The following is a 112,686-nucleotide window of genomic DNA, read 5'->3' on the forward strand; positions in this document are numbered from 1 at the left end:
CTTCCTTGTTCCGACTGTTTGCTGCACTGCCTTTGTGGCTATTGCACCCCCTTGGCGCGCTCATCGGCTGGGTGGCTTTCGTGGCCTCCGGCACGTACCGGCGCCGCTTTCTGGCCAATGCCCGCCAGGCCGGCTACGGCTTCGGCGCCGTGGCGCCGGCCGTGGGGCACGCGGGGCGCATGGTGGCGGAGCTGCCGCGCATGTGGATGGGCAGGCAGCCGAGCTGCCAGATGCACAACGAGGAATGCGTGCGCCGGGCCTACGCTGCCGGGCGCGGCATCATCTTTCTGACGCCCCACCTGGGCTGCTTCGAGCTGTCGGTGCAGCATGCGGCACGGCAATGGTCGGCCGAGCATGGCGCGATCACCATTCTTTACCGGCCCGCGCGCCAGCCCTGGCTGGCCCGCGTCATGGAGACGGCGCGCAACCGCCCCGGCGTGCAGGCCGTGCCGACCACGCTGGCTGGCGTGCGCCAGATGATCAAGGCGTTGCGCAAGGGCATGGCCGTCGGGCTGCTGCCCGACCAGGTTCCGCCCGAGGGGCAGGGCGTCTGGTCGCCGTTCTTCGGCCGTGATGCCTATACGATGACGCTGGCGGCGCGCCTGGCGTTGCAGACGGGGGCCGCGGTGATCGTGGCCCGTTGTGAGCGCTTGTCCTGGGGGCGGGGCTATGCGCTGTATCTTGAGGAGTTGCCCGTGCCCTTGTCCGAGAATCTGGAAGCTGCGGTGCAGCAGATCAACGAGGCGATGGAACACACCATCCGCCAATGCCCGCAGCAGTACCTGTGGGGCTATGCGCGCTACAAGCAGCCGCGCCGTGAAGCAGCTGCCGGCGAGGTGGGTGCATGAGCGGGCGCATCGGCGTGTGGCTGATGCGGTCGCTGGCGTGGATGCCGCTGCCGTGGTTGCGGGGGCTGGGTGCGTTTCTGGGGCGGCTGCTGTTCGTGCTGGCCGCGCCGCGCCGCAAGGTGGCGCTGCGCAATCTGGCGATGTGCTTTCCCGAGCTGACCGAGGCGCAGCGCGTGGATCTGGCGCGCCGCAACTTCATCGTCTTTTGCCAGACCTGGCTGGACCGCAGCTGGCTGTGGGCGGCGCCGCGCGAGGTGGTGGCCGAGCGCGTGAAGCTGCAGGGTGCCGTGCATGAGCTCGATGGCGATACCCCGACCATCCTGTTCGCGCCGCATTTCTACAGCATGGACGCGGGCGGGCTGGCCTTGCCTCTGCACACCACGCGGCCCTTCACCTCGATCTTCTCCACCCATCCGGACCCGGCGGTCGATGAGTGGTTCATGTCGGGGCGCCAGCGCTTTGGCGACGTGCGCATGCTCAACCGCGCCGACGGGGTCAAGCCCATCATCTCCAGCCTGCGCAAGGGCGGTTTGCTGTACCTTTTGCCCGACATGGACTTCGGTCGCAACGACTCGGTCTTCGTGCCTTTCTTCGGCGTGAACGCGGCCACCATTCCCTCGCTGTCGCGCTTCGCGCGCCTGGGCCGGGCCAAGGTGCTGGGCATGTACACGCGCATGACGCCCACGGGCTACGTGGCCGAGATCACGCCGGCCTGGACGGATTTCCCCACCGACGATGTCGAGGCCGATACGGCCCGCATGAACCGTGAGCTGGAGGCGGCCATCCGCACCATGCCCGACCAGTACTACTGGGTGCACAGGCGCTTCAAGACCCGGCCCGAGGGCGAGCCCTCGGTCTACTGAAGGGGGCGGGACAGGAACTGCTCCAGCGCTTGCCGCACCGCATCGGGCTGCTCGTGCACGACCCAGTGCGAGGTGCCGGCCAGGTGCTGCACCGTCAGGCGCGGCACCCACGGCTCCAGACCTTCGACCAGGGGAGGCTGCAGCGCCGGGTCGCTGTCGCCCCAGAGCACATGCGTGGGCACGCCGATGTCCAGCATCTCGGGCGGCAGCCTCAGGTTGCGCAGTGCGTCGGCTGAGGCCGGATCTTCGGGCCGGGGCGGCACCAGGGGACTGGCGCCGTAGTAGTGGCAGGAGCCTTGCACGCCCAGGTCCCAGTGCTCGCGGTAGCGCTGCTGCAACTGCGGCGTGAGCCATCCGGGCAACTCGCCCTGCGGTGTGCGGAAAAATCCCAGCATGCGCTGCCAGTTGTTGTCGGCCAGCAGGGCGGGCGCGTCGGGGCGGCGCAGGAAATGCATGTACTGGCTTGCGGCCTGCTGCACGGGGTTGTGCAGCAGTTCGCGCAGAAAGGCGCCTGGATGCGGGGCGTTGAGGATCATCAGCCGCTGCATCAGCCCGGGATGGCGGTTGGCGAGACCCCAGGCCAGGGCACCGCCCCAGTCGTGGGCGATCACGCAGGCTGCGGGTGCGCCAGGGCTTTCGATGGCGATCAGCGCCGCCAGATCCTGCAGCAGGTGCTTGGCCTTGTACTGCTCCACACCGGCCGGCTGGCTGGAACGGCCAAAGCCCCGCAGATCGGGGGCGACGCAACGCCATTGCGTGCCGAACTGCTCCAGCATGCCTTCCCAGATGAAGCTGCCTTCAGGAAAGCCGTGCAGGAACAGCAGCAGTGGCTGGCCGGGTTCGCCGCTGACGCGGCAGTGCAGATGGATGCCGTGAGGCAGCTCGCGAATGCAGGTGGTCACCATGTTGCGCTCCTTGCGGGGCGCTGGCTACACGAGCGCCTCCAGGCGCTAATCTTGGGGGCTGTCGGTCGCGGCGGGCGTCGCAGTTGCGACGTTCGCGACGTCGGCGGGCCCGTCCGTGGCCGCCGGCGGATTCAGGCCTTCGGGATGACTCCAGTGCCACAGCAGCTGGGCCACCTCGTCCACGCCCTGCTTCTTGAGCGCGGAGAACATGCGCACTTCGCCACCACCGGCGTTGAGCCGCGTGATGGACAGCACCTTGGCCTGCTCGGCGCGCGTGAGCTTGTCGGCCTTGGTCAGCAGCACGAGGAATTTCAGGCCTTCCTGCACGCGCGGGCGCATGGCGTCGAGCAGGGCTTCGTCCAGCTCCGTCAGGCCCAGGCGCGGATCGCACAGCAGCACGATGGCCGACAGGCTTTCGCGGCTGACCAGATAGTTCAGCATCACGCGCTGCCAGCGCTGCTTGTCCGTGCGCGAGACGGCGGCATAGCCGTAGCCGGGCAGGTCGGCCAGCACGGCGTCGGTCACGCCCTGCTTGCCCAGGGAAAACAGGTTGATGTGCTGTGTGCGGCCAGGCTTCTTGGAGGCGAAGGCCAGCTGCTTTTGTTGCGTCAGCGTGTTGATGCAGGTGGACTTGCCGGCGTTGGAGCGGCCCACGAACGCGATCTCGGGCACATCGACCTTGGGAAGATGGTGCAACTGCGCAGCTGTCGTCAAAAAGCGCGCCGTGTGCATCCAGCCCATGGCCAGCTTGGGATCGATCAGGGAGGAAGTGGGGGCGGCATCGCCAGCCGGCGCAGCAGGATTCATGGTGTGGTCAGTCTCTCGGGGCCTCATTGTAGGTTCCCCCATGGAACCGGCGCGCCCAGCGGGCTATAGGCAACGGTGCTGACAAAGCGTGGCGCATGAAACTGGCGCACTCCAAAGTCGGAGACAGCGAGCAAGGGCCGCCCCGCCGCGAAGCTGTCGTCCCCTCCCCCGCGAAGCGGGCAGAGAGGTGGAAGGCGCGCAGCGCCTCAGGGGGAGCCTAAACCTCTTCGCTCCAGCAAAAGCCATCCCTCGCAATCATGGCGCTGGCTGCGCTGGGCCCCCAGCTGCCCGCCGCATAGCCGCGCGGCCCCGAGGTGTCGCTGCGCCAGTGCTGAAGGATGGGTTCCACCCAGCGCCAGGCCTGCTCCTGCTCGTCGCTGCGCACAAAGAGGTTCAGCCTGCCGGCGATCACGTCCAGCAGCAGGCGCTCGTAGGCGCCCACGCGCTTGGCACCGAAGCGCTGGTCGAAGTCCAGGTTCAGGTGCACGGGGGCCAGCGAAGGCTCGGCCTGCTGCTGGGTGGCGCCCTGTGCCAGCAGGTGCAGCTCCAGCCCGTCCTTGGGCTGCAGATTGATCACCAGGCGATTGGCTTCGGACAGGGGCGAGCGGAAGATCGGGTGGGGCACGGGCCGGAAGTTCACGACGATGCGCGCGTCCCTTCCTGCCAGCCGCTTGCCGGTGCGGATGTAGAAGGGCACGCCGGCCCAGCGCCAGTTGCAGATCTCGGTGCGCAGGGCGACGAAGGTCTCGGTCTGGCTGCCCGCCGCCACGCCTTTTTCCTGCTGGTAGGCCGGCACGGGCTGGCCCTGGCTGGCGCCGGCCAGGTACTGGCCGCGCACCACGTGCTGGCTCAGGGTTTCCGGCGTCCAGGGCCTGAGCGACTGCAGCACCTTGAGCTTTTCGTCGCGGATGGCATGGGCCGATGCGTTGATCGGCGGCTCCATGCCGATGGCGCACAGCAGCTGCAGCGCATGGTTTTGCACCATGTCGCGCAGCGCGCCGGTCTGGTCGTAGAACGCGCCCCGGCTTTCCACGCCCAGTTCCTCGGCGATGGTGATCTGGATGTTGGCAATGGTCTCGCGCCGCCACAGCGGCTCGAACAGCGCATTGCCAAAGCGCAGCGCCAGAAGGTTCTGCACAGAGGGCTTGCCCAGGTAGTGGTCTATGCGGAACACCTGCTCTTCGCGCAGCACCTTGCGCAGCGTGGCATTGATGGCCTGGTTGGAGGCCAGGTCGTGGCCCAGAGGCTTTTCCAGCACCACGCGGGTGCGCGGGCCGTTCAGGCCCACGGCGGCGATCTGCTCGCAGACCGTGGTGAACAGGCTGGGGGCGGTGGCCACGTACATCACCACCGTTTCTGCGTCGCGCGCGGCCAGCGCCTGTGCCAGCTTCCCGTAGTCGGCGGGCTGCGACAGGTCCATGCGCAGGTAGTGCAGCAGGTCTGCGAAGCGGGCGAATTCCTCGGGGCTGGGGCGCTTGGACAGCTCGACGCCGTCAAAGCGCGACTGGATGAGGGCGCGGTACTGGTCGTCGCTCAGGTCATCGCGGGCCACGCACAGGATGCGGCCGCCCTCGGGCAGGGTGCCGTGGCGAAACGCCTGGAACAGCGCCGGCATGAGCTTGCGCCATGCCAGATCGCCCGTGCCGCCAAACAAGACCAGATCGAAACCCATGTTGCCTCCCGAGGTGAATATTTTGGTAACTGAGTTACCAATTTTTGAGGAAATCGAATAAATTATAGAGGCATAACGTCATTTGATTGAAGCTTCAGATGATGATTGTTGTAATTTGATTACTTCTCTGCAAGCAGCCCTGTCGGTGAACCCCATGCTTATCCGTTGCGATCACGCCCTCGCCTGGCCTCTTTTGCAAAACCACGCCCGGGCCGTGATGCCCGAGTTCGACCTGCGCGGTGCCTTCGCCTCTGACCCCGCCCGGTTCGCGCGCTTCAGCCAGGAGGCTCCGCACTGCTTTGCGGACCTGTCCAAGAATCTGTGGGACGCGCAGGCCGAAGACCTGCTGCTGCAGCTGGCCCGCGATTGCGAGGTGGAGCGCCAGCGCGACGCCATGTTCGCGGGCGAGGCCGTCAACTCCACCGAGGGGCGTGCGGCGCTGCACACGCTGCTGCGCCATCCGCCCGGCAATGCGCCGCCGGGCCTGGCCTGGGCGCTGGCCCAGGTGCACGAGACGCTGGATGCCATGCTGGCCTATGCCGAGCGCGTGCGTGCGGACGCGGACATCACCGACGTGGTGTGCATGGGCATAGGCGGATCGGGTCTGGGGCCGCAGATGGCGGTCCAGGCGCTGCAAGGCCTGGGCGATGCGCGCCGGCGCATGCACTTCGTCTCGAACGTGGATGGCCACGCGCTGCAGGCCGTGCTCGTGGGCCTGCAGCCGCGCAGCACGCTGTTCATCGTGGCCTCCAAGGTGTTCAACACGCAGGAGACGCTGACCAATGCGCGCAGCGCACTCGACTGGTTCCACGCAAACGGCGGCAGCGAGGTGTCCCGCCATTTCGTCGCGCTGACCACCCATGCCGCTGCGGCGGCGCAGATGGGCATCACCACCACCTTCGGCTTCTGGGACTGGGTGGGCGGGCGCTATTCGCTGTGGTCGTCCATCGGACTGCCGGTGGCCGTTGCCGTAGGCGCTGCCGCGTTTCGCGCCATGCTGGCCGGTGCGCACGCCATGGACATGCATTTCCGCACGTCGCCGCTGCAGGCCAATCTGCCCGTGCGCCTGGGCCTGCTCGACGTCTGGTACCGCAATCTGCTGGGCTTTGGCAGCCGCTGCATCGCGCCCTACCACGCAGGCCTGCGGCGCCTGCCGGCCTATCTGCAGCAACTGGAGATGGAGAGCAACGGCAAGCGCGTGGACCGGCAGGGCCGGCCGCTGGCGCTGGGCTCGGCACCCGTGCTCTGGGGTGAGCCCGGCACGGATGGGCAGCATGCCTTCTTCCAGATGCTGCACCAGGGCAGCGACATCGTGCCGCTGGAGATCATTGCGGTGAAGCAGGCTTCGCACACCTTGCCAGGCCACCAGGAACAGTTGCTGGCCAACGCGCTGGCCCAGGCCCAGGCCCTGATGCAGGGGCGCGCCAGCGAGGACGGGCACCGCCATTTCCCCGGCAACCGTCCCAGCAGCTTCCTGCTGCTGGACGCGCTCACGCCTGCGGCGCTGGGCGCGCTGGTTGCGCTGCAGGAGCACCGCGTGTTCGTGGCCGGCGCGCTGTGGGGCATCAACAGCTTCGACCAATGGGGGGTGGAGCTGGGCAAGCTGCTGGCGCGTGACCTTCAGCTGCGCCTGGGCAATGGCGACATGGCGGGGCTGGACGCCTCCACCGCCGGCCTGCTGCAGCGGCTGCGGGCCTGATGGCCTGAGGGCCTGGCCCCGCTCTACGCCTCCCGGAAACAGTTGACCGGCAGCCCTGGCACCTCGACGCGGCAATGCATCAGCGCCCCGGCAGGCACGGCGGCCCGGCGTTCTTCCTCGGGGCGGCCGTGCGAGGCGGAGGTGATGTAGAGCGTGCGCAGGTCTTCTCCGCCCAGGCAGACCATGGTGGGGCAGCGCACGGGCGTCTCGATGCGCTGCACGACTTCGCCCTGCGGGTCCAGCCGCAGCACGCAGCCGCCTTCGTACATGGCCACCCAGTAGTGGCCCCGGGTGTCGACGCAGGCACCATCGGGCCGGCCGCCGTACAGGCGCCCTTGCGTGCGGGGCGCGAAGGCCTTCCACAGTGCGCGGGCCCCCAGCGTGCCGGTGTCCAGGTCGAAGGCAAAGCGGTCTATGCGGTGTGCGGGCGTGTCGGCCCAGTACAGCCATGCGTCGTCGGGGCTGAAGGCCAGCCCGTTGGCCGTGGTGCAGTCGCCTGCCATGCGCTGGACCGCGTAGCCGCCGTTGTCCAACGCGCGCAGGCACCACAGTGCCGCCTCGGGCGCGGTCTTGGGCGCGAACAGGGAGCCGGCCCAGAAGCGGCCGGCTCGGTCGCAGCGGCCGTCGTTGAGGCGGAACTGGCGTGGATCGTGGTCCAGGCCGGCCAGCATGGTGATGTGGCCGGTGGCCGGATCCAGCAGGCCGAAGCCGTCTCGCAGGCCGATGACGATGCGGCCCTGGTCCGTGGGCGCGCAGCAGCCGGGCTCGCTGGGCGTGGCCCAGCTTTGCTGCTGGCCGCTGGCCGGGTCCCAGGCATGGATGCGCAGGCCCTGGATATCGCACCAGTAGAGCCGGCGATCAGCGGGGTGCCAGAAGGGCGATTCGCCCAGGGCGCTGGGAGGAACCGGGGCGATCTGCATGGCCATGGTCTGCTCGCTGGAAGTCATGGCCAGCATTCTAGGAGCGGCTCCCGCCAGACCGCTGCTCGCAGATAGTGTGTTGCGCAGATCAGGGATATCTCTAGCCATGCATGTGCATAGAAGTATCAGCGGCCGGGCTGCCCGTACCAATGCACCCGCAGGCCTGTCCCCACAATCGGTCACCAGCGGCAGGGATGGACCGCGAAGACCACAGCATTCATTGCGAAGGAGACAGACATGCACAGCTTGCTCAGGGCGGGCGCGGCGCTGGCCGTGGCCGCATCGGCCGCCGGCGCACAGGCCGACACCGAACTCGTGATTGCGACCGTGAACAACGGCCACATGATCGAGATGCAGAAACTCTCTGCCCGCTTCGAGCAGGCCCACCCCGGCATCACGCTCAAATGGGTCACGCTGGAAGAGGGCATGCTGCGCCAGCGCGTGACCACCGACATCGCCACCAAGGGCGGCCAGTTCGACGTGATGACGGTGGGCCTGTACGAGGTGCCGATCTGGTCAAGGAATGGTTGGCTGCTGCCGATTGCCACCGATGCCGCCTATGACGCAGACGACTTGCTGCCTTCCATCCGCAAGGGCCTGTCGCACGAGGGCAGGCTCCACGCCCTGCCGTTCTATGGCGAGGCATCGATGCTCATGTACCGCCGTGATCTGGCCGAAAAGGCGGGTTTCACCATGCCCGCGCAGCCGAGCTGGGAGCAGGTGCGGGAATTTGCCGCCAAGGCCCATGATCCCAAGGCTGGCGTCTACGGCATCTGCCTGCGCGGCAAGCCGGGCTGGGGTGACAACATGGCCCTGGTCACCACCATGGTCAACACCCACGGTGGCCAGTGGTTCGACATGCAATGGAAGCCGCAGCTGGACACACCGGCCTGGAAGAAGGCGGTGGGTTTCTATGTGGAGCTGCTGAAGTCCTACGGGCCGCCCGGCGCATCGGCCAACAGCTTCAACGAGAACCTGGCGCTGTTCAACGAGGGCAAGTGCGCGGCCTGGGTCGATGCCAGCATTGCGGCCTCGTTCGTGGGCGATCCACGGCAGTCCAAGGTGGCCGGCAAGGTGGCGTATGCGGCCGCTCCCGTGGCCTCCACGCCCAAGGGGGCGACATGGCTGTGGACCTGGAACCTGGCCATTCCCGCCAGCTCCAGGAAGGTGGATGCGGCCCAGGCCTTCATCAAATGGGCCACTTCCAAGGAGTATGTGCAGTTGGTGGCGCGCGAGCATGGCTGGCGCGCCGTTCCCACGGGCACGCGGCAGTCCACCTATGCGAGCGCCGAGTTCCAGAAGGTCGCGGACTTTGCCGGCGCCGAGAAAAGCGCCATCGACAGCGTGAGCCTGAGCGATGCGACCGAGCCGCGCTCACCCTACATCGGCGTGCAGTACGTGGCCATCCCCGAGTTCCAGGCCATAGGCATTGCCGTGGGGCAGCAAGTCAGTGCGGCGCTGTCGGGCAAAGCCACGGTGGAGCAGGCGCTCAAGACCTCGCAGACCCTGGCGGACCGCGAGATGAGGAAAAGCGGCTACTACAAGTGATGGCTGCCTCGATGCTTCGACCAAGCCCCGCGCCCATGACGCGCCTGCTGCCCCGCGCGCTCATGGCTCCCGCCGTGGCCGTGCTGCTGTGCTGGATGCTGGTGCCGCTGCTGATGACGGTGTATTTCTCGTTCGTCGACTACAACCTCATGCAGCCGGGCGGCCACCCCTTCGTGGGCCTGCGCAACTACGAGTTCTTCGTCACCGACCCGGACTTCATGCCCGCCGTGCGCCAGACCCTGGTGTTCCTGGCCAGCGTGGTGTCGATCACCGTGGTGCTGGGCGTGCTGCTGGCGCTGCTGGTCAACGAGCCATTTCCGGGCCGCGGCATGGTGCGCGTGCTGCTGATCTCGCCCTTCTTCGTGATGCCCGCCGTCAACGCGCTGCTGTGGAAGCATATGATGATGAATCCCATCTACGGCGTGCTGGCCAGCCTGTGCAGGGCGCTGGGCCTGGAGCCTGTGGACTGGCTGACCGAGGTGCCGCTGCTGTCCGTGGTCATCATGGTGTCCTGGCAGTGGCTGCCTTTTGCCTGCCTGATCTTCATCACCTCGCTGCAGTCGCTGGACCGCGAGCAGATGGAGGCGGCGCGCATGGACGGCGCCAATGCCCTGCAACGTTTCCACCACCTCACGCTGCCCCATCTGGCCCGCCCGATGGCGGTGGTGGTGATGATCGAGATGATCTTCCTGCTGGGCGTGTTTGCGGAGATCGCCATCACCACGGCGGGCGGCCCGGGCAACGAGAGCACCAACCTCACCTATCTCATCTACAAGCAGTCGCTGATGCATTTCGACGTGGGCGTGGCCTCTGCGGGGGCATTGTTCGCCGTGGTGCTGGCCAACATCGTTGCCGTCTTCCTGATCCGCATCGTCGGCAAGAGCCTGGACTGAGCGCATGACGGCCCCTTCACTTTCCACCGCCTTGCGTGCCGCCGCAGCCTGGGCGCTGGCGCTGCTGCTGTTCTTTCCGCTGGGCTGGCTGTTCCTGACCGCGTTCAAGACCGAGCTGCAGGCCATTGCCGTGCCGCCGCTGTTCGTGTTCGAGCCCACGCTGGCCAACTTCGGCGAGGTGCAGCAGCGCAGCAACTACCTGCTGCACGCACGCAACTCCTTGGTCACCAGCCTGGGGTCCACCCTGGCGGGCCTGGCCATCGCCGTGCCCGCCGCCTACTCGATGGCCTTCTTTCGCACGCGGCGCACACGCGATGTGCTGATGTGGATGCTGTCCACCAAGATGATGCCCGCCGTGGGCGCATTGCTGCCCATCTACGTGCTGGCCCAGGGCGCCGGCCTGCTGGACACGCTCACGGTGCTGACCGTGGTCTTCACGCTGTCCAACCTGCCCATCATGGTGTGGATGCTCTACAGCGCGTTCAAGGACATCCCGCACGAGATCCTCGAAGCCGCGCGCATGGATGGCGCCTGCCTGTGGGCCGAGTTCCGCCATGTGGTGCTGCCGCTGGCGCTGGGCGGCATTGCCTCCACGGGCCTGCTGTGTCTGGTGCTGAGCTGGAACGAGGCCTTCTGGTCGCTCAACCTCAGCAGCGCGCGCGCCGGCACGCTGGCCACGCTGATCGCCTCCTACTCCAGCCCCGAGGGGCTGTTCTGGGCCCGTCTTTCGGCCGCCTCGCTTTTGGCCATCGCGCCCATCGTGGTGTTCGGCTGGTTCAGCCAGAAGCAACTGGTGCAGGGCATGACCTTCGGCGCCGTCAAGTAGCCGCTCTTCCAACCAAGAAAACCATGGCCTATCTGCAACTGCAAGACATGCGCAAGAGCTTTGGCGAGGCGCACATCATCCGTGGCGTGGACCTCGCCATCGAGCGCGGCGAGTTCATCGTCTTCGTCGGCCCCTCGGGCTGCGGAAAATCCACGCTGCTGCGCCTGATCGCGGGGCTGGAGTCCGTCAGCGCGGGCCATCTGCTGCTCGATGGGTGCGATATCACGCACACGCCCTCGGGCCGGCGCGATCTGGCCATGGTGTTCCAGAGCTATGCGCTGTACCCGCACATGAGCGTGTACGACAACATGTCCTTTGCGCCGCGCCTGGCGGGCGTGCCGCGCAAGGAGATATTGCGCAAGGTCGGCCGGGCGGCAGAAACGCTCAATCTCACGGCCTGCCTGGAGCGCCGCCCGGGCGAGCTGTCGGGCGGGCAGCGCCAGCGCGTGGCCATCGGACGCGCCATCGTGCGCGAGCCCAAGGTCTTCCTGTTCGACGAGCCGCTGTCCAATCTGGATGCGGCGCTGCGCGGCAACACGCGCGTGGAAATCCTCAAGCTGCACCGTGCATTGGGCGCCACCACCATCTATGTGACGCACGACCAGGTGGAGGCCATGACCCTGGCCGACCGCGTGGTGGTGATGCGCGACGGCGCCATCGAGCAGGTGGGCTCTCCTCTGGAGCTCTATGACCGCCCGGCCAACCGCTTTGTCGCGCAGTTCATCGGCATGCCGCCGATGAACCTGCTGGCGGCCCATGCCGTGCCGGGCCTGTCGGCCAGCACGCAGGGGCGCTTGCCGCGGGACGGCACGCTGGGCATACGCCCCGAGGCGCTGCGCCTGTCCCGGGCAGATGCAGGTCCCAGTGATGGGGCTGGCGTCCAGGGGCGCGTGGACCTGATCGAAGCCTTGGGTGCCGACACGCTGGTCCATGTGGACGTGGCCGGCGTGCCGCTGGTGGCGCGCCAGACCGAGCGCATGCCGCTGGCCGTGGGCGATGGGGTGAGGGTGTCCCTCGACCCGGGCTGCATGCTCCATCTGTTCGACCGCGATGGCCGTGCGCTGGCGGCCTGCTGAGCCTGGCGGCCGAGCCCTGCCTTCTTCTTTCCGTCTCTTCCCATCCCTTTGTCCGGGACACCATGAACGCGACTGCCCCCTCCCTTTCCCGCCCCACGGTGCTGCACCTGGGACTGGGCTCTTTCCATCGCGCGCACCAGGCTGCCTACCAGCAGCGATTGATGGATGCGGGCGACACGCAGTGGGCGCTGGTGGGCGCCAACCTGCGCCCTGACATGGCGCAGACGCTGGACGCCCTGGTGCGACAAGGCGGTGCCTACACGCTGGAGACGATTGCGCCCAACGGCACGGTGCACTACCAGTGGATGGATGCCTTGAGCGAGGTGATTCCGTACGTGCCCGGGCTGGCCGCCGTCGTGCAGCGGGGCGCCTGGCCGGCCACCCGCATCATCTCCTTCACGGTCACCGAGGCCGGTTACTGCCTGGATGGTCAGGGAGCGCTCGACGCCGCGCATCCCGATCTGGCGCAGGACCTGGAGCGCGCACGCCGGGGAGAGGCGGGGACCACCCTCTATGGCGTGCTCTGCGCCATCCTGCAGGCGCGCCGCGCCACCGATGCCGGCCCCGTCACGCTGCTGAGCTGCGACAACCTGCGCCACAACGGCGACCGCCTGCGCTCCGGCCTGCTGGCCTTCATGCGCCAGGCGCAGCTGCATGGGCTGGCCGACTGGGCACAGCGGCATACCAGCTGCCCCAACGCCATGGTCGATCGCATCACTCCCCGCCCGCCACCTGAGCTGCGCGCGCGCGTGCTGGCCGCCACCGGCCGCGACGACGAGGCCGCGGTGATGGCCGAGCGCTTCACGCAATGGGTGATCGAGGACCGCTTCATTGCCGGGCGCCCCGCCTGGCAGACCGTGGGCGTGGAGCTGGTGCCCTCGGTGGCGCCTTACGAAGAGGCCAAGATCCGCATCCTCAACGCCAGCCACAGCTGCATCGCCTGGGCCGGGACGCTGGCGGGCCTGGAGCATATCCACGAAGGCTGCGCCGTGCCCGCGATACGCCAGATGGCCTGGGACTACGTGACCCGGGATGTGATCGCCTGCCTTTGCGCACCGGGCCGGCCCAGCCCGCTGGACCTGCCGGCCTACCGTGACACGGTGCTGGAGCGCTTTGGCAATGCGGCCCTGCGCGACACCAACCAGCGCGTGGCGGCCGATGGGTTTGCCAAGATCCCCGGCTTCATCGCGCCCACGCTGCGCGAGCGGCTGGCGGACAACGCCGCCATCGATGCCGCGGCCATGCTGCCAGCGCTGTTCCTGGCCTTCCTGCAGCGCTGGCACCAGGGCACACTGCCCTATGCGTACCAGGACCAGGCCATGGACCCGGCGGTGGCGCATGCCATCTGCGCGGCGCCCGATCCCGTGGCCTCGCTGTGCGCCGAGCCGCTGCTGTGGGGCGAGGTGGCAGGCCATCCGCAGTTGGTGGAGTCGGTGCGCCGGGCCTCGGAGCGGGTACGGGCATTTGTGGACAGAACCGAAACATGCACAAGGCGGAGCTGACATGCGCATAGCCATCGTGGGCGAGGCCCTGATCGATTTCACCGCCACGGGCGGCCTGGCCTTCCAGGGCCATGAGGGCGGGGCGCCCGCCAATGGCGCCATCGCGGCGGCACGGCTGGGGCAGGCCACGGGCCTTGTCTCGCAGCTCTCGGAGGACCTCTTTGGCGAGCGCCTGTTCGCGCACCTGCAGCGCAACGGCGTGGACATGCGCCTGGTGCAGCGCTGCAGCGCGCCCAGCACGCTGGCCTTTGTGGAGCGCGGCGAACACACCAACCGCTATGCCTTCTACATGCAGGGCACGGCCGACACGCTGTGGGCGCCTGCCGAGCTGCCGAAGTTGCCGGACGAATGCCGCATCCTGCAGTTCGGCTCCATCGCGCTGCTGCATGCGCCGGCGGGGCCGCGCATCCTGGATCTGGTGGCCGCGCAGCGCGGTCGGCGCCTCATCGTCTTCGACCCCAATGTGCGCCCCACGCTGATCCGCGATGCGCAGGCCTTCCGGCGCGACTGCCTGGCCTGGCTGGCCCTGGCCGACCTGGTCAAGCTCAGCGACGAGGATGCGGCCTTCATCGCGCCCGGCCAGCCGGTGCTGGAGGCTGCCGGGAGCTGGCTGTCGCGCGGGCCCAGGGCCGTGGTGCTCACGCAGGGGGCCGAGGGGGCCACCTTGCTGCGCGCAGGCCACGCGCCGCTGTCGGTGAGCCCGCCTGCAGTGCCGCTGGCGGACACCATCGGCGCGGGCGACACCTTTGGCGCGGCACTGTCCGTGGCGTTGCTCGAGCGCGGCGTGGAGCAGGCGCAGCAGTTGAAGTCCCTGCCAGATGCCGCGTGGCGCGAGGTGCTGCGCTTTGCGGCCACGGCTGCCGCGCTCAATTGCACGCGCGCCGGCGCCCAGCCGCCCTGGCGTGCGGAGCTGGATGCCGCGCTTGCGGGCCTGGATGCTGCGCAGGCGCAGCAGCACCACAGGGCGTAGCGGCCGCCGGTGTTACCGTGCGCCCTGTGCCCGTCTCCATCGTCCCTGATTGACCGACTGCCATGCCCAGCACACGCCGCCGCCCGCCGCGCCAGCGCCATCCCGAACTGGAGCGCGACTTTGTCCGCACGCCCGCCCTGGGCTATGAAGACGTGGAGGGCAGTGGCCTGGTGCGCTGCCTGGCGCATGGTTTCCCGAGTCCGCTGGTGCGCTGGCATTTCCATGACGAGTACGAACTGCACCTCATCACCCACACCTCGGGCCGTGCCTTCGTGGGTGACTGGATAAGGCCGTTCGAGCCGGGCCACCTCGTGCTGTGCGGGCCGCGCCTGCCGCACAACTGGATATCGTTCGACGTGCCCGAGGCCGGCGCGCCCGAACGCGATCTCGTCATCCTGTTCAACCACGATCCCATTGCCCTTGCGGCCGAGCAGATCCCCGAGATGCGCGAGGTACTGCAGCTGCTGGACCGCGCGCGCCACGGCATCGAGTTCTTCGGCATGGCCGAGGCAGCGCGCGCGCACTGGGAGGGGGTCCGGGGTGCGCGCGGCATGCGCCGCTTCGCGGCCTTTTGTGATCTGCTGTCCGATCTTTCCGAATGCACGGACTACCGGCTGCTGTCGGCCGTGCAGATGCAGGGCGTGCAGGCCGAGGCCCAGGTGGACCAGATCAACGAGGTGGTCAACCGCATCATGGCGCGCGTGAACGAGCCGCTGAGCCTGGCGGACGTGGCGGCCGAACTGGGCATGAGCGAAAGCCGCTTCAGCCGTTTCTTTCGCCGTGCCACAGGCAACAGCTTCACCGACTTTGTCAGCCGCGTGCGCATCAACAGTGCCTGCCATCTGCTCATGCAGACCGATTGCTTCATCGCCGATATCTGTTTTCAGGTCGGCTTCAGCAATCTGGCCAACTTCAACCGGCGCTTCCTTGAAATCAAGGGGATGACGCCCTCGGAATTCCGCAGGCAGGCCGAAAGCCGCTTCGGCGCGGGCTGAGGCGGGCGAGGGACCTGGAATCCGGGAAAGAAGGGGTGTGGTATTGCGCGCCACATGGGTAGAGCCCTTATTGCCGCGCTGGCACAGATCGATATGCTGGGTTGCGAAAAACACATGTTCCGCATCGGATCCGTGGCCAGTTTGTGACCACGATCAAGGAATGTGTCTTCCTCTGCGCGCAGGGGCGAAAGCAGGGTTCCTGACGATATCAATCACAGGGGGCCCCATTGTAGAATCCGCCGAATTTTGCGCTTTCAACAACAGAACCACGCCCTCGATATGAAGTTGCTTGCCTCTTTGCTGACGGCTGCCATTCTTGCTGCAGCCCCCGCCTTTCCCGCTTTCTCCGCTGGCGAGGCACCTGCTGCCCCGGCTCAGCCGAAGGCGGCCAAGGCCGATCTGGCGAAGGGCGAGGCCAGCTACACCGCCGTCTGCGCGGCATGCCATGCGGCCGACGGCAATTCGACGGTGCCCATCCAGCCCAAGCTGGCCGGCCAGCATCCCGAGTACCTGGTCAAGCAGTTGCTGGAGTTCAAGGACGACAAGCGCAAGGACCCGGTGATGAAGGGCTTTGCCAGCATGCTCAGCGAGCCTGACATGAAGAACATCGCCGCCTGGCTGCATGCGCAAAAGCCCAAGGACGGCTTTGCCAAGGACAAGGACCTGGTGGCCATGGGCGAGCGCATCTACCGTGGTGGCATCCAGGAGCGCAACATCGCCGCCTGCGCAGGCTGCCACAGCCCCAACGGCGCCGGCATCCCGGCCCAGTACCCGCGTCTGGCCGGCCAGCACGCCGACTACACTACCACCCAGCTCACGGCCTTCCGTGACGGCAAGCGCGGCAATAGCATTCAGATGACGCAGGTTGCTGCCAAGCTTAACGATCGCGAAATCAAGGCCGTGGCAGACTACATCGCTGGCCTGCGTTGATGTGCTCCCGGAACCGATGCGGTTCCCAGGGTAATCACCGGGAACCTATTGCCCTATAGACGCCCCAAGCCAGGCGGGTCCATCGCATGAATGCAGATGGTCCCGCTTTTTTCATTCGGGTTTTGGTTTTTCGCTCTTCATGTCAGACAACTCTTCCGGTGCCGCTCTTGCCTCCCCCCGCCCGCAGGCCGCGCGCGCGATGCTGGAGCTGCTGGCATCGATGCGCTTTGCGATCTCGCTGCTGACGGTCATCTGCATTGCCTCGGTGATCGGCACCGTGCTCAAGCAGCATGAGCCGGTGGGCAACTACGTCAACCAGTTCGGACCGTTCTGGGCCCAGCTGTTTCTTGCGCTCAAGCTCAATGCGGTCTACAGCGCCTGGTGGTTCCTGCTGATCCTGGCCTTTCTGGTGATCAGCACCTCGCTGTGCGTGGCACGCCATGCGCCCAAGTACCTGGCCGATCTGCGCAATTTCAAGGAAAACGTTCGCGAGCAAAGTCTCAAGGCCTTCAGCCACCGTGCGCAGAATGTGGTGCCCGGCAGCACCGAGGAAGCCGCCAGGCGCCTGGGCCAGCAGCTGGTGTCGGGCGGCTGGAAGGTGCGGCTGCAGCAGCGGGACACGGCGGCCGGTCCCGGCACGGGCTGGATGCTGGCGGCCAAGGCGGGCGCGGCCCACAAGCTGGGCTACATCGCCGCCCATGGCGCCATCGTGCTGATCTGCCTGGGGGGGCTGTTCGACGGTGACCTCATCGTGCGTGCGCAGATGTGGCTGGGAGGCAAAACACCTTATACCGGCGGTGGCCTGATCTCCGAGGTGTCCGAGCAGCACCGGCTGAGCGAACGCAACCCCACCTTCCGCGGCAACCTGCTGGTGACCGAGGGCGGCACGGCGGGCACGGCCATCCTGTCGCAGTCCGATGGCGTGCTGCTGCAGGAGCTGCCCTTTGCGGTGGAGCTCAAGAAGTTCATCGTCGAGTACTACTCCACGGGCATGCCCAAGCTGTTTGCCAGCGAGGTCGTCATCCACGACAAGGCCACGGGCGAGAAGCTGGAAAAGCGCATCGAGGTCAACCACCCGGCCAGCTACCGCGGCATCGAGATCTACCAGTCCAGCTTTGATGACGGCGGCTCGTCGGTGAAGCTGCATGCCGTGCCGCTGGAGGCCGGGACCAAGCCCTTCGATGTCGAAGGCGTGATTGGCGGCTCCAGCCAGTTCACGCGCAAGCTCGCCGACGGCAAGGACGAGGCGCTGACGCTGGAGTTTGCCGAGCTGCGCACCATCAACGTCGAGAACTTCGGCGGTGCGGGCGGCGCCAGTGGCAGCGCCACCGATGTGCGCAAGGTGGACCTGAAGCAGGCCATCGACGAGCGCCTGGGCGCGGCCCACAAGACCGTGACCAAGAAGGAGCTGCGCAACATCGGCCCCAGCATCCGCTACAAGCTGCGCGATGCCGCGGGCCAGGCGCGCGAGTTCCAGAACTACATGCTGCCCGTGGACACGGGCGACGGCCAGCGCGTGTTCCTGCTGGGCGTGCGCGACAACCAGGCCGACGCCATGCGCTATCTGCGCATTCCCGCCGACCCCGAAAGCGAAATGGACACCTTCCTGCGCCTGCGCAGCGCGCTGCAGGATCCCAAACTGCGCGAGCAGGCGGCCCGGGCCTATGTGGCCAAGGCCATCGATTCCTCGCGCTCCGAGCTGAGCGGTGCGCTGGCGCAGTCGGCCACCAAGGCGCTGGAGCTGTTCGCGGGACAGACCGACAAGAAGGGTCCCGATGGCAAGCCGCTGGGCGGGCTGCAGGCCATCTCCGATTTCATGGAAAGCAATGTGCCCGCGGCCGAGCGTGAACGCGCGGGCGAGGTGCTGGTGCGCATTCTCAATGGCGTGCTGTTCGAGATGGCCCAGATCGTGCGGGCCCAGGCCGGCCAGGCACCGCTGGAGCCCAGCGAGCAGACGCAGTCCTTCATGACACAGGCCGTGTTCTCGCTCAGCGACGCGCAGTTCTACCCCGTGCCCATGGTCTTCATGCTGCAGGACTTCAAGCAGGTGCAGGCCAGCGTGTTCCAGGTGGCGCGTGCGCCGGGCAAGAACGTGGTGTATCTGGGCTGCCTGTTCCTCATCATCGGCGTGTTCTGCATGCTGTACGTGCGCGACCGCCGCATCTGGATCTGGCTCACGCCCCGCGATGGTCAAAGCCATGCCGAAATGGCCTTGTCCACCAATCGCAAAACGCTCGATGGTGATAGAGAATTCGCCATGCTGGCCGGCAAGCTGATAGGCGCCGAGCCCATCCACAAGAAACCCCCCGGAGGTTCCGCATGAACACCGCCACCACGACGACTTTGACGCTCAACGAGGGCTTCTTCGCCCGCCGCAACTGGTTCGACTGGGTGTTTGCGGCCCTCGTGGCGGCGGGGCTGCTCTATGCGCTGCAGCGCTATGGCGAGTACATGGACGTCTACGAGAAGTGCATCCTGGTCGGCACCATTCCCGCGGCCATCTGGCTGGGCTGGTTCTGGCGCTCGCTGCGGGCGCTGATGCTGGTGGTGGCCGGGCTGTCGCTGCTGGCCATTGCGCTGTACCAGGGGCCGGAGGGGGCGCAGCTGGCGCGCTCGGACACGGTGTTCGGCCTCAAGTACTTCCTGTCCAGCCAGTCGGCCATCCTCTGGATGAGCATGGTGTTCTTCATCAGCACCGTCTTCTACTGGATCGGCATGTTTGCGCGGGGCGAGGGCACGGCGCTGTCGCTGCTGGGCTCGCGCCTGGCCTGGCTGGCCGTGACGCTGGCGCTGGTGGGCACCATGGTGCGCTGGTACGAGAGCTATCTGATCGGCCCTGACGTGGGGCACATCCCGGTCAGCAACCTCTATGAAGTGTTCGTCATGTTCTGCTGGATGACGGCGCTGTTCTATCTGTACTACGAACAGCACTACGACACGCGCGCCCTGGGTGGCTTCGTGATGCTGGTGGTCAGCGCGGCCGTGGGCTTTTTGCTGTGGTACACGCTGGTGCGCGAGGCGCACGAGATCCAGCCCCTGGTGCCGGCGCTCAAGAGCTGGTGGATGAAGCTGCATGTGCCGGCCAACTTCATCGGCTACGGCACCTTCGCGCTGGCTGCCATGGTCTCCTTCGCCTACCTCATCAAGCAGCAGGCCACGGAGACGCGCTGGTACAAGCTCGCCCCGCTGTGGATGCTGGGCGTGGTGCTGTGCTTCGAGCCCATCGTTTTCCGCAAGGGTGCGACCGACAACGGCGGCAGCTACTGGATGGTGTACTTCGGCGTCTCGGCGCTGATCGTGGCCGGCATCCTGCTGGCGCGCAAGCGCATCGCCGAGCGGCTGCCCAGCTTCGAGCTGCTGGACGATGTGATGTACAAGTCCATCGCCGTGGGCTTTGCCTTCTTCACCATCGCCACCGTGCTGGGCGCGCTGTGGGCGGCCGAGGCCTGGGGCGGCTACTGGAGCTGGGATCCCAAGGAAACCTGGGCGCTGATCGTCTGGCTCAACTACGCGGCCTGGCTGCACATGCGCCTGGTCAAGGGCCTGCGCGGCACCGTGTCCGCCTGGTGGGCGCTGGGCGGGCTGGCCATCACCACCTTCGCCTTCCTGGGCGTGAACATGTTCCTGTCGGGACTGCACAGCTACGGCGAGCTGTGATCCGCTGCTGATTCGGACCGCCGCCGAATAAAGGGCTGCATGCGCCGGCGCGCATGCAGCCCTTTTTGTATCCGGCTCTTTTTCATGGCAGTTGAGGCTGGGGCGTAGCATGGAACTTGCGCGGGCCTGCAAGGCTCCCAATCGTCATGCCGCCCGGCACCCCTGCCGCAGCAGGCACTTTCGGAGATTCCCATGCTGATCCGCTCCCACGACAACGGCTTCCAACATCCGCAAGGCAGCGAAATCACGCCCCGGGCGAGCTACCTGCAGCGCCGGGCCTGGCTGCAGTACCTGGCCGCAGGTTCGGCCGGTGCCGCCTTGCCGGGCTGGGCGGCAGGCGTGCAGCGCCCCGGCAAGCTGGCGGCGCTGGCTTCCGTGCCTTCGCAGGTGCCGGGTGCGAACTCCATGGAGCGCGTCACAGCCTATGCCGATGCGTCGCAGTACAACAACTTCTACGAATTCGGCCTGGACAAGGACGATCCTGCCAAGAACGCCCATACGCTCAAGACGCGGCCGTGGACAGTGAAGATCGAAGGCCTGGTCCAGCAGCCGCAGACACTGGACCTGGATGCGCTGCTCAAGCTCGCACCGCTGGAAGAGCGCATCTACCGGCTGCGCTGCGTGGAAGGCTGGTCCATGGTGATTCCCTGGGTCGGCTATTCCCTGGCCGAGCTGCTGCGCAAGGTGCAGCCGCTGGGCAGTGCCAAGTACGTGGAATTCGTGACCCTGGCCGACAAGGCGCAGATGCCGGGCCTGCGCAGCGGCGTGCTGGACTGGCCTTACACCGAGGGGCTGCGCCTTGATGAAGCCATGCACCCGCTGACGCTGCTGGCCTTCGGCATGTATGGCGAAGTGCTGCCCAACCAGAATGGCGCGCCCGTGCGGCTGGTCGTGCCGTGGAAATACGGCTTCAAGAGCGCCAAGAGCATCGTTGCCATCCGCCTGACCGACAAGGAGCCGGGCACGGCCTGGAACAAGGCGGCGCGCAACGAGTACGGCTTTTATTCCAATGTGAATCCGGACGTGCCGCACCCGCGCTGGAGCCAGGCCACGGAGCGGCGCATTGGCGAGGATGGCCTGTTCGCCAAGAAGCGCAAGACGCTGCTGTTCAACGGCTACGAAGCCCAGGTCGGCCAGCTCTACACGGGCATGGATCTGAAGAAGTTCTATTGATGCGGCCCATGCAATGACGGTGTTACAGCGCCTTTTGCTGCACCGGGCGGCCAAGCCGCTGGTGTTTCTTGTGTGCCTGCTGCCGTTTGCGTGGCTGCTGGCCGGAGCCATCCTGAACACTCTCGGCGCCAATCCGGCCGAGGCCCTGCTGCGCTCCACGGGGGACTGGACGCTGCGCTTTCTGTGCGTGGTGCTGGCCGTGACACCGCTGCGCCAGGCGCTGGGGCTGACGGCGCTGGCGCGCTTTCGGCGCATGCTGGGCCTGTATGTGTTCTTCTACGCCGTGCTGCACCTGCTGTGCTATGCGTGGTTCGACATGGGGCTGGACTGGGGCGAGATCGTGCTCGACATCCCAAAGCGCCCGTTCATCCTCGTGGGCTTTGCGGCCCTGCTCTTGCTGACCGCGCTTGCCGCCACATCGCCGCACCGTGTGCTCCGGGCCATGGGCGCAAAGCGCTGGCAATGGCTGCACCGCTGCATTTATGCGGTGGCGCCGCTGGCCCTGCTGCATTTCTTCTGGATGCGCGCGGGCAAGAACAACTTCGCCGAGGTCGGCGTATACGCCGCCATTCTTGCGCTGCTGCTGGGCTGGCGTGTGGCCCATGCACTGCGCCGCCGGCGCGCCAGAAGCTAGCCGGCGACGGCGCGCAGGGCAGGGCGCAGCTGGCGGGTGACGGGGTCGATGTCCGCCATGGGCAACTGGTAGTTGCGCTGGTCGAACAGATCAATGCCGCACTGCAGGCCTTCCAGCCAGTTGAACAGGTCGGCAATCGCCTTGGCGCCCATGATGGGCGCGCCGTGCTGGGGCACGATCATGTCGATGGGCAGCTGGCGCGCCATCTGCACCCACAGCCGCAGGATCTTGTTGGAGACCATGTAGCGGCGGTGAAAGCCTTCCATGCGCGCGATGTGCGGCACCAGATCGGTCACCGGCACCTGTGCCTCGATGCCGTTCATCAGGGACACGCCCAGGTCGCCCGTAAACAGGATGCGGCTGACGGGATCGTAGAAGTGGAAGTTGCCCTCGGCATGCAGGAAGTGGGCGGGCAGCAGGTGCAGCTCATGGCGGCCCAGCGGCAGCCGGCCGCCGGCGTCCGGCACGCCGATCACGCGGTTCTCGGTCTTGCCGACCTTGGTGAAGTGGGGCGCAAAGCGCTCCCAGATGCGCGAGATCACCAACTGGGCCTTGGTGCTGGTCATCCAGCGATCCAGCGAGGCAATGATGTCGGGATCGGCGTGGGAGGCAATCAGATAGGAAAGCTTGTGCGGCGCGAAATGCCGAGACATGCCCATGAACAGCTCGTTGAACGCGAGATTGCCGCCCGGATCGATGATGGCGCCCGTGTCGTCATCGACGATGAGGAACTGGTTGGCCTGGATGGCCTGTCCATCTTCCTCGATGAGGTCGGTGAACATCAGGCAGGCGTGGTTTTTGTCTCGGTAAAGCTCTACGGGCATGGCGGGTTGTCGAGGGACAAGATGCGGTCACTCTAAGCGCCATGCCATGCAGCGGGGTTGACGTGCATCAAGCCGCAGTGCGGCTGCCGCGTCAGTCGGCCTGTGGCCTGCGGGAGTCCGAGGCGCCCGTGGGCGTGGAGCTTTCCTCGACGGCTGCATTGGAGGGGCCGGTCGGCAAGGTGGTGGGCGCCGGTGCGGGCGTTGCCCGCTCGGCCGGGCTGGAGATGCCCAGGGTCTGCGGCAGCGTGGCGCGGTGGCTGGCGGCTGGCGAGCTGGGCAGGAACAGAGGCCCCTTCTGCCCACAGGCCGCAAGGGACGCCGCACAGGCCCCAAGGGCAATGCACCTGACTAGAATTTGCGAGGCTTTCAACATAAGCGAATTGTAATGACCGACCAAGAATTTCTGGACCTTGCCGAACGACTGCTGCTGGCGGTGGAGCAAGACTGCGATCGCATCAACGATGAAACCGATGCCGACCTCGATGCCCAGCGCGTGGGAGGCATGGTGACCCTGGTCTTTGCCAACCGCAGCCAGATCGTGATCAACCAGCAAAAGCCGCTGCACGAGATCTGGCTGGCCGCCAAGGCCGGCGGCTTCCACTACCGCTACGACGCGTCGCAGGGCGCCTGGCTCGATACCAAGGGCGCGGGCGAGTTCTTCGCCAACCTGAGCCGCTACGCCACCGAGCAATCGGGCCTGGCGCTGCAGTTCTCGGCACGCTGAGACCCCGGCTTTCGGCTGGCTCCAAAAGAAAAGCCCGGCATGGCCGGGCTTTCTTGCGTGGTCGACCGCCTCAGTTGCGGAACAGGTCGAGGATGCGGTTGCGCTCCTCGGTGGCGGGCGGGGGCGTGGCGCCTGCGGCGCTGCCCGTGGATGCACTGTCCATGCCCAGGCTGCTGACGCCGCCGTTGCGCGCGTTTTCCTCGTAGTACCACTCGCCGCCCATGTTCACGACGCCGGGCGGCACGGGCATCTCGGCCACGGGAACGCCCTTGAGCGCGTGCTGCATGAAGCTGATCCAGATCGGCAGGCTCAGGCCGCCGCCGGTCTCGCGGCTGCCCAGGTTGCGCGGCGTGTCGTAGCCGATCCAGGATACGGCGGCCAGCGTGGGCTGGAAGCCCGCAAACCAGGCATCCACCGAATCGTTGGTCGTGCCGGTCTTGCCATACAGGTCGGGGCGCTTGAGCGTGGACTGCGCGCGCGCTGCCGTGCCCACGCGCGCCACGTCCTGCAGCAGGCTGTCCATGATGAAGGCGTTGCGCGCGTCGATGGCCTGGGGCAGTTCCTGCACCGGGGGCGGTGTGAATTCGGACAGGATGCGGCCCTTGTGATCGGTGACGCGGGAAATCAGCCAGGGATTGACGCGGTGGCCGCCGTTGGCGAACACGGAGTAGCCGGCCGCCAGCTGCAGCGGCGTGACGGCACCTGCGCCCAAAGCCATGGTCAGGTAGGCCGGGTGCTTGGCGGCATCAAAGCCGAAGCGCGTGACCCACTCCTGGCCCTGCTTGGGTCCCACGGCCTGCAGCAGCCGGATGGAGATCATGTTCTTGGACTTGTTCAGGCCCGTGCGCATGGTCATCGGCCCGTCGTAGCGGCTGTCGTAGTTCTTGGGCTCCCAGGGCTGCCCCCCCGTCACGCCCGCACTGAAGAACAGCGGCGCGTCATTGATCATGGTGGAGGGCGAGAAGCCCTTTTCCAGCGCCGCGGAGTAGATGAAGGGCTTGAAGGCCGAGCCGGGCTGGCGCCAGGCCTGGGTCACATGATTGAACTTGTTCTTCTGGAAGTCGAAGCCGCCGATCAGGGCGCGCAAGGCGCCCGTCTGGGGAACCAGGGCCACGAAGGCGCCTTCCACCTCGGGCAGCTGCGTGATTTCCCAGGTGTTCTTGGGCGTCTTGACCACCCGGATCACGGCGCCGGGACGGATCTTGATGTTGGGCGGTGCCTTGGGGTTCAGGCCCGATTCGGCAGGCTTGAGGCCTTCGCCCGTGATCTCGATCTGCTCGCCGTCGGCACGGGCCGCCAGGATCTTGCGCGGGTTGGCATCCAGCACCACGGCGGCGAGCACGTCTCCGTTGTCGGGGTGGTTGGCCAAGGTGTCGTCGATGGCGTCTTCACGGTCCTCGGCGTCGGCGGGCAGGGCCACGAACTTTTCGGGGCCGCGGTACTTCTGGCGGCGCTCGTAGTCCATGATGCCGCGGCGCAGCGCGGCGTAGGCGGCTTCCTGTTCGCCGGCATTGATGGTGGTGTAGACGTTCAGGCCGCGCGTGTAGGCCTCGTTGCCGTACTGGGCAAAGATCAGCTGGCGCGCCATTTCGGCCACGTACTCGGCATGCACCCGGGTGTTGAAGGAGCCTGTGCGGATCTTCAGCGGCTCGGCCTTGGCTTCAGTGGCCTGGGCCGCCGTGATGAAGCCGTTTTCCTCCATGCGCTCGATGATGTAGAGCTGGCGCGAGCGGGCGCGCTTGGGGTTGCTGATCGGGTTGTAGGCCGAGGGCGCCTTGGGCAGGCCGGCCAGCATGGCCGCTTCGGCGACGGTGATGTCCTTCAGTGGCTTGCCGAAATAGGCTTCACAGGCGGCGGCAAAGCCATAGGCCCGATTTCCCAGATAAATCTGGTTCATGTAGATCTCGAGAATCTGGTTTTTGCTCAGCAGATGCTCTAGCTTAAAAGTCAGTAAGACTTCGTAAATTTTGCGTGTAAAAGTTTTCTCGGAAGACAGATAGACATTGCGTGCCACCTGCATGGTGATGGTCGATGCGCCCTGGCTTTTCACGCGGCCCAGATTGGCCAGCGCGGCGCGGGCCATGCCCTTGTAGTCGACGCCACCGTGCTCGAAAAAGCGGGTGTCTTCAATGGCCAGCACCGCGTCGGTCATCACTTTGGGGATGTCCTGGATGGGCGTCAGCGTGCGCCGCTCCTCGCCGAACTCGCCCAGCAGGGCGCCTTCGCTGGAGTACACGCGCAGCGGCAGCTTGGGCCGGTAGTCGGCCAGCTCGGACACGTCGGGCAGGTTGGGGTAGGCCATGGCCAGGGCCACGGCCACCGTCAGCATCAGGGCCAGCGCGCCGGCGACGGCGATGCCCGCCAGCCATAGCAAGGCCTTGGGAAACCAATGCATGGGCTTGGACGGAGCGGAGCGAGGCTTTCCAGCCTGGGGTTCTCGGGAGTCTGAGGACGGCATGTCGCAGGGAGTGCTGAGGAGTGCCGCATTATAAAAATGCGTTCCCCAGGGGGTCGGTAGGAGGCGGCTGCACACGGTTGCCAGCATGGCCGCAAGCCTCGCATCCTAAGCCAGGCGTACAGGCCGACATGCAAGCAGGGGTGCATTCCTGTCGCATTTGATGGCCCGCAACAATGTCTGTTTTTGGCCACTACCGTCAACCATGCTCCGGCAGGCATGGTGAGTTGCGCGCAGTCTTGCTGATAGCATTCAACCTATATGTGAAGGTTTGTTGCGTTCTTTACATACACAAGAAGAGGGAGGGCAAGTTGATTGCTATGGGATCCTTATTCAGTCGCCAGCCCGCACCTTTGCTAGGCATCGACATCAGTTCTTCGAGCGCCAAGCTCGTTGAGCTGTCTCGTGCCAGGTCGGGCGAACTGTTGCTGGAGCGCTGTGCCATCGAGCCGCTGGAGCGGGGATGGATCACGGATGGCAACATCGAAAAGTTCGACGAAGTGGCAGAGGCTGTACGGCGGCTGGTCAAAAAAAGCGGCACGCGGACCAAGAACGTGGCCATGGCATTGCCGGCTTCGGCCGTGATCACCAAGAAGATTTCGCTGCCCGACGGCATGAGCGAGCAGGAACTGGAGGTCCAGGTCGAATCCGAGGCCAATCAGTACATTCCTTTTTCGCTCGACGAAGTGAGTCTGGACTTCTGTGTCATAGGCCCGTCATCGAATTCGCCTGGCGACGTGGATGTGCTCATTGCCGCCTCCCGCCGCGAGAAGGTGCAGGACCGCCAGGGCCTGGCCGAGGCGGCCGGCCTCAAGCCGATGGTCATCGACATCGAGCCCCATGCCTCCCGCATGGCCGCCGGACGGTTGATCGAGCGCCTGCCCAATCAGGGCAACAACGCTTTGGTGGCACTGTTCGAGGTAGGCGCCATGACGACCAGCATGCAGATCCTGCGTGACGACGAGGTGCTGTACGACCGTGACCAGGCCTTTGGCGGCGCCCAGCTGACGCAGCTGATCGCGCGCCAATATGGCTTCTCCCTCGAAGAGGCCGAGTCCAAGAAGCGCAACGGCGAACTGCCGGAGGACTACGCCTCCGCCGTGCTCAAGCCCTTCGTGCAGAGCATGACGCAGGAAGTGTCGCGCGCACTGCAGTTCTTTTTCACCAGCACGCCCCACAACCGCATAGACCACATCCTGCTGGCTGGCGGCTCGGCACCGCTTTCCGGCCTGTCCGAGGCCATCACGCAGCAGACCGGATTCGCCTGCAGCCTTGCCAACCCCTTCGATGGCATGGAAGTCGGCAGCGGCGTGCGCCTCAAGCGCATGTCGCGCGAGGCCCCCGCCTACCTGACCGCCTGCGGTCTGGCCATGCGGAGGTTTGTGTCGTGATCCTGATCAATCTGCTTCCTCACAGAGAAGCCACACGCAAGCGACGCAAGGAAGCATTCCAGGCCACCATGGTCCTTTCGGCCCTGATAGGGGTTTTGATCATTGGTGCTGTCTACTGGTGGTACCAGATGATGATCGAAGCCCAGCAGGCAAAGAACAGCATGCTGCGCGCCGAGATCACGGTGCTGGAGTCCCAGATCAAGGAAATCGCCGGGCTGGAGGATGAGATCACTGCCCTGCGTGCACGTCAGAAGGCCGTGGAAGACCTGCAGTCCGATCGCAATCTGCCGGTGCACATGCTCAACGAGCTGGTGTCCCAACTGCCCGATGGCGTCTACATCACCAGCATCAAGCAGGAAGGTCTGGCCGTGACCATGCAGGGCACGGCGCAGTCCAATGAGCGGGTGTCCGAGATGCTGCGCAATCTGTCCGAGGGAACGCCCTGGATCTCCAAGCCGGAACTGGTGGAGATCGTGGCCAAGACGGTCAACGTCACGCCCAAGGACCAGCGCCGTGCTGCAGCGTTCAATCTGCGCTTCCAGCTCACGCGCGCCAGCGTTGCGGAGAAAGGCCTTCCGACGGCGGCCAACCCAGGAAAGTCCCAGTGATGGCCAAGAAGAAAAAGAACGACATCGACTTCTCCGCACTGCAGGAGAACATCCAGCGCCAATTCCGTGGTCTTGATCCCAATGATCCTTCGCGGTGGCCCTTGCTGCCGCGTTTTCTGTTGTGCGTTGCCATTGCGTTGGGCGTCGCCGCCTTGCTCTGGTACGTACTGATCAAGGACTATGAGGACATGCTGGAGCAAGAGCGCAACACCGAAGTCACGCTGCGCCAGGACTTCAGCCAGAAGCTGTCCAAGGCGGTCAGCCTGGATGGCCTGAAGAAGCAGCGTGAACAGGTCCAGCAATATGTGACACAGCTGGAAAAGCAGTTGCCCAGCAAGGCGGAAATGGCTGCGCTGCTCTCGGACATCAACCAGGCCGGACTGGGGCGCAGCCTGCAGTTTGAAACGTTCCGCCCCGGGGCGATGGTGGTCAAGGAGTACTACGCCGAGCTGCCCATTGCTTTGAAGGTCACAGGACGCTTTCATGACATCGGTTCATTCGCTTCCGACGTGGCCTACCTGTCTCGCATCGTGACCTTGAACAACTTGTCGATTGTCCCTGTGGGCAAGGAGGGCAGCGAGGTCTTGAGCATGGAGGCGACGGCGCGAACCTTCCGCTACCTGGATGCCGAGGAAGTGCAGGCGCAACGTGCGGCCGCCGGGAAGGGCAAGAAATGAGGCAAATGCGTTTTCGCGGCTGGCTTGTGCTGGCCGCCTGTCTGTCGCTGGTGGCGTGCACTTCATCCGAGCATGAGGAATTGCAGACCTGGATGGCGCAGGAGCGTGCCAATGCAAAGCCTCGCGTCAAACCATTGGAAGAGCCGAAGTTATTCACGCCTCAGGCCTACCTGGGTTCGGAGGGGATGGATCCCTTCAACCCTTTGAAGCTGATGCAGGTGTTGCGCAGAGAGTCCGTGCAGTCCAACGCGAATACCAGCTTGATGGCTGCAGAGCTCAACCGCCGCAAGGAGCCGCTGGAAGCAGAGCCCCTGGATGCAATGACCATGGTGGGCAGCCTGGACAAGAAGGGTGTGCCCACGGCCTTGATCAGAGTCGGAACATTGCTGTATCAGGTCCGTGCAGGAAATTACCTGGGCCAGAACTACGGAAAGATCACCCGGATCACGGAGACTTCCATCCAGTTGCGCGAAATCGTCCAGGATGGCAGCGGCGACTGGATAGAAAGAAATAGCACACTGGAGTTGCAGGAGGGAAGGAAATGATGGGCACACATCGCAGCATGTCTCACAAAGCTCGCTGGGGAATCGCCTTGGGCGGTTGGTTGCTGGGCTCCTTTGCATGGGCGCAGTCCGCGATAGAGTCGGTCTCCGGTTCCATCCAGGGGGGCACCGAGGTGGTGCGCATCGAGCTTTCCGAAGCGCTGGCTGCGGACCCGACCGGATTTGCGATCCAGTCGCCTGCGCGGATCGCACTGGATTTTCCTGGCGCAACCAATGCGACGGGCAAATCGATGGTCGAGCTCAACCAGGGCAACCTGCGTTCCATCAATATCGTGGAAGCCTCTGGCCGTTCCCGGCTGGTGCTGAATTTGAAATCGGCGACTTCCTACCGCACTGAACGCCAAGGCAAGGCGTTGCTGATCCTGCTGGATCCTGTGGCCGCGTCTGCTGCGGTGAAGCCTTCTGCGCAGCAGGGTGTGTTTGAAGCCAAGACAGCCGTCGGTAGCGATGTCCAACCCATTCGGGATGTTGATTTCCGTCGTGGCAGCGATGGCTCGGGCCGCATCGTCGTGGGATTGAGCAATAGCCAGGTCGGCGTGGACCTGCGCCGCGAAGGCAAGGAACTGGTCGTCGATTTTCTGCGTTCCTCCCTGCCTGAAGGCTTGCGCCGCAAGCTGGATGTTGCGGATTTCGGAACACCGGTGCAGACAATCTCATCGGTGCAGCAGGGGGAATCCGTGCGCATGCGTATCGCTCCCGTCGGCGACTGGGAGCACAGTGCCTACCAAAGCGACAGCCAGTTTGTGATCGAGGTCCGCCAGAAAAAGGTGGATGTGAGCAAGCTCACGCAGGGCCCGGGCTACAGCGGTGAAAAGCTCTCCCTGAATTTCCAGAACATCGAAGTGCGGTCCCTGCTGCAGGTGATTGCCGACTTCACGAACTTCAACATCGTGACCTCGGATACGGTTTCCGGGGCGTTGACCCTGCGTCTCAAGGATGTTCCCTGGGACCAGGCCCTGCAGATCATCATGGATGCCAAGGGCCTGGGCATGCGCAAGTCGGGCTCGGTGCTCTGGATTGCGCCCAAGGATGAGATCGATGCGCGCACCAAGCGTGACTATGAAGCCGCGATGGAAATCCAGAAACTGGAGCCGCTGCGCACCCAGGGCTTTCAGCTGAACTATGCGAAGGCGGCCGATATCCTGTTGCAAATCACGACGAACACCAGCTCTGCCGGGGTTGGAGGAACTGCGACGAGATTTCTGTCCGAGCGCGGGTCCGCAATCTCCGAGCCTCGAACCAACCAACTCTTTGTGACGGACACTCCCGCCAAGCTTGAGGCAATGAAAGCATTGCTGGCCACGCTGGATGTGCCAGTGCGGCAAGTGCTCATTGAAGCGCGTATTGTGGAAGCCCGTGACACGTTCGGTCGTGCGCTGGGGGTACGCCTCGGCGGCGGGGACTTGCGTGCCCAGCGTGGTGGCGATGGTGGCTACAGCATCGGCGGTGACAATCGTGTTGTCTTCGGTACGGGGTTCGATAACGCAAATGCTTCTGCGGGTGCTGGAGGCACGGTCAACACTTCGGGCAGCTTCGTGAATCTTCCTGCATCCTTGTCAGGAGTTTCAGGATCTGGCACGTTTGCCATGTCCATCTTCAACGCTGCAGCCAATCGCTTCCTTACGCTGGAGCTCTCGGCGATGGAGGCCGACGGACAAGGCAAGATCATTTCAAGCCCTCGTCTCATGACCGCTGACCAGACCAAGGCGCTGATCGAGCAGGGTACTGAATACCCATATTCAGTCACCGCACCCAACGGAGCGACCACCATAGCCTTCAAGAAGGCGGTGTTGAAGCTGGAAGTGACGCCGCAGATAACTCCTGAAGGCGATATCATCCTGGATCTGGATATCAACAAGGATTCTCGCGGTGAAACCACGACCCAGGGGGTGGCCATTGACACAAAGCATATCAAGACGCAGATCCTGGTGCAAAACGGTGGCACCGTGGTGATTGGCGGTATTTTTGAGTTGGAAGAAACGAACCAGGAAAACAAGATTCCATTGTTGGGTGATGTGCCCGTGCTGGGAAATCTTTTCAAGAGCCGATCCAAGACTTCTTCCAAGAGAGAAATGCTGGTATTCATTACGCCAAAAATGATTTCTGATAGCGCTGCAAAACGCTGAGTGAAAATTTAGGGAGATATCTGATGAAAAAACTGTGGTTGACCACTTTGACGGCCTTTGCTCTGGTCGCATGTGGAGGTGGGGGGGGGAATCCAGGGACACCTGGAGGAGGTACGGGAGGCGGAACGACACCGGATGTGGCCAGTGTCGAGTTCCTTCTTGACAAGACTGTTGTCGCCAATTCGGGAAGTGACTCCGCCACCTTGACGGTCACAGCACTGTCTGCAAGCAGGAATCCTGTAGCCAATGCACCTGTCTCTGTTGTGCTGGATTCAGGTGTTTTTACACCCAACGCCAACGTGACGGATGCCTCGGGTCGTGTTACTGGAAAGATAGAGATCGGTGGTGATCGTTCCAATCGGGATATCCGCTTCAACCTGAAGGCTGGTAATCAGTCGGGGACAGGTGTTGTGGCTGTCACCGGCAGCCAGATCGCCTTGACTGTGGTTCCCTCTGCTCCTTCTCCGGGACAACCAGTGGAGGTCACGGCAAAAATCTCGGATGCGAATGGCGCAGGAATTTCTGGCATTCCTGTTGTGCTTTCTGGATCGGTTCTCAGTGCTGCGGTGACGGCCCAGACGGACACGTCCGGTGTGGCCAAGTTTGCGGCGTTCAGTGCGCCCAGCACTGCCCAGGTCTACTCCCTGCAGGCCAAGGCCTCGGGAGTGGTCTCGAACGAGCAGATCACTGTGGCGGGCGGCGCTGCCCAGATTCCCGATGCGGTGGGTGTTGTCAGCGCAGCAAGCCTCTCCATCGTGCCGAATACCGTCAAGCCCAATCTGGATGGCGGACGTACAAATATGGCGCAATTGAGGGCACTGTTCCTGGATAAGGACAACCGCGCCATTCCCAATATGCGCGTCCGCTTCGAGATCGTTCCGCCCGGGCTGGGTTCCGGAGAAGCCATCTCCACGGGCAGCCAGTCCGTGATTTCCAATGCCAGCGGTGTTGCCTTGGCGCAATATATTCCAGGCTTGCGCATCAGCCCGACCAATGGGGTCAGCATCCGCATGTGCTACGGCAATTCTGATGCCGCCGTATCCAATGGAAAGTGCCCCGCGTCGCGCGTCAGCACTCTGACGGTTGCCAGCGAGCCTGTTTCCATCACTATTGGCGACAACAATGAGCTGGAAAAGGGCGCCAACAACCTGACCTATATCAAGAAATTCGACGTGGCTGTTGCCAATGCTGCCGGCGAGGCGGTTGCGGATGCGGATGTTTCGGTCAGCGTGGATATCCTGCGATATGGATTTGGCAGCTATGACAATGTGAAGAATGCACATGTCGATGGATCCGGTTTTTGCCTGAATGAGGATATCAACCGCAACGGCAATCTGGACAGCGGTGAAGACGCCAATGGCGATGGCCGCTTGACGCCGCCCAAGGCAGACATCGTGGTTTCCTATTTCAATGGCCGCAAAACGGGAGCCAATGGCCGCGTGATCGTGCAGACGGAATATCCGCAGAACGTAGCCACCTGGCTGATCTACAAGCTGACGGTGAGCTCCAATGCGGCTGGTTCCGAAGGTCGTGCCGAGCGCATCTTTGTGACCTCGTTCGTCGAGGGCGACCAGAAGAACGGCTCCTTCCTGACCTCGCCTTACGGAGTGACATCCGTCTGCCTGCCCGAGTGAACAAGTCGGTGAATCCCGATCAAGGTCCAGCCTCGCTCCGTGCGCCGGTGGTGGCCCTGATCGGCCTGCCCGGCTCCGGCAAATCGACCATAGGGCGCCAGCTGGCGCGCCTGTGGTCGATGCGTTTTGTGGATTCGGACCATGTGATCGAGCAGCGCCTGGGCTGCAGCATCCGGGAGTTTTTCGAGCGTGAGGGCGAGCAGGCTTTTCGCGACATGGAGTCGCAGGTCATTGATGAGCTGTCGGCCTCCACATCCAGCCTGCTGTTGTCCACGGGCGGCGGCGTGGTGCTGCGCGAGCAAAACCGCCGCCATCTGCATGAGCGCACCCAGGTCTTCTACCTGGATTGCACGCCAGAGGATATCGCCGCACGGCTGCGCAACGATGTGACGCGGCCCTTGCTGCAGGTGGAGGATCCGGCGTTGCGCCTGCGCGAGTTGCTGCTGCAGCGCGAGCCCCTGTATCTGGAGACGGCGCACTTCGTGATCCAGACATCCGGCCTGTCTGTGGCGCAGGCCGCCCAGCGCATACGCATGCAGGCGGAGCTGGCCTGAACGCTGCCCGCTGGAACACCAAAGGCCTCGGCACTTGCCGAGGCCTTTTTCTTTAAGATCGGCAGTTGCCGGGCGCGCTGCCGTGTCGCGGAAACCTTTTCATTCTTTCTCCCCTGGAGCGACATCATCTTGCCCCACGCCTCCTCCTCGCCTGCTGCCCAGGTCGTGACCATTGACCTGGGTGAGCGCTCCTATCCGATTGCCATCGGCACCGGCCTGCTGCACCAGGCAGCCACCTATGCCGCGCTGCCTTCTGCGGCACAGGCCGTCATCGTCAGCAACGATGTGGTCGCACCGCTCTATGAGCCCGCACTGCGCCGCGTGCTGGAGCAGCGCTACCGCAGCGTGCGGACCGTGGTGCTGCCCGATGGCGAAGCCCACAAGGACTGGCAGACGCTGAATCTGATCTTCGATGACCTGCTGTCCGGTGGTTGCGACCGCAAGACCGTGCTGTTCGCGCTGGGCGGCGGCGTCATTGGCGACATGACGGGCTTTGCTGCCGCCAGCTACATGCGCGGCGTGCCCTTCGTGCAAGTGCCCACCACGCTGTTGTCGCAGGTGGACTCGTCGGTGGGCGGCAAGACCGCCATCAACCATCCGCTGGGCAAGAACATGATCGGCGCCTTCTACCAGCCGCAGCTGGTGGTTTGCGATCTGGCCTCGCTGGACACGCTGCCCGTGCGCGAGCTGAGCGCCGGCCTGGCCGAGGTCATCAAGTACGGGCCGATCGCCGACATGGAATTCCTGGCCTGGCTGGAAGAGAACATGGATGCCTTGCTTGCCCGCGACCGCACTGCACTGGCGCACGCGATCAAGCGCAGCGTGGAGATCAAGGCCTGGGTGGTGGGGCAGGACGAGAAAGAGGCCGGATTGCGCGCCATTCTCAATTTCGGCCACACCTTCGGGCATGCGATCGAAGCCGGCATGGGCTACGGCAACTGGCTGCACGGCGAAGGCGTGGGCGCAGGCATGGTCATGGCGGCCGAGCTGTCGCAGCGCCTTGGCCTGGTGGATGCCGCCTTTGTGCAAAGGCTGCGCGTGCTGATCGAACGTGCGGGCCTGCCGGTGCGCGGCGCCGTGCTGGATGCGCGTGACAACGCTGGCCGCTATCTGGAACTGATGCGCGTGGACAAGAAGTCCGAGGCGGGCGAGATCCGCTTCGTTCTCATTGACGGGCCCGGCAAGGCCATCATGCGTTCGGCCCCCGACGCAATGGTGCGCGAGGTCATCAACGCCTGCTGCGCCTGATCCGCAGCGCAGGGGGCAAGCAGGAACTGCTAGAGTGGCCTCGTCAGCATGATGAGGCGATCGAATGCAGAAACAGGCCCTGGCCCCCTATGCCTGCAACCCGGCGTTCAGCCGGGGGCGGCGTTTCCCGGAGGCGCCTGCGCCCACGCGCAGCGACTTCCAGCGCGACCGGGACCGCATCGTCCATTCCTCGGCCTTCCGGCGCCTGGTCTACAAGACTCAGGTCTTCGTCAACCATGAGGGCGACCTGTTCCGCACCCGCCTGACGCACTCGCTGGAAGTGGCCCAGCTGGGCCGCTCGGTGGCCCGGTCGCTGCAACTGGACGAGGATCTGGTCGAGGCCATCTGCCTGGCCCACGACCTGGGCCACACCCCCTTCGGCCATGCGGGCCAGGACGCGCTCAATGCCTGCATGAAGCCGCATGGCGGCTTCGAGCACAACCTGCAAAGCCTGCGCGTGGTGGACCGGCTGGAAGAGCGCTATCCAGCCTTTGACGGCCTGAACCTGAGCTTCGAGACGCGCGAGGGCGTTCTCAAGCACTGCTCGCGCACCAATGCCGAGCACCTGGAGGCGCGCGAGCCCGGCGGCGTGGCGCAGCGTTTTCTGCTGGGCCGGCAGCCTTCGCTGGAGGCCCAGCTGTGCAACCTGGCCGATGCCATTGCCTACAACGCCCATGACGTGGACGATGGCGTGCGCTCCGGCCTGATCACCATGCCCCAGCTGTGCGAGGCTGTTCCCCTGTTCGCGCGCTATCACGACGCAACACTGGCCGAGCATCCTCAACTGGGCATGCCCCTGGCCGAGCGGCGCCTGCTGTACGAAAGCATCCGCCGCATGCTCAGCGACCAGGTCTATGACGTGATCGCCGCCACGCAGCAACGCATTGCTCAGGCACGGCCTTGTTCGGTCGATGAGGTGCGCGCACAGGCTGGCCCCCTGGTGGGCTTCAGCGATACCATGAGGCAGCAGTCGCTGCAGCTCAAGCAGTTCCTGTTCCGCAATCTCTATCGCCATGAACAGGTGATGAAGACCATGGACGGCGCGCAGCAGGTGGTGGCCGAGCTGTTTGCGGCCTACATGGTCGAGCCCGATCGCATGAAGCCGCGCTTCGTGCAGCGGGCCATGCTGGCCGAGGACGTATCGGCGCGTGCGCGGGTGGTGGCCGACTTCATCGCCGGGATGACGGACCGCTACGCGGCCCGTGAGCATGAGCTGCTGACGGGCCTGCGCCTGCTGGGCTGAGAAATCCGAGCAACGGCGTCGCCGGGGCGGCGCGGCTAGAATGCGGACCCTGCGTGACAGGGCAGGGAAGGGTTCCTGGACGGTTTCGCAATGTCTGGGGGCGCAGCGCCCCCGTTCGCATTTTTGAAGGGCACAGCCATGACCGATACCAACCACGAGATTCGCGCGGCCGAGTTTCCGCCTGTCACCGTGATCGAGGATACGGTGCACTGGCTCGAAAAGGCCGTGATCGGCCTGAACTTGTGCCCCTTCGCCAAGGGCGTGCACATCAAGGGCCAGATCCACTACACGGTCAGCCAGGCCACCGACGCCGAGGGCGTGGCGGCAGACCTGCACCGCGAGCTGGAAGCCCTGGCCGAGGCCTCCCCGGACAAGCGCGACACCACGCTGCTGATCCTGCCGCACGCATTGCAGGACTTCCTGGACTTCAACGACTTTCTCGAAGTGGCCGACGCCATGGTCGAGGAGCTGGACCTGGGCGGCATCCTGCAGGTGGCCTCGTTCCACCCGCAGTTCCAGTTCGAGGGCACCGAAGCCGACGACGTCACCAACTGCACCAACCGCTCTCCCTATCCCACGCTGCACCTGCTGCGCGAGGACAGCATAGACAAGGCGGTCGAGGTGTTCCCCGAAGCCGAATCCATCTACGAGCGCAACATGGAGACGCTGGAGAAGATCGGCATCGAAGGCTGGCTGGACCTGGGTGTGGGCGCGCGCTGCCCTATGGCGCACGCAGCCAAGCCGGACGCTGCCGAATGAAGGCGCGCCAGGGCAAGCCTGCCGCAAAGCCCGAGCAGGATGTGACCGCGCAGCTGGGCCTCAAGCCCGGCCAGTCCATTGAACTGCTCAAGGCACTGCACATCCTCACGCGCGAAGGCAAGATCAACCAGGATTCGCGCCGCAAGCTCAAGCAGGTCTACCACCTCTACCAGTTCATCGCGCCCATCCTCGAAGAACTGTCGGCCGACGGCCATGCGGTCACCCTGGCCGACCACGGCGCCGGCAAGTCCTACTTGGGATTCATCCTCTACGACCTGTATTTCAAGCCGCTGGGGCGCGGCCATATCTACGGCATAGAAACGCGCGCGCCGCTGGTGGAGGCTTCGCAGAAGCTGGCTGCCGAGCTGGGCTTCGAGCGCATGGGCTTTCTGAACATGTCGGTGGCCGAGTCCACGCATGCCGACTTCATGCCTGCGCAATTCGACGTGGTCACGGCCCTGCACGCCTGCGACACCGCCACCGACGACGCCATCGCCTTCGGCCTGGAGAAGAAGGCCAAGGCCATGGTGCTGGTGCCCTGCTGCCAGGCCGAGGTCGCAGCCTGCCTGCGCCAGACCAAGGCGCTGAGCCTGACGCGCACGCCGCTGGCCGAACTGTGGCGCCATCCCATACACACCCGCGAAATGGGCAGCCAGCTCACCAACGTGCTGCGCTGCCTGTACCTGGAGGCCTGCGGCTACCAGGTCACCGTGACAGAGCTGGTGGGCTGGGAGCACAGCATGAAGAACGAGCTGATCATTGCGCGCTACACGGGGCAGAAAAAGCGCAGTGCGGTCGAGCGCATGCGCGCCATCCTGGCGGAGTTCGGCCTGCAGGATGCGATGGCACAGCGCTATCCGCTGCTGCAGGCAGCCTGAGCCGGCTGCCGCTGCAGTCTCAGGCCCCCTCCACGGCGTGGTACCAGGCGATGCCATCGGCATCGATGCTGCGCTGCACCTGCCCCGCATGCATCAAATGATTCAGGCAGGCCAGGCTTTCGCCCGTGGCCATGCCCAGCAGGGCGGGGCTGGATTCGCTGATCGGGCGTGAGAAGAGGGCGCCGAAGACATCGACAGCGCGACGCGGCTCGGCCAGGGCGGCCAGCAGCCGGTCGCTGGCACGCTCCTGGCCTGCCACCAGCGAATCGATGCGCGCATGCAGGCCGCGAAAGCAATCGCCGTGCGCGGGCAGGACGAGCACATCGTCGGGCACTTCGCGCCTGACCTTTTCCAGAGACTCCATCCAGTCGGCCATGGGGTTGGCATCGGGTTCCATGGGGTGGACCGAGACGTTGGACGAGATGCGCGGCAGCACCTGGTCGCCCGAGATCAGCAGCTTGAGATCGGGGCAGTACAGGCTGGCGTGCTCGGGCGAGTGGCCGCTGCCGACCACCACGCGCCACAGGTGTTTTCCTATGCGCAGTTCCTCTCCATCGTGCAGGCGGCGGTAGCTGTCGGGCAGGGCATGGATGTGCTTGCCGAAGTTGCCGAAGCGGGCGCGGTAGGACTCCAGTGCGCTGTCGCTCCAGCCTGCGCGGCGGTAGAAGGCGATGGCGTCGGGCGGGGCCTCGCGGCTGCAGTCCGAGACCACGACGCGACAGTTGAGGTACTCCAGGCGCGTCATGTACAGGGGCACATGGAACTTGCGCGTCAGCCATCCGGCCAGGCCCACATGGTCGGGGTGCATGTGGGTGACGAAGACGCGCGTCAGCGAGCGGCCATCGGTGGATTGGGAGAACAGCGCGCGCCAGGTGGCCACGCCTTCGTCGGTGCGCGCACCCGTATCGACGATGGCCCAGCCCTGGCCGTCATCGATGGCCCAGAGATTGATGTGGTCCAGCGCATAGGGCAGGGGCATGCGCAGCCAGAGCACGCCGGGCGCCACCTCCAGCGTCTGCCCGTGCTGCGGCGGCGCCTCGAACGGGTAGTCGAGCACCGGCCTGGGCGGCGCTTCCGGGGCCTGCGAGGCGATCGGGTCTTGGGCTGTCTGGTTCATGGGGTTCCTTGTTCCGTCGCTGGGCTGGCCGCAATGCTATCCGGCCCTCAGCGCCTTGCCTGCAACGATACGCCTGCCGGCCTGGGCTGACTGTCACTGGCTCGTCACGGGCTGTTCCTACAGTGCACAAATCAATCAACAGGGGGAGGGCGCGGCCTTGCCGCGGGGTCCCCTGCCTACAGAGGGATATCCGCATGAAACTGAAGATGTTGTGCAGCGCGCTGGCCGGTGCGTCGCTGCTGTTGAGCGCCTGTGGCGGCAGCGATGGATCGTCCGCTGCCACCCCGACCAAGAACGTGCTGTTCTTCCTGGGTGACGGCATGGGCATCACCACCATGACCGCCGCGCGCATCTACAGCGTGGGCGAAGACGGTGAGCTGACCATGGACAAGCTGCCCGAGACGGCCTTCGTCCACACCTTCTCGAACGACGCCCAGGTGACGGACAGCGCACCCTCGATGGCCGCCTACATGACCGGCGTGAAGATGAACAACGAAGTCATCTCCATGACGCCCGACACCAAGGCCACGGATGCCAGCGGCAAGGCCTATCACACCAACTACGACAGCACCTGCCCCAGCGGCAACGGCCAGGCCGTTCCCACGCTGCTCGAGCAGATGAAGTCCGCCGGCTACGGCACGGGCGTGGTCTCCACCGCGCGCATCACGCATGCCACGCCGGCAGCCACCTATTCGCACGTCTGCCACCGCGATGCGGAGAACACCATCGCCGCGGCCCTGGTGCCTGGCGGATCCGGCTACAACAGCAAGCTCGGCGACGGCGTGGACGTGATCCTGGGCGGTGGCTCGTACTACTTCACGCCCAAGGCCGACGGCGGCCGCCGCAACGACAGCCGCAACCTGATCGCCGAGTTCAAGACGCAAAAGTACAGCTACGCCGCCAACAAGAGCGAGTTCGACAAGCTGCCCGTGGACGGCAGCAAGATCGCCGGCCTGTTCACCAAGGACCACATGGCCTATGACCTGGACCGCGACGCGACCAAGGAACCGAGCCTGGCCGAGATGACGGGCAAGGCCATCGACGCACTGTCGGCCAAGAAGAAGGGCTTCTTCCTGATGGTGGAAGGCGGCCGCATCGACCATGCGCTGCACGCCACCAACGCGCGCCGCGCGCTGCAGGATACCGTGGCCTTCGACAACGCCATCCAGACCGCGCTGGACAAGATGGCCAAGCTCGATCCGGGCCTGAAGAACACGCTGATCGTCGTCACAGCCGACCATGACCACACGCTGCACCTGAACGGCTATGCCGCGCGCACCGGCAAGACCGAGGCCGGCAAGCCCGGCGTGCTGGGCCTGGTCAAGAACTACGTGGACGGCAAGGCCTCCACCGATGTGGATGGCAATCCCTACACCATCCTGGGCTTCGGCAACGGTCCCAAGCGCCTGGCCACGCGCGGCCCCATCGACGCGGCCTCGCTGGAGAGCCCCGACTACCTGCAGGAGGCCGTGGTGCCCCTGGCCTCCGAAACCCACGGCGGCGGCGACGTGTTCCTGGGGGCTCAAGGCATGGGTGCCGATACGTTCTCGGGCGTGATCGACAACACCACCGTCTTCACGCTGATCAAGAAGAGCATCGGCTTGTGATGCCGCACGCTGCAATCAAGGCACTCAAGGAATTCCACATGCATCCGATCCTTCAAAAGACCTCCCTCGCCCTGGCGGCGGCCGGCGCGCTGGCGCTGCTGGCGCCTGCAGCCCATGCGGCTGGCGAGGCCAAGAACGTCATCTTCTTCCTCGGCGACGGCATGGGCCCGGTCACCGTGACCGCCGCGCGCATCTACAAGGGTGAAAAGCAGCTGGCCGAAAAGGCCGGCTCCCTGGCCAGCAGCGAACGCGCCACGCTGACCATGCAGTCCCTGCCCTACGCCAGCCGCATCAAGACCTTCTCGCGCGATGGCCAGACCACGGACAGCGCGCCCTCGATGGCCGCCTACATGACCGGCGTGAAGATGAACAACGAAGTCATCTCCATGTCGGCCGAGACCATGGCCTACGCGGCCAACGGCCAGCAGTACATCAACGGCGAGGACACCACCTGCCCGGCCGGCAACGGCCAGCCCGCGCAGACCCTGCTGGAGCTGTCCAAGGCCAAGGGCCGCGCCGTGGGCGCCATCTCCACCACGCGCGTGGGCCATGCGACGCCTGCGGCCACCTATGCCCATATCTGCAACCGCAATGGCTACAACAGCATTGCCGAGCAGTCCGTGCCCGGCCATGCCAACTACAACGCCAGGCTGGGCGACGGCATCGACGTGCTCATGGGTGGCGGCCAGCGCAACTACCTGCCCAAGTCGGTCAACCCCAGCAGCAAGCGCACGGACACGGCCAACCTCGTGGACATGATGAAGGCCAAGGGCTACGCCTATGTCGCCAAGGGCAGCGAGCTGGCGGCCCTGGACGCGACCAAGGCGCCCAAGCTGCTGGGCCTGTTCACGCAAAGCGAAATGGCCTACGAGCTGGACCGCGTCAAGCAAAGGCTGGACGAGCCCAGCCTGTCCGACATGACCGGCAAGGCGCTGGACGTGCTCAGCCGCAATGACAAGGGCTTCTTCCTGATGGTGGAAGGCGGCCGCATCGACCACGCACTGCACGGCACCAATGCCAAGCGTGCGCTGGAAGACACGCTGGCCTTCGACCGCGCCATCGAGACCGTCATGGCCTACATGGAAAAGAAGGATCCGGGCCTGAAGAACACGCTGATCGTCGTCACCGCCGATCACGACCACAACATGGTGTTCAACGGCTACTCCAGGATCGGCAACCCCATCCTGGGCAAGGTGCAGGACTACCAGAGCGGCCAGATGGCCAAGGCCCAGGACGGCAAGCCCTACACCACGCTGGCCTTCGGCAATGGCGGACGTCCCAACGCCACGGCCTCCAGCCAGGTCAATGCCGAAGATGGCAACAAGCCCTGGATCGCGCCCACGCGCGGCGCGGAGCGCCAGGACCTCAGCGGCGTGGACACCACGGACGACAACTACCTGCAGGAGGTGGGCCTGAACCTGGGCACGCCGGGCTCCGAGACCCATGGCGGCGGCGACGTGATGCTGTTCGCCGGCGGCGCGGGAGCCAAGATCTTCAAGGGCACGATGGACAACACCAAGGTGTTCTCCAAGGTCCGCGAAGCCGCTGGCCTGTAATTGTTTCTTCCTTCGTTGGCTGCTTGCCAACCCCTGGCCGGAGCCGTGGCGCATGCGTGTGCCCGGCCCCGGTTTTTTCGCATTGGCTGGATTCCATGACGCTCTCCCTTCCGGCGCCGCGCGCGGCGCGCCCCATCTACGCGGCCGCGCTGCTGGCCTGCTCCGTCTCCGCAGCATGGGCCGCCGAGCCGCCCAAGCCGGCACCCGCACCCACGGCCGCAGTCCCTGCGGATTCCGTGGCGCGCACCACGGCCGCCGTGCAGGCCACGCCTGAAGCCGACCTGCGCATCACCTATGAAGCCATGAGCGTGGGCAGCGACGGCGTGCAGCGCAGCAGCGTCTATACCAACCGCGTCTACCGCCGCAAGGCCCAGCTGTGGATAGAGCGCGAAATGCCCGCCGCCCTGCGCCAGAGCCAGGAGCACGGCCATGACCACGCCCACGGCCCGCACGCCGGCCACGCCCATGACGAAGCCCGCGCCGCACCCCTGTCCATCCGCCGCGCCGATGACGGCAAGGTGGGCGTGGAAGTCATCCTGGCCAAGCTGCGCCGCGTCATCAGCGTGGACCTGGCCCACCACGGCAACGTCGGCTACGGCGGCTCCTTCGACAACGTGTACTGGATCGTGCCACCCACCGCGCTGCAGGGCATGGAGCGCGTGGGCAAGCCGCACAACGGCGTGCAGCGCTACCGCGGCAAGGCAGGCGAGCAGACCACTGTCATCGACTGGGACGTGGCCAACCAGTTCGCCCGCCGCGTGGAGCGCAGCGACTCCCACGGCACCGAGCGCATCGTCGTCACCGCCACCAAGCTGCCCGCACCGCTGGCCCAGCCCTGGAAGGCCATCGAAGGCTACGACAAGGGTGACTACTCCGATCTGCTGGATTGAGCACCTGACACCCCAATGCAAAGAGCTGCCCGGAGGCAGCTCTTTTTTATTCCCCATTTCAATGCTCAAACGCATGGCGCTGGAAACCGGCGCAGCCTGACACCAGGGGCGCCGAGCAAGAGCCGCCTCGCGGCGATGGCGCCGTCCCCCTTCAGGGGGAAGCCGCGCAGCGGCTCAGGGGGAGGCCAGTTACACCTGTGCTCCAGAGTCTTTTACGACCTTGCTCCACTTCGTCGATTCGGCCTTGATGTAGGCGAGGAATTCGGCCGGCGTATCGATCACGACATCACCTCCCTGGTCGTTGATCTTCTTGACCACGGCCGGGTCCTTGAGCACCTTGGCAATGGCCGTGTACAGGCGCTGCTGCACGGCGGCGGGCGTCTTGGCCTGGGTCCACAGGCCGAACCAGGAGGTGGCCTCGTAGCCTGGCACACCGGCTTCGGCCACGGTGGGCACATCGGGCAGTTCCGGCGAGCGCTTGGCCGTGGTCACGGCGATGGGACGCAGCTTGCCCGAGCGCACATGCTGGATGGCCGAGGGCATGTTGTCGAACATGATGGCGATCTGGTTGCCCAGCAGGTCGGTGATGGCCGGGGCGCTGCCCTTGTAGGGCACGTGCACCATGTCCAGGCCCGTCATGGAGCGGAACAGCTCGCCCGACAGGTGGATGGAGCTGCCGCTGCCCGAGGAGCCGTAGTTCAGCTTGCCGGGGTTGGCACGCGCATAGGCGATCATTTCCTTGACGGTCTTGAACGGCTGGCTGGGGTGGGCTACCAGCAGGTTGGGCACGTTGGCCACGCGCGTCAGGGGCGAGAAGTCCTTGATGGGGTCGAAGCCGGGCTTGGCGTAGAGCGCGGCATTGATGGCATGCGTGCCCACGGTGCCCATGAACAGCGTGTAGCCGTCGGCCGGCGCACGTGCGGCGGCCACGGCGCCGATGTTGCCGCCCGCGCCGGGCTTGTTGTCCACGATCACGGTCTGGCCCAGCTCCTGCTGCAGCGCCTGGGCGACGATGCGCGCCAGGATGTCGGTGGTGCCGCCAGCGGCGAAGGGCACGAGGATGGTGATGGGCTTGCTGGGGAAGCCGTCCTGGGCCAGGGCGGCGGTGCCGGACAGGGCGCCGAGCGCGGTCAGGGATGCGGCGGCCAGCGCCTGCAGGCCACGGCGGCGGGTGAAACGGGTGGTTTGATCAAACATCGAGAGGTCTCCTGATTCGGCAATAAGGTGGATGGCCGGGCCCGGCAACGCCGGGCTGGGCCAGGGCAATGCCCTGTGTGGCGCCCGCCTGTGCAGGCGGGCGCTTCCAGTGGTTCTTCTTGAAGGGGGTTGTGCCTGGGAAGGCGTTCGGTCAGGCGTTCGGTCAAACGGTCGGTCAGACGGGCGCCACGCCCAACGTGGTGCCGCCGCAGATGTAGAGCACCTGGCCGGTGACGAAGCCGTTGTCGGGCGACAGGAAGAACAGCGCGGCACGGGCCACGTCTTCCGGTGTGCCCATGCGGCCCACGGCAATGCTGTTGAGGATGCGCTGGGTCTGCGGCGCGCCTTCGGGGTTGCTCTTGGTGAACAGCTCGGTGGCGATGGGGCCGGGGCCCAGGGCATTGACCGTGATGCGGTCGCGGCCCAGCTCCATGGCCAGGGTGCGCGTCAGGCCGATCAGGCCCGCCTTGGTCGCCGAGTAGACGATGCGGTCGGGCTTGCCCAGCGCGGCGCGCGAGGACATGTTCACGATGCGGCCCTCGCCGCAGGCACGCAGCGTGGGCAGGAAGGCCTGTACCAGCAGCATGGGCGCACGCAGGTGCAGTCCCACCACATCGTCCAGATGCTGGGTGCTGGCGTTGTCGATGGTGCCGGAACGCGTGGCGCCCGCGTTGTTGACCAGGGCCACCACGTTGTGCGCGGCGGCAATGCGGGCCGCCGCCTCGGCGGTGGCCTGCTCGCTGGTCAGGTCGGCCTGGTAGCTCACCAGCAGCGGATGGCTCCAGTCGGGCAGCACGTAGTCGAGATTGACCACGGCGCGGCCCTGGGCCAGCAGGGCCTCGGCGATGGCGCGGCCGATGCCGTTGCTGGCGCCGCTGACCACGGTGACGGGTGTCTTGTTGTCCACGGTGCTCATCGCAGTCTCAGACCTTTTCCAGGATCACGGCAATGCCCTGGCCCACGCCGATGCACATGGTGCACAGCGCGTAGCGGCCGCCCAGCGTGTGCAGCTGGTTCACGGCGGTGGTGGCCAGGCGCGCGCCCGAGGCACCCAGCGGATGGCCCAGCGCAATGGCGCCGCCCCATTGGTTGACGCGGCGGTCGTCGTCGGCAATGCCCAGATCGCGCAGCACGGCCAGGCCCTGCGCGGCGAAGGCTTCGTTCAGCTCGATCACGTCCATCTGCTCCAGCGTCAGGCCGGTCAGGGCCAGCACCTTGCGCACGGCGGGCGCCGGGCCGAAGCCCATGATGCGCGGGGCCACGCCGGCCACGGCCATGCCGACCACGCGGGCGCGGGGCACCAGGTTGTATTGCCTGGCGGCTTCCTCGTTGGCCAGCAGCAGGGCGCAGGCGCCGTCGTTCACGCCGCTGGCATTGCCGGCCGTTACCGTGCCATCCGGGCGCACCACGCCCTTGAGCTTGGCCAGCGCCTCGATGGTGGTGGCGCGCGGATGCTCGTCCTGGCTCACCACGATGGCGTCGCCCTTCTTCTGGGCAATGGACACGGGCACGATTTCCTTGGCCAGGTAGCCGGCCGCGATGGCGGCGGCCGCCTTTTGCTGGCTGGCCAGGGCCATGCGGTCCTGGGCTTCGCGCTCGATCTTGAAGTCGTCAGCCACGTTCTCGGCCGTCTCGGGCATGGAGTCCACGCCGTACTGCTGCTTCATCAGCTTGTTGACGAAGCGCCAGCCGATGGTGGTGTCATAGACGGCGTTGCTGCGGCTGAAGGCGCTTTCGGCCTTTGGCATGACGAAGGGGGCGCGGCTCATGCTTTCCACGCCGCCTGCGATCATCAGGCGGGCCTCGCCCGCCTTGATGGCGCGCGCGGCCGTGCCCACGGCGTCCAGGCCCGAGCCGCACAGGCGGTTGATGGTGGCGCCCGGCACATCGATGGGCAGGCCGGCCAGCAGGGCGGACATGCGCGCCACGTTGCGGTTGTCTTCGCCGGCCTGGTTGGCGCAGCCGTAGAGCACGTCGGCCACGGCCGCCCAGTCCACGCCGGGGTTGCGCTCCATCAGCGCCTTGATCGGCACGGCGCCGAGGTCATCGGCACGCACCGGGGACAGGGCGCCGCCGTAGCGGCCGAAGGGGGTGCGGATGGCGTCGCAGATGAAGGCCTGGTTGGACTGGCTCATGGTGTCTCCTGGGAAAAGAATGAAGAGGTGCCGGGGTGCGCCGCAGCGCACCCACTGGGGGAGCGGAGGGATCAGGCCGTGGCCGTCGCGTCCTTGATGGGCAGGCCCACGATGGACTGCAGCTCGGCGTGCGAGAGGCCAGGCACGGTGTCGATCAGGCGCAGGCCCTCGGGCGTGCATTCCAGCGTGCACAGGTCGGTGTAGATGCGCTTGACGCAGGACAGGCCCGTGAGCGGATAGCTGCAGGCCTCGACGACCTTGCATTCGCCGGTCTTGGTCAGCAGGTCCATCATCACCCAGGTCTGGCGTGCACCCACGGCCAGGTCCATGGCGCCGCCCACGGCGGGAATGGCACCGGCCTCGCCCGTGCTCCAGTTGGCCAGGTCGCCCGTGGCCGAGACCTGGAAGGCGCCCAGCACGCAGATGTCCAGGTGGCCGCCGCGCATCATGGCGAAGCTGTCGGCATGGTGGAAGTAGCAGCCGCCCGGCAGCAGGGTGACGGGCTGCTTGCCGGCATTGGTCAGGTCATAGTCCTCCTGGCCTTCGGCGGGCGCCGGGCCCATGCCCAGGATGCCGTTCTCGCTTTGCAGGATGACCTCGCGGCCGGCCGGGATGTGGTTGGCCACCTGGGTGGGCATGCCGATGCCCAGGTTGACATAGGCGCCGTCGAAGATGTCTTCGGCCACGCGCCGGGCCAGCTCTTGCTTGCTGCGTTTCTGGTAGCTGCTCATGCTCTTGCTTTCGGCGGTTGGGGCGCTCATGCGGTTTTCTTGAAGCCGCCGGCCTGGGTGGCCACGCGGTCGATCTTCACGATCTGGCTCACGTAGATGCCGGGCGTGACCACGGCCTCGGGGTCCAGCGCGCCCAGCTCCACGATCTCGTGCACGGTGGCGATCGTGTGCTTGGCCGCCGTGGCCATCACGGGCCCGAAGTTGCGGGCCGACATGCGGTAGGTGAGGTTGCCCCAGCGGTCGCCCTTCTCGGCCTTGACCAGTGCCACGTCGCCGTGGATGGGATGCTCCAGCACATAGTGCTTGCCGTTGATCTCGCGCGTTTCCTTGCCGTTGGCCAGCTCCGTGCCATAGGCCGTGGGGCAGAAGAAGCCGCCGATGCCGGCGCCGGCGGCGCGCAGGCGCTCGGCCAGGTTGCCCTGGGGCACGAGTTCCAGCTCGATCTTGCCGCTGCGGTACAGGTCGTCGAACACCCAGCTGTCCACCTGGCGGGGGAAGCTGCAGATGATCTTGCGCACCTGGCCGCTCTTGAGCAGCGCGGCCAGGCCCTGGTCGCCGTTGCCCGCGTTGTTGTTGACCACGGTCAGCTCGCGTGCGCCCTGGGCGATCAGGCCGTCGATGAGTTCGGTGGGATTGCCCGAGGTGCCGAAGCCCCCGATCAGCACGGTGGAGCCGTCCTGGACGCCCGACAACGCCTCGGCGATGGTGTCGGTGATTTTGTTGATCACTTGCTTGTCTCCGGTATGCAGGCCGCTGGCGCTGCGCTAAAATGTTCGTATGTAGAACAAAAGTTCGCAGAAAGAATTATAGAGCCATGGAAAAAAATGCCGCTTCCGTAATTTCCACAGGTGGGGTTGAAGAAGAGGGCGGTACGCCGCGCCCCGGCGACAGCTATGTGCAGTCCTTTGCGCGCGGCCTGGGCGTGATCCGCTCGTTCAGCGCCGAGGCGCCCGCGCAGACGCTCAGCGAGGTGGCGGCGCGCACGGGGCTCACGCGCGCCGGGGCCCGGCGCATCCTGCTGACGCTGCAGACGCTGGGCTATGTGAAGAGCGACGGCAAGCTGTTCCAGCTCACGCCGCGCATCATGGAACTGGGCTTTGCCTACCTCAGCTCCACCCCGGTCTGGAACCTGGCCGAGCCCGTGATGGAGAACCTGGTCGACGAGGTCAAGGAGTCCTGCTCGGCCGCCGTGCTCGATGGGGGCGACATCGTCTATGTGCTGCGCGTGCACACCCACAAGATCATGAGCACCAACCTCAGCGTGGGCTCGCGCCTGCCGGCCTGCTGGACCTCGATGGGGCGCGTGCTGCTGGCCGGCGAGAGCGATGAATCCCTGCAGGCCCTGCTGGATGCGCGCGAGCGCCGGCAGTTCACGGCCCTGACCGAGCAGGATGATGACCGCCTTCGCCAGCGCATTCTGGAGGTGCGCACCCAGGGCTGGGCCCTGGTGGACCAGGAACTGGCCGAAGGCCTGATCTCCATCGCGGCGCCCGTGAAGAACGCGGCAGGGCGCACCGTGGCCGCGCTCAACATCAGCGGCCAGGCCAACCGCAACAGCGCCGAGATGATGCGCGTGCAACTGCTGCCCCGGCTGCTGGCCGCCACGCAGCTGGTGAGCCAGCTGCTGAGGGCCTCGTCGCGTCTTTCCCTGTAAAACGGAGTGTGGCGCAGTGCGGCAGCGCGGGGCGGGGCGGGGCGCTCCATAATTGCCGCTCCACGCCCTGCACCCGCTTGCCTGCACCCAGCACCATGGCCCGCCTGCCCAGACTCACCATTGCGGATCTGCCGCATCACATCATCCAGCTCGGCAACAACGGCGCGGACATCTTCATCGATGCCCAGGACCGGGAGACCATGCTGGGGCTGCTGCGCGAGATGGCGCGCAGCTGCGAGCTGGCCGTGCATGCCTACGTGCTCCTGCCCAGCCAGTTCCACCTGCTGGCCACGCCGCGCACCGACGATGGCCTGCCCAGGTTCATGCAGGCCGTGGGCCGGCGCTATGTGCGCTACTTCAACGACCGCCACGGCCGCAGCGGCACGCTGTGGGAAGGTCGCTATCGCGGCACGGTGCTGCAGCCCAGCTGGCTGCTGCCCACCATGGTCTTCATGGACGACAGCCCCGTGCGCGCCGGCCTGGTCCAGCGGCCGGCCGACTGGCCCTGGTCCAGCTACGCGCACAACGCCGGCCTGCGCAGCGACGCGCTGATCCAGCCCCATGCCGTGTTCTGGGAGCTGGGCAACACCCCGTTTGCGCGCGACGCGGCGTATGTGTCGGCCGTGGAAGAGGGCGTCAGCAGCGATGACGGTGAACGCATCAGCCAGTCGGCGCTGCGGGGCTGGGCGCTGGGCGATGAGCAATTCATTGCCGATTTACAACAGCGCACCGAGCGCCGCGTGACCCGCCAGCGCGCCGGCCGTCCGCCAGGACGGACCAATGAGCGCACCACAACAGTGCGTTAGTACCCACTGATGGACTGCAAGTGCTTGATTCCTCATCGCAGGTCTCTGTGAAATAAATATGTCCCTTATTAATTTCCGATTTTTTTGTTCTGGAATTAATTGGGATCTGACCCTTATATAAATTTATTGCATGAGGTGATGCCTTGCCTTAATCTTGCGTTCCCTGCGAAAAATTTGAGGATTCCGCCATGACGACGGCTGCCGAGATCAAGCATCTCCAAGACCACGGTCTGTACTCCAAGAGCAACGAGCACGACGCCTGCGGCCTCGGCTTTGTTGCACATATCAAGGGCGTCAAGCGCCATGACATCGTCACCGGCGCGCTCAAGATCCTCGAAAACATCGACCATCGCGGCGCCGTGGGTGCCGACAAGCTCATGGGCGATGGCGCGGGCATTCTGATCCAGATTCCCGACCAGCTCTACCGCGAAGAGATGGCAAAGCAGGGCGTGGCCCTGCCGCCCGCGGGCGAGTACGGCGTGGGCATGATCTTCCTGCCCAAGGAACACGCCTCGCGCCTGGCCTGCGAGCAGGAGATGGAACGCGCCATCAAGGCCGAAGGCCAGGTCCTGCTGGGCTGGCGCGATGTGCCCGTGAACCGCGACATGCCCATGTCGCCCACGGTCCAGGAAAAGGAACCCATCCTGCGCCAGGTCTTCATCGGCCGCGGCGCCGACGTGATCGTGCAGGACGCGCTGGAGCGCAAGCTGTACGTGATCCGCAAGACGGCCAGCGCCGCCATCCAGAACCTCAAGCTCAAGCACAGCAAGGAATACTACGTTCCCAGCATGAGCAGCCGCACCGTGGTCTACAAGGGCCTGCTGCTGGCCGACCAGGTGGGCGTGTACTACAACGACCTGTCCGACGAGCGCTGCGTCTCGGCCATCGGCCTGGTGCACCAGCGCTTTTCCACCAACACCTTCCCCGAGTGGCCGCTGGCCCACCCCTACCGCTACGTGGCCCACAACGGTGAAATCAACACCGTGCGCGGCAACTACAACTGGATGCTGGCGCGCGAGGGCGTGATGGCCTCGCCCGTGCTGGCCGAGGACCTCAAGAAGCTCTATCCCATCAGCTTCGCCGGCCAGTCCGACACGGCAACGTTCGACAACTGCCTGGAACTGCTGACCATGGCCGGCTACCCCATCAGCCAGGCCGTGATGATGATGATTCCCGAGCCCTGGGAACAGCACGAGTCCATGGACGAGCGCCGCCGCGCCTTCTATGAATACCACGCCGCCATGATGGAGCCCTGGGACGGCCCTGCCTCCATCGTGTTCACCGACGGCCGCCAGATCGGCGCCACGCTGGACCGCAACGGCCTGCGCCCCTCGCGCTACGTGATCACCGATGACGACCTGGTCATCCTGGCGTCCGAAGCCGGCGTGCTGCCCGTGCCCGACAGCGCCATCGTGCGCAAGTGGCGCCTGCAGCCCGGCAAGATGCTGCTGATCGACCTGGAGCAGGGCCGCCTGATCGAGGACGACGAGCTCAAGGCCAACATCGTCAACACCAAGCCCTACAAGCAGTGGATCGAGAACCTGCGCATCAAGCTGGGCAGCGTGGGCGGTGACACCCATGCCGGCCCCGAGGCCGCCAGCCTGCCGCTGCTCGAGCGCCAGCAGGCCTTCGGCTTCACGCAGGAAGACATCAAGTTCCTGCTGGCCCCCATGGCCAAGAACGGCGAGGAAGGCATCGGCTCCATGGGCAACGACAGCCCGCTGGCCGTGCTGTCGGACAAGAACAAGCCGCTGTACAACTACTTCCGCCAGATGTTCGCGCAGGTGACCAACCCGCCGATCGACCCCATCCGCGAAGCCATCGTGATGTCGCTGGTGTCCTTCATCGGACCCAAGCCCAACCTGCTGGACATCAACCAGGTCAACCCGCCCATGCGCCTGGAAGTGCACCAGCCCGTGCTGGACTTCGCCGACATGGCCAAGCTGCGCGACATCGAACGACACACGCAGGGCAAGTTCAAGAGCGCAACGATCGACATCACCTACCCGCTGTCCTGGGGCAAGCAGGGCGTGGAAGCCAAGCTGGCATCGCTGTGCGCGCAGGCCGTGGACGCCATCAAGGGCGGCGCCAACATCCTGATCATCAGCGACCGCCATGTGAGCGCCACCCAGGTGGCCATTCCCGCGCTGCTGGCGCTGTCGGCCATCCACCAGCACCTGGTGCGCGAGGGCCTGCGTACCACGGCCGGCCTGGTCGTGGAGACGGGCACGGCGCGCGAAGTGCACCACTTCGCCGTGCTGGCAGGCTACGGCGCCGAGGCCGTGCATCCCTACCTGGCCATGGAAACCCTGGCCGACATGCACAAGGAGCTGGGTGGCGACCTGTCGGCCGACAAGGCCATCTACAACTACGTCAAGGCCATCGGCAAGGGCCTGTCCAAGATCATGTCCAAGATGGGCGTGTCCACCTACATGTCCTATTGCGGAGCCCAGCTGTTCGAGGTGATCGGCCTGAACAGCGACACCGTGGACAAGTACTTCACCGGCACGGCCAGCCGTGTCGAGGGCATCGGCGTGTTCGAGATCGCCGAGGAAACCATCCGCAACCACCGCGCGGCCTTCGGTGACGATCCCGTGCTGGAGACCATGCTGGACGCCGGTGGCGAATACGCCTGGCGCGCCCGTGGCGAAGAGCACATGTGGTCGCCCGACGCCATCGCCAAGCTGCAGCATTCCACGCGCTCCAACAACTGGAGCACGTACAAGGAATACGCCCAGCTGATCAACGACCAGAGCAAGCGCCACATGACGCTGCGCGGCCTGTTCGAGTTCAAGTTCGACCCGTCCAAGGCCATCCCGCTGGACCAGGTCGAGTCGGCCAAGGAGATCGTCAAGCGCTTTGCCACGGGCGCCATGTCGCTGGGCTCCATCAGCACCGAGGCCCATGCCACGCTGGCCGTGGCCATGAACCGCATCGGCGGCAAGAGCAACACCGGCGAAGGCGGGGAAGATCCCCAGCGCTACCGCAACGAGCTCAAGGGCATCCCGATCAGGAAGGGCGAGACCCTGGGCTCCATCATCGGCGCCGACAAGGTCGAGGCCGACATCGAGCTGCAGGACGGCGACTCGCTGCGCTCCAGGATCAAGCAGGTGGCATCGGGCCGCTTCGGCGTCACGGCCGAGTACCTGTCGTCCTCGGACCAGGTGCAGATCAAGATGGCCCAGGGCGCCAAGCCCGGCGAGGGCGGCCAGCTGCCCGGCGGCAAGGTGTCCGACTACATCGGCAAGCTGCGCCACTCCGTGCCCGGCGTCGGTCTGATCTCGCCCCCGCCCCACCACGACATCTACTCCATCGAGGATCTGGCCCAGCTGATCCACGACCTGAAGAACGTGGCGCCGCACGCCGACATCTCGGTCAAGCTCGTGTCCGAAGTGGGCGTGGGCACCATCGCGGCCGGCGTGGCCAAGTGCAAGAGCGACCACGTGGTCATCGCAGGCCATGACGGCGGCACGGGCGCATCGCCTTGGTCGTCCATCAAGCATGCGGGCTCGCCCTGGGAAATCGGCCTGGCCGAGACCCAGCAGACCCTGGTGCTCAACCGCCTGCGCGGCCGCATCCGCGTGCAGGCCGACGGCCAGATGAAGACCGGCCGCGACGTCGTCATCGGCGCGCTGCTGGGTGCCGACGAGTTCGGCTTCGCCACGGCGCCCCTGGTCGTCGAGGGCTGCATCATGATGCGCAAGTGCCACCTGAACACCTGCCCCGTGGGCGTGGCCACGCAGGACCCGGTGCTGCGCGCCAAGTTCTCGGGCAAGCCCGAGCATGTGGTGAACTACTTCTTCTTCATCGCCGAGGAAGTGCGCCAGATCATGGCCCAGCTCGGCGTGGCGAAGTTCGACGACCTGATCGGCCGCTCCGACCTGCTGGACACCCGCAAGGGCCTGCAGCACTGGAAGGCCCAGGGCCTGGACTTCTCGCGCCTGTTCGCCCAGCCCGAAGTGCCCGCCGACGTGGCGCGCTTCCATGTCGAAAAGCAGGACCACCTGCTGGACAAGGCGCTGGACGTGAAGCTCATCGAGCGCTGCAAGCCCGCCATCGAGAACGGCGAGCGCGTGCGCATCATGGAAGTGGCGCGCAACGTCAACCGCTCCGTGGGCGCCATGCTCTCCGGTGCCGTGACGCGCGTGCATCCCGAAGGACTGCCCGATGACACCATCCGCATCCACTTCGAGGGAACTGGCGGCCAGTCCTTCGGCGCCTTCCTGTGCAACGGCATCACGCTGAACCTGCGCGGTGACGCCAACGACTACACGGGCAAGGGCCTGTCCGGCGGCCGCGTGGTGGTGCACGCCAGCCATGAGTTCCGTGGCGATACCACCAGCAACACCATCGTGGGCAACACCGTGATGTTCGGTGCCACCAGCGGCGAGGCCTTCTTCGGCGGCGTGGCCGGCGAGCGTTTCGCGGTCCGCCTGTCTGGCGCCACCGCCGTGGTCGAAGGCGTGGGCGACCACGGCTGCGAATACATGACCGGCGGCACCGTGGTGGTGCTGGGCAAGACCGGCCGCAACTTCGCCGCCGGCATGAGCGGCGGCGTGGCCTATGTCTACGACGAGGATGGCCGCTTCGCCGAGCGCTGCAACAAGGCGTCTGTCTCGCTGGACCAGGTGTTGCCCCACGACGAGCACCTGGCCCAGGTCTCGCCCGCCGTCTGGCACCGCCGCGAAACCGACGAGCGCCAGCTGCGCGCGCTGATCGAGGCGCACAGCCGCTGGACGGGCTCCAAGCGCGCCCGCGATCTGCTGGACAACTGGGCGGCAGCCCGCTCCAAGTTCGTCAAGGTCTTCCCCAGCGAGTACAAGCGTGCCCTGTCCGAGATGTACGAGCGCCAGGTGATGGAAGAGCCCGCCACGCCCGAGGTCGAGGAACACGCCAAGGAAGCCGTGGCCGCCAAATAACAAGGAAGCGAAGGATGCGGGCAGCAGCCCGCATCCATCCCTGCACCCCACACATCAGGACAACGAATCATGGGAAAGACCACCGGCTTCATGGAATATGAGCGCCTCGAGGAGGGCTATGCGCCCGTCGCCGAGCGCGTGAAGCACTACAAGGAATTCGTCATCGGCCTCGATGACAGCCAGGCCAAGATCCAGGGCGCGCGCTGCATGGACTGCGGCACGCCGTTCTGCAACAACGGCTGCCCGGTCAACAACATCATTCCGGACTTCAACGACCTGGTCTTCCACGGCGGCTGGAAGAGCGCCAGCGCCGTGCTGCACAGCACCAACAACTTCCCCGAGTTCACGGGCCGCATCTGCCCCGCCCCCTGCGAGGCCGCCTGCACCCTGAACATCAACGACGACGCCGTGGGCATCAAGTCCATCGAGCACGCCATCATCGACCGTGCCTGGGCCGAAGGCTGGGTCAAGCCGCTGCCCAGCAGCCGCAAGACCGGCAAGAAGGTCGCCGTGGTCGGCGCCGGCCCTGCAGGCCTGGCGGCCTCGCAGCAGCTGGCCCGCGCCGGCCACGATGTGACGCTGTTCGAGAAGAACGACCGCGTCGGCGGCCTGCTGCGCTACGGCATTCCCGACTTCAAGATGGAGAAGTCGCACATCGACCGCCGCGTCGAGCAGCTCGTGGCCGAAGGCGTCAAGATCCGTACCGGCGTGCTGGTGGCGGGCAAGGACGGCCTGGGCGAAGACTCCAAGGTCACCAACTGGGCCAAGGAAACCGTCAGCCCCGAGCAGCTCATGGCCGAGTTCGACGCCGTGCTGCTGACCGGCGGTGCCGAGCAGTCGCGCGACCTGCCCGTGCCCGGCCGTGAGCTCAAGGGCATCCATTTCGCCATGGAGTTCCTGCCGCAGCAAAACAAGGTCAATGCCGGCGACAAGCTCAAGGGCCAGCTGCGTGCCGATGGCAAGCATGTCATCGTCATCGGTGGCGGCGACACGGGCTCCGACTGCGTGGGCACCAGCAACCGCCACGGCGCCGTAAGCGTGACCCAGTTCGAGCTGATGCCCATGCCGCCCGAGCAGGAGAACAAGCCCCTGGTCTGGCCCTACTGGCCGATCAAGCTGCGCACCAGCTCCAGCCACGAGGAAGGCTGCGAGCGCGAGTTCGCCATCGCCACCAAGGAGTTCATCGGCGAGAAGGGCCAAGTCACGGCCGTCAAGACCGTGCGCATCGAAATGAAGGACGGCAAGATGGTCGAGGTGCCCGGCAGCGAGCAGGTGCTCAAGGCCGACCTGGTGCTGCTGGCCATGGGCTTCGTCAGCCCCGTGCAGGCCGTGCTCGATGCCTTTGGCGTGGACAAGGACGCACGCGGCAACGCCAAGGCCACTACCGACTTCACGGGCGGCTACGCCACCAGCGTGCCCAAGCTCTTCGCCGCCGGCGACGTGCGCCGCGGCCAGTCCCTGGTGGTCTGGGCCATCCGCGAAGGCCGCCAGGCCGCTCGCTCCATTGACGAGTTCCTCATGGGCACGTCCGACCTGCCTCGGTGAGATGCCAACCCCGGAAGGGGCTTGGCCATAGACAAAGAAAAAGCCCTTGGTGATGAACCAAGGGCTTTTTATTACAAATTCCTCGTGTTTCAGCGTAGGCCCTTGAAACTGGCGCGCCCTAAAGCGAGGGACACCGAGGAAGGGCCTGGGCCGGCCGCGCCGCCCCGCACCGAGGGTGTCGTCCCCCTCTGGGGGAAGGCGCGAAGCGACTCAGGGGGAGGGTTTATCCTCTGCGGGCTTGTCCACTGCGGTGCCGGGTTCGGCTTCTTCTTCCGGCGCCTTGGAGACGCGGCTGAACCAGCCTGCACCCAGGATGCCGATCTCGTAAAGAATGCACATGGGCACGGCCAGGGCCAGCTGGGAGATCACGTCGGGCGGCGTGACCACGGCGGCGATGATGAAGGCCACCACGATGAAATAGCCGCGGAAGGACTTGAGCTTGGCGATGTCCACCAGGCCGAAGCGCACCAGCAGCATGACCACGATGGGCACCTGGAAGGCCAGGCCAAAGGCCAGGTACAGCGACAGGATGGCCTCCACATACGATGCAATGTCCGGCGTGGCCGCCACGCTGTCCGGGGTGAAGCCCTGGATGAAGGCGAACATCTTGTCGAGCACGAAGAACTGCACGAAGGCGATGCCGATATAGGCCAGCAGGCTGCCGAAGATGATCAGCGGCAGCGCAAAGCGCTTTTCATGGCTGTACAGGCCGGGCGCCACGAAGGCCCACATCTGGTACATGATCCAGGGCAGCACGGCCAAGATGCCCACCATCATCAGTACCTTGAGCGGCACGAAGAAGGGGGTGAACACGCCGACTGCGATGAGCTTGGCATCGGGCGGCATGTGGGCCTTGATCGGGTGGGCGATGAAGTCGATCAGCCCGTTGGGGCCGGGCCATACGGCCAGCACGGCGATCGCCAGACCGATGCCGTAGATGCAGTAGAGCAGGCGGTCGCGCAGCTCCATCAGGTGCTGGACGAAAGGCTGCTCGGTGCCTGCCAGCTCGTCGTCTTTAGGTGGAATGTCGGACATGGTGCGAAACCGCGGCGGGCCGCAAGGGCGTCCACGGACCTGGTATGAAAAGCAGAAAGCCCGACGGATCGGGCAGGGTGGGGCGATGGCGGGTGCCCGGGTGGCAGAGGCTGGGCCGGTTGCCTCGTGGCCCGCTGCGCGCCAGCATCTTCAGCGGGTCTTCTGGGGACGAAAGCGCGCCACGCGCGCCGCGCCCGACTGCGCCTTGGTGCGCACGCCGGCCCGGGCCTTGTACCACTGGGGCACGGCAGCACGCTTGAGGCGCCAGTTCTTGCCCGGGTGGCGGTAGGCCGGCGCCACGGCGCTGTACGTATCGCTGTCGGAGCCGTAGGAAGAGGAGTCGTACGAGGAAGACGTGCCGTTGAGCGATGCCGTGGACTCGTTCCAGTCCTTCTCGAAATTGGCGGCCGAAGTGTGGATGGACTGCTCGACGTCACGCGCCGCGCCTTCCACCGTGTCCTTCATCTTGCGCAACTCGTCGAGTTCCATCGAACGGTTGACCTCGGCCTTCACATCGGAGACGTAGCGCTGGGCCTTGCCCAGCAGGGTACCGACGGTGCGCGCCACGCGCGGCAGCTTCTCGGGGCCGATGACCACGAGAGCCACGGCGCCGATCAGCGCCATCTTGGACAGACCGATATCAAACATGGAGGCTTGGCGTGCGGACCATCAGCTCTTTTGCTTGGCTTCGACGTCGATGGTGGCCTTGTCGGTGGCTGTCTGGCCTGCAACCTGGCCAGGGGCAGCTGCGGGGGTGTCGGTGGAGGTCGAGCCGTCCTTCACACCGTCCTTGAAGCCCTTGACTGCACCGCCAAGGTCGGAACCGATGTTCTTCAGCTTCTTGGTTCCGAACACCAGAACCACGATGGCCAGGACGATCAGCCAATGCCAGATGGAAAACGAGCCCATGAGAATCTCTCCTAAGAATTGCAGATCATTTTAGACGCCGGGCCATGGCGGCAGTTCGCAAGGCCCCACAAAAGCCGTTCGGCCGGCGCATGTACGCAGAAGTCGCAAGCAAGAGGCGGGCCATCTTGCGCGCAAGCCTGCGTCCAGCAAAGGCTTCAGCCCTTCAGCCAGGGGCGGGGGCCGCCCATGACATGGATGTGCAGATGGTGGACTTCCTGTCCGCCCTCGGTGCCGGTGTTGACCACCAGACGGAAACCGCCATCGGGATACGGATTGCAGCCTTGCTCGGCGGCCAGGCGGGGCGCCAGCACCATCATGCGGCCCAGCAGCGCAGCGTCGTCGGCCTGGACCTGGGCCATGGAGGGGATGTGCTTCTTGGGCACCATCAGAAAGTGGATGGGCGCGCCGGGATGGATGTCGTGGAAGGCGAAGACTTCATCGTCTTCATAGACCTTGCGGGAAGGGATCTCGCCTTTGATGATGCGGCAAAACAGGCAGTTCGGGTCGTGGTCGTGCATGGCGCTACGGGAGTCCTGGGAAGCTGGCGTTGGATCGAAAAATCAGGGTGAATTGTCGTTGATGTGCAGTGTCTGGCGCACGCCGATGTCGCTGCGGTGCTGCTGGAGCCAGTGCTGTCCCTGCTCGCGCCCCAGTTCGAACAGCTCGCGCACGAAACGCATGTCCGAGCGCGTCTTGGTCGAGGCGCCGTAGCCCTTGAGCACCGCGCCGCCGTCCACGCGGTGCAGCAGCACCTTTTTGTAGCGTGCCGGGTCCAGCTTGCCCTGCTCCAGCAGGCGCTTGACGAATTCGATGGCGCGCAGCTCGGACAGCAGGCCGGCGTTGAAGGTGACCTCGTTCATGCGGTCCATGATGTCGGCCGCCGTGTTGGGCAGGTCGGTGTGCTCGATGGGATTGATCTGCACCAGCAGGATGTCGCTGGACGCCGTGCCGTAGATCAGGGGATACAGGGCGGGATTGCCCGAGAAACCGCCGTCCCAGTAAGGCTCGCCATCGATTTCCACGGCCTTGAACAGCTGGGGCAGGCAGGCCGAGGCCATGACCGCGTCGGCACTGAGCCTTCTGCCCGAAAAGATGCTTCCCCGGCCTGTGCGCACATTGGTGGCGCAGACAAAGACCTTGGGCACCACGCCCTCCACGGGCGGACGCGTCAGCGCCTCGAAATCCACGACCCGTTCGAGCAGCTTGCGCAGCGGGTTGATGTCCAGCGGGTTGGTCTGGTAGGGCGAGAAGAACTGGTTGAGCACGCCCATGAAGGGGCTGCCCGGCAATGGCGCGCCCCACATCAGGCTGCCCATGGTGCCCACGCCTTCCCACAGTTCGGTCAGCGAGGCGCGGGCCAATTGGGCGCCCAGCGCCTGGGCGGCCACAGGATCGCTTTCCTGGCGCGCGGCCTGGGCAAAGCCCTGTGCCAGGGCCACGGCATTCATGGCGCCGGCGCTGGTGCCGCTGATGCCGTCGAAGACAAGGCTGCCGTCTTCCAGCAGTGCGTCCAGCACGCCCCAGGTCAGGGCGCCGTGCGAGCCCCCGCCCTGCAGGGCGAGGTTGATCTTGCAGGTCGGGGTGGAGGACATGGCGGGCGGGCCGGCGGCTTCAGCGGTCCACGGCCTGGTTGCGGTTCATGGCGACCATGCCGCGCACGATGCGGTACAGGAACCAGATGGAGATCACCGTCCAGGCGATCCAGCCGGGCACGAAGAACAGCAGCCACAGAGGTGCCGTGACCAGGTACAGGATGCCGGCCCAGATCACGCTGCGGATGCGCCACGAGAAATGGTTGGCCATCCAGCTGCCTTCGGCGTCGCCGCGCTTGACCAGGTCGATGATCAGGGCGATCACCAGCAGCGCGATGCTGGGCTGGGCGCCGGGCACGACGGCGGCCACGGCCACCACCAGGTGCAGCAGGTAGCTGACCCAGCCCCAGGCCTTGAGGCCTTCGATGCGGGACTGGTCCAGGGCACGGACTTCGATGTAATCGTCATTCATGGCAGCGGTCCTTTCTCGTTCACATCACGTTCCTGGGCCTTGCGCAGCGCCTTTTCCTCGATACCGCTGGTGCCTTCGCGGCGCTCCAGCTCGGCAACGACCTGGGCGGGCGTCAGGCCATAGTGGGCCAGGGCGATCATGCTATGGAACCACAGATCGGCCACTTCGTAGAGGATTTTGCCGGCGTCCCCGCCATGGTCTGCGTCCTTGGCGGCCATGACGACTTCGGTGGCCTCTTCGCCGATCTTCTTCAAAAAGGCATCCGGGCCCTTGTGCAGCAGGCGGGCGACGTAGCTTTTGTCGGGGTCGCCGCCGTTGGCGGGCTTGCGGCTTTCGATGACGGCGGCCAGGCGCGCCAGGGCGTCCTGCGAGGAAGTGCTTGCGGTGTCGTTCATGTTCGTGGAATTCATTTGTAGATCGATTCGGGGTCTTTCAAGACCGGATCGACGGCCTGCCACTGGCCATCGCGCAGCACGCTGTAGAAGCAGCTGTGGCGCCCCGTATGGCAGGCAATGCCGGGCTCGTGGCCGGTCTGGGTGATCTTGAGCAGGACCACGTCGTTGTCGCAGTCGATGCGCACCTCGTGCACGGTCTGCACGTGGCCCGATTCCTCGCCCTTGAACCACAGCTTGTTGCGCGAGCGGCTGAAATAGACGGCGCGGCCCAGCTCGGCCGTCTTGGCCAGGGCCTCGCGGTTCATCCAGGCGAACATCAGCACGTCGCCCGTGTCCTTTTCCTGCGCGATCACGGGCACCAGGCCCTGCGCATCCCATTTGACTTGATCTAGCCAGTTCATTGCCTGCATTGTGAATATCCTGGGTTGGAATCCCTGTGACAGCATTGTCAGGAATTGCCTGGATTGAAAATACACCCCCTGAGTCGCTTCGCGCCTTCCCCCTCTCTCGCTGCGCGGGAGGGAGACGACAGCCTTGCTGCGGGGCGGCCCTTGCTCGCTGTCCCTGGTCCCTTGGGCCGCGCCGGTTTCATGGGTTGTGGGCGGCGCGAGCGCCATGGAAAACTGAAATGAAGGAGTCCGCCGACGCGCCGTATCAGAGGCGCACGGGCACGCCGCGCTCGGCCATGCGCTGCTTGGCCTGGCCCACGGTGAATTCGCCATAGTGGAAGATGCTGGCGGCCAGCACGGCGTCGGCGCCGCCCAGGGTCACGCCATCGGCCAGGTCGTCCAGCGAGCCCACGCCGCCGGAGGCGATCACGGGCACGGGCACGGCGTCGCTGACGGCGCGCGTGAGCTTCAGGTCGAACCCGGACTTGGTGCCGTCGCGGTCCATGCTTGTCAGCAGGATCTCGCCCGCGCCGCGGCGCGCCATTTCTGCGGCCCACTGCACGGCGTCCAGGCCGGTGTTCTTGCGTCCGCCGTGGCTGTAGACATCCCAGCCGGGGCCGGCGGCGCGGCCGTCGGTGCCGATGCGCTGCTCGTCTTCGGCGGTGCGGCGCTTGGCGTCGATGGCCACGACGATGCACTGCGCGCCGTACTTGTCGGAGGCGGCATTGATCACATCGGGATTGGCGATGGCGGCCGAGTTGAAGCTGGTCTTGTCGGCGCCCGCGTTGAGCAGGCGGCGCACGTCCTCGACGGTGCGCACGCCACCGCCCACGGTCAGCGGAATGAAGACCTGGCTGGCCACCGATTCGATGATGGGCAGGATCAGGTCTCGGCCATCGCTGGTGGCCGTGATGTCCAGGAAGGTCAGCTCGTCCGCGCCCTGGGCGTTGTAGCGCGCGGCGATCTCCACCGGGTCGCCCGCATCGCGCAGCTCCACGAAGTTCACGCCTTTGACGACGCGCCCTCCCGTGACGTCAAGACAGGGGATGATGCGTTTGGCAAGCATGGGCAGACTCGTGGCTAGGGCGTGAAACAAGGGCGAAAAGATACCACGCCCTCGGCGTCCGCAGGCGCTGCGGGGTTCAGCGCTTGAGACCTGCGGCCTGGCTTTGCCAGCGCCATGCGTCCTCGCACATGCGGTCCAGGTCCAGCATGGCCTTCCAGCCCAGCAGGCGCTCGGCCTCGGCGGGGTCGGCCCAGCACTGGGCCACGTCGCCGGGGCGGCGCGCCACGATCTGGTAGGGCACGGGGCGGCCGCTGGCGCGCTCGAAGGCCTTGACCATCTCCAGCACCGAGACCGGGCGCCCCGTGCCCAGGTTCACCGTCAGCAGGCCTTGCTGTTCACGCAGATGGCGCAGCGCCGCCAGGTGGCCGCGCGCCAGGTCGGTGACGTGGATGTAGTCACGCACGCCCGTGCCGTCCGGCGTGGCGTAGTCATCCCCATAGACACTGAGCTGCTGGCGCTGGCCGATGGCGACCTGCGAGACGTAGGGCATGAGGTTGTTGGGGATGTCGCGCGGGTCCTCGCCGATCAGGCCGCTTTCATGGGCGCCCACGGGATTGAAGTAGCGCAGCCGTGCCAGGCGCCACTGGCCGGGCTCGGCGCGGTCCAGGTCGGCCAGCATTTCCTCGATCCACAGCTTGCTGCGGCCGTAGGGGTTGGTGGCAGACAGCGGGAAATCCTCGCGGATCGGCAGGCTGGCCGGGTCGCCGTAGACCGTGGCCGAGGAGGAGAACACCAGGCTGTGCACGCCCGCTGCCTGCATGGCCTGCAGCAGGGCGACCGTGCCGCCCACGTTGTGTTCGTAGTAGCGCAGTGGCTGGGCCACGGATTCGCCCACGGCCTTGAGTGCGGCGAAGTGGATCACCTCGCGGATGGAGTGCTCGGCAAACACCCGGTCCAGCGCGGCGCGGTCGCGCACATCGCCTTCCACGCACAGCGGGCGCCGGCCCGTGATGCGTTCCATGCGGGCTAGCACGTCGGCGCTGCTGTTGCTGAAGTTGTCGTAGATCAGGTAGGGCTCGCCTGCGGCGGCCAGCTCCACGCAGGTGTGGGAGCCGATGAAGCCGGCGCCGCCTGTGACCAGGATCATGAATACCTCTCATTGGTGATTTTTTGGCGTGCCTAGTATCGCAATAACCCAGCTTCTCCCCGGGTTCAAGTGGGCTGAGCACAAAAGTAGGGAGAAAACACATTTGTAGACAAACAACGTTATGCTCGGCCCGCTTTTCGTCGGATTGACGATAGCTTTCATCAAATTGTTAAGAAATTTGATGCATAAAAACTATGAATTGATGGGGCATCACCACGCCCTGAGGAGAAGGCCATGAACGGTTTCCTGCGAAGCTGCCTGGTCTGCTGGGGGTTGCTGTGCGGCTGGGTGGTGCAGGCTGCCGAACCCGCGGTGGCTGTCTATTACGGGAACAAGGCATCGCTCAGTGAATTGAGCCTCTACGACATTGCCGTCGTGGAGCCGGGCCATGGCTATGACCCGGTCCGGTTTCGCAAGCAGGCCCCGGGCAGCGAGCTGTATGCCTACGCTTCCGTGGCCGAGGTGCTGCCCGAGCGCGCCTACTTCGGCAAGATTCCCGAGGCCTGGAAGATGGCGCGCAACGGCGCCTGGCAGTCCATCGTCCTGGACCAGACACCCGCGCAGTGGCCCGCCTTCTTTGCTGACGAGGTGATCGCGCCGCTGTGGAAGCAGGGCTTTCGCGGCTTCTTCCTGGACACGCTGGACTCCTACCGCTTGGCCGCGAATTTCGACGAAAAGGCCCAGCAGGACGGTCTGGTGCGCGTCATCGAGACGCTGCACCAGCGCTATCCCGGCATCCGCCTGATCCTGAACCGGGGCTTCGAGATCGTGCCGCGCGTGAGGGACAAGGTACAGATGGTGGCGGCCGAGTCGCTGTTGCGGGGCTGGGATGCCAGCCTCAAGCGCTATGTGAACGTGCCCGAGAAAGACCGCGAATGGCTGCTGCAGCAACTGCAGACCATCCGCGAGCGCGACCGCCTGCCGGTGCTGTCCATCGACTACGTGGCCCCGCATGACCGCGACGCCACGCGCGAGACCGCCCGCCGCATTGCGCAGCTGGGCATCATCCCCTGGGTTTCCGATGCCGGGCTGCAGACCCTGGGCATAGGCCAGGTGGAGGCGGTGGCGCGCAGGGTGTTGATTCTCTACAACGGTGCCGACTATCCGTCCATCAACGGCGCATCGGCGCACCGCTTCCTGGAAATGCCCCTGAACTACATGGGCTACGTCGCCGACTACGCCGATGTGCGCGAGCCCCTGCCCGAAGGCGTGTCGCGCGACCGCTATGCCGGCGTGGTGAGCTGGTTCGGCGGCGCGGTGCCCGAGATGCGGGCCAAAAGCGTGCGGCAGTGGCTGGCCAACCAGGTGCAGCAGGGCATGCCGCTGCTGGTGCTCAATACGCTGGGCCTGTCCCAGGACCGCACCATGTCGGCCGCCCTGGGCACGCGCAGCACGGAAGCGGCACCCGTGTTCCCGCTGCGGCGCGCCGAAAAGGCGCCGGTCATGGGTTTCGAGATGCAGCCGGCCGAGCCAGCGCACGATTACGAAGGCTGGGAGTTCACGCCGCAGATGGCCAGGGGCAGCCGCGAGTTGCTGTCCTTCGACGACAAGCGGGGGCGCCGCTTCGTGTCGGCCGCCATCACGCCCTGGGGCGGCTTTGCACTCATGCCCTATGTGGTGGTGGGCATGCCGGGCACCGACCAGTCGCGCTGGGTGATCGACCCCTTCGCGCTGTTGCGCGAGGCGCTGCGCCTGCAGGACTTTCCGGTGCCCGACGTCACCACCGAGAACGGCCGCCGCCTGCTGCTGGCCCATGTGGACGGGGACGGCTTTCCTTCCAAGGCCGAGCTGCCGGGCACGCCCTTCGCCGGCGAGGTGCTGCGCCGCGAGATCCTGGAGCGCTACAGGATTCCGCACACCATCTCGGTCATCGAGGCCGAAGTCTCGCCGCAGGGCCTGTATCCGCAGTGGGCCGACCAGCTGGAGGGCATTGCCAAGCGCATCTTCGCCATGCCCCATGTCGAGATCGCCAGCCATTCCTATTCCCATCCCTTCTTCTGGGAGCCCGGGGCAGCGCCCGACGGGGATGACAGCAAGGAGGTGAACCTCAACCTCCACATCCCCGGCTACCAGATGGACATGAACCGGGAGATCAATGGCTCGGTCGACTACATCCGCAAGCGCCTGGCGCCGCCCGGCAAGCCGGTGGACGTGTTCCTGTGGACCGGCAACACGGCGCCCAGCGCCGAGGCCCTGGCCATCTCCGACGCGGCGGGACTGCTCAACATGAATGGCGGCGACACGGCCATCACGCGCAGCAATCCCTCGCTGACGGAGGTGCGCAGCTGGGGCCTGCGCAAGGGCGGCCATCTGCAGATCTATGCGCCCGTCACCAACGAGAACATCTACACCAACCTCTGGCACGGGCCGTTCTACGGCTTCGAGCGCGTCATCGAAACCTTCGAGATGACCGACGCGCCCCGGCGCATGAAGGCCGTGGACATCTACTACCACTCCTACTCCGCCAGCAAGCAGGCCAGCATCAAGGCCCTGCACAAGGTCTACCAGTGGGCGCTGGCGCAGCGGCTGAACCCGGTCTACAGCTCCGAGTACATCCGCAAGGTGCAGGATTTCTACGAATTCGCCATCGGCCGCGACGCGCAGGGCTGGCGTCTGCGGGGCCCGGGCCAGTTGCGCACGCTGCGCATGCCGCCCGGCATGGCCCTGCCTTCAATGGCTGCCAGCCGCGGCATCGCCGGCTATGCCAAGGGCACGGACGGCAACTACCTTCACCTGGCCGGCGGCGCCGGATACCTGGTGCAGCAGGATGCCGCAGGCGCGGCCGCCTCCGCGGTGCGCCCCTATCTGGTGGATGCCAATGCCCGGCTCACGCAATGGCTGCCCCAGGCCGATGGCGGCGTGCGCTTCACCCTGCAGGGCCATGTGCCGCTGGAGCTGCGCATGCACCTGCCGTCCGGCTGTGCGCTGAGTTCCCTGAACGCCGCCAATCCCCTCATTGCCGTGGCGGGTGCCGATACGGGCAGCTCCAACCTCCGTTCCTTCAGAAGTACCCATCACAGTGTTGAACTCCAAGCGCAATGCCGGGGGCTCTGAGCGCCCCGTCACGGTTCCCTTCTGGCTGATCGTGCTGCTGGCGGTACTGATCGGCGGTGCCCTGTGGATGCTGTTTCCCAAGCAGGATCTGGAGCGCCGGCTCTCCGTCACCGGAGATGATTCCGAGCTGTCCTACAACTACCTGAGCAACCTGCTCAAGAGCGACCCGGGCAATGAAAACCTGCGCGCCCTGCTCAAGGCCAAGGAGGAGCGCCTGAAAGCCATCAAGCTGGCGCGCGAAGAGGCAGCCAAGCAGGCGCTGCCCAGCGCCGCCGTCCAGGCCTGGGAGCGCTGGCAGGCCGCCTACCAGAACTATCTGGAGGCGCAAAAGCAGGACCATCGCGCCGGAGGGCAGGCCGATGCCCTGGGGCTCCAGGTGATGCAGGCGCTCAAGGAGGTCCCGCTGGCGGGTCTGACCCAGGAGCAGGCGCTGTACCTGGCTTCTTCGGCGCTGGTACTCAAGGACGCACCGCTGGCCCTGGGCATCTACGACGATGTGGCCGCCCGCCAGGGCGATCCCGCGCGCAAGGCGCAGGTCTATGAGTCCGCAGCGCGGCAGGCGCTGGGCATGTCGCTGTACGAGGAATCGGCCCGGCTGCTGCGCCAGGCCAGCGCCACGACCGAAGACGTCCCGCAGTCGCGCGCCTATCTCTGGCAGGCCCTGCAGGTGCTGCAGTCCGGCAACCGTGCCAGCGAAGCGCTGGCGCTGGCGCGCCAGCAGGAAGAACTGTTGGGCAGCGACCCGGAAACGCTGCGAAGGCTCATCGGCCTGGCGCGCGCGGCCGGCAACCGGGCCGAGGCCGAGCGCTATGCCAAGCGGCTGCTGCAGCTGTCCCTGCTGCAGCAATGGCAGGTGCAGGCGGCAGGCGCTTCGGGAGCCGGCCCGGCCGTAGCGTCCGCAGTGGCCGACGACGGCGCCTGGGCACTGCAGCCCGTGGCCTGGACCGCCCCGGGCTGGCGCATGCTGCGCACGGCCGACCCCGCACGCAAGCCGCCGCCGGGCCTGCCCTTTGACGACAAGACCTACCAGCTGGGCTACGAGGTGTTCCTCGAAAACCGCAACCTGGAAGATGCCTGGCGCGTGGCCACGGCTGCGGTGCGCCAGGCGCCGCAGGACATGGCCTGGCGCGAGCGCCTGGCCCAGGTGTCCGAATGGATGGGGCAGCAGCAGCAGGCCCTGGACAACTGGCTGGTCATTGCGCAGAACACGGGCCGTGAAGATGCCTGGAAGACGGTGATGCGCCTGGCGCCGGGCCTGTTCGACGACCGCGCCCTGATTGCCGGCCTGCGCCACCAGTTGAGCCGCCGTCCCCAGGATGCCGCGCTGCTGCAGGCGCTGGTCCAGGCCTATGAGCGCCAGGCCGAGCCGGGCGCGGCCATCGACTATCTGCAAAAGCACGGCAGCACGCCGCAGTCGCAGATTCTGCTGGCCCAGCTGGCCGAGCGCGCAGGCCGTTCGCCGCTGGCGCTGCAGGCATGGAAGCGCGTGCTCAGCGATCCCGAGCAGCGCACGCCGGCCCATGTCATGCCCGCCGCCGTGCTCGCGCTGCTGCAGGGCGAGCCGGCGCTGGGCCTGCGCTGGCTGGAAGACGCACAGACGCGCGTTCCGGCCGGCATGCAGGACGAAGGCGAGTACTGGCGCCTGCTGGGCGACCTGGCCCAGGACCAGCGCCAGGAGGCGCTGACGCTCAAGGCCTACCGCCGCCTGCTGCAGACGCCGCACGCCGGCATCAGCGACTACGACGAAGTGATCCGCCTGCTGCAGCGCACCGACCGGCGCGAGGCGGCCCAGATGTCCCTGCATGCCTGGGAGCAGTTCCAGGACGTGCGCCATCTGACACAGGCCTTCTACCTGCTGGAGGACCAGGAGGACTGGACGCAGATCGGCCGCCAGGTCGAGCGCATCATGGCCGACCCGGCCTTGCTCAAGCGCCTGATGGGCCAGCCCACCTTCTTCCAGATCCTGGGCGCCTACTACCAGCGCACTGCGCAGCCGAAAAAGGCCATGGAAGCCTTCGAGAAGGGCCTGGCGCTGGACCCAGGCTCCACGCCGCTGCGCCAGGGCCTGATGTGGCTGCTGATCGACACGCAGAACGCGGCGGCCCTCAAGCTGCTGCTGGCGGCGGCCGAGCCCGTGTGGGCACGTGATGCCGACATGCACGGCGCCCTGGCGGCGGCCTACATGACGCTGTCGCGCCCGGCCGTTGCGCTGGAGCGGTATCTGAAGCCGCACCGCACGGAGCATGCCGACGACTTCCTGTGGATGATGCAGTACGCGGACGCGCTGGAGCAGAACCAGCAGGCGGACCAGGCCTGGAACCTGAGGCAGCAGCTGTGGCAGCGCGAGAAGGCGCGCACGCGTGCGCAGCAGGGCCCTTCGGCCGATGCGGCCCGCCGCTGGCTGACCGCCGAGGGCCTGGACGAGGTCCAGCGCCAGGCACGCAGCCGGCTCATGCTCTTTCATACCCAGGGCGATGCCGAATTCGCCCTGATGCGCGAGCTGCTGCGCATGGACCTGCAAGGCGGGCGCCGCGAGCATTCCGCCGCTGCGGCCGAGCTGGCCATCGCCTGGCTGCAGGAGCGCGGCGAATACCAGGCCGAGCGCGGCTACCTTTGGCAGCAGTACGCGCGCAGCCGCAGCAAGAGTGCCAGCGCACCGCTGTGGGCCGAGATCACGGTGGCCCTGGCGGAAAAGGATGTGGCCCAGGCCGGGCAGCTGCTGCAGCGCCATGACGAGGCACTGCCGCGCTACGACCGCATCAACGCGGCGGCCATGGTGGGCGATGTGCGGCTGGCGCAGACCGCGGGCTTCGAGAGCATGGCCTACCAGCCCGACGACGATCCCCTGCACCTGGGGCTGACCGAGCAGTTGCTGGCCTTCAGCGACTACGGCGGCCTGCAGTTGCGCAATCGCCGCATGGACGCCATCGACGAGCAGGTCTCGCGGCTGCGCTGGCATGTGGGTCTCAACCCCCGCTGGGCGCTGGACCTGGATGCCGAGGACGTGCGCCGCACGGTCAACAAAAGCACCCTGGTGCGCGGACCCTCCCAGGAGTGGGGCATCGGCCTGCGCCTGACGCGCAAGACGCAGTCGGCCTCCAGCGAGTTCATGCTGGGCCGGCGCGAAAGCCTGGAGAGCTACACGCCGATGCAGTTCACGCAGACCTACAACGTGGACAGCCGCTGGAGCCTGCAGGCATCGCTGGGCCGGCACCTGGCCACGCAGGAAACGCTGGCCATGCGCATGGGCGGCATGAAGGACCGCGTGTCGCTGGGCAGCAGCTACCAGCTCTCGCGCCTGGACCAGATCACGCTGGAGCTGGCATCGGAGCGCTACCGCGTGCAAAGCGGCGCCCGCGTGGGCTCCGGCAACCATGCGATGCTGCAATACCTGCACACCTATCGCAGCGAGGCACCCACCCTGCAGTTCGGCGCCTTCACCTCCTGGCACCGCTACAGCCGCACCGACCCGGCGCTGCTGCAGGGCAGGGATGCGGCCATCCTGGGCTACCTGCCTGCGTTCAACGATCCCACCATCGACTATCTGTTGCCGCGCAGCTTCCGCTTCTCGGGCCTGCAGATGATGTTCAACACGGGCTACGAGCAGCAATACACGCGCGCGCTGCGGCCCTATGCCAGCCTGGCCCTGACGCACCACAGCATCAACGGCGCGGGCTACGAGCTGGGCATGGGCCTGGCCACCAGCCTGTTCGGCGCGGACCACCTCGCGCTGGGCCTGAACCTGTCCAAGTCGGGCATCAACACCGTGGGCAATACCCGCGAGCTGTTGCTCACCTACCGCCTCCACTACTGATCCGAAGACTTCAAGGAGCCTTTCCATGACACACCGCACTTCTTTTGCCTCCCGCCTTCGCGTGCTCACGGGTATGGCCCTTGTCGGCCTGCTGTCTGCCTGCTCGACCATCGACCGGGGCACGGCGCCCGCGCTGGAGACGAACGCCAGCTGGGCCGTGCTGCCCTTCGAGAACCACACCGAGACACCCATGGCCGGCAACCGCGCCGCCGCCATCGCCACGGCGCTGATCAATGCGCGCGGCGTGGGCCAGGTCAAGCGCTACACGGGCGATGCGCTGCAGGAGACGCTGTTCGACGGCCGCGACGCCAAGCGCCGCGAGGACGCCCTGGCCTGGGCGCGCGGCGAAGGCGTGCGCTATGCGCTGACGGGCGCGGTGGACGAATGGCGCTACAAGGTCGGAGTGGATGGCGAACCGGCCGTGGGCGTGACGCTGGAGATCGTGGACGTGGGCACCGGCGCCACCGTGTGGAGCGGCGCGGGCGCGCAAAGCGGCTGGAGCCGCGAGGCCCTGGCCGCCGTGGGCCAGAAGCTGATCCGCAATCTGCTGGGCACGGGCCTGGCCAACGCCCGATAAGCGCATCGAGGAACGATTTTCCATGCCAGACCAAGCCACCACGCCCAAGGCGGCACCGCATCCCGATGCACCGCGCCGAGCCGGCATTGCCGCGGAATTCAGGGGTTCGCCCCTGGGCCTGCTTGTGCAGACAAGCGCCAAGCCCTGGGTGGTGGTGGGAGAGACGCTGCTTTTGCCGTTGCTGGCCCTGTTGGTCGGCATGTGGGCCAACCCCGCCAATCCCCTGTGGGTGGAGGCGGAGTTTCCCTGGGCCTGGCTGGCGCCCGTGGTCGTGGCCCTGCGCTACGGGCCCGTTGCCGGCCTGTCGGCGTCCGGTGTGCTGCTGCTGGCATGGCTGGGCGTCAACCAGCGGGATCTGTCGCTGTTTCCCGAACAGTATTTCCTGGGCGGCCTGATCCTGGTCATGGTCGTGGGCGAGATCTCCAGCCTGTGGCGCGCGCGCATACGCCGTGCGCGCACGGCGCAGAACTACATGGACCAGCGCACCGAGCAGCTGATCCGCCAGCATTACCTGCTGCGCCTGTCGCATGACCGCCTCGAGCAGGAGCTCATAGGCCGTCCCGTGTCCATGCGCGACGCCATCAACGTGCTCAGCGGCCTCAGCGGCGCCGAGGGCGATGCGCAAAGCCTGCTCAACCTGCTGGCGCGCTTCAGCCAGATCAGCGTGGCCAGCCTGGTGCCCGTGCGCAACGATGTGCTGGACCCCACGCCCATTGCCCAGTTGGGCGGCGAGCGGCCCATCCATGTCCATGACCCGCTGGTGCGCCAGGCGCTGGACAGCCATGTGCTGTGCCATATCTCGCAAAGCATGGCGCAAGGCCAGCAGACGCAGTACATCGTCGTGGCGCCCATGCTGGACCTGGAAGGCGAGATCTACGGCCTGCTGCTGGTCGAGGAAATGCCTTTCTTCGCACTGCAGGAAGAAGCGCTGCAGACCATCAACCTGCTGCTGGGCTACTACACCGACAGCGTGGCCGCCAACAGCCTGGCCGCACCGCTGCTGCAGGCCTATCCCGACTGCCCGCCGCACTTCGCCTTCGAGGTGCAGCGCATGGAGCATGTGAACCGCAGCGCGCGCCTGAGCAGCGTGGTGGTGGCGCTGGAGCTGTCGCCGTCGGCCGTCCAGGCGCAGATGGCCCAGCAGATCATGCGGCTGGAGCGCATGCTGGACCGCTCCTGGCTGCAGGAGCGCGATGGCCGGCAGCTGCTGGCCATCTTCATGCCGCTGGGCACCAACGCCACGGCCGAGGGCTACCTGAACCGCATCGAGGCCTGGCTGGCCCAGCGCGGCGTGGCCTCGCTGGCCGATGCGGGCATCTTCCCGCGCACCATCTTGCTGGACCGCTGCTCGGCCATCAGCGTGCTGGAGCGGCTGCACCAGATGGGGCAGGGCCATGCTTAACCTCAAGCTGGCCCTGGGCGCGCTGGCCGCGGAAATCGCCTCCTGGAGCAGCCTGTGGCTGCTGCGCAGCCAGTCGGACGCCGCCCTGCTGGGCTATCTCATGGCCCATGGATTGGCCAGCGGCCTGCTGGCGCTGTGCCTGGCGCCGTTCCTGGCCACCTCGGCCAGGTCGGTGCGCCAGCGCCTGGCCCTGGTGGCGCTGATGGGGCTGTTTGCCTATGCCGTGCCGGTGGCCGGCATCCTGGGCGCCGTCGTGGCCACCATTGCGCTGCACACGCAGCGCGGCCCGCGCGGTGGCCAGCGCTTTCCGGTGATGCCCCTGCCCGATTTCGACCCGCACCAGCAGTCCGGAACCAGCCGCCGCCAGGCGGGCCTGCAGTCCTTCCTGGCCAATCCCAATGTGCCCGTCGCCTCGCGCATGCGGGCCATGGTGGCGCTGGGCAGCGTGCCGGGGCGCATTGCCTCGCCCATGCTGCGCACGGCGCTGGGCGATTCCAGCGAGGACCTGCGCCTGCTGGCCTACAGCATGCTGGACGCCAAGGAGCGCGAGATCAGCAAGACCATCCACCAGGAGCTTCAGCTGTTCGAGCATGCCCGCCAGTCCGAGGGCGATGCGCCCTGCGGGCCGCGCGGCCTGCAGGCGGCTCGGGCGCTCACCGACCTGTACGCGGAGCTGGTCTACCAGGGCGTGGCGCAGGGCGATGTGCGTGACCACGCCATCCAGCAATCCCTGCACTACTGCGACCTGGTGCTGGCCCAGCGGCCCGACAACGCGCTGCTGCTGTTGCGCCGTGGCCGGTTGTTGCATCTGCAGGGCAGGCAGGTGGAGTCGCTGGCCTGCTACGAGCGCTCGCTGGCGCTGGGCATGGAGCCCGCGCGCGTCGTGCCCTACCAGGCCGAGCTGCTGTTCGAGCGGCGCGAGTTCGCCAAGGCGCAGGCGCTGATGCGATCGCTGGACATCGAGCATGCCCTGCCGCGCCTGAAGCCCAGCATCCGCTACTGGAGTGCCTCATGAGCCGTGCGAGCCAGTTCCCCACGGCGGCCAGTGCGGACATCGCGCTGCTGCTGGAGGGCACGTTTCCCTATGTCAGCGGCGGCGTGTCCAGCTGGGTCAACCAGATCCTGCAGGCCTATCCCGAGCACCGCTTCGCCATCGTCTTCCTGGGAAGCCGGCGCGAGGACTATGGCGATTTCCGCTACGCGCTGCCGCCCAACGTGGTGCACTTCGAGCAGCATTTCCTCTTTGACGCCCTGCACTCCAACATCCAGCCCGCGCCCTCGCGCGGCCATCCCGAAGCCCTGGCCAAGGCCCGGGAGTTCCTGCAAGCGCTGGAGGCACATGACGGCAGTGCCGAAAGCCGGGCCAAGGTGCTGGCGGCCATGCGCTCGATTGCGCTGGAACTGCAGCCCGGCGGCAGCCTGCCGCTGGAGGATTTCCTGCACAGCGAATTCGCCTGGGACCTGATCCGCGACAGCTACCGGCGCCACTGCACCGATCCATCGTTCGTGGACTTCTTCTGGACCGTGCGCATCATGCTGCAGCCGCTGTGGCTGATGGCGCGCATCGCCCACGGGCTGATTCCGGTGCGCGTGCTGCATACGGTCTCCACGGGCTATGCGGGGTTTCTGGGGGGGCTGCTGCACCATTCGCGCGGCCTGCCGCTGGTGCTGTCCGAGCATGGCATCTATACCAAGGAGCGGCAGATCGACCTGCTGCAGAGCACCTGGATCCGCGACAACCGCAACATCTTCCAGCGCGACCCCATGGAGGTGTCGTTCTTCCGGCAGATGTGGATACGGTTTTTCGACTGGATGGGGCGCTTTTGCTATGGCGCGGCCGATCCCATCATTGCGCTGTACGAGAACAACCGCCTGCGCCAGGTGGCCGATGGCGCGGCGGCAGAGCGCACGGTCAGCATTCCCAACGGCATCCGCATAGAGCGCTTTGCGCCGCTGCGCACCCAGCGGCCGGCCGAGACGCCGCCCGTGCTGTGCCTGATCGGCCGCGTGGTGCCCATCAAGGACATCAAGACCTTCATCCGCGCCATGCGCCGCGTGGTCAACCGGATGCCCCAGGCCCAGGCCTGGGTGGCCGGCCCCACGGCCGAAGACCCGGCCTATGCCGATGAATGCCAGAACCTCGTGGACAGCCTGGCCCTGCAGGCCAACGTACGCTTTCTGGGCATGCAGAAGGTGGAGGAGTTGCTGCCCAAGGTGGGCGTGGTCGTGCTGTCGTCCATCAGCGAGGCGCTGCCCCTGGTGATTCTCGAAGCACAGGCCGCCGGCGTGCCCGTGGTCAGCACCGACGTGGGCTCGTGCCGCCAGCTCATCGACGGGCTGGGGCCCGAGGACCAGGCCCTGGGCTCGTGCGGGCGCGTGGTCGGCATTGCCAACCCCGAGGCACTGGCCGATGCCTGCCTGGAGCTGCTGGCATCGCCCGGGCAATGGCAGGCCGCCAGCGCGGCCGGGATTGCGCGCGTGGAGCGCTACTACTCCGACCGGCTGCTGTTCGAGCGCTACAGGCAGGTCTATGACAGGGCGCTGCAACAGTCCGAGGAAAAACACTGATGGCTGGCATTGGATTCGAACTGCGCCACCTGCTGCGCAAGAACACGCTGACCAGCGTGCTCCAGGCCTACGCCTATGCGGGCGTGATCGGCTCGGGGCCGTGGGTGTTCTCCATCATCGGCATCCTGCTGGTGGGGGTGTTCAGCGTCAGCGTAGTGGCGCCGCCGCTGCTGGTCACGCAGTTCCAGACCTCGGTCACCTACCTGGTGGCCAGCAGCCTGATCCTGACCGGGGCGGCGCAGCTGGCATTCACGCGCTTTGTCTCGGACCAGCTGTTCCTCAAGAAGGACGAGAGCATCCTGCCCAACCTGCATGGCCTGCTGCTGGTCGTGGTGGCCACTGCCAGCGCGCTGGGCACGCTGGCGCTTTTCGTGGTGCTGCCGGGCCAGGGCCTGCTGTACCGCGTGCTGATGCTGGCGGGCTTCACGCTGATGTGCGTGGTCTGGGTCATGACCGTGCTGCTGTCGGGCCTCAAGCACTACCGGGCCATTGCCGGGCTGTTCGGCGCCACCTACCTGCTCATCGTGCTGCTGGCGCTGCCGCTGCGGTACTGGGGGCTGGAAGGGCTGCTGGCCAGCTTCGTGATCGGCCACGTGCTGCTGCTGGCCGGCATGTGGCTGATCGTGCTGCGCAGCTTTCCGCTGCAAAAGCGCTGGATCGCCTTCGACTTCACGCAGCGCTCGCTGATCTTTCCGGCGCTGATCGCCATCGGCGTGCTCTACAACCTGGGCATCTGGATCGACAAGTTCATGTTCTGGTACTACCCGCCGACCTCGCAGCAGATCATCGGCGGGCTCAGGGCCTCGCTGATCTACGACCTGCCGGTGTTCCTGTCCTACCTGTCCATCATCCCGGGCATGGCGGTCTTTCTGGTGCGCATCGAGACCGACTTCGTCGAGTACTACGACAAGTTCTTCGATGCCGTGCGCGGCGGCGGATCGCTCGAGTACATCGAGTCCATGCGCAACGAAATGGTCTACGCCATCCAGGCGGGCCTGGGCGAGATCGCCAAGGTGCAGACGCTGGCCGTTCTCGTCACCCTGGTGGCCGGACCGGCCATCCTGCAGTTGCTGGGCATCTCCCAGCTGTACCTGCCGCTGCTGCATGTGCAGGTGGTCGGCGCCGGGCTGCAGGTGGGCGTGATGGCCGTGCTCAACGTGTTCTTCTATCTGGACGAGCGGCGCATCGTCTTCATGCTGTGCCTGCTGCTGGTGGTGCTGAACATCGCCTTCACGGGCATTTCGCTGGCGCTGGGCGCCGCGTTCTATGGCTACGGCTTTTGCCTGGCCATGCTGGTGACGCTGTGCGTGGGCCTGTTCATGCTCTCGCGCGAACTCAACCGGCTCGAGTACAAGACCTTCATGCTGCAGTGACCGGCAGGCATCTCTCGCCCTTTGCCGATTTGCACGGTCTTGATCCAGCGTGTTGGCGGGGGGCGCCGGTCTGCGCGACAATACGGGATTCGGCGCCGGCACCCAACCGAGACAAAGGTTCCGCCAAGGAACCATTCATTACAACGATTGCGCACCTTGCGTGCAGCGGCCGCCGCCTTTCGCTTTTTCCACTCCAAAGCTTTAAGCCATGAAAAAACGCACCCTCTTGGCCATGGTGGCCCTGTCTGCACTGCTGGCAGCCTGCGGCAAGAACGAGTCCGCATCGACCGCCGCCGCGCCGGTTGCCGCCCCCGTGCCGGCAGCCATGACCAAGTTGGTGATCGGCCTGGACGACAACTTCCCGCCCATGGGCTTTCGTGACGACAAGAACGAGATCGTCGGCTTCGACATCGACATGGCGCGTGAAGCCGCCAAGCGCATGAACGTGGAGGTGGACTTCAAGCCCATCGACTGGAGCGCTAAGGAGGCCGAGCTGGTCGGCAAGCGCGTCGACGCGCTGTGGAACGGCCTGACCATCACCGAAGAGCGCAAGAAGAACATCGCCTTCACCGCGCCCTACATGGAGAACCACCAGATCATCATCGTGCGCGCCGACTCCGACATCAAGGACAAGGCCGGCCTGGCCGGCAAGGTCGTGGGTGCACAGGATGGCAGCTCGGCCGTGGACGCCATCAAGAAGGACGCCGCCGTGGCCGCCAGCTTCAAGGACCTGAAGACCTTCGGCGACAACATCACCGCGCTGATGGACCTGTCGGCCGGCCGCCTGGACGCCGTCGTGGTCGACGAGGTCGTGGGGCGCTTCCACGTGGCCAAGAAGGCTGGCGAGTACCTGGTGCTCGAGGACAACTTCGGCACCGAGGACTACGGCGTGGGCCTGCGCAAGGAGGACACCGAAGTTCTGGGCAAGCTCGAAGCCGCGCTGGCCGAGATGAAGAAGGACGGCAAGGCCGCCGAAATCGCCTCCAAGTGGTTCGGCAAGGACATCATCAAGTAAATCCGGCACACCATGCGACCGGCAAGGCCAGCCTGGCATTGCCGGTCTTTTGCGTTCTGGGACGCACGCGCCCGTGGCTGCCCGGATCCTGCCGATGCCGGCGGGGCCGCGCACCGCACTGAGGCCATTCGATGGAATATGTAATCTCGCTCATGGGGCCGCTGTCCGCCGGCGCCCTGGTCACCCTCAAGCTCTTCGTCATCACCCTGGCGCTGTCCATTCCCCTGGGACTGTCGCTGGCGCTGATGCGCATCTCCCGCTTTCCCGCCCTGAGCCGGCTGGTCGGCGGCTACATCTGGCTGATGCGCGGCACGCCGCTGATGCTGCAGATGCTGTTCATCTACTTCGCGCTGCCCTTCGTGCCCGTGATCGGCGTGCGCCTGCCCGATTTCCCGGCCGCCGTGGTCGCCTTCGCGCTGAACTACGCCGCCTACTTCGCCGAAATCTTCCGCGCGGGCATCCAGTCCGTGGACCGCGGCCAGTACGAGGGCGCCAAGGTGCTGGGCATGAGCTACGGCCAGACCATGCGCCGCATCATCCTGCCGCAGATGTGGGCGCGCATCATCCCGCCCGTGAGCAACGAGACCATCACCCTGGTCAAGGACACCTCGCTGATCTACGTGCTGGCCCTGAACGATCTGCTGCGCGCGGCGCGCGGCATCGTGCAGCGCGATTTCACCATCACGCCCTTCGTGGTGGCCGCAGGCTTCTATCTGGTCATGACTCTCGTGTTGACCTGGATCTTCCAATACCTAGAAAAACGCCATGCCAAATACGACGCGTGATAACGCGCCCGAGACCATGATCTCGGCGCAGAACATCTGCAAGGGCTTTGGCGGCGTGCCGGTGCTGCGCGGCGTTTCGCTGGAGCTGGCGCGTGGCGAGGTGGTGGCCATCATCGGTCCCTCGGGATCGGGCAAGAGCACCTTTTTGCGCTGCCTCAACCACCTGGAAACCATTGACAGCGGCCGTGTCGCCGTTGAAGGCGAAGTGCTGGTGGACAGTGGCGCCGACGGCCGTGCCCACTACGTGCCCGAGGCGCAGATCCGCCAGATCGGCCGCAAGATGGGCATGGTGTTCCAGTCCTTCAACCTGTTCCCGCACCTCACGGTGCTGGAGAACGTCATCGAAGCGCCCATCATCGTCAAGGGCCTCAGGCGCGAGCAGATCGTGCCCAAGGCCGAGGCGCTGCTGCACAAGGTGGGCCTGCTGGAAAAGCGCGATGCCTATCCCAACCGTCTGTCGGGCGGGCAAAAGCAGCGCGTGGCCATTGCCCGGGCCCTGGCCATGGAGCCCGACATCCTGCTGTTCGACGAGCCCACCTCCGCACTGGACCCCGAGCTGACCGGCGAGGTGCTGCGCACCATGCGCGAGCTGGCGCAGGAGCACATGACCATGCTGGTCGTGACCCACGAGATGGGCTTTGCCCGTGAAGTGGCCAATCGCGTGATCTTCATGGACAAGGGGGAGATCGTCGAGCAAGGCCCTGCGGAAGCATTCTTTGCGGCGCCGCGGCACACACGGACCCAGGCATTCCTGCAGAACATGTTGTAAAAAAACATCTGTCCAGTCCGGATTTTCCCCAGGTCCAGAGAGCGTGCAACGCTTGTGTAGCAAGCAAAGCATGCTCTTTTTTTTATGGCGGTTTCTGCCATGACTTTTTGAGAAACATACACGGATGTATGTTTATCTCGGTCGGTGGTGAGCAAGCAGCGGCACCTGTCTGCACAATAGCGGGCTTGCCTGCGAACATTTATCGACCGCACCACAGCATGATCCCAACCGCCTCTTTCGTGGAGTTGCGCAACGTCACCTTCGGCTATGGCGAGCGTGTGATCCTGCGCGACCTGTCGCTGCAGGTGCCGCGCGGCAAAGTCACGGCCCTGATGGGCGCATCGGGCGGGGGCAAGACCACCGTGCTGCGCCTGATCGGCGGCCAGCAGCATGCCCAGCAGGGGCAGGTGCTGTTCGATGGCAAGGACGTCACCACCATGGACGCAGCGGGCCTGTACGCTGCGCGCCGGCGCATGGGCATGCTGTTCCAGTTCGGCGCCCTGTTCACCGACATGAGCGTGTTCGACAACGTGGCCTTCCCGCTGCGCGAGCACACCGACCTTCCCGACGAACTGGTCCGCGACATCGTGCTCATGAAGCTGCATGCCGTGGGTCTGCGCGGTGCGCGCGACCTCATGCCCAGCGAGATATCGGGCGGCATGGCCCGCCGCGTGGCGCTGGCGCGGGCCATTGCACTGGACCCCGAACTGGTCATGTACGACGAGCCCTTCGCCGGGCTGGACCCCATTTCCCTGGGCACCGCTGCCCAACTGATCCGAGAACTCAACGACGCCATGGGCCTGACCTCCATCCTGGTGTCCCATGACGTGGAGGAAACCTTCCATGTGGCCGACCATGTGGTCATTCTGGGCAACGGCGGTGTCGCCGCCCAGGGCTCGCCCGAGGAAGTCAAGGCCAATCCCGATCCGCTGGTGCAGCAGTTCATCCACGCACGCGCCACCGGCCCCGTACCCTTCCATTACCCCGGCGTGAGTGCCGAAGAGGATTTCGGCACGCCTGAAAGCCCGGTCAAGGCCAACGGCCGGAGGCGCGCATGAACCGGCTGCATCCCGCTCGCATCGGCGCGGCAGTGCGCCACCAATTGACCCAGCTGGGCATGGGCACCCGCCTGTTCGGCCGCCTGCTCGCGCTGATGGGGCCGGCGCTGGGCAGGCCGCGGCTGATTGGCGACCAGATCCATTTCCTGGGCAACTATTCGCTGGCCATCATCGGCGTGTCCGGCCTGTTCGTCGGTTTCGTGCTGGGCCTGCAGGGCTACTACACCCTGCAGCGCTACGGCTCGGCCGAGGCGCTGGGTCTGCTGGTGGCGCTGTCCCTGGTGCGCGAGCTCGGCCCCGTCGTCACGGCGCTGCTGTTTGCCGGCCGTGCCGGCACGGCGCTGACGGCCGAGATCGGCCTCATGAAGGCCGGCGAGCAGTTGTCGGCCATGGAAATGATGGCCGTGGACCCCGTGCGCCGCATCCTGGCGCCGCGCTTCGTGGCCGGCCTGATCGCCATGCCGCTGCTGGCCGCTGTCTTCAGCGCCGTCGGCGTGATCGGCGGCTGGCTGGTGGGCGTGGTCATGATCGGCGTCGATGGCGGTGCCTTCTGGGGCCAGATGCAAAACGGCGTGGACTGGTGGTATGACCTGGGCAACGGCGTTCTCAAGAGCCTGGTGTTCGGCGTGGCGGTGACCTTCATCGCGCTGCTGCAGGGCTATGCAGCCAAGCCCACGCCCGAAGGCGTGTCCCGCGCGACCACGCGCACGGTGGTGATGGCCTCGCTGGCCGTGCTGGGGCTGGACTTCCTGCTCACGGCCACGATGTTCAGCCTTTGACCCGGCACCGAAGCCACCCCCGCAAAACAAGGAAAAACAAACCATGCAGCAATCCAAGAGTGATGTCTGGGTCGGACTGTTCGTGCTGATCGGCGCTGCGGCGCTGGTGTTCCTGGCGCTGCAGTCGGCCAACCTGCTGAGCCTGAGCTTCCAGAAAACCTACACGCTGACCGCGCGCTTCGACAACATCGGCGGACTCAAGCCCAAGGCGGCCGTGCGCAGCGCGGGCGTCGTCGTGGGCCGCGTGGAATCCATCACCTTCGACGATCAGGTCTTTCAGGCCAGCGTGACCATGGCCATGGAAAACCGCTACGCGTTTCCCAAGGACAGTTCCCTGAAGATCCTGACCAGCGGCCTGCTCGGCGACCAGTACATCGGCATCGAAGCCGGCGCAGATGACCACAACCTCAAGGATGGCGACCGCGTCGTCGCAACCCAGTCGGCCGTTGTGCTGGAAAATCTGATCGGACAGTTCCTCTACGGCAAGGCCGAGCAGGGTGGCAGCTCCGGTGCAGGAGGCAAAGAATGACAACCAACCATGAACAGGCGACCGCGGGTCGCCCTGCAGTCCAGGCAGCATCCTGGCAGCGCGCAGCCATGCTGGGCACATTGGCCGCCGCTTCGCTGCTCGCCGGCTGCGCCACCGCGCCGGGCGAGGCCCGCAATCCCCAGGACCCGTTCGAGCCGTTCAACCGCAGCGTCTACTCGTTCAACGACGGCCTGGACCGTGCCGTCCTGAAGCCGGTGGCCACGGCCTACCGCGACGTCACTCCGCGTCTGGCCCGCGATGGCGTGAGCAATTTCTTCTCCAACCTCAGCGATGTCTGGTCCTTCGTGAACAACGCGCTGCAGGGCCAGGCCGAAGGCGCCTACAACTCCGTCGTGCGGTTCTCGGTGAATACGGTCTTCGGCCTGGGCGGCTTGCTCGACATCGCCAGCGAGGCCGGCATCGAGCGCCAAAAGCAGGACTTCGGCCAGACCCTGGGTCGCTGGGGCGTGCCCACCGGGCCGTACCTGGTGCTGCCGCTGCTGGGCCCGTCCACGGTGCGTGACACTGCGGCTCTTCCGGTGGATGCCTGGGGCAACCCCATGTCGGCGATCAACGACATCCCGGTGCGCAACAGCCTGTATGTGCTGCGACTGGTGGATACACGTGCCCGCCTGCTCAATGCCTCCGACACGCTGGACTCCGTCGCGCTCGACCGCTACAGCCTGACGCGCGATGTCTACCTGAACCTGCGGCGTGGCAAGTCGGGTGATGACGGTCGCATCGAGGATTACGACGACGATGCCGGCAAGCTGCCGCCCGAAGACGGCGCGAAGTAAGCAGTTCGTAACATCCCGAGATGAAAAACGGCCGCTGCCTGACATGGCGCGGCCGGAAAAATGTGCAATATCAACCCGGTCCGGGGCATGAGGCCCTGCTGGGAAAGGAAGAGTGATGATCAATCGACGTGCCTGGAGCGCTGCCGCTGCAGCCATGCTGGCCATGGGAACCCTTGGCGCGGCACTACCGGCCCGCGCAGCCGGCGAGACCCCCGATGCGCTGATCAAGCGTGTCTCCACCGACGTGCTGGAAACCATCAAGAAGGACCCCTCGCTGCGCGAGGGCGATGTCTCCAAGGTCAATGCGCTGGTCAATGACAAGGTCATGCCGTATGTGAATTTCCGCCGCATGACCTCCGCCTCGGTGGGGCCGGCCTGGCGCCAGGCCACGCCTGCGCAGCGCGAGAAGCTGGAGACCGAGTTCAAGGCCCTGCTGATCCGCACCTATTCGGGCGCGCTGACGCAGGTCAGCAACCAGACCATCAACGTCAAGCCCCTGCGCGCGGCAGCCGGCGACACCGATGTGCTGGTGCGCACCGAAGTGCTGGGCCGCGGCGAGCCCGTGCAGCTGGACTACCGGCTCGAGAAGTCCGGCGACGGCTGGAAGATCTACAACCTGAACGTGCTGGGCGTGTGGCTGGTGGAAACCTACCGCAACCAGTTCAGCCAGGAAATCAATGCCCGCGGCATCGACGGCCTGATCGAGACCCTGGCCACGCGCAGCAAGATGCCGGCCACGCCGCCCTCCAAGGGCTGACAGCCGCGGACGCACGCGCCATGCTGCAGCTCCCCCGTGAACTGACCTACCGCCAGGCGCGCAGCTGTCTCGTGCAGCTGCGGCCCCAGGTGCAGGCCTTCGACGGCGCCCAGGTGCGTGTCGATGCCAGCGGTGTCGAGGTCTTCGACTCGTCCGCACTGGCCGTGCTGCTGGCCTGCCGCCGCACCGCGAAGGCGGCAGACAAGCAATTGGTGGTCGTGGGCCTGCCGCAGGGCCTGCAGTCCATGGCGGCGCTGTATGGCGTCGACGGGCTGCTGGCCGACATGGCCGCATCCTCCCCCTCCTGAGCCGGCGCAGCGCGCCGCTGCAAAGAGCCCTGCAAGGCAGGTTTGGCTGCAAGGGCCTAGAATCGCGCCTCGCATGTCTGCCGTCTCATTCCAATCCATCTCCAAGACCTACCAGACCCCCAAGGGGGCCTTCCAGGCGCTCAACCACGTGAGTCTGGACATCGAGGAGGGCGAGTTCTTCGGCCTGCTCGGTCCCAATGGCGCTGGCAAGACCACGATGATCAGCATCCTGGCCGGCCTGTCGCGCGCCACCAGCGGCCGCGTGCTGGTCCAGGGCAGCGACGTGCATGCCGACTACTCGGCTGCCCGGCGCAAGCTGGGCATCGTGCCGCAGGAGCTGGTCTTCGATCCCTTCTTCAATGTGCGCGAGGCGCTGCGCTTTCAGTCCGGCTATTTCGGCGTCAGGAACAATGACGACTGGATCGACGAGCTGCTGCACAGCCTGGGGCTGACCGACAAGGCCAATTCCAACATGCGCCAGCTGTCCGGCGGCATGAAGCGCCGCGTGCTGGTGGCCCAGGCGCTGGTGCACAAGCCGCCCATCATCGTGCTCGACGAGCCCACGGCCGGCGTGGACGTGGAGCTGCGCCAGACGCTGTGGCACTTCATCGCACGCCTGAACCGCGAAGGCCATACCGTGCTGCTCACCACCCACTACCTGGAAGAGGCCGAGGCGCTGTGCAGCCGCGTGGCCATGCTCAAGCAGGGCAACATCGTCAAGCTCTCGACCATGTCGGATCTGCTCAAGTCCGCCTCCTCCAACGTGCTGCAGTTCAAGACCGATACCGCCTTGCCGCCGGCCCTGGCCGCGCGTGCGCGGGTGACCGGCCGCATCGTGCAGATACCCGCCAACGACGCCAGCGATGTGGAGCGCCTGCTCGCCGCGCTGCGCGAGGGCTCCGTTGTGCCCGAGGACGTGGAAATCCGCCGCGCCGATCTGGAGGATGTCTTCATCCATGTGATGAATGAGCAGGGACAGACTTCGCAGGGAGCTTCGGCATGAACGGCTGGCAGACTCTGCTCAAGAAGGAAGTGCTGCGTTTCTGGAAGGTCAGCTTCCAGACCGTGGCCGCACCCGTGCTCACGGCCGTGCTCTATCTGCTGATCTTCGGCCATGTGCTCGAAGGCCGGGTGCTGGTGTACGACCGCATCAGCTACACGGCCTTCCTGATCCCTGGCCTGGTGATGATGAGCGTGCTGCAGAACGCCTTCGCCAACAGCTCCTCCAGCCTGGTACAGAGCAAGATCATGGGCTCCATGGTCTTCGTGCTGCTCACGCCGCTGTCGCACTGGGCCTGGTTCGGGGCCTATGTGGGAGCGTCGGTGCTGCGCGGGCTGCTGGTGGGCGCGGGCGTGTTCGTCGTCACGCTGTACTTTGCCATTCCCGAATTCACGGCGCCGCTGTGGATTCTGGTCTTCGGCCTGCTGGGCGCGGCGCTGCTGGGCACGCTGGGCGTGATCGCCGGCCTGTGGGCGGACAAGTTCGACCAGATGGCGGCCTTCCAGAACTTCCTGATCATGCCCATGACCTTCCTGTCAGGCGTGTTCTATTCCATCCAGTCGCTGCCGCCTTTTTGGCAAAAAGTCAGCCATCTGAACCCGTTTTTCTACATGATCGACGGCTTCCGCTATGGCTTCTTCGGCCAGAGCGACGTGTCGCCCTGGGTCAGCCTGGCCATCGTCGGCTCGGCCTGGCTGGCGGTGAGTGCCCTGGCCGTGCACCTGCTGCGCATCGGCTACAAGATCCGCGGCTGAGGTTTTTTCACAGGCTGCGGCGGGCGCTGTGCCGGCATTTTCGAACCCACCCATGAACAGGCGGCCGGCGCCCGGCGCCGCCGCCAACCAAGGCCATGCCGCGATGCATGGCAGGAAAGCTTCCCCATGACTGCAGACCAACTCAAGGAACTGATCGCCACCGGCCTGCCTTGCGAACACATTGCGCTGGAAGGCGACGGACGGCACTGGTTTGCCACCATCGTCTCGGCCCAATTCGAGGGCCAGCGCCTGCTGCAGCGCCAGCGCCTGGTCTACGCCACGCTGGGCCAGCGCATGCATACCGACGAGGTCCATGCGCTGTCCATGAAGACCTACACGCCCGCCGAGTGGGCTGCCCAGGCCGGCCAGGCCTGAGCGCACAGCCCGGTCACGACGCCTCAGACTTTCTGCCGCAACTGGTCGATACGGCCCGTGCGGCATCTCCTTTTTCCCGATTTCCAGATTCAAGTCTGTCAGCCATGGACAAACTCCTGATTCGCGGTGGCCGAGCGCTGCATGGCGAGGTGACGGTCTCCGGCGCCAAGAATGCCGCCCTGCCCGAGCTGTGCGCCGCGCTGCTGTCGTCCGAGCCCGTCACCCTGCGCAATGTGCCGCGTCTGCAGGACGTGGCCACCATGCTCAAGCTCATCCGCAACATGGGTGTCGGCGCCGAGCACGATGACAGCGGCACCGTGCGCATCCACGCCGGCTCGCTGTCCAACCCCGAGGCACCCTACGAACTGGTCAAGACCATGCGCGCCTCGGTCCTGGCCCTGGGCCCGCTGCTGGCCCGATTCGGCCAGGCCCGCGTCTCGCTGCCCGGCGGCTGCGCCATCGGCTCGCGCCCCGTGGACCAGCACATCAAGGGCCTGCAGGCCATGGGTGCCGAGATCGTTGTCGAGAACGGCTACATGCACGCGTGCCTGCCCGGGCATCTCAAGCGCCTGCAGGGCGCCCGCATCACCACCGACATGGTGACGGTCACGGGCACCGAGAACTTCCTGATGGCCGCCGTGCTGGCCGAAGGCGAGACGGTGCTGGAAAACGCCGCCATGGAGCCCGAGATCGGCGACCTGGCCGAAATGCTCATCAAGATGGGCGCAAGGATCGAAGGGCACGGCACCAGCCGCATCGTCATCCAGGGTGTGGAGCGGCTGAGCGGCTGCGAGCACCAGGTGGTGGCCGACCGCATCGAGGCCGGCACCTTCCTGTGCGCCGTGGCGGCCACGGGCGGCGAGGCGCTGCTGCGCAATGGCCGTGCCGACCACCTGGGCGCGGTCATCGACAAGCTCAAGGACGCTGGGGCCGAAGTGTCCGCCGAGGAGGGCGGCATCCGCGTGCGCGCTGCCGGCAAGCTCAAGGCCCAGAGTTTCCGCACCACCGAGTACCCGGGCTTTCCCACCGACATGCAGGCGCAGTTCATGGCGCTGAACCTGGTGGCCGAAGGCTGCAGCATGGTCACCGAGACCATCTTCGAGAACCGCTTCATGCACGTCGACGAGATGCTGCGCCTGGGCGCGCAGATCACCACCGACGGACGCGTGGCCACCATCACCGGCAGCCAGTCGCTGTCGGGCGCGGCCGTCATGGCCACCGACCTGCGCGCTTCGGCCAGCCTGGTCATCGCCGGCCTCGTGGCCAAGGGCGAGACCCTGGTCGATCGCATCTATCATCTGGACCGCGGCTACGATCGCATGGAAGACAAGCTGCGCGGCCTGGGTGCCGACATCGAAAGAGTTTCCCAATGACCATCACGATTGCCCTGTCCAAGGGCCGCATCTACGACGAAACCGTGCCGCTGCTGGCCGCTGCCGGCATCTCGGTCACCGAAGACATTGAAAAGTCGCGCAAGCTGATCTTCGAGACCAACCAGAGCCACGTGCGCGTGGTGCTGGTGCGCGCCTCCGACGTGCCGGTCTACGTGCAGTACGGCGGCGCCGACCTCGGCGTGGCCGGCCTGGACTCCCTGATCGAGCATGGTGCCCAGGGCCTGTACCAGCCCCTGGACCTGAAGATCGCGCGCTGCCGCGTCAGCGTCGCCGTGCGCAACGGCTTCGACTACGCGCTGGCCGTCAAGCAGGGCGCCCGCCTGCGCATCGCCACCAAGTATCCCGAGATCGCGCGCAACTTCTTCGCCACCAAGGGCGTGCACGTGGACATGGTCAAGCTCTACGGCTCCATGGAACTGGCCCCGCTGACCGGCATGGCCGACGCCATCGTCGACCTGGTGTCCACCGGCAACACGCTCAGGGCCAATGACCTGGTCGAGGTCGAGCCCATCATGGAGATCAGCTCGCGCCTGGTGGTCAACCAGGCCTCGCTCAAGCTCAAGCAGGCCCCTCTGCGCAAGATCATCGATGCCTTCGCATCGGCCATTCCCCAAGACTGAAGCCCTCTGCACCATGGAATACCAAGCCGCTCCCGCCCGCCTGTCCACGCTTGACGCCAACTTCGAACACGATTTTGCGCAGCGCCTGCATTGGTCGGCGGACACGGACGCGGCCATCGAGCAGCGCGTGGCCGACATCCTGGCCGATGTGCAAAAGCGTGGCGATGCGGCCGTGCTGGAGTACACGGCGCGCTTCGACGGATTGCAGGCGGACGGCATGGCAGCGCTGGAGCTGACGCAGGCCGAGCTCAAGGCCGCCTTCGACAGCCTGGGCGACGAGCAGCGCGATGCGCTGACGGCCGCCGCCCAGCGCGTGCGCACCTACCACGAGGCCCAAAAGCGCGCCAGCGGCGAGAGCTGGAGCTACCGCGACGCCGATGGCACCCTGCTGGGCCAGAAGGTCACGCCGCTGGACCGCGTGGGCATCTATGTGCCCGGCGGCAAGGCCGCCTATCCGTCCAGCGTGCTGATGAATGCCATTCCCGCCCATGTGGCTGGCGTGCAGGAAATCATCATGGTCGTGCCCACGCCGCGCGGCGAGAAGAATGCCCTGGTGCTGGCGGCCGCCTATGTGGCGGGCGTCACGCGCGGCTTCACCATCGGCGGTGCCCAGGCTGTGGCGGCCCTGGCCTACGGCACGGCCACCATCCCCAAGGTGGACAAGATCACCGGCCCCGGCAATGCCTATGTGGCCAGCGCCAAGAAGCGGGTGTTCGGCACCGTGGGCATCGACATGATTGCCGGCCCCAGTGAAATCCTGGTGCTGGCCGACGGCAGCACGCCGCCCGACTGGGTGGCCATGGACCTGTTCAGCCAGGCAGAGCATGACGAGCTGGCGCAAAGCATCCTGCTGTGCCCCGATGCCGACTACATCGCCGCCGTCCAGCGCGAGATCGACCGCCTGCTGCCCGAGATGCCGCGACGCGCCATCATCGCCAAGAGCCTGAGCGACCGGGGTGCCCTCATCCTCACGCGCGACATGCAGGAGGCCTGCGCCATCAGCAACCGCATCGCGCCAGAGCACCTGGAAGTCTCCAGCAACGATCCCCACCAGTGGGAGCCGCTGCTGCGCCATGCAGGCGCCATCTTCCTGGGGGCCTACACCAGCGAAAGCCTGGGCGACTACTGTGCCGGCCCCAACCATGTGCTGCCCACCAGCGGCACGGCGCGCTTTTCCTCGCCGCTGGGGGTCTATGACTTCCAGAAACGATCCAGCCTCATCGAGGTCAGCGAGCAGGGCGCCCAGACCCTGGGCCGCATCGCCTCGGTGCTGGCGCATGGCGAAGGCCTGCAAGGCCATGCGCGCGCGGCCGAAATGCGCCTGAAGTAGACACTCGCTTCCTATTGGACGAAGGCGCCGTCACCGAAAGGGGCGGCGCTTTTTGCTGCCTGAAGGCTAGAGCAAGTATGTCAAGAATCGACACGAAATCAGTGGAGCACGAATTTCGTGTAGACTTGCACCCTGTGAAGAACCTCACCATCACCGTCGAAGACAGCGTGCTCGAATGGGCCCGCATCGAGGCCGCGCGCCGCGGCACCAGCGTCTCGCGCATGGTGGGCGACTTCATGGCCGAGATGCAGCGCCGCGAGGACGCCTACGAGCGCGCCTACCTGGCCTGGCGCACCGACGAGCGCGGCTGGGACGGCGGCCAGCCGTCATCCACGCAGCCCGCCCAGCGCAGTGCCGCGCTGCGCCGCGAGGGCCAGGCATGAACACCGTCTTCGTCGATACCTCCGTGCTGGTCGCTGCCGAAGACACGGGGCAGGGCGCCTTGCATGCCGCCGTGCTGCAGTGGCTGGACCTGCTGTGGCGCACGCGCAGCGGGCGCACCGGCAGTCAGTCGCTGTGCGAGTTCTATGAACAGGTCACCACGGCCGCCCAGCCTTTGCCGCAGGGCGATGCGCGCGCCGCCATCCGCCGCTACCAGACCTGGACGCCCTGGAAGACCGATGCCGCCACGCTGGAGACCGCCTGGGCCGTGCAATCGCGCCACCAGCTGGCCTTTGGCGACTGCCTGGCCGTGGCCTGCGCCCAGCACAGCGGCTGCGAGCAGATGCTGACCCTGCACCTGCCGCACGGCGCCCAGTTCGGCGGCGTCGCCATGGTGCACCCGCTGCACCAGGTGCCGCCGCAGCAGCAGGCCTGAGCGGCTTCGCTGATGGATTTCTTCCCCCACTGACTCGTGAAAGTGTGCATGCCATGACAGCTTCCATTCCGCAGGTTCAGGCCCTGGCCCTGGAGCGCATCCGCGCCGATGTCCGCTCCATGCATGCCTACCATGTGCAGCCCTCGCAAGGCCTGCTCAAGATGGACACGATGGAGAACCCCTTCCGACTGCCACCCGAGCTGCAGGCCGCGCTGGGCGAGCGCCTGGGCCGGCTGGAGATCAACCGCTACCCTGGCGAGCGCCAGGAAGTGCTTAAGGACATGCTGGCCCGCTACGCGCAGGCGCCGGCCGGCAGCGCCGTACTGCTGGGCAATGGCTCGGACGAGATCATCACGCTGCTGGCCCTGGCTTGTGCCCAGCCCCACGCCGAGGGCCGCGCCACCATGCTGGCGCCCATGCCGGGCTTCGTCATGTATCCCATGAGCGCCAGGCTGCAGGGCCTGGACTTTGTGGGGGTCGACCTGACGGCCGACTTCGAGCTGGACGTGCCCGCCATGCGCGCCGCCATTGCCGAGCACCGCCCCGCCATCACCTATATCGCCTATCCCAACAATCCCACGGCCACGCTCTGGGCCGAGGCCGATGTGCAGGCCGTGATCGACGCGGTCGGCGCCATCGGCGGCCTGGTCGTCATGGACGAGGCCTACCAGCCCTTCGCCCGCCGCAGCTGGGCAGAGAACATGCGCGCCGACCCGGCCCGCAACGCCCATGTGCTGCTGATGCGCACGCTCAGCAAGTTCGGCCTGGCCGGTGCGCGCCTGGGCTACCTGATCGGCCCGGCCGCCATCGTCGGCGAGATCGACAAGGTGCGCCCGCCCTACAACATCAGCGTGCTCAACTGCGAGACGGCCATCTTCGCGCTGGAGCACGAGGCGCTGTATGCGCAGCAGGCCGTGGCCATCCGCGCCGAGCGCCAGCCGCTGATCGACGCGCTGACCGCGCTGCCGGGTGTGGAAAAGATCTGGCCATCCGAGGCCAACATGGTCTTGCTGCGCGTGCGCGATGCCGCGCGTGCCCAGGCCGAGATGAAGGCCCGGGGCGTGCTGGTGAAGAACGTCAGTGCCATGCACCCGCTGCTGGCCAATTGCCTGCGCCTGACCGTGGGCACCCACGAAGAAAACGCCCAGATGCTGGCGGCCCTGAAGGAATCCCTATGAGCAATGCAGTCCCCGCACGCACCGCCGAAGTGCAGCGCAACACCGCCGAGACCCGGATCAAGGTCGCCATCAACCTGGACGGCACGGGCAAGGCCAGCCTGCACTCGGGCATCGGCTTTCTGGATCACATGCTCGACCAGATCGCGCGCCACGGCCTGATCGACCTGGACATCGAGTGCGAGGGCGACCTGCACATCGACGGCCACCACACGGTGGAGGACATCGGCATCACCCTGGGCCAGGCCTTCGCCAAGGCCGTGGGCGACAAGAAGGGCATCCGCCGCTACGGCCACGCCTATGTGCCGCTGGACGAGGCCCTGAGCCGCGTGGTCATCGATTTCTCGGGCCGTCCCGGGCTGCACATGGACGTGAAATTCACGGCCGGCAGCATCGGCCAGCTCGACACCCAGCTGGTCTACGAATTCTTCCAGGGCTTCGTCAACCATGCGGGCGTGACCCTGCACATCGACAACCTCAAGGGCTTCAATGCCCACCACCAGTGCGAGACCATCTTCAAGGCCTTCGCACGCGCCCTGCGCTTTGCGCTGGAGCATGACGAGCGCATGGCCGGCGTCATCCCCTCGACCAAGGGCGCTCTGTAAAGAGAAGCGATTGGCATCGGCCAGAACTTGATCTGACCGGGCAATCCCGCCGAAAATCCGACAGAACACGCGCCACACGCTATGAGTTTGACTGACAACACCGTCGCCGTCGTCGATTACGGCATGGGCAATCTGCGCTCGGTTTCACAGGCCGTGCGCACGGCCGCCGCCGATTCCGGCTGGCAGGTCGTTGTGACCTCCGATCCCGAGGTGGTCCTGGCCGCCGACCGCGTCGTGCTGCCGGGCCAGGGCGCCATGCCCGACTGCATGCGCGAGCTGCGCGAATCCGGCCTGCAGGAAGCCGTGCTGCATGCCGCTGCCAACAAGCCCCTGTTCGGCGTCTGCGTGGGCATGCAGATGCTGCTGGACCACAGCGACGAAGGTGACGTGCCCGGCCTGGGCCTCATCCCCGGCAACGTGCGCAAGTTCGATCTGGCGGGCCGCACCCAGGCCGATGGCAGCCGCTTCAAGGTTCCGCAGATGGGCTGGAACCGCGTGCACCAGACGCACAACGCCGGCCATGCCCACCCGCTGTGGCGTGGAATTCCCGAAGACAGCTTCTACTACTTCGTGCACAGTTTCTATGCCGTGGTGCAGCAGCCGCAGCATTGCGCTGCTCAGGCCGACTACGGCGGGCGCTTTGCCTGCGCCATCGCGCGCGATAATATTTTCGCCACGCAGTTTCACCCCGAAAAAAGCGCTGACCAGGGACTGGCCCTGTTCCGCAACTTTCTGGGCTGGAAGCCCTGAATCCCCTTTTCTTCCCCGCACCGGCCGCTGAATCCCAGGCCTTCATTGCTCGCAAACCATCATGCTGCTCATTCCTGCCATCGACCTCAAGGACGGCCACTGCGTACGCCTCATCCAGGGTGATATGGACCAGTCGACCACGTTCGGCGAAGACCCGGCCATCATCGCCCGCCGCTGGCTCGACGCCGGCGCGCGCCGCCTGCACCTGGTGGACCTCAATGGCGCGTTTGCGGGCCAGCCCAAGAACCTTGCGGCCATCAAGGCCATCCTCAAAGAGGTGGACGGCCGGATTCCGGTGCAGCTCGGCGGAGGCATCCGCGATCTGGACACCATCGAGAAATACATAGATGCCGGCATCAGCTACGTGATCATCGGCACCGCTGCCGTGAAGAACCCCGGCTTTCTGCAGGATGCCTGCAGCGCCTTCGGCGGCCATGTGATCGTCGGGCTCGACGCCAAGGACGGCAAGGTCGCCATCGACGGCTGGAGCAAGCTCACGGGCCAGGACGTGCATTCGGTGGCCAAGCGCTTCGAGGACTGGGGCGTGGAGTCCATCATCTACACCGACATCGGCCGCGACGGCATGCTCACGGGCATCAACATCGATGCCACCGTCAATCTTGCCCAATCGCTGAAGATCCCCGTCATCGCCTCGGGTGGCCTGGCGGGCATGGCCGACATCGAGGCGCTGTGCAAGGTCGAGGACGAAGGCATCGAGGGCGTGATCTGCGGTCGCGCCATCTACTCGGGCGATCTCGACTTCGCCGCAGCGCAGGCTCGCGCCGACGAACTCACGGCCTGAGCGGCCTGCGCCTTCTCGATATTCGCGGGCGCCTGTCCCTGACAGGCGCCCGCGCTGCATTCAGCGCCGGGGTTTCAAGCGGCCGCTACGAGCAGGCGGGAAGGGCTTGCCCGGCATTGGTGGCGCGCACGGTCTGCACAAAGGCATCCCAGTAATTCGGCAGCCCGGCCCAGGGGTTGCCCACGCCGGTGCTGGGCTCGAACTCCAGCTGGGTCACATAGATCCATCCCGCCTGGTAGCGTGCCGAGGCGGCCGACTGCACAGCCGTCTGCATGGCCGCGCAGCCCGACACGTTGTGCACCAGCGAGGCCTGGTGGCTATTGGCCAGCCCGTACAGCCAATCGAAACTGGTCGTGCGCGGATCGTAGGTGGCGTACGTGGAGCCCTTGCCCTCGAACGTGGTCAGCACATCGGCCACATCGGCATAACCGGCCACGGGCACGAGGCCTGGGTTGCCGATCACGATCAGGTCGGGATTCTTGGCCTTGATGTACTGGTAGATGCTGCGGTAGAAGTCCAGCCGGTTGGTGGTGGCCGCCATCTCGTCAATGAAGAAGCCCTTGACCAGGCCTGCGCCGTAGTGCGTGAAATAGTTGTCGATATTGGCCTGGATGCTTGCCAGCGATCGCGTGCCCGTGCCATAGCTGGAGCTCACATAGCCCACCAACTGCCCGCCCGCGTTGGCAAAAGCGGTTGCGGCGCGCATGATGTTCGCATCCGGGCCACTGAAAATGCCGTTGGCCGGGTTCAGGATGGCCGTCATCTGCACGGTCGGATTCGCCTGGGCGCTGGCTGCCAGCGCATTCCAGGCCGTGGCCCCCGCGCCCGTGGGATAGAAATACGCAGGCACCAGCACCCGCAGCGGCGCAGGAGCCGGGCGCAGATAGAAGGTCTGCGAAGCGCTGCCCGTGCGGCTTCCCACGGTGGCGCTGGCCTGCACCTGCTGGCGGCCCGGCGTGGCGCCGGTCAGGGAGGCAGTTGCCACGCCGGAGCTGGTCAGCGCCGAGGTGCTGACGCCTGTGGCTGCGCTGAAGCTCACCACGGTTCCATCGGCGGCATTCACGCCATCTGCGAGAACACCTGCGCGCAGGGTCAGTGCCGAGCCTGCAGTCACCACATCCCTGGCGGCCGGGGCCGTCCATTGCACGGTGACCGAGGTCACTCCGGGCTGGCCGGTGCCGCCGCCATCGCCCCCGGTGCCGCCGCCAGCGCTGCTGTCACCACCACCGCCTCCGCCGCAGGAAGCCAAGGAGGCGGCCAGGGCGAGCATGCCGAGTCGCAGGACAAGAGGAGAGGGAGCGTGGGAGCGTTGCATGACAGAGGAAGGCTGGGCGGGGGAAAGGCTATATTCAAGCATGAAAGTTACATCTTCCTTTCCCGCAGTAACAGCTTTACCTGCGGCCGTGCAAGCTCCCGGCGCCTGCGCTGATGCATGGCATGGCCTGCCCGCCATCCGCCTGCGCCTGGCCTGCGGCGATGCTGCCCTGGTGGCCTTGCAAGGGGCACAACTGCTCTCCTGGCAGGCAGGTGGCGAGGAGCAACTGTTCCTGAGCCCTCATGCCGCCCATGACGGCCACACACCCATACGCGGCGGTATTCCGGTCTGCTTTCCCCAATTCAACCAACGCGGCCCGCTGGTCAAGCACGGCTTTGCGCGCACCCTGCCGTGGCAGGCTGATGCAGCACAGGCCGAGGTTCTTGCCGGCGATGGCTTGTTCCTGCGGCTCAGGCTCGCCGACACGCCGCAGACGCGCGCCGTCTGGCCGCCTTCCTTCGAGACCTGGCTGGAGGTGACGCTGTTGCCCGGCCGGCTTGACGTGGAGCTGGTAGTGCACAACCGGGGCGACACGCCTTTGGCTTTCACTGCCGCCTTGCACAGCTACCTGCGCGTGGCGGACGTGGAGCAATGCCGGCTGCAAGGCCTTGACGGCCTGCCTTACTGGGATGCCGTGGCCGACACCCATCCCACGCAGCACGGTGACGTGCGCTTTGGCGAAGAGCTCGATCGCGTCTACCCCCGGCCCGGGAACGCCATGGAGCTGGCCGCACCTGGCGGCGGCTTGCGGATCTCGCAGGATGCCGCCTGGAGCGAGACCGTGGTCTGGAACCCCGGCCCCGCGCTGTGTGAACGTCTGCCCGACATGCCGCCGCAGGGGTGGCGGCAGATGCTGTGCGTGGAGGCCGCCGCCATCGATGCGCCCGTGCATGTGGCGCCCGGCGCGCAATGGCGCGCGGCCCAGCGCCTGCACAAGCTGTAGCTCAGCACCGGCCCTGCAACGAAAAAAGCGCCTGTTCACAGGCGCTTTTTTCGTTGGGGCGGGGGGCGGGTCAGCGGCGCTGCATGCGCTGTGCCGACTGCGCAGGGCGCAGGCCCGGGGTGATCTGCAGCTCCACGGGGCCTTCGCCACGGCGCACATCGAATTTCGCAGCCTCGCCGGGCTTGAGCGCGGCCACGGCGGTCAGCAGCTCGGACACATTGCGGATGGGCTTGTCGCCCACCTGCACGATCACATCGCCCGGGCGCATGCCGGCCTGGGCAGCGGGGCCTGCCTGCAGCACGCCGGTGATGATCACGCCGGAGTCGGCCTTCACGCCAAAGGTCTCTGCCAGCTCCGGCGACAGCTCATTGGGCTCCACGCCGATCCAGCCGCGCACCACGCGGCCGTCCTTGACGATGCCGTCCAGCACCAGCTTGGCCGTGGACACGGGAATCGCAAAGCCGATGCCCATGCTGCCGCCCGAGCGCGAATAGATGGCGGTATTGATGCCCAGCAGATTGCCGCTGACATCCACCAGCGCGCCGCCCGAATTGCCGGGGTTGATGGCGGCGTCGGTCTGTATGAAGTTCTCGAAGGTATTGATGCCCAGCTGGCTGCGGCCCAGGGCGCTGACGATGCCGCTGGTCACCGTCTGGCCCACGCCGAAGGGGTTGCCGATGGCCAGCACGCGGTCGCCCACGTCGATCTGGTCGGAATTGCCCAGAACGATGACGGGCAGCTTGTCCAGGGCGATCTTGAGCACGGCCAGGTCGGTCTCGGGATCGGTACCGATCACCTGGGCCTTGGCCTGGCGGCTGTCGGTCAGCGTGACCTCGATGTCATCGGCGCCCTCGACCACATGGTTGTTGGTCAGGATGTAGCCGTCCGGGCTGATGATCACGCCGCTGCCCAGGCCTGCCTGCTCCTGCGTGCCCTGGTCGCCGAAGAAGAACTGGAACCACGGATCGTTGCTGCGCGGATGCCGTACCGCCTTGCTGGTGTTGATGCTCACCACGGCAGGCGCCGCCTTCTTGGCCGCAGGTGCAAAGCTGCCCGGGCTGACTTCTCCGACGGGCGTGGCCGGCGCCTCCAGCAACGCAATGCCCGCGTTGCTGCGCACGGCGCCGCGGCGCAGCCAGTCCGGCTGCAGGGTGGCAACGACGAAGTAGGCAGCCACCAGGATGGTGACCGCCTGCGAAAACAGCAGCCAGGTGCGTTTCATGAAGTGTGGTGTTCTGTGCGGGAGGACAAGGCCCCATTGTGAGGCATGTCGTGAGCGGGGCGGTGGGCCGGCGGGCGAGCACCAAAGCCGCGCTCCCCACACAGCTACAGTACAAACCCTAGAATCCCCGGACGACTGCGCCACGCCGCGTTCGCTGTTGCGCTGGCCCACAAGCCGGCCCCAAGAGAGAGCCAAGTCCTCCGATCCCGAAGTCTTGCAGAACGATCTGCCGCCGCACGCCCATCCGTTGCCGTGGCATCCACCGCGCTGTCCTGCTGTTCGATCCCTGGAAAAAAACCATGACTACGCTTGACCAAGCGCAGCCGGGCATGGCCCCTGCTGTTGCGACCGCACGTCCTCTCAACCGACAGGACTACAAGACCCTGGGCCTGTCGGCCCTGGGTGGCACCCTGGAGTTCTACGACTTCGTCGTTTTCGTTTTCTTCGCCAACGTCATCGGCAAGCTGTTCTTCCCGGCCGAGATGCCGGACTGGCTGCGCCAGTTGCAGACGCTGGGCATTTTTGCAGCGGGCTACCTGGCCCGGCCCATCGGCGGCATTCTGATTGCGCACTTTGGCGACATCCTGGGCCGCAAGAAGATGTTCACGCTGTCCATCTTCCTGATGGCCGTGCCCACGCTGGTGATCGGCCTGCTGCCCACCTATGCCTCCATCGGCATTGCCGCGCCGATTTTGCTGCTGGCCATGCGCGTGCTGCAGGGCGCGGCCATTGGTGGCGAGATGCCGGGCGCCTGGGTCTTCGTGGCCGAGCATGCGCCGGCGCGCCACTATGGCTTTGCCATCGGCTCGCTGACTTCGGGCATCACGGGCGGCATTTTCCTGGGCTCCATCATCGGTGTCTGGCTCAACAGCACCTACAGCGCCGAGGAGATCCACGACTGGGCCTGGCGCATGCCCTTCATCCTGGGCGGCGTGTTCGGCCTGGTGTCGGTCTATCTGCGCAAGTTCCTGCATGAGACACCCATCTTCCAGGAGCTGATGGCGCGCAAGCAGGCCGACCGCGAACTGCCGCTCAAGACCATCGTGCGCGACCACCGCCAGGCCTGCGTGCTGGTGGCGCTGATGACCTGGGTGCTGTCCACGGCCATCGTGGTGGTGGTGCTGTTCACGCCGGCCTATCTGCAGAAGGTCTTCCACATCGACGCGGCCCTGGCCATGAAGGCCAATGCCGTGGCCACGGTGACGCTGACGCTGGGCTGTGTGTTCTGGGGCTGGCTGTCCGACCGGATGGGCACGCGTGTGGCCATGGTCACGGGCTGGCTGGGCATGACGGTGACGGCCTATGCGTTCTATCTGAACCTGCCGGGCACGGCGTCCTCGCTGGTGTGGAGCTACGCGCTGGTGGGCTTTTTCGTGGGCAGCATTGCGCTGCTGCCGGTGGTGGGCGTGCGCGCCTTCCCGGCCGAGGTGCGTTTCACGGGCCTGTCCTTTGCCTACAACATGGCCTATGCGGTGTTCGGCGGCATGACGCCCATGCTGGTGTCCGTGTGGCAGCAGGTGGATGTGATGGCGCCTGCGCACTATGTGGCGGCCATGGGCATCCTGGGCGCGGCCATCGGCTTCTGGCCCCTTGCCTGCCGTGGTTGGCAACCCAGGCGCGGCTGAGCTTGGCAGTGGAATGAAGGGCAGCATGGCTGCCCTTTTTCCTGGGCGCCGCATGGATCGCTGACAATCCTTTCATGAGCACCACGCGACAAGAACTCCTGGCCCACTTCGACGGTTTGCTGCAGCCCGAGCGCTTCAAGGACTATGGTCCCAACGGCCTGCAGGTGGAGGGGCGCGGCGAGATCCGCCGCATCGTCAGCGGGGTGACGGCCAGCCGCGCGCTGATCGAGGCGGCCATCGAGGCGCAGGCCGATGCCATCTTCGTGCACCACGGCCTGTTCTGGCGCGGCATGGATGGCCGCATCACGGGCTGGCTCAAGGAGCGCATCCGCCTGCTGCTGGCCCACGACATCAATCTCTTTGCCTACCATCTGCCGCTGGATGCCCATCCGCAATGGGGCAACAACGCGCAGTTGGGCGTGCAGCTGGGGCTTGAGGGCCAGGCAACGTTTGGCGAGCAGAACCTGGGCTGGATGGCGGCAGCGGATTTTGCCGATGCGGCTGCGTTGGGCAGGCATGTGGAGCAGGCGCTGGGGCGCACGCCTGTCTGCGTGGGGGGAGAGCGCCTGCGCCCCAATCACCCCATTCGCCGCATTGCCTGGTGCACGGGCGGCGCGCAAGGTTTCTTCGAGGCCGCGATTGCCGCTGGGGCCGATGCCTTCATCACGGGCGAGATTTCCGAGCCGCAGGCGCATCTGGCCCGGGAAACGGGCGTGGCCTTCCTGGCGGCAGGCCACCATGCCACGGAGCGCTACGGCGCGCCGGCCCTGGCGGGCCAGGTGGCATTGGAGCTGGGGCTGGAGCACCGTTTCATCGAGATCGACAATCCGGCCTGATGCTGGCCTGTTAGTGGCCCACTATTGGCCCGCCCAGGGGGCGAGGCCTTTTGCTGCAAGCGCGGCGCGAATGCCCGGCTTGCCTGATCCGGATACTGAAAATGCCTGATTCCACACAGTCCACGGCCTTGATGGCCATTACCCAGGGCGACTCTGCCGGGGTGGGGCCCGAGACCATTGCCAAGGCGTTCATGGACGCGCCCGAGCAGATGCGCGGCTGCTTCGTCGTCGGCGAGTTGCAGACGCTGCGCCGGGCAGCCGCCGTGGCGGCGCGTGCGCGCGATGGCGACAACGCCATTCCCATGCCCGTGGCCGTCATCGAGTCGGCTGGGCAACTGTGGCAGGTGCCGCCCCATTGCATCCCTTTGCTGGAGCTGCCCGGGCTGCCCGGTCCTGCGCCCTGGGGGCAGGTGAGCGCCAGCGCCGGTGACGCGGCTGCGCGCTGCGTGGTCTGGGCCGCGCGGGCTGCCTTGCGAGGCGAGATCGCGGCTCTGGTCACGGCGCCCCTGCACAAGGAGGCGCTGCATGCCGCAGGCGTGGACTTCCCCGGCCACACGGAATTGCTGCAATTCGAGGCGGCCCGGCACGCGGGCGTGGAGCTGTCGCACATGCCGGTGCGCATGATGCTGGCCAACGATGAGCTGCGCACGGTGCTGGTCAGCATCCATACCTCGCTGCGCAAGGCGATCGATGCGGTAACGAAGGACAACCTGCTGCAGACCTTGCGCATCACGCATGAGGCCCTGTCGCGCAGCCTGGGCCGCCTGCCGCGGATCGGCGTGGCAGGGCTGAACCCGCATGCGGGCGAGGGCGGCCTGTTCGGCAGCGAGGAGGTGGAGATCATTGCCCCGGCCATCGCCCAGGCGCGCGCCGAGGGCCTGGACGCCCACGGACCTTTTGCGCCCGATACGGTGTTCATGCGCGCCCGCAATGCTCCTGGCCATCCCGGCGAGTTCGACGCGGTGCTGGCCATGTACCACGACCAGGGACTGATTCCCGTGAAGTACCTGGGCGTGGAAAAAGGCGTGAATGTCACATTGGGGCTGCCGCTGGTACGCACCAGTCCGGACCACGGCACGGCTTTCGATATTGCGGGGCAGGGTGTTGCAGAGGCCGGAAGCCTGATTGAGGCCGTGCGAATGGCGCGCAAATTGGCGGCTTGAATGGTTAGCCCAAGCATCGGGAATCCGCAGTAATGGAAAACGCCCGTGGCAACCATGCCACGGGCGTTTTGATTTGCGTCAAAACACGGATTTCAGCGCTTGAGGCTGTCGCGAATCTCGCGCAGCAGCACGATGTCTTCGGGGGTGACGGGCGCGGGAGCGGGGGCTGCCGGTGCCTCGCGGCGCAGGCGGTTGATCTGCTTGACCATCATGAAAATGATGAAGGCCAGGATGATGAAGTTCACTGCCACCGTGATGAAGTTTCCATAGGCAAATACGGGGACGCCGGCCTTCTTGAGCGCATCGAGCGTCATTGCCGTTCCGGGGGGTACGCTGCCCAGCACGACGAACAGATTGGAGAAGTCCAGCTTGCCGAAAACCAGGCCCACGACCGGCATGATCAGGTCGTTTACCACGGAATCAACGATTTTGCCAAACGCTCCACCAATGATGACGCCCACGGCGAGATCTACCACGTTTCCCTTAACTGCGAACTCACGAAATTCCTGCATCATGCCCATGGCTGGCTCCATCTGGAAAGAGTTTGAGATAGCGCAGTATTGCGCGGCTTTGGAGCCTGTCAACGGCACAAGCAGCATGGAATAACCATACTCGCCCCGCTACAATTTATTGTTGACCCCAACTCAAGCGACGTAGTTCGAGGAACCCCATGAGTGACACTCCAATCGACTCCAGCAAGCGGACGTGGATCATCACGTCGGCGTGCGCTGGTGCGGTGGGCGGCGTGGCGACAGCCGTCCCGTTCGTGAGCACCTTCCAGCCATCCGAGAAGGCCAAAGCCGCCGGGGCTGCAGTGGAGGTCGATATCTCCGCCCTCAAGGACGGCGAGAAGCTCACGGTCGAGTGGCGCGGCAAGCCCGTCTGGATCATCAAGCGCACGCCTGACCAGATCAAGGAGCTGCCCGAACTGGACAGCCAGTTGGCCGATCCCCAATCCAAGCGCCACCCTGAAGAGTTCACGCCGCCCTATGCGATGAACGAGGCCCGCTCGATCAAGCCCGAAGTGCTGGTCGTCGTCGGCATCTGCACGCATCTGGGCTGCTCGCCTTCCGACAAGTTCCAGCCGGGCGCCCAGCCCTCGCTGCCCAGCGACTGGAAGGGCGGCTTCCTGTGCCCCTGCCATGGCTCGACCTTCGACATGGCTGGCCGTGTCTTCAAGAACAAGCCGGCTCCCGATAACCTGCAGGTGCCGCCGCACATGTACCTGTCGGAGACCAAGCTCCTCATTGGTGAAGACAAGGCTTGAGGGAGACAAGAACAATGGCCCACGAATTCAAGGACATCGATCCGAATGCGCCCGCCGGCGCCAAGCTCACGAACTGGTTCGAGAACCGTTTTCCCACGGCTTTCGACGCCTATCGCGTGCACATGTCGGAGTACTACGCTCCGAAGAATTTCAACTTCTGGTACATCTTCGGCTCGCTGGCGCTGCTGGTGCTGGTGATCCAGATCGTCACCGGCATCTTCCTGGTGATGCACTACAAGCCGGACGCCGAGAAGGCGTTCGCCTCGGTGGAGTACATCATGCGCGATGTGCCCTGGGGCTGGCTGATCCGCTACATGCACTCCACGGGTGCGTCGGCCTTCTTCGTCGTCGTCTATCTGCACATGTTCCGCGGTCTTCTGTACGGTTCGTACCGCAAGCCGCGCGAACTGGTCTGGATCTTCGGCTGCGCCATCTTCCTGGTGCTGATGGCCGAGGCTTTCATGGGCTACCTGCTGCCCTGGGGCCAGATGTCGTACTGGGGCGCCCAGGTGATCGTGAACCTGTTCTCGGCGATTCCCTTCATCGGCCCTGACCTGGCGCTGCTGATCCGTGGCGACTACGTGGTGGGCGATGCCACGCTCAACCGCTTCTTCAGCTTCCACGTGATCGCCGTGCCCCTGGTGCTGCTGGGCCTGGTCGTGGCCCACTTGCTGGCGCTGCACGATGTGGGCTCCAACAACCCGGATGGCATCGAGATCAAGGGCCCCAACGCGCCCAAGGATGCCAAGGGCCATCCGCTGGACGGCATTCCCTTCCATCCCTACTACACGGTGCACGACATCTTCGGCGTGACGGTGTTCCTGTTCCTGTTCTCGGCCGTGGTGTTCTTCGCGCCCGAGTTCGGCGGCTACTTCCTGGAGTACAACAACTTCATCCCGGCCGATCCGCTGAAGACGCCTTCGCACATTGCGCCGGTCTGGTACTTCACGCCGTTCTACTCGATGCTGCGTGCCATCACCAGCGAGATGATGTACGTGCTCATCGCCTGCGTGGTGCTGGGTGCGGGCTTTGGCGTGCTCAAGTCGCGCCTGCCGGCCGCCGTCAAGGGCGTGGTCGCCGTCGTGGCCCTGGGTGTCATCGCCATGATGCTGTCCATCGATGCCAAGTTCTGGGGTGTGGTGGTGATGGGCGGTGCCGTGATCATCCTGTTCGCGCTGCCCTGGCTCGATTGCAGCCCGGTCAAGTCCATCCGCTACCGCCCGAGCTGGCACAAGTATCTCTACGGCATCTTCGTGATCAACTTCGTGATCCTGGCCTATCTCGGCGTGCAGCCGCCTTCGCCCATCGGCGAGCGCGTGTCCCAGGTCGGAACGCTGTTCTACTTCGGCTTCTTCCTGCTGATGCCCTGGTGGAGCCGTCTGGGCAAGACCAAACCCGTTCCCGATCGTGTGACGTTCAAGCCGCACTGAAGCTGGAGAGAACAACAATGAAGAAACTGATTCTCACGTTGATCGCGGCCCTGGGCATCGTGACCGGTGCACAGGCTGCCGAAGGCGGCATCGCCTGGGACAAGGCTCCGGGCAAGACGAATGACACGGCATCGCTGCAAAACGGCGCCAAGCTGTTCGTCAACTACTGCCTGAGCTGCCACTCGGCCGCATTCATGCGCTTCAACCGGCTGCAGGACATCGGGCTGACCGAGCAGGAAATCAAGGACAACCTGCTGTTCACCACCGACAAGGTGGGCGAGACCATGAAGGCGGCCATTAATCCGAAGGAAGCCAAGGAGTGGTTCGGTGCCAATCCGCCGGACCTGACGGTGATCGCACGTTCGCGTGCCGGCCACAACGGCACGGGCGCCGACTACCTCTACACCTTCCTGCGCACCTTCTACCGCGACGACACCAAGGCCACGGGCTGGAACAATCTGGCCTTCCCCAGCGTGGGCATGCCCCATGCGCTGTGGCAACTGCAGGGCGAGCGCCGCGCCATCTTCGAAGAAGCCGAGGAGCACGGTGTGAAGACCCAGGTTTTCAAGGGGTGGGAGCAGGTCTCTCCTGGCAGCATGAGCGCAGTGCAGTACGATCAGGCAGTTGGCGATCTGGTGAACTACCTGCAATGGATGGGTGAGCCGGCACAGAACAGCCGCACCCGCATTGGCGTGGGTGTGCTGCTTTTCCTGGCGGTCTTCATCTTCATCGCATGGCGCCTCAACGCCGCGTTCTGGAAAGACGTCAAATAGAACCGTGACTGCAGAAGGCCGTGCAAGCAATTGCTGCGGCTGAACTGTGTGCAGAGTGGGCGCCGCGAGCGACCCACTCTTTTTGATTTTTAGGAGCCTCCACCATGATGGTGCTTTATTCGGGAACGACCTGCCCCTTTTCACACCGTTGCCGCTTCGTCCTGTTCGAAAAAGGCATGGACTTCGAGATCCGCGATGTGGACCTGTTCAGCAAGCCTGAAGACATCAGCGTGATGAATCCGTACGGCCAGGTGCCCATCCTGGTCGAGCGCGACCTGATCCTGTACGAATCGAACATCATCAACGAGTACATCGACGAGCGCTTCCCGCATCCCCAGCTGATGCCCGGCGACCCGGTGGACCGCGCCCGCGTGCGCCTGTTCCTGCTGAATTTCGAAAAGGAACTGTTCGTCCACGTGAGCACGCTCGAGGAGCGCAACGTCAAGGGCAACGAAAAGGCCATCGAGAAGGCCCGCGCCCACATCCGCGACCGCCTGACGCAGCTGGCTCCCGTGTTCCTCAAGAACAAGTACATGCTGGGCGAGAACTTCTCCATGCTGGACGTGGCCATCGCCCCGCTGCTGTGGCGCCTGGACTACTACGGCATCGAGGTGTCCAAGAACGCCGCCCCGCTGCTCAAGTACGCCGAGCGCATCTTCTCGCGCCCTGCCTACATCGAAGCGCTGACGCCTTCCGAGAAGGTGATGCGCAAGTAATTCGCATCGGTTGACGACTGATTGCGCGGGCAGGGAAGGCGGTCAACCGGTCGCCATCCTGCCCGTTTTCGTGTTCCGACCACTCAGACCACTCATTTCCTGGGATCGTCATGACTGCCCCCGAAGCAACTTCCACCCGCCCCTACCTGATCCGGGCACTGTACGAGTGGTGCACCGACAACGGCTTCACGCCCCACATCGCCGTGCGTGTGGACCGTAATGTGCAGGTGCCGCGCGAGTTCGTGCGCGATGGCGAGATCGTGCTCAACGTCAGCTACGACGCCACCAGCGGCCTGCAGATGGGCAATGATTTCATCAGCTTCACGGCCCGCTTTGGCGGCAAGCCCCGCGAAATCATGGTGCCCGTGGAGCAGGTGATGGCCATCTACGCACGCGAGACCGGGCAAGGCATGGCTTTCCCGGCGCCGGAGCCCGAGGCCGAAGCCGACAACGATGTTTCGCCCGGGCAGGCGTCCGATGAGCCTGTGCCACAGGACGCCGCCGCTGAGGTGCCGGCCGAGCCTGCATCCGACGAGCGCGTGGTGCAGCTGGTGAGCATCCACAGCGAAGGTGATGACGAGGAGCCCCCGCGCACGCCGCCGCCTTCGGGCACGCGGCCTTCGCTGAAGCTGGTCAAGTAGGTTTTTCGCATCGGCGCGCATGCCGTTACTCCCGCAAGCGTGCTTGGCCCCATCGGGAAAGTCCGAAGCAGCATTTTTCTGCGCTAGAATGCGTGCTTCGCCGGTTTAGCTCAGTTGGTAGAGCACCCGCCTTGTAAGCGGTAGGTCGTCAGTTCGAATCCGACAACCGGCACCAGAAGGTCTCCTCAGGAGGCCTTTTTTCATTTCCGTGCCCCGATTCCGGCAGCCGCTCTTCAGTGGCCGGTCAGGCCTGGACCTTGAGACGGATCTCGGCCACATCCCAGCCCTTGGTGCGCAAGTGGGCGGCCATGGCCGGCAGCAGCTGGCGTATCTTGGCCGCTGCCGCGTTGTTGCGCACCAGCAGGCACCAGGTGCTGCCCTCGATGGGGCCTGCCTGCAGGCTGTCGCGCAGCAGCGGTGGCACCAGGGGCAGGATGGCCGTCAGGCGATTGCTGGAGTCGCGTGTGAGCTGGGCGAGCCGGGCCAGTGTCGGCGAGTTCTCGACAGCGTGCAGGGCGGTGACGGCGTGATTGCGGCGTGTGAAGTTCATGGGCTTGAAGGCTGGTCAGGCAGCGTAGGCATGCGCCAGCCGGGACCCTCGTTATAGCAGCATCTGCAGGGCGGCGCGGGTCCGGGAATTCGGGTTCAGGGCTCTGCTGCCGCATGCGTCGGCCTGCCTGGAAGAGGGTTGGACAGAGACAGTTAGAATCAATTGTTCGGTTCTCGCTTCAGCCCGGCCGCATGTGTTCTCCAGCAGGGTACTTGCAGGCAGGTGGAGCGGCCCCATCTGAAATCCAACAATCTAGGGATTCCAGGCACACCGCAGTCCGCTTCAGCGGGTGGCGGTGTGTCTTTTTCGCATGGCCACCAACTTCCTCACCAAACTATTCGGCAGCCGAAACGATCGGCTTCTCAAGCAATACCGCAAGACGGTCGTTCGCATCAATGCGATGGAGCCCGACTACGAGAAGCTCAGCGACGAGGATCTGCGCGCAAAGACGCAGGAATTCAAGGAGCGTGTGGCCAAGGGAGAGTCGCTGGACGACCTGCTGCCCGAAGCCTTCGCCGTGGTGCGCGAAGGGTCCAAGCGTGTCATGAAGATGCGCCACTTCGACGTCCAGTTGCTGGGCGGCATGGCACTGCACTACGGCAAGATCGCGGAAATGCGCACCGGCGAAGGCAAGACGCTGACCGCCACGCTGCCGGTCTACCTGAACGCACTGTCGGGCAATGGCGTTCACGTGGTGACGGTGAACGACTATCTGGCCAACCGCGATGCCACCTGGATGGCCAAGCTGTACAACTTCCTCGGCCTGTCGGTGGGCATCAACCTGCCCAACATGCCGCGCGAGGAAAAGCAGGCCGCCTACAACAGCGACATCACCTACGGCACAAACAACGAATACGGCTTCGACTACCTGCGCGACAACATGGTCTACGAGTCGGGCGACCGCGTGCAGCGCGTGCTCAACTACGCCATCGTCGACGAGGTGGACTCCATCCTGATCGATGAGGCCCGCACGCCGCTGATCATCAGCGGTCAGGCCGAGGACCACACGGCCATGTACGTGGCCATGAACAAGATCGTGCCCAACCTGGTGCGCCAGGAAGGCGAGGCCGATCCCCGCACGGGCGAAGGCGTGACCAAGCCCGGCGACTTCACGGTGGACGAAAAGAGCCACCAGGTATTCCTGACCGACCAGGGCTACGAAGCCGCCGAGCGCCTGCTGGGCCATGCCGGCATGATTGCCGAGGGCGCCTCGCTCTACGACCCGGCCAACATCACCCTGGTCCACCATCTGTATGCGGCGCTGCGCGCCAACAACCTCTACCACCGTGACCAGCACTACGTGGTGCAGAACGGCGAGATCGTCATCGTCGACGAGTTCACGGGCCGCCTGATGGCGGGCCGGCGCTGGAGCGATGGCCTGCACCAGGCTGTCGAGGCCAAGGAAGGCGTGACCATCCAGGCCGAGAACCAGACCATGGCCTCGATCACCTTCCAGAACTACTTCCGTCTCTACGGCAAGCTGGCAGGCATGACGGGTACGGCCGATACCGAAGCCTACGAATTCCAGGAAATCTACGGCCTCGAAACCGTGGTGATTCCGCCCAACCGTCCCAGCAAGCGCGACGACCAGCTCGACCGCGTCTACAAGACCACGCGCGAGAAGTACGAGGCGGCGATCCGCGACATCCGCGAATGCCATGAGCGCGGCCAGCCCGTGCTGGTGGGTACGACCTCGATCGAGAACTCGGAAATCATCGACGAGCTGCTCAACAAGGAAAACCTGCCCCACCAGGTGCTCAACGCCAAGCAGCACGAGCGCGAGGCCGACATCGTGGCCCAGGCCGGCCGTCCCGGCATGATCACCATCGCCACCAACATGGCTGGTCGTGGTACCGACATCGTGCTGGGCGGCAACATCGAAAAGCAGGTTGCGGCTGTCGAGGCCGATGAATCCCTGTCCGAAGCCGAACGCCAGCAGCGCATCGAACAGATGCGCGCCGACTGGAAGATCGAGCACGACAAGGTCTCGGCCCTGGGTGGCCTGCGCATCATCGCCACGGAGCGCCACGAATCTCGCCGTATCGACAACCAGCTGCGTGGCCGTTCGGGCCGCCAGGGCGACCCCGGCTCCTCGCGCTTTTACCTGAGCCTGGACGATGCGCTGATGCGCATCTTCGCGGGCGACCGTGTGCGCGCCATCATGGACCGCCTGAAGATGCCCGATGGCGAAGCCATCGAAGCCGGCATCGTGACCCGCTCCATCGAAGGCGCTCAGCGCAAGGTCGAGGCCCGCAACTTCGACATCCGCAAGCAGCTGCTCGAATACGACGACGTGTCCAACGACCAGCGCAAGGTGATCTACCAGCAGCGCAACGAGATCCTCGATGCCTCGGACCTGCACGAGATGATCACGGTGATGCGCGATGACGTGGTGTCTGACCTGGTGCGCCAGTACGTGCCCGCCGAGTCCATGGAAGAGCAATGGGATCTGGCCGGCCTGGAAAAGGCGCTGGAAAGCGAATGGCGCATCCAGCTGCCGCTGCAATCGCAAGTGCAGTCCGCGCATGCCATCACCGACGAGGAGATCCTCGAGAAGGTGCTGCAGGCTGCCCGTGAAGTGTTCGAGGCCAAGGTCGAGCTGATCGGACGCGAGAACTTCACTCAATTCCAGCGCGCCGTGCTGCTGCAAAGCTTTGATACCAACTGGCGTGACCACCTGTCCGCGCTGGACTATCTGCGCCAGGGCATCCACCTGCGTGGCTATGCCCAGAAGCAGCCCAAGCAGGAATACAAGCGCGAGGCTTTCGAGCTGTTCCGCCAGCTCATCGACCAGGTCAAGACCGAAGTCACGCGCGTGCTGATGACCGTGCAGGTGCAGTCGCGCGAACAGGTGGAGCAGGCCACCGAGGCCATGGAGCAGCGCAGCGCCCACAGCCTGGAGCACATGACCTATGGCGCTCCCTCGGATGGCGACATCGGTGGCTCCGTCGAAGACGAGCCGCTGGAGTTGCCCGAAGGCGCTCGCGTGGGCCGCAATGATCCCTGCCCCTGCGGCAGCGGCAAGAAGTACAAGCAGTGCCACGGCAAGCTGTCGTGATGCGGCCGGCGTCGTAAGACGCCGCAAGACACGGAAAACGGCACGGATGCACTCCGTGCCGTTTTCTTTTTTAAGGTCGATGAAATACGTGCCGCCCCGGTTTGTTCCGATAATGGAGCGCGTTTTTCTTTCACTGTAGGAAGCCCCTCAATGCCTGTGAATCTCTCCGCTCCCGTGCACGCCGACCTGTTGGCGATCAACGGCGTTCGCATCGGCGTCACCGAAGCCGGTGTGCGCAAGGCCAACCGCAAGGACCTGTCCGTGTTCCTGCTCGACGAGGGCGCTTCGGTGGCGGGTGTGTTCACGCAGAACCGTTTCTGCGCAGCGCCCGTGCAGGTCAGCCGCGAGCACCTGGCCCAGACGTCCGGCGCCATCCGTGCCATGGTCATCAACACAGGCAATGCCAATGCCGGCACCGGCGCTGACGGACTGGCGCGCGCGCGCCGCACCTGTGCGGATCTGGCTGCGCTGCTGCAGCTCAAGCCAGAGCAGATCCTGCCGTTCTCCACTGGCGTGATCATGGAAGAGCTGCCCGTGGATCGCATCGCCGCCGGCCTGCCAGCTGCCATCGCAGCAGCCAAGGCCGACAACTGGGGCACGGCCGCCGAAGGCATCATGACCACCGACACCCTGCCCAAGGCCTTCAGCCGCGCCGTGGACATTGGCGGCAAACGCGTGAGCATCACCGGCATCAGCAAGGGTGCAGGCATGATTCGCCCCAACATGGCGACCATGCTGGGCTTTCTGGCCACCGACGCCGCCATCGCACCCGAACTGCTGCAGCCTCTGGTCAAGGAACTGGCCGACGGATCGTTCAACCGCGTGACCATCGACGGCGACACGTCGACCAACGACTCCTTCGTGCTGGTGGCCACGCACAAGGCCGGCAATGCGCAGATCACTTCGCTGACCAGTGCCGAAGGCCTGGCCCTGAAGGCTGCATTGCTGGATGTGTCGCGCCTGCTGGCCCAGGCCATCGTGCGCGACGGCGAAGGCGCCACCAAGTTCATCACCGTCAAGGTGGAGGGCGGCAAGACCGAGGCTGAGTGCCGCCTCGTGGCCTATTCCATCGCGCATTCACCCCTGGTCAAGACGGCGTTCTTTGCCAGCGATCCGAACCTGGGTCGCATCCTTGCGGCGGTGGGCTATGCTAGCATCGACGATCTGGACCAGACCAAGATCGACCTGTACCTGAACGATGTGCATGTCGCAGTCAATGGCGGCCGCAACCCTGCCTATCAGGAGGAAGACGGCCAGCGCGTGATGAAGCAGCAGGAGATCATCGTGCGCGTGCTACTGGGCCGAGGGCAGGCCGAGCAGACCGTGTGGACCTGCGATCTGAGCCACGACTACGTGAGCATCAACGCCGACTACCGCTCCTGACTCTCCACCCACCGTGCCGCCGGCAGCCGCAGGCCTTGTGCCTGGCTGCTGCCAGCTTTCAATGGCGGCCGGCGCGCAAAAGCTCTGGCGTTGGCATGAGATCCATCTCGATTCCCGGGCATATCCAGCGTCGGTGGCCGTGAGATCCGTATTCGAGAGACATCCATGACATTGCCCACAGAAGCCGTCGCCGCCCCCTTGCTGCAACTCGTGCAGCGCGCCGAGCAGCTGATGCAGCGCATCGAGGCCATCCTGCCCCAGCCGCTGCAATCCCCCGCCGACTGGAGTGCCTCCATCGCCTGGCGCTATCGCAAGCGCGCCAACGGCTGCGGTTTGCTGGAGCCCGTGCGCCATGTCGGCGCCATGCAGCTGTCCGACCTGCAGAACATCGATGTGCAAAAGGACAAGATCGCGCGCAACACCGAGCAGTTCGTGACCGGCCGCACGGCCAACAACGTGCTGCTCACCGGCGCGCGCGGCACGGGCAAATCCTCGCTGATCCGTGCCTGCCTGCATGCTTTTGCTTCGCAGGGCCTGCGCCTGATCGAGGTGGACAAGGCCGATCTGACCGACCTGCCCGACATCGTCGATGTGGTGGCCGGCCGGCCCGAGAAGTTCATCATCTATTGCGACGATCTGAGCTTTGAGGAAGGCGAGCCTGGCTACAAGGCCATGAAGTCCATTCTGGATGGATCGGTCAGCGCCGCCAGCCCGAACGTGCTGGTCTATGCGACCAGCAATCGCCGCCACCTGCTGCCGGAGTACCAGTCCGAGAATCTGACCTACCAGCGCGGCGAGGATGGGGAGCTGCATCCCGGCGAGGTGATCGAGGAAAAGATCTCGCTGTCCGAGCGTTTCGGCCTGTGGGTGAGCTTCTACCCGTTCAGCCAGGACGAGTACCTGCGCGTGGTGGCACAGTGGCTGGAGGCCCTGGGCCTGGACCAGGCCACGATCGAGGCGGCACGCCCGGAGGCCCTGGTCTGGGCGCTGGAGCGCGGTTCACGCAGCGGTCGCGTGGCCCACCAGTTTGCGCGCGACTATGCGGGCCGTGCCGAGCGCCCGAGTCAGCGCCAGACCGGCATCGCCGATGTCCAGGGGTTGGCTGAAGAGGCTGAACTCTGAGCACCTGCTGCCTGGCCCTGGGCTGGGCAGACTTTTTTGCGAAAGATCAAGTGACTGAAAAAGAAATCTCCCCCAAGGCCCGCGCTGAGGCGGCCGAGTCGCAGGCGCCAGTGCGGCGCAAGCACACCGAAGTCGCCGTTGGCGTGCTGCTTCGCGAGTCCGATGGCGCGTTGCTGATCACCAGCCGTCCGCCGGGCAAGCCGTATGCAGGCTACTGGGAGTTTCCGGGCGGCAAGATCGAAGCCGGCGAGACCGTGGAGCAGGCCTTGCGCCGCGAGATGCAAGAGGAACTGGGCGTAGAGATCGCGGCCGCTGAAGTCTGGAAGGTGACCGAGCATGACTATCCACATGCCCTGGTGCGCCTGCACTGGTGCAAGGTCACGCGCTGGAGCGGGGAGTTCGAGATGCGTGAAGGCCAGCAGATGGCCTGGCAGCAACTTCCGCTGCAGGTGCATCCGGTGCTGCCAGGTGCCTATCCGGTGCTGCAGTGGCTGAGCGAGGAACGCGGGCTGCCTTTCGATGCCGGGTTCTACGAGGCAGGCCAGCCGAAAGCCTGATCGGGCCTGATCAAGGCTCGGTGCGAGGATCGCCGAAGGGCGCATCCTCGGGCGGCATCGGTGCAGGCACGCGGAATTCCTCATTGGCCCATGCGCCCAGGTCGATCTGGCGGCAGCGTTCGCTGCAGAAGGGGCGGAAACGGTTGGCTGGTGCGAACAGGCTGGGGCCTGCACAGGTCGGGCAGCGCACCGTGGGGCCGGCAGAAGAGAGGCTGGCGGGCTGGGGGGCGGGGGCGCTCGAGGGCATGTCGGCCGTCTTGTCCATCAGCTGCAAAGCGTGACCTCGAACGAGGCATCTTCGCCGCAGGGTTGAGGCTTGGCGCCGTTCTCGGGGCGGAGCAGGCGCACCGAAACCAGCAGGCGGTTGCCGCTGATCTCCGGAACCAGATTCAACGACGGGTCTATGCGCAGGCGCAGCAGCTGAAAGCTGCGGCCGGGCGGCATGGCCTGCTGGAACACGCCTTTTTCGGCAGCCACCCATTGCGGCACGCCGGTTTCGCGCAGCAGCTTGAGCAGCAATTGCAGCGACTGACCCAGCGGGGTCAGGGTGCTGGCCCAGTCCTCCAGATCGCGCAGGCGTATCTGGGGATCATGGAACTGCCAGGCGTGATAGGCCGGAAGGTCGAAGCCGCAGGTGCCGCCGGGGATGCCGATGCGGCTGCGCACGGCCATCAGCCACTCGTTTTCAGTCAGGGTCTGGCCGGCCTTGCCGTTCTGGGCATTGAGCTGGGCAAAGCACTGCTCCACATGGCGTGAGACCTGGTCAAGCATGTGCTCGGCAATGTCGGGATTGCCGCGCAGGCTGTCGAGCAGGCTTTTGTGGCGCTCAAGGTCCTTGAGCACGTCCGTCTTCAGGTCGGTACGTGCCGCCACGTCCATGATCTCGAAGATGGTGACCAGCGCAAAATGGTGATCGATGGAATGAGCGCGCGACAGCAACTCGCTCAGGCGGCGATATAGCTGTTCCAACCGGAGGTAGGTCCTCAGGCGCTCATTGAAAGGATATTCGTAAAGGATCACGCTTGCTGGGCTCCTCGGGGTGCACAGGAATCAGCTGTCTACGTCGTGCACATGCTGAATTACACGCACAGGCCAAGCCATGGCGTGCATCATAGCCCGAACCATGCAGAGATTCGATCGGTGCATGTGCGCAAAGCCTCTATCGTCATGGCCTCGTCGTTGTAGAGCACCCAGTCAGCGGCTGCCAGCCGTGCCGCACGTGTGGCCTGGGCCGAGATGATGGCCTGCACCGCCTCGCGTGGCAATCCGTTGCGCGCGATCACGCGAGCGATCTGCGTTTCGGTGCGGCAGTCAACGACCAGCACCGCATCAAGCATGGCAGGCCAGCGGCCGGACTCCACGAGCAAGGGAATGTCATGCACGATGAGTCGGCACCCAGCCACTGTGGCCTGCTCCACTTGCCGGGACGTCTGCTGCGCCACGAGGGGATGGACGATGGCCTCCAGCTGCTGTCGTGCCGAGGGCTGCTGAAAGACCAGTTCGCGCATGCGCGTGCGGTCCAGGGCGCCGCTGGCGTCAATCAGTTCGGGCCCGAAGACGCGCGCTATCTCGGGCAGAGCAGCACCTTCGGGGGCGGTGAGGCTGCGAGAGATCTGGTCGGCATCGATCACGGCCGCTCCGCGCAAGCCCAGTTGCGCTGCGACGGTGCTCTTGCCGCTGCCAATGCCGCCCGTCAGGCCCAGCCGAAACGGGCGTGCAAGCAAGGGCGGGGCGATGCTGGGGGCCATGCCGCAGTGTTGAATCAAAGGCCCAAGGCCGCCAATAGGGATTGCAGCATCTGCTGCGGTCCGAACACCATGGCTGCAAAGCCGGCGCCCGCCAGAAAGGGGCCGAAGGGAACATAGCCGCCCTCACGCAGGCGGCTGTTGATCTTCAACGCGATGCCCACGATGGCGCCAATCACCGACGAGATCAGGATGATGGGCACGAGTGCCTGCCAGCCGAACCAGGCGCCCAGCGCGGCAAACAGCTTGAAGTCGCCGTAGCCCATGCCTTCCTTGCCGGTGGCCAGCTTGAAGGCCCAGTAAACCAGCCACAGCGAGAGATAGCCCGCTGCAGCGCCCCATACCGCGTCGGCCAGAGGCACGGCGGTCCAGTGCAGCGCCGACGACAGCAGTCCGGCCCACAGCAAGGGCAGGGTGATGTCGTCGGGAAGCAGTGTGGTGTCCCAGTCGATCAATGCCAGGCTCAGCAAGGCCGCACTGAAAAGGCA

General features: G+C 65.7%; 106 protein-coding genes and 1 tRNA gene (2 of these 107 cut by a window edge). 76 read left to right on the forward strand and 31 right to left on the reverse strand.

What is annotated here, in order from left to right; translation table 11 throughout:
• Together DTS01S_RS03325 and DTS01S_RS03330 are read left to right on the forward strand one after the other, a co-directional pair.
• Positions 1-848 carry the 3' portion of a lysophospholipid acyltransferase family protein gene (locus DTS01S_RS03325; RefSeq protein WP_034364844.1) on the forward strand. 4 nt of this gene lie to the left of the window's left edge, so the window shows 848 of its 852 coding nt (coding positions 5-852); the start codon falls outside the window, past its left edge; it ends in the stop codon at positions 846-848.
• Positions 845-1,711, forward strand: a complete 867-nt coding sequence (locus DTS01S_RS03330; RefSeq protein ID WP_017403955.1) for a lysophospholipid acyltransferase family protein — start codon at positions 845-847, stop codon at positions 1,709-1,711. Before DTS01S_RS03325 ends, DTS01S_RS03330 begins: the two co-directional genes overlap by 4 nt.
• Here DTS01S_RS03330 and DTS01S_RS03335 read toward each other — a convergent pair.
• The 3 genes from DTS01S_RS03335 to zwf form a co-directional block, all read right to left on the reverse strand.
• The gene (locus DTS01S_RS03335; protein ID WP_017403956.1) at positions 1,705-2,616 is read right to left on the reverse strand and encodes an alpha/beta fold hydrolase; all 912 of its coding nucleotides are present in this window, start codon (positions 2,614-2,616) and stop codon (positions 1,705-1,707) included. The two genes, DTS01S_RS03330 and DTS01S_RS03335, sit on opposite strands and share 7 nt — an antisense overlap.
• A gap of 45 nt (positions 2,617-2,661) precedes the next feature.
• Complete coding sequence (gene yihA, locus DTS01S_RS03340) at positions 2,662-3,423, reverse strand: ribosome biogenesis GTP-binding protein YihA/YsxC (protein WP_017403957.1); 762 nt, start codon at positions 3,421-3,423, stop codon at positions 2,662-2,664.
• Positions 3,424-3,640: 217 nt separating this feature from the next.
• Positions 3,641-5,095 (reverse strand): glucose-6-phosphate dehydrogenase, encoded by a 1,455-nt coding sequence (gene zwf, locus DTS01S_RS03345; protein WP_016445520.1) that lies wholly within the window; start codon positions 5,093-5,095, stop codon positions 3,641-3,643.
• A 154-nt stretch (positions 5,096-5,249) separates the two neighbouring features.
• On the opposite strand from zwf, the gene pgi reads away from it, so the two are divergent.
• On the forward strand, positions 5,250-6,794 hold the full coding sequence (pgi, locus tag DTS01S_RS03350; protein ID WP_026062014.1) for a glucose-6-phosphate isomerase: 1,545 nt from the start codon (positions 5,250-5,252) through the stop codon (positions 6,792-6,794).
• Between the two features lie 23 nt (positions 6,795-6,817).
• Here pgi and DTS01S_RS03355 read toward each other — a convergent pair whose 3' ends face one another.
• The gene (locus DTS01S_RS03355; RefSeq protein WP_174538856.1) at positions 6,818-7,720 is read right to left on the reverse strand and encodes an SMP-30/gluconolactonase/LRE family protein; all 903 of its coding nucleotides are present in this window, start codon (positions 7,718-7,720) and stop codon (positions 6,818-6,820) included.
• A gap of 231 nt (positions 7,721-7,951) precedes the next feature.
• Between DTS01S_RS03355 and DTS01S_RS03360 the strand changes: the two genes are divergently transcribed.
• The 12 genes from DTS01S_RS03360 to DTS01S_RS03415 all read left to right on the forward strand — a co-directional run bounded on the left by DTS01S_RS03360 (position 7,952) and on the right by DTS01S_RS03415 (position 21,918).
• Entirely contained in the window at positions 7,952-9,262 is a 1,311-nt protein-coding gene (locus tag DTS01S_RS03360) for an ABC transporter substrate-binding protein (RefSeq protein ID WP_016445523.1), read from the forward strand.
• Positions 9,263-9,297: 35 nt separating this feature from the next.
• Positions 9,298-10,155 (forward strand): carbohydrate ABC transporter permease, encoded by an 858-nt coding sequence (locus DTS01S_RS03365; RefSeq protein ID WP_016445524.1) that lies wholly within the window; start codon positions 9,298-9,300, stop codon positions 10,153-10,155.
• 4 nt (positions 10,156-10,159) lie between these two features.
• The gene (locus DTS01S_RS03370; RefSeq protein ID WP_047217121.1) at positions 10,160-10,981 is read left to right on the forward strand and encodes a carbohydrate ABC transporter permease; all 822 of its coding nucleotides are present in this window, start codon (positions 10,160-10,162) and stop codon (positions 10,979-10,981) included.
• A 23-nt stretch (positions 10,982-11,004) separates the two neighbouring features.
• Positions 11,005-12,057, forward strand: coding sequence for an ABC transporter ATP-binding protein (locus DTS01S_RS03375; RefSeq protein ID WP_061287357.1), 1,053 nt, complete (start codon positions 11,005-11,007; stop codon positions 12,055-12,057).
• 62 nt (positions 12,058-12,119) lie between these two features.
• Positions 12,120-13,559: a D-arabinitol 4-dehydrogenase gene (gene dalD, locus DTS01S_RS03380; RefSeq protein ID WP_061287358.1), complete on the forward strand. Its 1,440-nt coding sequence runs from the start codon at positions 12,120-12,122 to the stop codon at positions 13,557-13,559.
• Between the two features lies 1 nt (position 13,560).
• Positions 13,561-14,529 (forward strand): carbohydrate kinase family protein, encoded by a 969-nt coding sequence (locus DTS01S_RS03385; protein WP_046986469.1) that lies wholly within the window; start codon positions 13,561-13,563, stop codon positions 14,527-14,529.
• A gap of 62 nt (positions 14,530-14,591) precedes the next feature.
• Positions 14,592-15,524 carry an AraC family transcriptional regulator gene (locus tag DTS01S_RS03390; protein ID WP_061287359.1) on the forward strand — a complete coding sequence of 311 codons (933 nt, stop codon included), beginning with the start codon at positions 14,592-14,594 and terminating at the stop codon, positions 15,522-15,524.
• Positions 15,525-15,803: 279 nt separating this feature from the next.
• Positions 15,804-16,454: a c-type cytochrome gene (locus DTS01S_RS03395; protein ID WP_016445530.1), complete on the forward strand. Its 651-nt coding sequence runs from the start codon at positions 15,804-15,806 to the stop codon at positions 16,452-16,454.
• 139 nt (positions 16,455-16,593) lie between these two features.
• Complete coding sequence (locus DTS01S_RS03400) at positions 16,594-18,777, forward strand: cytochrome c biogenesis protein ResB (protein WP_047326511.1); 2,184 nt, start codon at positions 16,594-16,596, stop codon at positions 18,775-18,777.
• Positions 18,774-20,111, forward strand: a complete 1,338-nt coding sequence (gene ccsB, locus DTS01S_RS03405) for a c-type cytochrome biogenesis protein CcsB (protein WP_016445532.1) — start codon at positions 18,774-18,776, stop codon at positions 20,109-20,111. The genes DTS01S_RS03400 and ccsB overlap by 4 nt, the downstream gene beginning before the upstream one ends.
• A gap of 192 nt (positions 20,112-20,303) precedes the next feature.
• Entirely contained in the window at positions 20,304-21,284 is a 981-nt protein-coding gene (gene msrP / locus DTS01S_RS03410; protein WP_016445533.1) for a protein-methionine-sulfoxide reductase catalytic subunit MsrP, read from the forward strand.
• Positions 21,285-21,297: 13 nt separating this feature from the next.
• On the forward strand, positions 21,298-21,918 hold the full coding sequence (locus DTS01S_RS03415; protein WP_026062808.1) for a protein-methionine-sulfoxide reductase heme-binding subunit MsrQ: 621 nt from the start codon (positions 21,298-21,300) through the stop codon (positions 21,916-21,918).
• Here the strand turns inward: DTS01S_RS03415 and DTS01S_RS03420 are convergent.
• Entirely contained in the window at positions 21,915-22,742 is an 828-nt protein-coding gene (locus DTS01S_RS03420; protein WP_012207382.1) for an oxygen-binding di-iron domain-containing protein, read from the reverse strand. The two genes, DTS01S_RS03415 and DTS01S_RS03420, sit on opposite strands and share 4 nt — an antisense overlap.
• Before the next feature lie 91 nt (positions 22,743-22,833).
• Positions 22,834-23,115 carry an LPS translocon maturation chaperone LptM gene (gene lptM / locus DTS01S_RS30285; RefSeq protein ID WP_082254145.1) on the reverse strand — a complete coding sequence of 94 codons (282 nt, stop codon included), beginning with the start codon at positions 23,113-23,115 and terminating at the stop codon, positions 22,834-22,836.
• Between the two features lie 12 nt (positions 23,116-23,127).
• Between lptM and cyaY the strand changes: the two genes are divergently transcribed.
• On the forward strand, positions 23,128-23,466 hold the full coding sequence (cyaY, locus tag DTS01S_RS03430) for an iron donor protein CyaY (protein WP_017406663.1): 339 nt from the start codon (positions 23,128-23,130) through the stop codon (positions 23,464-23,466).
• 70 nt (positions 23,467-23,536) lie between these two features.
• Here the strand turns inward: cyaY and DTS01S_RS03435 are convergent, their stop codons facing one another.
• On the reverse strand, positions 23,537-25,861 hold the full coding sequence (locus tag DTS01S_RS03435; RefSeq protein WP_017406662.1) for a penicillin-binding protein 1A: 2,325 nt from the start codon (positions 25,859-25,861) through the stop codon (positions 23,537-23,539).
• Between the two features lie 371 nt (positions 25,862-26,232).
• Between DTS01S_RS03435 and DTS01S_RS03440 the strand changes: the two genes are divergently transcribed.
• From DTS01S_RS03440 to DTS01S_RS03490, 11 genes are all read left to right on the forward strand, one after another.
• Entirely contained in the window at positions 26,233-27,312 is a 1,080-nt protein-coding gene (locus DTS01S_RS03440) for a pilus assembly protein PilM (protein WP_026062715.1), read from the forward strand.
• On the forward strand, positions 27,309-27,920 hold the full coding sequence (locus DTS01S_RS03445; protein ID WP_016445538.1) for a PilN domain-containing protein: 612 nt from the start codon (positions 27,309-27,311) through the stop codon (positions 27,918-27,920). Before DTS01S_RS03440 ends, DTS01S_RS03445 begins: the two co-directional genes overlap by 4 nt.
• Positions 27,920-28,597 (forward strand): type IV pilus inner membrane component PilO, encoded by a 678-nt coding sequence (locus DTS01S_RS03450; protein ID WP_017406659.1) that lies wholly within the window; start codon positions 27,920-27,922, stop codon positions 28,595-28,597. The genes DTS01S_RS03445 and DTS01S_RS03450 overlap by 1 nt, the downstream gene beginning before the upstream one ends.
• Positions 28,594-29,142: a pilus assembly protein PilP gene (locus DTS01S_RS03455; protein ID WP_026062714.1), complete on the forward strand. Its 549-nt coding sequence runs from the start codon at positions 28,594-28,596 to the stop codon at positions 29,140-29,142. The genes DTS01S_RS03450 and DTS01S_RS03455 overlap by 4 nt, the downstream gene beginning before the upstream one ends.
• Positions 29,139-31,286 (forward strand): type IV pilus secretin PilQ, encoded by a 2,148-nt coding sequence (pilQ, locus tag DTS01S_RS03460; protein ID WP_026062713.1) that lies wholly within the window; start codon positions 29,139-29,141, stop codon positions 31,284-31,286. Before DTS01S_RS03455 ends, pilQ begins: the two co-directional genes overlap by 4 nt.
• Positions 31,287-31,309: 23 nt before the next feature.
• The gene (locus DTS01S_RS03465; protein WP_139223786.1) at positions 31,310-32,920 is read left to right on the forward strand and encodes an Ig-like domain-containing protein; all 1,611 of its coding nucleotides are present in this window, start codon (positions 31,310-31,312) and stop codon (positions 32,918-32,920) included.
• An 8-nt stretch (positions 32,921-32,928) separates the two neighbouring features.
• A complete protein-coding gene (locus tag DTS01S_RS03470; protein WP_174538850.1) occupies positions 32,929-33,474 on the forward strand; it encodes a shikimate kinase in 546 nt (181 codons plus the stop codon).
• A 129-nt stretch (positions 33,475-33,603) separates the two neighbouring features.
• The gene (gene aroB, locus DTS01S_RS03475) at positions 33,604-34,722 is read left to right on the forward strand and encodes a 3-dehydroquinate synthase (protein WP_017406654.1); all 1,119 of its coding nucleotides are present in this window, start codon (positions 33,604-33,606) and stop codon (positions 34,720-34,722) included.
• 64 nt (positions 34,723-34,786) lie between these two features.
• On the forward strand, positions 34,787-35,965 hold the full coding sequence (locus tag DTS01S_RS03480) for a deoxyguanosinetriphosphate triphosphohydrolase (protein ID WP_017406653.1): 1,179 nt from the start codon (positions 34,787-34,789) through the stop codon (positions 35,963-35,965).
• A 138-nt stretch (positions 35,966-36,103) separates the two neighbouring features.
• Positions 36,104-36,724: a DUF1415 domain-containing protein gene (locus DTS01S_RS03485; protein ID WP_017406652.1), complete on the forward strand. Its 621-nt coding sequence runs from the start codon at positions 36,104-36,106 to the stop codon at positions 36,722-36,724.
• On the forward strand, positions 36,721-37,602 hold the full coding sequence (locus DTS01S_RS03490; protein ID WP_017406651.1) for a class I SAM-dependent methyltransferase: 882 nt from the start codon (positions 36,721-36,723) through the stop codon (positions 37,600-37,602). Before DTS01S_RS03485 ends, DTS01S_RS03490 begins: the two co-directional genes overlap by 4 nt.
• 19 nt (positions 37,603-37,621) lie before the next feature.
• On the opposite strand, the gene DTS01S_RS03495 is transcribed toward DTS01S_RS03490, so the two are convergent.
• Positions 37,622-38,719 (reverse strand): MBL fold metallo-hydrolase, encoded by a 1,098-nt coding sequence (locus tag DTS01S_RS03495; RefSeq protein ID WP_017406650.1) that lies wholly within the window; start codon positions 38,717-38,719, stop codon positions 37,622-37,624.
• A gap of 194 nt (positions 38,720-38,913) precedes the next feature.
• On the opposite strand from DTS01S_RS03495, the gene DTS01S_RS03500 reads away from it, so the two are divergent.
• The 3 genes from DTS01S_RS03500 to DTS01S_RS03510 all read left to right on the forward strand — a co-directional run bounded on the left by DTS01S_RS03500 (position 38,914) and on the right by DTS01S_RS03510 (position 42,772).
• Complete coding sequence (locus DTS01S_RS03500; protein ID WP_061287361.1) at positions 38,914-40,326, forward strand: alkaline phosphatase; 1,413 nt, start codon at positions 38,914-38,916, stop codon at positions 40,324-40,326.
• A 38-nt stretch (positions 40,327-40,364) separates the two neighbouring features.
• Positions 40,365-41,882, forward strand: a complete 1,518-nt coding sequence (locus DTS01S_RS03505) for an alkaline phosphatase (RefSeq protein ID WP_061287395.1) — start codon at positions 40,365-40,367, stop codon at positions 41,880-41,882.
• Between the two features lie 95 nt (positions 41,883-41,977).
• A complete protein-coding gene (locus DTS01S_RS03510) occupies positions 41,978-42,772 on the forward strand; it encodes a hypothetical protein (protein WP_017407532.1) in 795 nt (264 codons plus the stop codon).
• A 189-nt stretch (positions 42,773-42,961) separates the two neighbouring features.
• Here DTS01S_RS03510 and DTS01S_RS03515 read toward each other — a convergent pair whose 3' ends face one another.
• The 5 genes from DTS01S_RS03515 to DTS01S_RS03535 form a co-directional block, all read right to left on the reverse strand.
• The gene (locus DTS01S_RS03515) at positions 42,962-43,969 is read right to left on the reverse strand and encodes a Bug family tripartite tricarboxylate transporter substrate binding protein (RefSeq protein ID WP_017407531.1); all 1,008 of its coding nucleotides are present in this window, start codon (positions 43,967-43,969) and stop codon (positions 42,962-42,964) included.
• Between the two features lie 175 nt (positions 43,970-44,144).
• Entirely contained in the window at positions 44,145-44,885 is a 741-nt protein-coding gene (locus DTS01S_RS03520; protein ID WP_017407347.1) for an SDR family NAD(P)-dependent oxidoreductase, read from the reverse strand.
• Between the two features lie 7 nt (positions 44,886-44,892).
• Positions 44,893-46,104, reverse strand: a complete 1,212-nt coding sequence (gene pcaF, locus DTS01S_RS03525) for a 3-oxoadipyl-CoA thiolase (RefSeq protein ID WP_017407348.1) — start codon at positions 46,102-46,104, stop codon at positions 44,893-44,895.
• Between the two features lie 71 nt (positions 46,105-46,175).
• Positions 46,176-46,835, reverse strand: a complete 660-nt coding sequence (locus tag DTS01S_RS03530; protein ID WP_026062883.1) for a 3-oxoacid CoA-transferase subunit B — start codon at positions 46,833-46,835, stop codon at positions 46,176-46,178.
• A gap of 26 nt (positions 46,836-46,861) precedes the next feature.
• Positions 46,862-47,563: a 3-oxoacid CoA-transferase subunit A gene (locus DTS01S_RS03535; RefSeq protein WP_012207359.1), complete on the reverse strand. Its 702-nt coding sequence runs from the start codon at positions 47,561-47,563 to the stop codon at positions 46,862-46,864.
• 86 nt (positions 47,564-47,649) lie between these two features.
• Between DTS01S_RS03535 and DTS01S_RS03540 the strand changes: the two genes are divergently transcribed.
• The 4 genes from DTS01S_RS03540 (at position 47,650) to DTS01S_RS03555 (ending at position 55,759) form a co-directional block, all read left to right on the forward strand.
• The gene (locus DTS01S_RS03540; RefSeq protein ID WP_061287362.1) at positions 47,650-48,489 is read left to right on the forward strand and encodes an IclR family transcriptional regulator domain-containing protein; all 840 of its coding nucleotides are present in this window, start codon (positions 47,650-47,652) and stop codon (positions 48,487-48,489) included.
• 95 nt (positions 48,490-48,584) lie between these two features.
• Entirely contained in the window at positions 48,585-49,295 is a 711-nt protein-coding gene (locus DTS01S_RS03545; RefSeq protein ID WP_016445555.1) for a transposase, read from the forward strand.
• Positions 49,296-49,483: 188 nt separating this feature from the next.
• On the forward strand, positions 49,484-54,214 hold the full coding sequence (locus tag DTS01S_RS03550) for a glutamate synthase-related protein (protein ID WP_061287363.1): 4,731 nt from the start codon (positions 49,484-49,486) through the stop codon (positions 54,212-54,214).
• Between the two features lie 69 nt (positions 54,215-54,283).
• Positions 54,284-55,759 carry a glutamate synthase subunit beta gene (locus DTS01S_RS03555; RefSeq protein ID WP_016445557.1) on the forward strand — a complete coding sequence of 492 codons (1,476 nt, stop codon included), beginning with the start codon at positions 54,284-54,286 and terminating at the stop codon, positions 55,757-55,759.
• 210 nt (positions 55,760-55,969) lie between these two features.
• Here DTS01S_RS03555 and tatC read toward each other — a convergent pair whose 3' ends face one another.
• The 10 genes from tatC to galE all read right to left on the reverse strand — a co-directional run bounded on the left by tatC (position 55,970) and on the right by galE (position 62,644).
• Positions 55,970-56,794 carry a twin-arginine translocase subunit TatC gene (gene tatC, locus DTS01S_RS03560; RefSeq protein WP_016445558.1) on the reverse strand — a complete coding sequence of 275 codons (825 nt, stop codon included), beginning with the start codon at positions 56,792-56,794 and terminating at the stop codon, positions 55,970-55,972.
• A gap of 150 nt (positions 56,795-56,944) precedes the next feature.
• Positions 56,945-57,442 (reverse strand): Sec-independent protein translocase protein TatB, encoded by a 498-nt coding sequence (tatB, locus tag DTS01S_RS03565; protein WP_061287364.1) that lies wholly within the window; start codon positions 57,440-57,442, stop codon positions 56,945-56,947.
• A gap of 21 nt (positions 57,443-57,463) precedes the next feature.
• Positions 57,464-57,703, reverse strand: a complete 240-nt coding sequence (tatA, locus tag DTS01S_RS03570; protein ID WP_016445560.1) for a Sec-independent protein translocase subunit TatA — start codon at positions 57,701-57,703, stop codon at positions 57,464-57,466.
• A gap of 155 nt (positions 57,704-57,858) precedes the next feature.
• Positions 57,859-58,221, reverse strand: coding sequence for a histidine triad nucleotide-binding protein (locus tag DTS01S_RS03575; RefSeq protein ID WP_016445561.1), 363 nt, complete (start codon positions 58,219-58,221; stop codon positions 57,859-57,861).
• A gap of 42 nt (positions 58,222-58,263) precedes the next feature.
• The gene (locus DTS01S_RS03580) at positions 58,264-59,295 is read right to left on the reverse strand and encodes a patatin-like phospholipase family protein (RefSeq protein ID WP_016445562.1); all 1,032 of its coding nucleotides are present in this window, start codon (positions 59,293-59,295) and stop codon (positions 58,264-58,266) included.
• A 19-nt stretch (positions 59,296-59,314) separates the two neighbouring features.
• A complete protein-coding gene (locus tag DTS01S_RS03585; protein ID WP_013800783.1) occupies positions 59,315-59,707 on the reverse strand; it encodes a DUF4870 family protein in 393 nt (130 codons plus the stop codon).
• On the reverse strand, positions 59,704-60,117 hold the full coding sequence (locus tag DTS01S_RS03590; protein ID WP_016445563.1) for a phosphoribosyl-ATP diphosphatase: 414 nt from the start codon (positions 60,115-60,117) through the stop codon (positions 59,704-59,706). The genes DTS01S_RS03585 and DTS01S_RS03590 overlap by 4 nt, the downstream gene beginning before the upstream one ends.
• Complete coding sequence (gene hisI, locus DTS01S_RS03595; RefSeq protein WP_174538852.1) at positions 60,114-60,512, reverse strand: phosphoribosyl-AMP cyclohydrolase; 399 nt, start codon at positions 60,510-60,512, stop codon at positions 60,114-60,116. Before hisI ends, DTS01S_RS03590 begins: the two co-directional genes overlap by 4 nt.
• A gap of 244 nt (positions 60,513-60,756) precedes the next feature.
• Entirely contained in the window at positions 60,757-61,557 is an 801-nt protein-coding gene (gene hisF, locus DTS01S_RS03600; protein WP_017406260.1) for an imidazole glycerol phosphate synthase subunit HisF, read from the reverse strand.
• A 76-nt stretch (positions 61,558-61,633) separates the two neighbouring features.
• Positions 61,634-62,644 (reverse strand): UDP-glucose 4-epimerase GalE, encoded by a 1,011-nt coding sequence (galE, locus tag DTS01S_RS03605; protein WP_016445565.1) that lies wholly within the window; start codon positions 62,642-62,644, stop codon positions 61,634-61,636.
• Between the two features lie 234 nt (positions 62,645-62,878).
• On the opposite strand from galE, the gene DTS01S_RS03610 reads away from it, so the two are divergent.
• From DTS01S_RS03610 to hisA, 28 genes are all read left to right on the forward strand, one after another.
• On the forward strand, positions 62,879-65,698 hold the full coding sequence (locus DTS01S_RS03610; RefSeq protein WP_061287396.1) for a bifunctional glycoside hydrolase 114/ polysaccharide deacetylase family protein: 2,820 nt from the start codon (positions 62,879-62,881) through the stop codon (positions 65,696-65,698).
• A complete protein-coding gene (locus tag DTS01S_RS03615) occupies positions 65,664-69,512 on the forward strand; it encodes a tetratricopeptide repeat protein (protein ID WP_061287365.1) in 3,849 nt (1,282 codons plus the stop codon). The genes DTS01S_RS03610 and DTS01S_RS03615 overlap by 35 nt, the downstream gene beginning before the upstream one ends.
• A 25-nt stretch (positions 69,513-69,537) precedes the next feature.
• Positions 69,538-70,089: a hypothetical protein gene (locus tag DTS01S_RS03620; protein ID WP_016445568.1), complete on the forward strand. Its 552-nt coding sequence runs from the start codon at positions 69,538-69,540 to the stop codon at positions 70,087-70,089.
• A 22-nt stretch (positions 70,090-70,111) separates the two neighbouring features.
• Positions 70,112-71,491 carry a PelD GGDEF domain-containing protein gene (locus DTS01S_RS03625; protein ID WP_016445569.1) on the forward strand — a complete coding sequence of 460 codons (1,380 nt, stop codon included), beginning with the start codon at positions 70,112-70,114 and terminating at the stop codon, positions 71,489-71,491.
• The gene (locus DTS01S_RS03630; protein WP_016445570.1) at positions 71,484-72,506 is read left to right on the forward strand and encodes a hypothetical protein; all 1,023 of its coding nucleotides are present in this window, start codon (positions 71,484-71,486) and stop codon (positions 72,504-72,506) included. The genes DTS01S_RS03625 and DTS01S_RS03630 overlap by 8 nt, the downstream gene beginning before the upstream one ends.
• Positions 72,503-74,059 (forward strand): GT4 family glycosyltransferase PelF, encoded by a 1,557-nt coding sequence (pelF, locus tag DTS01S_RS03635; RefSeq protein ID WP_061287366.1) that lies wholly within the window; start codon positions 72,503-72,505, stop codon positions 74,057-74,059. The genes DTS01S_RS03630 and pelF overlap by 4 nt, the downstream gene beginning before the upstream one ends.
• Positions 74,059-75,432: an exopolysaccharide Pel transporter PelG gene (gene pelG / locus DTS01S_RS03640; RefSeq protein ID WP_016445572.1), complete on the forward strand. Its 1,374-nt coding sequence runs from the start codon at positions 74,059-74,061 to the stop codon at positions 75,430-75,432. Before pelF ends, pelG begins: the two co-directional genes overlap by 1 nt.
• 208 nt (positions 75,433-75,640) lie before the next feature.
• The gene (locus tag DTS01S_RS03645; protein ID WP_016445573.1) at positions 75,641-76,447 is read left to right on the forward strand and encodes an amino acid ABC transporter substrate-binding protein; all 807 of its coding nucleotides are present in this window, start codon (positions 75,641-75,643) and stop codon (positions 76,445-76,447) included.
• Positions 76,448-76,578: 131 nt separating this feature from the next.
• Positions 76,579-77,232, forward strand: coding sequence for an amino acid ABC transporter permease (locus DTS01S_RS03650; protein WP_012207336.1), 654 nt, complete (start codon positions 76,579-76,581; stop codon positions 77,230-77,232).
• On the forward strand, positions 77,213-78,001 hold the full coding sequence (locus tag DTS01S_RS03655) for an amino acid ABC transporter ATP-binding protein (RefSeq protein ID WP_287142218.1): 789 nt from the start codon (positions 77,213-77,215) through the stop codon (positions 77,999-78,001). Before DTS01S_RS03650 ends, DTS01S_RS03655 begins: the two co-directional genes overlap by 20 nt.
• Positions 78,002-78,219: 218 nt before the next feature.
• Positions 78,220-79,059, forward strand: a complete 840-nt coding sequence (locus tag DTS01S_RS03660) for an ABC transporter ATP-binding protein (RefSeq protein WP_016445575.1) — start codon at positions 78,220-78,222, stop codon at positions 79,057-79,059.
• Entirely contained in the window at positions 79,056-79,838 is a 783-nt protein-coding gene (gene mlaE, locus DTS01S_RS03665) for a lipid asymmetry maintenance ABC transporter permease subunit MlaE (RefSeq protein WP_016445576.1), read from the forward strand. The genes DTS01S_RS03660 and mlaE overlap by 4 nt, the downstream gene beginning before the upstream one ends.
• Positions 79,839-79,881: 43 nt before the next feature.
• Positions 79,882-80,367, forward strand: a complete 486-nt coding sequence (gene mlaD / locus DTS01S_RS03670; RefSeq protein ID WP_016445577.1) for an outer membrane lipid asymmetry maintenance protein MlaD — start codon at positions 79,882-79,884, stop codon at positions 80,365-80,367.
• Positions 80,364-81,164 (forward strand): MlaA family lipoprotein, encoded by an 801-nt coding sequence (locus DTS01S_RS03675; RefSeq protein WP_034364771.1) that lies wholly within the window; start codon positions 80,364-80,366, stop codon positions 81,162-81,164. The genes mlaD and DTS01S_RS03675 overlap by 4 nt, the downstream gene beginning before the upstream one ends.
• Positions 81,165-81,279: 115 nt before the next feature.
• A complete protein-coding gene (locus DTS01S_RS03680; RefSeq protein ID WP_016445579.1) occupies positions 81,280-81,921 on the forward strand; it encodes an MlaC/ttg2D family ABC transporter substrate-binding protein in 642 nt (213 codons plus the stop codon).
• Between the two features lie 20 nt (positions 81,922-81,941).
• Positions 81,942-82,229 carry an STAS domain-containing protein gene (locus tag DTS01S_RS03685; RefSeq protein WP_047217101.1) on the forward strand — a complete coding sequence of 96 codons (288 nt, stop codon included), beginning with the start codon at positions 81,942-81,944 and terminating at the stop codon, positions 82,227-82,229.
• 73 nt (positions 82,230-82,302) lie between these two features.
• Entirely contained in the window at positions 82,303-83,232 is a 930-nt protein-coding gene (locus tag DTS01S_RS03690; RefSeq protein ID WP_013800798.1) for an ABC transporter ATP-binding protein, read from the forward strand.
• Positions 83,229-83,984 carry an ABC transporter permease gene (locus DTS01S_RS03695; protein WP_016445581.1) on the forward strand — a complete coding sequence of 252 codons (756 nt, stop codon included), beginning with the start codon at positions 83,229-83,231 and terminating at the stop codon, positions 83,982-83,984. Before DTS01S_RS03690 ends, DTS01S_RS03695 begins: the two co-directional genes overlap by 4 nt.
• Positions 83,985-84,110: 126 nt before the next feature.
• Positions 84,111-84,359 (forward strand): BolA family protein, encoded by a 249-nt coding sequence (locus DTS01S_RS03700; protein ID WP_012207326.1) that lies wholly within the window; start codon positions 84,111-84,113, stop codon positions 84,357-84,359.
• 104 nt (positions 84,360-84,463) lie between these two features.
• On the forward strand, positions 84,464-85,732 hold the full coding sequence (gene murA, locus DTS01S_RS03705) for a UDP-N-acetylglucosamine 1-carboxyvinyltransferase (protein WP_016445582.1): 1,269 nt from the start codon (positions 84,464-84,466) through the stop codon (positions 85,730-85,732).
• Positions 85,729-86,373 (forward strand): ATP phosphoribosyltransferase, encoded by a 645-nt coding sequence (gene hisG / locus DTS01S_RS03710; protein WP_017405470.1) that lies wholly within the window; start codon positions 85,729-85,731, stop codon positions 86,371-86,373. The genes murA and hisG overlap by 4 nt, the downstream gene beginning before the upstream one ends.
• Positions 86,374-86,386: 13 nt before the next feature.
• Complete coding sequence (gene hisD / locus DTS01S_RS03715) at positions 86,387-87,703, forward strand: histidinol dehydrogenase (protein WP_017405471.1); 1,317 nt, start codon at positions 86,387-86,389, stop codon at positions 87,701-87,703.
• Between the two features lie 77 nt (positions 87,704-87,780).
• A complete protein-coding gene (locus tag DTS01S_RS03720; RefSeq protein WP_174538854.1) occupies positions 87,781-88,086 on the forward strand; it encodes a hypothetical protein in 306 nt (101 codons plus the stop codon).
• A complete protein-coding gene (locus DTS01S_RS03725; protein WP_017405473.1) occupies positions 88,083-88,520 on the forward strand; it encodes a PIN domain-containing protein in 438 nt (145 codons plus the stop codon). The genes DTS01S_RS03720 and DTS01S_RS03725 overlap by 4 nt, the downstream gene beginning before the upstream one ends.
• Positions 88,521-88,573: 53 nt before the next feature.
• Positions 88,574-89,698 (forward strand): histidinol-phosphate transaminase, encoded by a 1,125-nt coding sequence (gene hisC / locus DTS01S_RS03730; RefSeq protein ID WP_017405474.1) that lies wholly within the window; start codon positions 88,574-88,576, stop codon positions 89,696-89,698.
• Positions 89,695-90,300, forward strand: coding sequence for an imidazoleglycerol-phosphate dehydratase HisB (hisB, locus tag DTS01S_RS03735; protein ID WP_016445588.1), 606 nt, complete (start codon positions 89,695-89,697; stop codon positions 90,298-90,300). Before hisC ends, hisB begins: the two co-directional genes overlap by 4 nt.
• Positions 90,301-90,381: 81 nt before the next feature.
• Complete coding sequence (hisH, locus tag DTS01S_RS03740) at positions 90,382-91,050, forward strand: imidazole glycerol phosphate synthase subunit HisH (protein WP_017405475.1); 669 nt, start codon at positions 90,382-90,384, stop codon at positions 91,048-91,050.
• Positions 91,051-91,111: 61 nt separating this feature from the next.
• Positions 91,112-91,852, forward strand: coding sequence for a 1-(5-phosphoribosyl)-5-[(5-phosphoribosylamino)methylideneamino]imidazole-4-carboxamide isomerase (gene hisA, locus DTS01S_RS03745; protein WP_016445590.1), 741 nt, complete (start codon positions 91,112-91,114; stop codon positions 91,850-91,852).
• Between the two features lie 85 nt (positions 91,853-91,937).
• On the opposite strand, the gene DTS01S_RS03750 is transcribed toward hisA, so the two are convergent.
• The gene (locus DTS01S_RS03750) at positions 91,938-93,122 is read right to left on the reverse strand and encodes a spherulation-specific family 4 protein (RefSeq protein WP_017405511.1); all 1,185 of its coding nucleotides are present in this window, start codon (positions 93,120-93,122) and stop codon (positions 91,938-91,940) included.
• Between the two features lie 85 nt (positions 93,123-93,207).
• Here DTS01S_RS03750 and DTS01S_RS03755 point away from each other — a divergent pair, with 85 nt between their 5' ends.
• Positions 93,208-94,110, forward strand: coding sequence for a D-hexose-6-phosphate mutarotase (locus DTS01S_RS03755; protein ID WP_254787884.1), 903 nt, complete (start codon positions 93,208-93,210; stop codon positions 94,108-94,110).
• Positions 94,111-94,180: 70 nt separating this feature from the next.
• Here the strand turns inward: DTS01S_RS03755 and DTS01S_RS03760 are convergent, their stop codons facing one another.
• Positions 94,181-95,332: a S1C family serine protease gene (locus DTS01S_RS03760; protein ID WP_061287369.1), complete on the reverse strand. Its 1,152-nt coding sequence runs from the start codon at positions 95,330-95,332 to the stop codon at positions 94,181-94,183.
• Positions 95,333-95,631: 299 nt separating this feature from the next.
• Between DTS01S_RS03760 and DTS01S_RS03765 the strand changes: the two genes are divergently transcribed.
• The 3 genes from DTS01S_RS03765 to pdxA all read left to right on the forward strand — a co-directional run bounded on the left by DTS01S_RS03765 (position 95,632) and on the right by pdxA (position 98,956).
• A complete protein-coding gene (locus tag DTS01S_RS03765) occupies positions 95,632-96,957 on the forward strand; it encodes an MFS transporter (protein WP_016445594.1) in 1,326 nt (441 codons plus the stop codon).
• A 74-nt stretch (positions 96,958-97,031) separates the two neighbouring features.
• Positions 97,032-97,793 (forward strand): Nif3-like dinuclear metal center hexameric protein, encoded by a 762-nt coding sequence (locus tag DTS01S_RS03770; protein ID WP_016445595.1) that lies wholly within the window; start codon positions 97,032-97,034, stop codon positions 97,791-97,793.
• Positions 97,794-97,894: 101 nt separating this feature from the next.
• Positions 97,895-98,956, forward strand: coding sequence for a 4-hydroxythreonine-4-phosphate dehydrogenase PdxA (gene pdxA / locus DTS01S_RS03775; RefSeq protein ID WP_026062415.1), 1,062 nt, complete (start codon positions 97,895-97,897; stop codon positions 98,954-98,956).
• Positions 98,957-99,048: 92 nt separating this feature from the next.
• Here the strand turns inward: pdxA and mscL are convergent, their stop codons facing one another.
• Positions 99,049-99,477, reverse strand: coding sequence for a large conductance mechanosensitive channel protein MscL (gene mscL / locus DTS01S_RS03780; RefSeq protein WP_012207302.1), 429 nt, complete (start codon positions 99,475-99,477; stop codon positions 99,049-99,051).
• A gap of 149 nt (positions 99,478-99,626) precedes the next feature.
• Between mscL and petA the strand changes: the two genes are divergently transcribed.
• The 6 genes from petA to DTS01S_RS03810 all read left to right on the forward strand — a co-directional run bounded on the left by petA (position 99,627) and on the right by DTS01S_RS03810 (position 103,958).
• Positions 99,627-100,223 (forward strand): ubiquinol-cytochrome c reductase iron-sulfur subunit, encoded by a 597-nt coding sequence (gene petA / locus DTS01S_RS03785; RefSeq protein WP_016445597.1) that lies wholly within the window; start codon positions 99,627-99,629, stop codon positions 100,221-100,223.
• 14 nt (positions 100,224-100,237) lie between these two features.
• Complete coding sequence (locus tag DTS01S_RS03790; RefSeq protein ID WP_017405518.1) at positions 100,238-101,653, forward strand: cytochrome b; 1,416 nt, start codon at positions 100,238-100,240, stop codon at positions 101,651-101,653.
• 17 nt (positions 101,654-101,670) lie between these two features.
• Positions 101,671-102,426, forward strand: coding sequence for a cytochrome c1 (locus DTS01S_RS03795; protein WP_016445599.1), 756 nt, complete (start codon positions 101,671-101,673; stop codon positions 102,424-102,426).
• 104 nt (positions 102,427-102,530) lie between these two features.
• The gene (locus DTS01S_RS03800) at positions 102,531-103,142 is read left to right on the forward strand and encodes a glutathione S-transferase N-terminal domain-containing protein (protein WP_012207298.1); all 612 of its coding nucleotides are present in this window, start codon (positions 102,531-102,533) and stop codon (positions 103,140-103,142) included.
• A 110-nt stretch (positions 103,143-103,252) separates the two neighbouring features.
• On the forward strand, positions 103,253-103,783 hold the full coding sequence (locus tag DTS01S_RS03805) for a ClpXP protease specificity-enhancing factor (protein ID WP_017405520.1): 531 nt from the start codon (positions 103,253-103,255) through the stop codon (positions 103,781-103,783).
• 99 nt (positions 103,784-103,882) lie between these two features.
• A tRNA-Thr gene (locus DTS01S_RS03810) sits at positions 103,883-103,958 on the forward strand.
• 69 nt (positions 103,959-104,027) lie between these two features.
• Here DTS01S_RS03810 and DTS01S_RS03815 read toward each other — a convergent pair.
• Positions 104,028-104,333, reverse strand: coding sequence for a hypothetical protein (locus DTS01S_RS03815; RefSeq protein WP_017405521.1), 306 nt, complete (start codon positions 104,331-104,333; stop codon positions 104,028-104,030).
• 310 nt (positions 104,334-104,643) lie between these two features.
• On the opposite strand from DTS01S_RS03815, the gene secA reads away from it, so the two are divergent.
• From secA to DTS01S_RS03835, 4 genes are all read left to right on the forward strand, one after another.
• Positions 104,644-107,391: a preprotein translocase subunit SecA gene (gene secA, locus DTS01S_RS03820; protein ID WP_016451020.1), complete on the forward strand. Its 2,748-nt coding sequence runs from the start codon at positions 104,644-104,646 to the stop codon at positions 107,389-107,391.
• A gap of 150 nt (positions 107,392-107,541) precedes the next feature.
• Complete coding sequence (gene argJ / locus DTS01S_RS03825; RefSeq protein WP_017405522.1) at positions 107,542-108,774, forward strand: bifunctional glutamate N-acetyltransferase/amino-acid acetyltransferase ArgJ; 1,233 nt, start codon at positions 107,542-107,544, stop codon at positions 108,772-108,774.
• Positions 108,775-108,939: 165 nt separating this feature from the next.
• Positions 108,940-109,896 carry an ATP-binding protein gene (locus DTS01S_RS03830; RefSeq protein ID WP_046986120.1) on the forward strand — a complete coding sequence of 319 codons (957 nt, stop codon included), beginning with the start codon at positions 108,940-108,942 and terminating at the stop codon, positions 109,894-109,896.
• A 50-nt stretch (positions 109,897-109,946) separates the two neighbouring features.
• A complete protein-coding gene (locus DTS01S_RS03835) occupies positions 109,947-110,453 on the forward strand; it encodes a (deoxy)nucleoside triphosphate pyrophosphohydrolase (protein WP_016445605.1) in 507 nt (168 codons plus the stop codon).
• Between the two features lie 10 nt (positions 110,454-110,463).
• Here the strand turns inward: DTS01S_RS03835 and DTS01S_RS03840 are convergent, their stop codons facing one another.
• The 4 genes from DTS01S_RS03840 to DTS01S_RS03855 form a co-directional block, all read right to left on the reverse strand.
• Complete coding sequence (locus DTS01S_RS03840; protein WP_016451023.1) at positions 110,464-110,718, reverse strand: DNA gyrase inhibitor YacG; 255 nt, start codon at positions 110,716-110,718, stop codon at positions 110,464-110,466.
• On the reverse strand, positions 110,718-111,473 hold the full coding sequence (gene zapD / locus DTS01S_RS03845) for a cell division protein ZapD (protein WP_026062416.1): 756 nt from the start codon (positions 111,471-111,473) through the stop codon (positions 110,718-110,720). Before zapD ends, DTS01S_RS03840 begins: the two co-directional genes overlap by 1 nt.
• Before the next feature lie 89 nt (positions 111,474-111,562).
• Complete coding sequence (coaE, locus tag DTS01S_RS03850; protein WP_017405525.1) at positions 111,563-112,201, reverse strand: dephospho-CoA kinase; 639 nt, start codon at positions 112,199-112,201, stop codon at positions 111,563-111,565.
• A 14-nt stretch (positions 112,202-112,215) separates the two neighbouring features.
• Positions 112,216-112,686 carry the 3' portion of a prepilin peptidase gene (locus DTS01S_RS03855; protein WP_016445609.1) on the reverse strand. 423 nt of this gene lie beyond the right edge of the window, so the window shows 471 of its 894 coding nt (coding positions 424-894); the start codon falls outside the window, past its right edge; its stop codon occupies positions 112,216-112,218.

It is taken from the genome of Delftia tsuruhatensis NBRC 16741 (assembly GCF_001571325.1).
Taxonomy (GTDB): domain Bacteria; phylum Pseudomonadota; class Gammaproteobacteria; order Burkholderiales; family Burkholderiaceae_C; genus Comamonas; species Comamonas tsuruhatensis.

Excerpts from the sequence above, each read along its gene's own strand:
- DTS01S_RS03330 (WP_017403955.1), top strand. The coding sequence starts at position 845 with ATGAGCGGGCGCATCGGCGTGTGGCTGATGCGGTCGCTGGCGTGGATG.
- DTS01S_RS03335 (WP_017403956.1), bottom strand. The coding sequence starts at position 2,616 with ATGGTGACCACCTGCATTCGCGAGCTGCCTCACGGCATCCATCTGCAC.
- yihA (WP_017403957.1), bottom strand. The coding sequence starts at position 3,423 with ATGAATCCTGCTGCGCCGGCTGGCGATGCCGCCCCCACTTCCTCCCTG.
- zwf (WP_016445520.1), bottom strand. The coding sequence starts at position 5,095 with ATGGGTTTCGATCTGGTCTTGTTTGGCGGCACGGGCGATCTGGCATGG.
- pgi (WP_026062014.1), top strand. The coding sequence starts at position 5,250 with ATGCTTATCCGTTGCGATCACGCCCTCGCCTGGCCTCTTTTGCAAAAC.
- DTS01S_RS03355 (WP_174538856.1), bottom strand. The coding sequence starts at position 7,720 with ATGGCCATGCAGATCGCCCCGGTTCCTCCCAGCGCCCTGGGCGAATCG.
- DTS01S_RS03360 (WP_016445523.1), top strand. The coding sequence starts at position 7,952 with ATGCACAGCTTGCTCAGGGCGGGCGCGGCGCTGGCCGTGGCCGCATCG.
- DTS01S_RS03365 (WP_016445524.1), top strand. The coding sequence starts at position 9,298 with ATGACGCGCCTGCTGCCCCGCGCGCTCATGGCTCCCGCCGTGGCCGTG.
- DTS01S_RS03370 (WP_047217121.1), top strand. The coding sequence starts at position 10,160 with ATGACGGCCCCTTCACTTTCCACCGCCTTGCGTGCCGCCGCAGCCTGG.
- DTS01S_RS03375 (WP_061287357.1), top strand. The coding sequence starts at position 11,005 with ATGGCCTATCTGCAACTGCAAGACATGCGCAAGAGCTTTGGCGAGGCG.
- dalD (WP_061287358.1), top strand. The coding sequence starts at position 12,120 with ATGAACGCGACTGCCCCCTCCCTTTCCCGCCCCACGGTGCTGCACCTG.
- DTS01S_RS03385 (WP_046986469.1), top strand. The coding sequence starts at position 13,561 with ATGCGCATAGCCATCGTGGGCGAGGCCCTGATCGATTTCACCGCCACG.
- DTS01S_RS03390 (WP_061287359.1), top strand. The coding sequence starts at position 14,592 with ATGCCCAGCACACGCCGCCGCCCGCCGCGCCAGCGCCATCCCGAACTG.
- DTS01S_RS03395 (WP_016445530.1), top strand. The coding sequence starts at position 15,804 with ATGAAGTTGCTTGCCTCTTTGCTGACGGCTGCCATTCTTGCTGCAGCC.
- DTS01S_RS03400 (WP_047326511.1), top strand. The coding sequence starts at position 16,594 with ATGTCAGACAACTCTTCCGGTGCCGCTCTTGCCTCCCCCCGCCCGCAG.
- ccsB (WP_016445532.1), top strand. The coding sequence starts at position 18,774 with ATGAACACCGCCACCACGACGACTTTGACGCTCAACGAGGGCTTCTTC.
- msrP (WP_016445533.1), top strand. The coding sequence starts at position 20,304 with ATGCTGATCCGCTCCCACGACAACGGCTTCCAACATCCGCAAGGCAGC.
- DTS01S_RS03415 (WP_026062808.1), top strand. The coding sequence starts at position 21,298 with ATGACGGTGTTACAGCGCCTTTTGCTGCACCGGGCGGCCAAGCCGCTG.
- DTS01S_RS03420 (WP_012207382.1), bottom strand. The coding sequence starts at position 22,742 with ATGCCCGTAGAGCTTTACCGAGACAAAAACCACGCCTGCCTGATGTTC.
- lptM (WP_082254145.1), bottom strand. The coding sequence starts at position 23,115 with ATGTTGAAAGCCTCGCAAATTCTAGTCAGGTGCATTGCCCTTGGGGCC.
- cyaY (WP_017406663.1), top strand. The coding sequence starts at position 23,128 with ATGACCGACCAAGAATTTCTGGACCTTGCCGAACGACTGCTGCTGGCG.
- DTS01S_RS03435 (WP_017406662.1), bottom strand. The coding sequence starts at position 25,861 with ATGCATTGGTTTCCCAAGGCCTTGCTATGGCTGGCGGGCATCGCCGTC.
- DTS01S_RS03450 (WP_017406659.1), top strand. The coding sequence starts at position 27,920 with ATGGCCAAGAAGAAAAAGAACGACATCGACTTCTCCGCACTGCAGGAG.
- DTS01S_RS03455 (WP_026062714.1), top strand. The coding sequence starts at position 28,594 with ATGAGGCAAATGCGTTTTCGCGGCTGGCTTGTGCTGGCCGCCTGTCTG.
- pilQ (WP_026062713.1), top strand. The coding sequence starts at position 29,139 with ATGATGGGCACACATCGCAGCATGTCTCACAAAGCTCGCTGGGGAATC.
- DTS01S_RS03465 (WP_139223786.1), top strand. The coding sequence starts at position 31,310 with ATGAAAAAACTGTGGTTGACCACTTTGACGGCCTTTGCTCTGGTCGCA.
- DTS01S_RS03480 (WP_017406653.1), top strand. The coding sequence starts at position 34,787 with ATGCAGAAACAGGCCCTGGCCCCCTATGCCTGCAACCCGGCGTTCAGC.
- DTS01S_RS03485 (WP_017406652.1), top strand. The coding sequence starts at position 36,104 with ATGACCGATACCAACCACGAGATTCGCGCGGCCGAGTTTCCGCCTGTC.
- DTS01S_RS03490 (WP_017406651.1), top strand. The coding sequence starts at position 36,721 with ATGAAGGCGCGCCAGGGCAAGCCTGCCGCAAAGCCCGAGCAGGATGTG.
- DTS01S_RS03495 (WP_017406650.1), bottom strand. The coding sequence starts at position 38,719 with ATGAACCAGACAGCCCAAGACCCGATCGCCTCGCAGGCCCCGGAAGCG.
- DTS01S_RS03500 (WP_061287361.1), top strand. The coding sequence starts at position 38,914 with ATGAAACTGAAGATGTTGTGCAGCGCGCTGGCCGGTGCGTCGCTGCTG.
- DTS01S_RS03505 (WP_061287395.1), top strand. The coding sequence starts at position 40,365 with ATGCATCCGATCCTTCAAAAGACCTCCCTCGCCCTGGCGGCGGCCGGC.
- DTS01S_RS03510 (WP_017407532.1), top strand. The coding sequence starts at position 41,978 with ATGACGCTCTCCCTTCCGGCGCCGCGCGCGGCGCGCCCCATCTACGCG.
- DTS01S_RS03515 (WP_017407531.1), bottom strand. The coding sequence starts at position 43,969 with ATGTTTGATCAAACCACCCGTTTCACCCGCCGCCGTGGCCTGCAGGCG.
- DTS01S_RS03520 (WP_017407347.1), bottom strand. The coding sequence starts at position 44,885 with ATGAGCACCGTGGACAACAAGACACCCGTCACCGTGGTCAGCGGCGCC.
- pcaF (WP_017407348.1), bottom strand. The coding sequence starts at position 46,104 with ATGAGCCAGTCCAACCAGGCCTTCATCTGCGACGCCATCCGCACCCCC.
- DTS01S_RS03530 (WP_026062883.1), bottom strand. The coding sequence starts at position 46,835 with ATGAGCAGCTACCAGAAACGCAGCAAGCAAGAGCTGGCCCGGCGCGTG.
- DTS01S_RS03540 (WP_061287362.1), top strand. The coding sequence starts at position 47,650 with ATGGAAAAAAATGCCGCTTCCGTAATTTCCACAGGTGGGGTTGAAGAA.
- DTS01S_RS03545 (WP_016445555.1), top strand. The coding sequence starts at position 48,585 with ATGGCCCGCCTGCCCAGACTCACCATTGCGGATCTGCCGCATCACATC.
- DTS01S_RS03550 (WP_061287363.1), top strand. The coding sequence starts at position 49,484 with ATGACGACGGCTGCCGAGATCAAGCATCTCCAAGACCACGGTCTGTAC.
- DTS01S_RS03555 (WP_016445557.1), top strand. The coding sequence starts at position 54,284 with ATGGGAAAGACCACCGGCTTCATGGAATATGAGCGCCTCGAGGAGGGC.
- tatC (WP_016445558.1), bottom strand. The coding sequence starts at position 56,794 with ATGTCCGACATTCCACCTAAAGACGACGAGCTGGCAGGCACCGAGCAG.
- tatB (WP_061287364.1), bottom strand. The coding sequence starts at position 57,442 with ATGTTTGATATCGGTCTGTCCAAGATGGCGCTGATCGGCGCCGTGGCT.
- tatA (WP_016445560.1), bottom strand. The coding sequence starts at position 57,703 with ATGGGCTCGTTTTCCATCTGGCATTGGCTGATCGTCCTGGCCATCGTG.
- DTS01S_RS03575 (WP_016445561.1), bottom strand. The coding sequence starts at position 58,221 with ATGCACGACCACGACCCGAACTGCCTGTTTTGCCGCATCATCAAAGGC.
- DTS01S_RS03580 (WP_016445562.1), bottom strand. The coding sequence starts at position 59,295 with ATGTCCTCCACCCCGACCTGCAAGATCAACCTCGCCCTGCAGGGCGGG.
- DTS01S_RS03585 (WP_013800783.1), bottom strand. The coding sequence starts at position 59,707 with ATGAATGACGATTACATCGAAGTCCGTGCCCTGGACCAGTCCCGCATC.
- DTS01S_RS03590 (WP_016445563.1), bottom strand. The coding sequence starts at position 60,117 with ATGAATTCCACGAACATGAACGACACCGCAAGCACTTCCTCGCAGGAC.
- hisI (WP_174538852.1), bottom strand. The coding sequence starts at position 60,512 with ATGCAGGCAATGAACTGGCTAGATCAAGTCAAATGGGATGCGCAGGGC.
- hisF (WP_017406260.1), bottom strand. The coding sequence starts at position 61,557 with ATGCTTGCCAAACGCATCATCCCCTGTCTTGACGTCACGGGAGGGCGC.
- galE (WP_016445565.1), bottom strand. The coding sequence starts at position 62,644 with ATGATCCTGGTCACAGGCGGCGCCGGCTTCATCGGCTCCCACACCTGC.
- DTS01S_RS03610 (WP_061287396.1), top strand. The coding sequence starts at position 62,879 with ATGAACGGTTTCCTGCGAAGCTGCCTGGTCTGCTGGGGGTTGCTGTGC.
- DTS01S_RS03620 (WP_016445568.1), top strand. The coding sequence starts at position 69,538 with ATGACACACCGCACTTCTTTTGCCTCCCGCCTTCGCGTGCTCACGGGT.
- DTS01S_RS03625 (WP_016445569.1), top strand. The coding sequence starts at position 70,112 with ATGCCAGACCAAGCCACCACGCCCAAGGCGGCACCGCATCCCGATGCA.
- DTS01S_RS03630 (WP_016445570.1), top strand. The coding sequence starts at position 71,484 with ATGCTTAACCTCAAGCTGGCCCTGGGCGCGCTGGCCGCGGAAATCGCC.
- pelF (WP_061287366.1), top strand. The coding sequence starts at position 72,503 with ATGAGCCGTGCGAGCCAGTTCCCCACGGCGGCCAGTGCGGACATCGCG.
- pelG (WP_016445572.1), top strand. The coding sequence starts at position 74,059 with ATGGCTGGCATTGGATTCGAACTGCGCCACCTGCTGCGCAAGAACACG.
- DTS01S_RS03645 (WP_016445573.1), top strand. The coding sequence starts at position 75,641 with ATGAAAAAACGCACCCTCTTGGCCATGGTGGCCCTGTCTGCACTGCTG.
- DTS01S_RS03650 (WP_012207336.1), top strand. The coding sequence starts at position 76,579 with ATGGAATATGTAATCTCGCTCATGGGGCCGCTGTCCGCCGGCGCCCTG.
- DTS01S_RS03655 (WP_287142218.1), top strand. The coding sequence starts at position 77,213 with ATGCCAAATACGACGCGTGATAACGCGCCCGAGACCATGATCTCGGCG.
- DTS01S_RS03660 (WP_016445575.1), top strand. The coding sequence starts at position 78,220 with ATGATCCCAACCGCCTCTTTCGTGGAGTTGCGCAACGTCACCTTCGGC.
- mlaE (WP_016445576.1), top strand. The coding sequence starts at position 79,056 with ATGAACCGGCTGCATCCCGCTCGCATCGGCGCGGCAGTGCGCCACCAA.
- mlaD (WP_016445577.1), top strand. The coding sequence starts at position 79,882 with ATGCAGCAATCCAAGAGTGATGTCTGGGTCGGACTGTTCGTGCTGATC.
- DTS01S_RS03675 (WP_034364771.1), top strand. The coding sequence starts at position 80,364 with ATGACAACCAACCATGAACAGGCGACCGCGGGTCGCCCTGCAGTCCAG.
- DTS01S_RS03680 (WP_016445579.1), top strand. The coding sequence starts at position 81,280 with ATGATCAATCGACGTGCCTGGAGCGCTGCCGCTGCAGCCATGCTGGCC.
- DTS01S_RS03685 (WP_047217101.1), top strand. The coding sequence starts at position 81,942 with ATGCTGCAGCTCCCCCGTGAACTGACCTACCGCCAGGCGCGCAGCTGT.
- DTS01S_RS03690 (WP_013800798.1), top strand. The coding sequence starts at position 82,303 with ATGTCTGCCGTCTCATTCCAATCCATCTCCAAGACCTACCAGACCCCC.
- DTS01S_RS03695 (WP_016445581.1), top strand. The coding sequence starts at position 83,229 with ATGAACGGCTGGCAGACTCTGCTCAAGAAGGAAGTGCTGCGTTTCTGG.
- DTS01S_RS03700 (WP_012207326.1), top strand. The coding sequence starts at position 84,111 with ATGACTGCAGACCAACTCAAGGAACTGATCGCCACCGGCCTGCCTTGC.
- murA (WP_016445582.1), top strand. The coding sequence starts at position 84,464 with ATGGACAAACTCCTGATTCGCGGTGGCCGAGCGCTGCATGGCGAGGTG.
- hisG (WP_017405470.1), top strand. The coding sequence starts at position 85,729 with ATGACCATCACGATTGCCCTGTCCAAGGGCCGCATCTACGACGAAACC.
- hisD (WP_017405471.1), top strand. The coding sequence starts at position 86,387 with ATGGAATACCAAGCCGCTCCCGCCCGCCTGTCCACGCTTGACGCCAAC.
- DTS01S_RS03720 (WP_174538854.1), top strand. The coding sequence starts at position 87,781 with ATGTCAAGAATCGACACGAAATCAGTGGAGCACGAATTTCGTGTAGAC.
- DTS01S_RS03725 (WP_017405473.1), top strand. The coding sequence starts at position 88,083 with ATGAACACCGTCTTCGTCGATACCTCCGTGCTGGTCGCTGCCGAAGAC.
- hisC (WP_017405474.1), top strand. The coding sequence starts at position 88,574 with ATGACAGCTTCCATTCCGCAGGTTCAGGCCCTGGCCCTGGAGCGCATC.
- hisB (WP_016445588.1), top strand. The coding sequence starts at position 89,695 with ATGAGCAATGCAGTCCCCGCACGCACCGCCGAAGTGCAGCGCAACACC.
- hisH (WP_017405475.1), top strand. The coding sequence starts at position 90,382 with ATGAGTTTGACTGACAACACCGTCGCCGTCGTCGATTACGGCATGGGC.
- hisA (WP_016445590.1), top strand. The coding sequence starts at position 91,112 with ATGCTGCTCATTCCTGCCATCGACCTCAAGGACGGCCACTGCGTACGC.
- DTS01S_RS03750 (WP_017405511.1), bottom strand. The coding sequence starts at position 93,122 with ATGCTCGCCCTGGCCGCCTCCTTGGCTTCCTGCGGCGGAGGCGGTGGT.
- DTS01S_RS03755 (WP_254787884.1), top strand. The coding sequence starts at position 93,208 with ATGAAAGTTACATCTTCCTTTCCCGCAGTAACAGCTTTACCTGCGGCC.
- DTS01S_RS03760 (WP_061287369.1), bottom strand. The coding sequence starts at position 95,332 with ATGAAACGCACCTGGCTGCTGTTTTCGCAGGCGGTCACCATCCTGGTG.
- DTS01S_RS03765 (WP_016445594.1), top strand. The coding sequence starts at position 95,632 with ATGACTACGCTTGACCAAGCGCAGCCGGGCATGGCCCCTGCTGTTGCG.
- DTS01S_RS03770 (WP_016445595.1), top strand. The coding sequence starts at position 97,032 with ATGAGCACCACGCGACAAGAACTCCTGGCCCACTTCGACGGTTTGCTG.
- pdxA (WP_026062415.1), top strand. The coding sequence starts at position 97,895 with ATGCCTGATTCCACACAGTCCACGGCCTTGATGGCCATTACCCAGGGC.
- mscL (WP_012207302.1), bottom strand. The coding sequence starts at position 99,477 with ATGGGCATGATGCAGGAATTTCGTGAGTTCGCAGTTAAGGGAAACGTG.
- petA (WP_016445597.1), top strand. The coding sequence starts at position 99,627 with ATGAGTGACACTCCAATCGACTCCAGCAAGCGGACGTGGATCATCACG.
- DTS01S_RS03790 (WP_017405518.1), top strand. The coding sequence starts at position 100,238 with ATGGCCCACGAATTCAAGGACATCGATCCGAATGCGCCCGCCGGCGCC.
- DTS01S_RS03795 (WP_016445599.1), top strand. The coding sequence starts at position 101,671 with ATGAAGAAACTGATTCTCACGTTGATCGCGGCCCTGGGCATCGTGACC.
- DTS01S_RS03800 (WP_012207298.1), top strand. The coding sequence starts at position 102,531 with ATGATGGTGCTTTATTCGGGAACGACCTGCCCCTTTTCACACCGTTGC.
- DTS01S_RS03805 (WP_017405520.1), top strand. The coding sequence starts at position 103,253 with ATGACTGCCCCCGAAGCAACTTCCACCCGCCCCTACCTGATCCGGGCA.
- DTS01S_RS03815 (WP_017405521.1), bottom strand. The coding sequence starts at position 104,333 with ATGAACTTCACACGCCGCAATCACGCCGTCACCGCCCTGCACGCTGTC.
- secA (WP_016451020.1), top strand. The coding sequence starts at position 104,644 with ATGGCCACCAACTTCCTCACCAAACTATTCGGCAGCCGAAACGATCGG.
- argJ (WP_017405522.1), top strand. The coding sequence starts at position 107,542 with ATGCCTGTGAATCTCTCCGCTCCCGTGCACGCCGACCTGTTGGCGATC.
- DTS01S_RS03830 (WP_046986120.1), top strand. The coding sequence starts at position 108,940 with ATGACATTGCCCACAGAAGCCGTCGCCGCCCCCTTGCTGCAACTCGTG.
- DTS01S_RS03840 (WP_016451023.1), bottom strand. The coding sequence starts at position 110,718 with ATGGACAAGACGGCCGACATGCCCTCGAGCGCCCCCGCCCCCCAGCCC.
- coaE (WP_017405525.1), bottom strand. The coding sequence starts at position 112,201 with ATGGCCCCCAGCATCGCCCCGCCCTTGCTTGCACGCCCGTTTCGGCTG.